We start from the raw sequence: 89,733 nt of genomic DNA on the forward strand, positions 1-89,733 counted from the left end.
GTCGCCGCCACCGTCGTGGCCGCCGCTGTCTGCGCCGCCGTCATGGCTGGCACCGTCCGCGCCTTCGTGGTCGCCGTCATGATCGTCGCCGTCATGATCGTCGCCCTGATGATCGCCGTCCTGGTCGCCTTCATGCGAGCCGGTAGCGGCGCCGTCGCCCTTGTGCCCGGCCTCATCATTGTCGGCGGCTTCATTGTCGTCGCTGACGCTGGATGTATTGACCTGATCGTCGTCAGGGTCGGCTGCGGACGCCGCCGTCAACCCGCCGCCATTGTCGGAGCCCGCATAGGACGACTGCGTGGCGAAGATGCCGAGCAGGCCGATTGCAGTTGCCGCAAACAAGGGAAGGGTTTTCATCCACGCGCTCCGGTCCATTTTGTGAGCTCGGATCATCGTCGCGCCGGATTACGGCGCCCTTAAATGAGTGATTGCAATTTTAGGAACGTCTTATTTTTGTGCCGACCTAGCATGCGGCCGCGACGGTGACGCAGTGCCGATTGCGGCTCTCGCCACGATCGCCTCCAGCGGCTCGGGCCGGTGCAGGAAATAGCCCTGGCCATAGGCAACGCCCATGTCCATGAGAATATCCAGCGCGTTCCTGTCCTCGACCTTCTCTGCCACCACGGCAGCGCCCATCGAGCGGGCGATACCGGTGATCGCCGAAACGATCTCGCGGTCGAACCGGCTTTCGGCGATGTGCTCGACGAAGGAGCCGTCGATCTTGATAGCATCGACGGGGAAGCGCCTGAGATATTCGAACGAACTCATCCCGGCGCCGAAATCGTCGAGGCTGACGCGGCAGCGGCGTTGCCTGGCCTTGCGCAGGAACTCGGCCGCGGCATCGAAATTGGTGACGGCGGCGGTTTCGGTGATCTCGAAGCCGATGGCCGGGGCCGGCGCGCCGCCGTCGGCGATGGCCTCGTCGACGAAATCCCAGAGCTGCGGATCGGAAAGCGTCTGCGCCGACAGGTTGAAGTCGAGCGAGATGGCGCCCGCGCGCATCGCCTCGCCGTGGCGCGTCAGCGCGGTGCGGATGATCCAGCGGTCGAGCCGGGCGGCAAGGCCGAAGCGTTCGGCGACCGGCATGAAATCGCCGGGCGGGATCATCTTGCCGTTGCGGGCCTCGAGCCTGGCCAGCACCTCGACGTGGCGGCTATCTTCCCATGGCTGGCCGAGCCGATGGATTTGCTGACCGAACAGCTTCAACCGGCCGTCCTCCATCGCATCGACAAGGTCCGCGCCCAACCGTGCGGCATTGAGGCCGGCGCCCGACGTCGTTTCCGGCGAGAACACCGCGAAGCGGTCCCGGCCGCCGGCCTTGGCGGCGTAGCAGGCATCGTCGGCGCAGGCGAGCGCGTCGGCCACGCTCATGTTGGGGTCGCGCACAAAGGCGATGCCGATGCTGGCGGCAAGCCTGCGCGAGGTGACGGCAGTGCCGATATCGGCGTCGCGCACCGCGGCAAGCACCGCGCGGGCAAGGTGCTCGGCACAGGCGTCATTGCAGTTCGGCACCAAAAGCGCGAATTCGTCGCCGCCGAGGCGCGCCGCCTGCGCCGACGCGGGCAGGCTGGCGAGGATGCCCGCCGCGACGCTCTTCAGCGCGAGGTCTCCGGCGGCATGGCCGGCATAGTCGTTGAGCGCCTTGAAGTAGTCGAGATCGACATAGAACACGGCAAGCGGCAGCCGCCCGGCCATGGCAATGTTCTCGGCAAGCAGCCGGTCGAAGGCCGAACGGTTGAACAACCCGGTCAGCGCGTCGTGACGCGCGGCGAAGGCAAGCTCCTCGGCGCGCGTCTTCTCCTCGGTGATGTCGCGTACCGTGCCCAAAATCTGGCCGGCCGAGCCGACGCCGGCAATGAAACGCACCAGCGACTCGAGATGGCGGACCTGGCCGTCACGCAGGATGATCCGGTATTGCGAGGCGACGACGCTGTTCGAGCCGGGGGCGATCAGATGCGCTCGCTCGGTAGCTTCCTTGTCGTCGGGATGAAGGTAGGTGTGCCAGAGGTCGGCCGTCACCTCATCGGTATCGGCAATCAGGCCGAAGATCTCGCGCGTGCGCGCGTCCCAATAGCTCTTCTTCGTACCGATATCGTGGTGCCAGATGCCCGTGCCGCTGGCGGCAATCGCGAGGCGGAAGCGGATGTTGACCTGCTCGAGCGCCGCCTCGGCCTCTTTCTGCCGGGTGATGTCGGTCTGCACGCCCATCATCCGAAGCGGCTTGCCGTCGGCGTCGCGCTCGACAATGCCGCCGCGGTCGAGCACCCAGACCCAGTGGCCGTCCTTGTGGCGCAGGCGCAGCTCCGTCTCGATGGATTCGACGAGGCCCGCAATATGCCGGTCGCCGCTTTCCTGCGCGCGCCGGCGATCGTCGGGATGGGTCAGCTTCAGCCAGAGATCGGGCGTGTTGGCGAGCTCGTTCGCCTCATAGCCCAACATCTTCGACCAGGTCGGCGAATAGTAGCAATCGCCGGTCGACAAATTCCAGTCCCATAGGCCGAGATGAGCGCGATCAAGCGCCAGCGCCCAGAACTTACCGTTGCGTTTATCGTCGTCCGCCATTCTTTGTTCTTGCCATCCCGTCCCGGCAATATTGCATGAAAGCAGAGAAAAAAGGGTTACCGGGAGTGGTTCAGTTAATCTTCCCCCAAGAGGGGGAGAAGGCCGGCAGGCCAGAGGGGGCGTGAAGGATCGCGGCGTTGATTTTGTTGGGGTGGAGCTGGTCGCTACCGGCTTGGCTGTGACTGCAAAAAACTGAAACGCCGGTGGGACAGCGCCCCCTCTGGCCTGCCGGGCATCTCCCCTCTTGGAGGGAATTTAGCGCTCGACCGCCGTCGCCGATTGCCTAGCCACTACGAACCTTCTTCGCACCACCGTCGCAACTTTTCCCGGAATTGCTCTCAGGCAGTCTGCAGGAACACCTCTGCCGGCGCCATCCCGACCAGCTCGGCAAAGCGGCCATGGTCGGTGGCGCCCTCCGAGTTGACGACGAGCACGCGGGAGCCGGCATCGAGACCTAACGCCGCGCGCATCTGCCCGTCGCCCGCAGCGCGGACCAGTCCGGCGAGCCCGACGCCGCCGCTCTCGCCGGAGACGATGGCCGGATCGTTGCCCAAGGGCTGCGCCAGCCGCTTCATCACGGCGACCGCGTCCTCTTCTTCGACCGTCATGAAGGCGTCGCCGACGCGCGCCAGCACGCGCCAGGCGACCAAGGACGGCTCGGCACATTCGAGCATCGTCATCACGGTCGGCTGCTGCTGGGCGATCGTCACCGGACGTCCGGCCTCAGCCGAGGCGTAGACGCAAGCCGAGCGCCGCGGCTCGACCACCACGGCTTTCGGCCGCCTGGAGCCAAGCATGACCGCCACATGGCCGGCGATCGCCGCCGCGAAGCCACCGACGCCGGCCTGCAGGAAGACATGCGTCGGTGGCTCGGCCAAGCGCCGCAGCGTCTCGCGCACGATCACCGTGTAGCCCTGCATGACCAGTCCGGGGACGCGCTCATAGCCGAGCCAGGACGTGTTGGAGACGATCTTCCAGCCGCGCTCGGCACCGACGCGGGCGACTTCGCGCACCGCATGGTCATAGCCGCCCTCGACCTCGACAATCTCGGCGCCGAAGCGAGCGATGGCCGCGACACGCTCGCGGCTTACGCCAGCATGGACGTAAATCACCGAACGCGCGCCGACGAGGCCGGCCCCCTGCGCCACCGAACGGCCATGGTTGCCATCCGTTGCGCAGCAGAATGTCATCTGAGCAGCGATGGCGCGCAGCTTGGGATCGTTGATCTCGCCGATATCGACATCGCGCCCGAAGCGTTTGCCCGCCTCCTCCAGCACCAGCCGCATGACGGCATAGGCGCCGCCCAGCGCCTTGAAGCTGCCAAGGCCGAGACGCTGGCCTTCGTCCTTGACATAAAGCGCCGCGACGCCGAGGTGATCGGCCAGCACCGGCAAGGCGTGCAGCGGCGTTTCGGCATGATCGTCGCGCGCCTTGAGGTAACGCTCGGCCCGCTCGCCCCCCGCGATGCCGAGCGACTCGGCATCGGCGGCAACCAACGGCTGGTTGTGTTCGGGACGTTGGTTGAGAAGCAACATGCTAGTCTTCCTGCGAGGCACTGACTCTGTCGGCGGGCGCGATTCGGGCGCGATTTTGGATGCTTTAATTGGCTAAGTGATTGAAGTTTGTTTCGATTGGATGTCGCCGGATATTCGCTTCGGGACGACCAGATACAGCCAGAATGACTATTTTTGGTGGTATTTCACCCCCAGCGGCACGCCTATCTGATTCCTCCCGCGATCAGTCGGCCGCCAGCCGGGCGGCGACGCCAAGCAGGATGTTGGCGCCGGCGACCAGCTCGTCGGGAGCGGTGAACTCGGTGGGGTTATGGCTGATGCCGCCCCGGCTCGGCACGAAGATCATCGCGGACGGCGCGATACGGGCGATCATCTGCGCGTCGTGGCCGGCGCCCGAGGTCATGCGCCGGCACGAAAGGCCGGCGGCCCTGGCGCCGTCCTCGATCAGCGAGACGATGCGGGCATCGAAGGTCACCGGCTCGAAACGCGCCAGGCTTTCGGCATGGACGGTGACGCCGGCGCTTGCGGCCAGCTTGTCGAGGAAGGCGGCAAGCGCCGCCTCCTCTTCGCGAAGATGCGTTTCGTCGGGATCGCGCAGGTCGATGGTGAAGGTCGCGCGCGACGGGATGACGTTGATGGCGTTCGGCTCGAACGCGATGGTGCCGACGGTGGCGACGGTGCGCGTCGACGAGGCGCTGGCCCGGTCCGCCAAGAAGCCGATCACGCGGGCGGCGGCGACGCCTGCGTCCTTTCGCATCGACATCGGCGTGGTGCCGGCATGGTTGGCCTCGCCGTCGATGGTAACGCGCTGCCAGGAAATGCCCTGCAGGTTTTCGACCGCGCCGATGGCGATGCCCTCGCGCTCGAGCACCGGCCCCTGCTCGACATGCAGCTCGACATAGGCATGCGGCTTGAGGAAGCCGGGCTGATGCCGACCGGCATAGCCGATGCGCTCCAGCTCCTTGCCCAGCACCGTGCCGTCGGTGCCGACCGAGGCCAGCGCTTCCTCGAGGTTCCGACCGCCGGCAAAGACCAGCGAGCCCATCATGTCGGGCGAGAAGCGCACGCCCTCCTCATTGGTGAAGGCGGCAACCACGATCGGGCGCGCCGGCGCGAAGCCGGCCTCCCTCAGGCTCTCGATCGCTTCGAGGCCGGCAAGCACGCCATAGCAGCCGTCATAGATGCCGGCGTCGATCACCGTGTCGATATGCGAGCCGAGCATGACCGGCGGCTGGCCCGCATTGGCGTCGTCCCGCCAGATGCCAAAAATGTTGCCGATGCGGTCGACGGCGACCTCGAGCCCTGCCTCTTCCAGCCAGCCGACGAAGCGGTCGCGGCCGAGCCGGTCCATCTCGGAGGCGGCGACGCGGACCAGCCGCCCCTGCGCATCGCGGCCGATACTGCCGAGTTCCTGGATACGGCCGAGAAGCCGGTCGGCGTTGATCATCAGATTGCTCATGCCGGCAGCCTCGCTTGCGCGACTTCTTCCGGCGCCATTCCGACCAGCTCGGCATAGCGGCCGGGATCGGTGGCGCCTTCGGAATTGATGATCAGCACGCGGGAATTCCCATCGAGACCAAGCGCCGCGCGCATCGTCTTGTCAGCGGCCGCGCGTATCAGACCGGCGAGCCCTGCCCCGCCGCTCTCGCCCGAGACGATCGCCGGATCGTTGCCGGCAGGTCTCGCCAGACGGTTCATCACCGCGACGGCATCTTCCTCGTCCACGGTCATGAAGGCATCGCCGATCCGCGACAGCACGCGCCAGGCGACCAGAGACGGCTCGTAGCATTCGAGCATCGCCATGACAGTGGGCTTACTGTGCGCGATCGTGACCGGGCGTCCGGCCTTGGCCGTCTCATAGACGCAGGCCGCGCGCGCCGGCTCGACCACGATTGCCTTCGGGCGATCCTCGCCAAGCATGATGGCGAGATGGCCACCTACAGCCGCGGCGAAGCCGCCGACACCGGCCTGAAGGAAGACGTGGGTGGGTGGCTCAGGCAAACGCTTCAGTGCTTCACGCACGATCACCGTGTAGCCCTGCATCACAAGCCCGGGTATGCGCTCATAGCCCGGCCAGGACGTATCGGAGACGACGGTCCAGCCGCGCTCGGCGGCGACGCGGGCGGCTTCCCTGACCGACTGGTCGTAATCGCCGGCGACGCGCACCATCTCCGCGCCGAAGCGGGCAATGGCCGCCACGCGTTCGTTGCTGACGCCGGAGTGGACGAAGATGACGGAGCGCGCGCCGACAAGGCCGGCACCCTGCGCCACCGAGCGTCCATGATTGCCGTCGGTCGCGCAGGCGAAAGTCATCTGCCCGGCGATCGCCTTCACCTCAGGCTTGTGCAGGTCCTCGACCGCGACGGCGCGGCCGAGCTGCCTGCCTGCCTGCTTCAGCACCAGATGCATGACGGCATAGGCGCCGCCCAACGCCTTGAAGCTGCCGAGGCCGAGGCGCTTGCCCTCGTCCTTGACGTGCAGCGCGCCGATGCCGAGTTCGCCCGCCAGCGCCGGCAGGGCGTGCAGCGGCGTCTCGGCATGGTTGTCGCGCGCGGCAAGGAAGCGCTCGGCCTCGTCGGACCCGGCGAGCCCAAGCGTCACGGCGTCCTCCTCGGTCAGCGGCTGGCGATGGTCCGGGTGGCGGTTGAGCAGGAACATGGTCGGCTTTCTCCATCTTGACGACTGAAATTTATTGCAGGCCAAGCGAGAAAGGCGCTCTGTTTTGGCGCTTGAATTGCAAGTTTGTTTCGTTGGGAAACGCTGCCATGTCCATTTCGCCCGAACTCGACGCCTTCGACCGCGCCATCCTCGCCATCCTGCAGAAGGACAACGCCACGCCGCAGCGCACGATCGGCGAGAGGGTCAACCTGTCGGCGCCCGCCGTTCAGCGGCGCATCAAGCGCATGGAGGAGACCGGCGTCATTCGCGCCAATGTAGCGCTGGTCGATCCGGCCAAGGTCGGCCACCCGATCACGATCTTCGTCGAGGTCGAGGTGGAGAGCGAACGCGCCGAGCTGATCGATGCCGCCAAGCGCGGCTTTGCCCAAGTGCCCGAAGTGCAGCAATGCTACTACGTCACCGGCGAGGCCGATTTCATCCTCGTCGTCACGGTGGCGACGATGGCCGATTACGAGGCGCTGACCAGGCGGCTGTTCTTTGAGAACAACAACGTCAAAAGGTTTCGCACGTTTGTCGCCATGGACCGGGTGAAGGTGGGACTGGAGGTGCCGGTGGGGTGAGGCGTCGAAGCTGCCGACCTCCCCAACAAGTGGGGAGATCGGTTGCCGTCCTGGCTTTCGCCAATCTCCAACCTCTACTGGGTCGGCGACGCCGCGTGTTCGCACGACACTTTCGGGTTCACGTCGGCGAAGGTGCAAGCGCCGTGGCTGTTTGTGCTTGATGATTCCCGGGTTCGATGCGGCGGCCGCCGATCATCCCTTCGGCAGGTATGAAATCGTTCCGGCCAGGTCGGTGTTGTCGATCAGCTGAAAGCGGCTGTCGCTGCCGCCCTGGCGGGCCGACACGAAGGGGGCGTAGGCCGGATCATTGGTGAAGGCGTTCGCCGCCGCTTCCGATGGGAAGGCCATCAGCGCGATCAGCGTCGTGTCGAGCGGCTTGCCCTCGAGCGTCTTCACATTGCCGCTGCGCGCCAGATACCTGCCGCCGTGCTTGTGAACGAGGTCGTGCACGGTAGCGGCGTAGTCCGGTATCCATTTCGGATCTTTCACCTTGATGTCCGCGATAAGGTAAGCGGTCATGGTCATTCTCCTGGTTGCTGCGCACAGGGAGATCCCGTGCGTCGGCCAAACGGCTCGCACGGCAGGGCTCGCGCCAACCAGTCCTGGATCTGTACCGGCCCGGTACAGTTTCTGTACTCGCCGCTTCATTCATGAAGGTCTAATGTCCGGCCAACTCTGGAGGAGGTGCCGATCATGACCCAGCACGGTTACAAGCAGTTCTGCCCGCTATCGATGGCCGCCGAGGTGCTGTGTACCCGCTGGACGATGGTGTTGATGCGCGAGCTGGTGGCGGGCTCGACCCGCTTCAACGACCTGCGCCGCGGTGTGCCGAAAATGTCGCCGACCCTTCTGTCGCAACGGCTGAAGGAGCTGGAGTTGGCAGGGATCGTGGAGCGCCGGGAAGTCCCCGGCGAGAAGGGTATCTTCGACTACCGGCTGACCGAGGCGGGACGCGACTTGCGCCCTGTTGTCGAGGCGATGGGTTTTTGGGGACAGAAATGGGTCGAGTCCCGGCTGTCGTTGAAGAACCTCGATCCGTCGCTGCTGATGTGGGATATGCGGCGTAATCTGAACCCCTCGCCGCTGCCTGATGGAAGAACCGTGATACAATTTCTGTATCAGGACCTCCCAGCCTCGAAACGCTCGTGGTGGCTGATCGTCGAGAAGCATGGTGAGGTCGATTTGTGCTGGTACGATCCGGGCTTCGAGGTCGACCTCTACGTCTCGACCGATCTCCACACGATGACCGCAATCTGGATGGGCGTGCTGACTGTCGAGAAGGCCGGCGTGAAGGTCGTCCTGACCGGCGACAAGGCTATTGGCAGGAAGATGCAAAGCTGGCTCGGGCTCAGCCCGTTCGCGGTCGAACCGAAGCGCGCGGCGTAGCCGGGCACCACCTTGGCTGTCGCACGTTTATGGCGATGGACCGGGTGAAGGTGGCTGGAAGTGCCGGCGGGCGCACCTTGCCTCAATATAATCCCTTCGAGGCGTTTCGTATCACGACATGATACTTTACGCTTGATCTTGGAGCCGCATCATGAGAAGATACGTCTCGGGGGAAGTGGATGATACGCTCGTTCAGAGACAGGATCACTGAGGCGGTTTCGACAGGCAAAGCTCCGAAAGGATTCCCGGCAGATCTCGTTCGTGTCGCTCAACGGAAACTGTTCATGTTGGACAACGCTCTCGAACTGGCCGACCTCAAGGTCCCACCGGGAAACCGGCTTGAAGCGCTGAAGGGCGATCGCGCCGGTCAGTACTCGATCCGTATCAACGACCAATTTCGCGTTTGCTTTCGGTGGACGGATGGCGGAGCGGACGATGTAGAGATCACCGACTATCATTAGCTGAACCAACCAGCTCTATCCCGACATGAGCGGAACCAAATGATCAACCTCGACAAGCCTATCCATCCCGGCGAGATATTGAGGGCCGAGTTCCTCGAACCACTTGGCCTGAAGCCCTACACTTTGGCGAAGAAGCTTCACGTCCCACGTACGCGTATCGAACGCCTTGCCAACGAGACCACGCCTGTTACGCCAGACACCGCTTTGCGCCTCGCAAAGTTCTTTGGAACGACTCCGCAGTTCTGGATGAACATGCAGGCCAGCTATGACCTCGCCGTCGAGGGCACCTCCATACGGGATGAACTCAAAGAGATTGAGCGGTTCGGGGCGGCCGCAGCTTAGGAGTTCTTGCCGCCCGCCCTCCGCCCCAGCCATCTTGCATAGATCTCTCCGACAATCCCACGCCGGAATACCAGCACGCAGACCATGAAAATCAGCCCCGTGGCGATGGTCACCGGAAAGCCGGATGTCGCGAGCGTATTCTCCAGTCCGACGACAAGGCCGGCGCCGACCGCCGGGCCGGCCATGGTGCCAATGCCGCCGAGCAGCGTCATCAGGATCACTTCGCCCGACATCTGCCAGGTGACGTCGGTGAGCGTGGCGAACTGGAAGACGATCGTCTTCGTCGCGCCGGCAAAGCCGGCGAGCGCCGCCGACATGACGAAGGCGGCGAGCTTGTAGCGGCCGACGGAGTAGCCGAGCGAAATGGCGCGGTTCTCGTTCTCGCGGATGGAGCGCAGGACCATGCCGAAAGGCGAGTTGACGATGCGCCAGACGGCGAAGACGCCGATCAGGAAGACGGCGAGCACGAAGAAATACATGTTCATCGTGACGTTGAGGTCTACGACGCCGAACAGGTGGCCGCGAGGCACGCCCTGGATGCCGTCCTCGCCCTCGGTGAAGGGCGCCTGGACGCAGAAGAAATAGAACATCTGCGCCAGCGCCAGTGTGATCATAGAGAAATAGATGCCCTGCCGGCGGATGGCGAGGAAGCCCATGACGAGGCCCATGCCCGCGGCACCTGCGGTGCCGAGCAGGATGCCGGCCTCTGGCGGCCAGCCCCAGGCCTTCACCGCATAGGCGCAAAAATAGGCCGCGCCGCCGAAGAAGGCGGCATGGCCGAAGGAAAGCAGGCCGGTGTAGCCCAAGAGCAGGTTGAAGGCGCAGGCGAACAGCGCGAAGCACAGCATCTTCATGACGAAGATCGGGTAGATGACGAAGGGCGCGGCGATCAGCGCCACGATGCCCAGCACCACCAGCGCCCGTTCGAGCCTCACCGAGGCGGCGGCGCGTTCTGCGTGAAGGGTCGCTTGGCTCATCTCAGGCGTCCCTTCCGAACAGGCCGGCAGGCCTGAGCAAAAGCACGATCGCCATGATGACGAAGACGACGAGGTTCGAGGCCTCGGGATAGAAGACCTTGGTCAGGCCCTCGGCGAGGCCGAGCAAGTAGCCGGTGACGATGGCGCCGAGGATCGAGCCCATGCCGCCGACCACGACGACGGCGAAGACGACGATGATGAGATCCGAGCCCATCAGCGGGCTGACCTGATAGACGGGAGCGGCAAGGATGCCGGCTAAGCCCGCAAGCGCCGCGCCCAGCCCGTAGGTGAGCGTGAGCAGAAGCGGCACGTTGACGCCGAAGGCCTGGACCAGTTCCGGGCTCTCGGTGGCGGCGCGCAGGTAGGAGCCTAGTCTGGTCTTCTCGATCAGCAGCCAGGTGCCGATGCAGACGATGAGCGAAGCCGCCACCACCCAGCCGCGATAATTGGGCAGGAACATGAAGCCGAGATTGGTGCCGCCGGCAAGCAGCGCGGGCACGGCGTATGGATTGCCGGAGACGCCGTAATAATAGCGGAACACGCCTTCGATGACCAAGGCGAGGCCAAAGGTGAAGAGCAGGCCATAGAGTGGGTCGAGGCGGTAGAGATGCGACAAAGCAAGGCGCTCGACCGCCATGCCGAACAGGCCGACGACAAGCGGCACCAGGACCAGCGCCAGCCAGTAGCCGATGCCCAAATGCACCAGCAGCAGATAGCCGATGAAGGCGCCCAGCATATAGAGCGCACCATGGGCGAAATTGATTATGCGCAGCAGGCCGAAGATGACGGCGAGCCCGAGGCTGAGCATGGCGTAGAAGGAGCCGTTGATCAGGCCAACGAGGAGTTGGCCGAGGAACGCCTGGATGGGGATGCCGAAGATCATGGTCATGGCACCATCATACCCCCAGCACCTCGTGCAGCTTGTCGGTATGCGCGGTCAGCTGGCCGACGGCAAAACCCTCCACCACCTTGCCGTGGTCCATCAGGTAGAAGCGGTCGGCGATGCGGGCGGCGAAGCGGAAGTTCTGCTCGACCAGCAGGATGGTCATGCCGCGCTTCTTCAACGTCGCCAGCAACTCGCCGATTCGCTGGACGATGACGGGCGCCAGGCCCTCCGTCGGCTCGTCGAGCAAAAGCATCTCGACGCCGGTCCGCAGGATGCGGGCGATGGCCAGCATCTGCTGCTCGCCGCCGGACAGCTTCGTGCCCTGGCTGTTGCGGCGTTCCTTGAGGTTCGGAAAAAGTTCGAATATCTCCTCAACGCTCATGCCGCCCCTGGCCACGACCGGCGGCAGGATCAGGTTCTCGTCGACGGTAAGAGTGGCGAAGATGCCGCGCTCCTCCGGCACGAAGCCGATGCCCTGATGCGCGACGCGGTGCAACGGCAGGCGGATCAGGTCCTTGCCGTTGAAGGTGACGGAGCCGGTGCGCTTGCGGATCAAGCCCATGATGGCGCGCAGCGTCGTCGTCTTGCCGACGCCGTTGCGGCCAAGCAGCGTCACGGTCTCGCCGCGCATAACGTCGAGGTTGACGCCATGCAGCGCATGGCCCTCGCCGTACCAGGCGTGGAGATCGCGCACGGCAAGCAGCGGCTCACTCATGCTCGGTTCCCATGTAGGCGACGCGCACGCGCTCATCCTGGCTGACGGCGGCGTAGTCGCCAGCCGCCAGCACCTGGCCGCGCTGCATGACGGTGATCCAGTCGCAGAGATCGGCAACGACGGTGAGATTGTGCTCGACCATCAGCACGGCGCGGTCTTTTGCCAGCGCGCGGATGATGTCGGAGATGGTGCCGACATCCTCATGCCCCATGCCGGCCATCGGCTCATCGAGCAGAAGCACCTTCGGGTCGAGCGCCAAGGTGGTCGCGATCTCCAGCACGCGCTTGCGTCCGTAAGAGAGATCGCCGGCGAGACGATGCGCGGCGTCATCGAGGCCGACGATGGCGAGCAGCTCGCGCGCCCTTGGCGTAAGCCGATCCAACGCCGAGACCGGGCGCCAGAACTGGTAGCCCAGCCCGCTTGGACGCTGCAGCGCCACGCGCACATTGTCGAGCACGGAGAGGTGCGGAAAGATCGCCGATATCTGGAAGGAGCGGACGAGCCCCATGCGCGCCACTTTCGCCGGCGGCGTGCGGGTGATGTCGGTGCCGAGCAATTCGATCCTGCCGCTGGTCGGCTGCAGGAATTTGGTCAAGAGGTTGAAGATGGTGGTCTTGCCGGCGCCGTTCGGGCCGATCAGCGCATGGATCTTGGCGTGATGGACGTCGAGGTCGACATCCTTCACCGCGACGAAGCCGGCGAAGTCGCGCCGCAGGCCGCGGGCGGAAAGCACCACCCGCGGCATCTGGTCCGTGCTGTCCGGGCGGACAGCGGTGGCGGTGTCGAGCGTCACTTGGCGACGAGCGGACAGCCGCTGTCCTCGGCCTTCATGAAGGCCTTGTCGCCCGGAATGGTCGCCAGATAGGTGTAATAGTCCCAGTCCTTCTTCGACTCTTCCGGCTTCTTGACCTGGTAGAGATACATGTCGTGCACCATCGAGCCGTCGGCCTGCACCTTGCCGTTGGCGGTGAAGACGTCGTTGACCGGCATCTCATGCAGCTCCTTGGCAACCGCCTCTGTCCCGTCGGTGCCTGCCTTGTCGATGGCCTTCAGATACTGCGTCACGGCCGAATAGGTGCCGGCCTGGATCATGTTCGGCATGCGGTTGGTGCGCTTGAAGAAGCGCTGGGCGAATTCACGGCTCTTGTCGTCGCGATCCCAGTAGAATGCTTCGGTTAGCACCACGCCCTGGGCTGCCTGCAGGCCCAGCCCATGCACTTCGGCGAGCGTGAAGAGGAGCGCGGCCAGCCGCTGGCCGCCAGCGACGATGCCGAATTCGGCTGCCTGCTTGATCGAGTTCGAGGTGTCGAGGCCGGCATTGGCGAGCCCGACGATCTTGGCGCCGGAGGACTGCGCCTGCAGCAGGAAGGAGGAATAGTCGGTGGAGCCGAGCGGATAGCGCACCTCGCCCAGCACTTTGCCGCCGCTCGCCTCGACGAGCTTGGCGGTCTGGTCCTTCAGCGAATAGCCGAAGGCATAGTCGACGGTGATGAAATACCAGCTGTCGCCGCCCTGCTTCACCAGCTGGCCGCCGGTGCCGACCGCTTGGGAGTGCGTGTCGTAGGCCCAATGGAAACCATAGGGCGAGCACTGCTTGCCGGTGAGGTCGGTGGAAGCCGCCCCGGTGACGATGTCGATCTTCTTCTTTTCCTTAGAAAGCCCCTGCACGGCCAGCGCCACGGACGAGGTGGTGAGCTCCATGATCGCGTCGACCTGCTCGGTGTCGTACCACTGGCGCGCGATGTTGGAGGCAATGTCAGGCTTGTTCTGATGGTCGGCGCTGACGATCTCGATCGGCGCGCCCTGCACCTTGCCGCCGAAATCATCGACCGCCATCTTGGCGGCCTCGACCGACCACTTGCCGCCGAAATCGGCATAGACGCCCGACTGGTCGTTGAGGATGCCGATCTTGACCTTGCCGTCGGAGATTTCGCCAGCCGCGGCCGGCATTGCGGATGCCGCAAGGAGCGCGGCCGAGACGAGATAGGATGCTTTCACTGGTGGTTCCTCCCATGTGGCAACCACGGGAAACGCGGCTGCCTCGCGATGGTTCAACAGTTCCTTCGGATTTTGGATTGGAGCCTCGATCCCGCTCTGCCGCTCCTCCTCTGGCGGGCCCTCCTGTTGCGAGCTGGGCCGCAGCGTGCCTTGGGTGCACGGGCGCGAGCCTAGCACCACATGTCGCGGGCCGAGAATGCTATTTTCGTAGCATGGCTATCGGCAGACCAGCGCGTACCAAACAGACAGGCGACATGCAGGCTAAGTGCTTGCATTGTCTGGCTTTTCCACTCTCACGCTCACTTTTCGACGCCCGAGTGGAAAATTTATACTTTTCAATGGCTTGTCTTAAGCTTCTATTTTCTGCTCACCACGCCAGCCGCTTGCCGTCGCGAAAAAAGCCGCCGGTCGGACCGTCGTCCGGCAGAGTAGCGGCCCAGACGATGCCGGCCGCCCCTTGCGCGACCGGACGGCCGCCTGGGCCGCCCATGCCGGTCGCGACCCAGCCAGGGCAGATCGCGTTGACCAGGACGCCTGCACCGCGCAGCTCAGCCGCCAGGATGCGGGTCAGCGCGTTGAGCGTCGCCTTGCTGGTCGAATAGGCCGGCGCGCCGGCGCCCATCGAAGCGAGCGAGCCGCCTTCCGACGAGACGTTGACCAAACGGCCGTGGCCGGAAGCGCCAAGCAGCGGCGCCAAGGCGGCAGCGACGCGCCAGGCGCCGAAGACATTGGTCTCGAATGCCTCGCGGATCACCGTCCAGTCGGGCCTGAGCGCCTGCGCCGAAGGGTCGTAATGGATGGCGGCGTTGTTGACCAAAACGTCCAGCCGGCCGAACCGGCTCTCGACCTCGGCCGCGGCGCGGTCTGCGGCCTCGGACGCGGCGACATCCAGCTCGATGGCTTCGACGGCGCTGCCAAGTGTCCTTGCCACCGTCTCGCCTTTGGCGAGGTCGCGCACACCGATGAGCACGGTGAAGCCGAGTTCCGCAAGCTGGCGCGCCGTCTCCAGACCGATGCCGCGATTGCCGCCGGTGACGAGCGCCACCTTCCCGGAATGATTTGCCTTACTGGTCATCGCTGCTGATCCTCGGTTATTCGTGCCGTCAGCAAGATCGCATCGATCACGGCGATTGATTAGCGGGAAGAATTTGCAATCATTATGCAATACAGCTCATGAGCCGGGACCCAACCGGATTCGCGCTCGGCAGAGATGTAACCGCGGAAGCGCCGCCCCTTGCCGTCGGCATGTGGGCACTTGCGCATTCCAAGAGCGAAGGCCTCCCCAGACACAATCTAGAAACAAGATTCAACAGTCCGGAAAAACTCGCGAAAAAAGCGGGTGTCATAAGCGGTACCGCAGCAGCCGAACTTACGGCGCGCGACAAAAGTCCAACCCAAGGAACGCCGATTATGAAAAAGACCCTTCTTTCCGCACTCGGCCTGGCCATCGCCCTCGCTTTCGCGGTGCCGGCGCTCGGCACCACCGAAGCCAACGCCGCAGCAACCGCACCCGCTGCGACCACGACGACCGCCACGACCACTGCTCCGGCCTCGGCCACCGAGACGGCGAAGCCTGCCGCCAATGGCCCGCACAAGAAGCTCAGGAAGCACCACCGTCATCATGCTCGCAAGCATCATCACGTGAAGAAGCACCACGCGCGCAAGCACCATGTGATGAAGAAGCATGTTGCGAAGAAGGCCGCATAAGGCCTGACGCGTTGCGGCCTTCATGACCGGATGATCCGAGACCGCTTGCTAAGGGTTCAGGATCATCGCTTCCCGAAAACGCCGCCCTCCCTCCCGGGCGGCGTTTTTGTTTGCGGACTTAGTGGGCAACCCTGCAACCATTTCGGGATCATGCCTTACTTCTTCTGCGGGTGGATCGTCTCGCCGCGCTTCAACATCGCCACCAGATCAGCAATCTTCTTCTTGCGGCCGGCCTCGGTCTTCATGTTGTGGACGCGGAAGGCGAGCGCGAAGCGGTTCTGTGCCGAAAGCTTCTCCAGCACCGCTTTCGCCTTCGGTTCGGCATCGATCGCGGCCTGCAGGTCGGGCGGGATGGTCATCTCCTTCGATCCGCCATAGGCGCGGTCCCAGCGACCGTCGGCCTTGGCGGCCTCGACCTGCTTGAGGCCATGCTCGGTCATGCGGCCCGCCTCGATCAGGCGCGCGACATTGTCGATGTTGATCTTGCTCCAGATGCTCTTCCTGCCGCGCGGCGTGTAGCGCTGCAGGAAACTCCTCTCGTCGAGCGACTTGCGCACCGCGTCGATCCAGCCGAAGCAAAGCACGACGTCGATCGCCTCCTTTGGCGTGATCGAGGCGAGACCAGAACCGACCTTGTGGATCTTGATCCAGACCTCGCTTTCGCTGGCGTGGTTGTCGGCAAGCCAGGCATAGAAGCTTTCGGCATCCGCGAATTCGCGCACCTTGTTCGGATCCACCTTGATGGGCGCCATCGTCACCTCGTCTTTCGTCGCAACAGTGTGGATGATTCCGATGCTTTTGTAGCGCTGCCCTGGTGCCAGTTTCTGTCAGCAGGCGGTACATGATGCCATCGGAGGCTCCGATACCACCATCGATTTCTTCCGTTTCCGCTTCGCGCCTGTGTCTGCCAAACCTTGTCCATGCAAAGGAAAGGCATGGGCATGGAGAAGCAAAAAATCCTGATCGTCGGCGGCAGCTCGGGCATGGGGCTGGCGCTCGCCAGGCGATGCCTTGAGGAAGGCGCGCACGTCATCATCGCCGGGCGCGGCGAAGCGAAGCTGGACGCTGCGCGGGAAAAACTCGGCCAGCCGGGCACGCTCAAAACAGCCGTGGTCGATATCAGCCGCGAGGATGAGGTCGCCGCACTGTTTCAGCGCATCGGCAGGCTCGACCACATCGTCAGCACGGCGGCCGACATTGAGGGCGCCTACCGGCTGTTGCCCGAAATCGAGCTTTCAGCCGCGCAAAAGGTGGTGGAAAGCAAGTTCTACGGGCCGCTTTTGCTCGCCAAGCACGGCGCGCCGAAGCTGCCGTCAGCCGGCTCGCTCACCTTCGTCTCGGGCATTGCCGCCCACCGGCCGGCGGCGCGCGGCTCGGTCGTCGCCGCCGTCAACGCCGCATTGGACGGGCTGGTGCGGGCTTTGGCCGTCGAACTGGCGCCGATCCGGGTCAACGCCGTCTCGCCCGGCTGGGTCGACACGCCGATCTGGGAGTTCGTCGTCGGCGACAAAAAGGACGACACGCTTGCGGCGATGGCGAAACGACTGCCGGTAGGTCGGGTCGGAAAGCCGGAGGACATCGCCGACGCAATCCGCTTCCTGATCGGCAATGGCTTTACGACGGGAGAGACGCTGCATGTCGAGGGCGGGCACCGCCTGGCGTGACCAAGGCGAACCCCTCCTCTAAAGCGATGAGTAGTGCCTTAAGCGCCGGCGGCTGGACGCGCCGGCGGCGCCAGGTCATCACCACGTCCGCCGAGCGGACCGGCCCAGGCCAGGCAAGCTCGGACACCTCGCCGCGATCGATCGCGGCGGCGACCGCGATCCGCGGAACGAGACCGAAGCCGGCGCCGGCCGCCACCAGCCCGGCAATGGCGTCGATGCTGCCGGCTTCGGCGGCGAGGTTGGGATTGCCGAGGTCTGCTTCGGCGAATGCCTTGTCGACCATGTCGCGGTAGACGCAGCCTGTCTCGGTGGCGACGAAATGCTTCTCGGCCAGCGTCGCCAGATCGACATCCGCCCGGTTGTCGCCGGGCGGCGCTATCAGCGCCAGCGGCTCGATCGCCATGACGCGCCTGGCAAGGCGGCGGTCCGTCTCACCAACATCGATCTCTGGGGGCCGCTCGAAGCAGAAAGCGACGTCGATCTCGCCGTCGCCCAGCCTGCGCAGCAACTCGCCGCTTCCGGCTATCTTCAGCTTGATGTCGATGTCGGGATGACCGGCGCGGAAGCCGGCAAGCCAGCCGGCAAGCCTTGCCGAGGCGATGGTCTCCAGCGCGCCGATCGACACTGTGCCGGCCGTCCCGGCCCTCGTGGCATCGATGGCGGCCCGCGCGTCGCCGGCGAGCGCCAGCAGTTCCTCGGCATAAGGTTTCAGCGCCTCGCCGGCCGGCGTCAGGGTGAGCCCCTGCCGCGAGCGGGTGAAGAGACTGGCGCCAAGCTCGGTCTCCAGCGCCTGGATCTGGTCGCTGACGCTCGACTGGGCGAGATGGATCTCCTGCGCCGCGCGTGTGACGTTGCGGGTACGCGCGACCGCGAGAAAGGTCTTCAGCAACCTGGGATGCACCGGCGCTCCGAGCCTACTGCAGCTGCGGCTTCTTCAGGAAGGAATTGCGGTCAGCGGATTTGACGCGCAGCCATGTCTCGCGGCCGTCGCGCACGACGCGTAGCGGAATTTCAGCGCCGGCCGGGTTCTGCCAGAGTTTTCTGTAGAAATCAGCCAGACCGTCGACTTCGCCGTCGCGCACATCGGAGATGATGTCGCCCTGGCGCAGGCCCGCCTGCGCGGCCGGGCCGCCTTCGGCGACGCTCATCACCACCACCATGCCATTCGACTCGGCCGAGAAGGCGCCGAGCCACGGACGCGGCGCCTTCGCCGCCTGGCCGCGCTTGATCAGATCGTCGAGGATCGGCGTCAGAAGATCGATAGGCACGACCATGTTGATGTCGGCCACCTCGCCGGCGCGGCTCATCTGCAGGCGCAGCGAGCCGACGCCGAGCAGCTTGCCGGCGCGGTCGAACAGCGCGGCGCCGCCCCAGGACGGATGCGCGGGCGCCGTGAAGATCGCCTCGTCTATCAGATACTCCCAATAGCCGGCGAATTCCTGCTTGGTCACGATATGGGCATCGACCTGCTGGCCGATGCCGTCAGCGAGCGTCACGGCATCGCCGATCTTGGCTTTCCTGGCATTGCCGAGCTGGACCGCCGGCAGCCCGAGCGGCGACAGCGCCTGCACGAGGCCGAAGCCGGTCTCCTGGTCGTAAGCCAGCGCATGCGCCGCCACCACACGGCCATCCTGGTCGGTCAGCCACACTTCCTCGGCCTCGGTAATCAAATAGCCGATGGTGAGCACCAATCCATTGTCGCGGATCACCACGCCGCTGCCCTCGCGGCGCGTGCCCAGCGCATTGGCGGTGAAGGCGTCGTCCGGAACCGTGGCGCGCACGGCAACAACGGAGCGCGAAATTTTCTCGATGGTCATCGATCCATCCTGCGTTGCGGGTCTCTGCCTATAAGTATGGCCGAAGGAGCGCGGTGCAAGGGCGGATTTCCCCTCGCCCAAGCTGGCATAAGCGCTAGTTCAATGAAGATTGAACTTTTTTCTTTGACGCGCGCGGAACCGCACCTAAGTCTATCGGCATCCGTGGCAGATGCCGCCCTTCACGAAACACAAGGCCTTCAACATGAACCAATATGTCCCGCCGAAAGTCTGGACCTGGAACAAGCCGAATGGCGGTGAGTTCGCCTCGATAAACCGGCCGATCGCAGGCCCCACGCATGACAAGAAACTGCCGGTCGGCAAGCATCCGCTGCAGCTCTACTCGCTGGCCACGCCCAATGGCCAGAAAGTGACGATCATGCTGGAGGAGCTTCTGGCGCTCGGGCACAAAGGTGCGGAATACGATGCCTGGCTGATCAAGATCGGCGACGGCGACCAGTTCGGCTCGGGCTTCGTCGAGGTCAATCCGAATTCGAAGATCCCGGCGCTGATGGACCACAGCGAGCCGAAGCCGGTGCGCGTGTTCGAATCCGGCTCGATCCTGACCTATCTCGCCGAAAAGTTCGGCGCATTCCTGCCGACCGAACGCGCGGCGCGCGCGGAAACCTTCTCATGGCTGTTCTGGCAGATGGGCTCGGCGCCTTATCTCGGCGGCGGCTTCGGCCATTTCTATGCCTATGCTCCCGAAAAGATCGAATACGCCATCGACCGCTTCGCCATGGAGACCAAGCGGCAGATGGATGTGCTCGACCGCCGGCTGGCGGAGAGCGAATATCTCGCGGGCCCCGACTACACGATCGCCGATATTGCGGTCTGGCCCTGGTATGGCGGGCTTGCCAAGGGCCGCAGCTACACCAACTCCGCCGAGTTCCTCTCGGTGCACGAATACAAGAACGTGCAGCGCTGGGCCGACGCGATCGACGCGCGGCCTGCGGTGAAGCGCGGCCGCATGGTCAACCGCATGTCCGGCGATCCGGCCTTCCAGCTGCGCGAGCGCCACGACGCCGGCGACTTCGAGACGAAGACGCAGGATAAGCTGCAAGCGGCGGAGTAATGTAATCTCGCCCTCGTGCGGGAGATTGGCCGCCCGTTACCTCCCATATGTGTATGTCACGGTCGCCTGGCCGAGCGCAGAGCTCTTGGCGGCGACCGAGATCATCTCCGGCAAGGGGTTGGCCGGTATGCGCAATGTCTTTTCACTCAGCGCATAGAGCGTGAAGACATAGTGATGGTCGCCGCTGCCGGGCGGCGGGCACGGGCCGAAATACCCGGCGCGACCGACGCCGCCTTTGCCCTGCACGGAGCCCTTGGGCATGCGCTTGCCGCCCTGCGCGCCGGCGCCTTCGCGCAGACCCTTGGCGCTCGCCGGGATGTTCCAGGCCAGCCAGTGCCAGAAGCCCTTGCCGCCATTGGCATCGGTGTCGAACATGGTCAGCGCGTAGCTTTTCGTTCCGGCCGGCGGATCCTTCCAGGCAAGCGCGATCGAGACGCTCTGCCCGCCACAGCCGGCTTTGTCGCCGAGATATTTCGCGTCCCATTTGCCGTTCGACACCGACGGGCTGGATATCTCGAAGGCCGCCGCCTGACTGGCGAAGGCGACAAGGGCAAGCAAAGTGAAGCCGAGGCGCAAGGTCATCTGATCCTCCCTGAATGACGCAGCGTAGCCGAAAAGCGGCCCGAAAAAGGGCAAGCTAGCGCGGCCGCCTGCCGGGACAATGAAAAAGCCCCGCCGGTGGAGGCCGTCGGGGCTCTTTCGTTCGGACCGTGGAGGTGGGACCCTACGGCCGGGTCGATCCAGGGGGTTGGATCGGTCGCGACACTAGCCGAGGAATCGGGCGCGCGGACAATCACGCCTGCGCACGAGCAATCACGCCTGCGCGAGTGGACGGCCGGCTGCTGATCTCTCCTTGAGGATCAGCCCCGCAGCAGCTTTGCCAGTCTCGGCACGCCTTCGTTCACCGCGCGGTCGTCGGCAAGCGTGAATGACATGCGCAGCGTGTTGCGGCCGGTGCCGTCGGCGTAGAAGGCGTTGCCCGGCACGAAGGCGACGCGCGCCTCCTTGATCGAGCGCGCCAGCAGCTCGGTGGCATCCGTGCCTTGCGGCAGCGTCAGCCAGACGAACATGCCGCCGTCCGGACGGTTCCAGGAAATGCCGGGGGGCATGTCGGCTTCCAGCGCGGAAAGCAGCGCATCGCGGCGCTTTCGGTAGGCGCCGATCAGCTTTTCCACCTGGGCGTCGAAAATGGTTTCGGCGACGCGGTACATGACCATCTGGTTGATCGAGGGGCTGTGCAGGTCGGAGGCCTGCTTCATCAGCACCAGTTTCTCCACCACATGGCGCGGCGCGCAGACCCAGCCGACGCGCATGCCGGGCGACAGTATCTTCGAGAACGACCCGCAATAGAGCGTGCGTGCACGATCGATGCCGCCGGTGCGGGCGCAGTCGAGCGCCAGGATCGGCGGCTCGCCCTCCCCGTCGTAACGCAGCGCGCGATAGGCGGCATCCTCAATGACGGCGATGTCGAGCTCGCCGGCGAGGTCGAGCACCGCCTCGCGCTGCTCGGCATCCAGCGTATTGCCGGTCGGGTTGGCGAAATCCGGCACCAGATAGGCGAACTTCACCTTGCCGCCATTTGCCCCCGCTGCCGCGCGATAAGCCTCGGGCGTCATGTTGCCGCCGGCGGGGTTCAGCCGGTCGTAGCGCGGCTCATAGGCGTTGAAGGCCTGCAGCGCGCCGAGATAGGTCGGCCATGTCACCAGCGCAGTGTCGCCGGGGGACAAAAAGAGCTTGCCGAGATAGTCGAGCGCCTGCTGCGAGCCGGAGGTGATGAAGATGTTGCCGTCGTCGCACTGAACGCCAAGCTTGCCCATATAGGCGGCCAGCCATTTGCGCAGCGGCAGGAAACCCTCGCTGACCTGGTACTGCAGCGCGGCGCCCGCCTCCTTGCCGCCCAGCACGGCCTGGTAGGCATCGCCGATGGCTTCGGCCGGAAACAGCGACGGGTCGGGAATGCCGCCGGCGAAGGAGATGATGTCGGGCTGGTCGAGCAGCTTCAACAGCTCGCGGATTTCCGAAGCCTTCATGCGCGAGGAACGCGAGGCCAGAAGGTTCAACAGGGTCAAGACGCACCTCCCACGTGCTTCTATTTAGGTCAGCTTGGTTGACCTATTATCCGGCCTGGCCTTTCGCGTGAATACACAAAACGGTCATGGCTCATCGTCCAGGCAACATTTGGCCCACAGATTTTCGCAAATGCTAATGAAAAGCCATTGCACGCTCGGCAAGGCCAGCGCACGATTATGACCAGAAACTGAAAGTTGATAGAAAATCAATCCGGAGCAAATGGGGAACGCGTATGACGCTCGAGGTCATCGGGGCCGGCTTTGGCCGCACCGGCACGTGGTCGACTTTCGCCGCGCTGAACAGGCTCGGCTTTCCGAGCTATCATATGCAGGAAGTCATCATCAACAAGGCCAACAAGGGCCATCTCGACTTCTGGCGCAAGGTGGCGAACAGCCCGCCCGGCGCGCAGCATGACTGGAACCGGGTCTTCGCCAAGTATCGGGCGACCGTCGACAATCCGGGCTGCTGCGTGTGGCGCGAGCTGATGGCCGCCTATCCGGAAGCCAAGGTGCTTCTGACGCTGCATCCCCGCGGCGCCGAAGCCTGGTACGACAGCACCATCGACACGATCTACTTCACCGAGAATGTCTGGCAGTTCAGGGTGCTGGAATGGCTGACGCCGTTCGGCCGCAAGTTCGGCGACATGTCGCGCAAGCTGGTCTGGGGCAGAACGCTGAAGGGCGTGATGAACGACCGCGACAAAGCGGTGGCGCGCTACAATTCCTATATCGACGAGGTGAAGGCGGCGGTGCCGCCTGAGAAGCTGCTCGTCTTCAAGGTCAGCGACGGCTGGGCGCCGCTCTGCAATTTCCTTGGCGTCGCGATGCCCAACGAACCCTTCCCTAATCTCAATGACCGCGCCAGCATCAAGAAGATCATCAACGAGATGATCGTGGGATCTTATCTGATGCTTGCCGGCGTGGCGGTTCTGATCGCGCTGGCCATCGGCGCCCTGTGGTGGTGGCTGGCGTAGCGGCCACTCAGATCGGGCTGCCAGGGCCGCGGCGCTCCGGCTCCGGCGGCCGCGCGATTAGAACGGCAAACGGATCTCGTCAGGCTCGGTCCTGTCAGGCCAGCCGATGTCCTTCTGAATCTCCGTCGGCAGCTCGTTAAGCTCGCGCGCCGTGCGGCGGCGCTTGCTGGCCTGCGCGAAGGCGGCGCGGATTCGGTTGAGACTTTTGAACATGAAAAACCTCCTAAATCAGCGGCGGAAAACCGGTGCCGCCTCTTCCCGGCGTCGCTTTTGCGATGCGTCTGTAACCGGTGGATTGCGCGCGAACGGTGAAATGCTTCACGAAGCCGGAACGGCTTGAAACATATGCATGCAAATTAGTTTGCAGGATCAGCCACGCGGTCTGCATGAAAACCAGGAGCTTGCATGACCTGCATGTCAGACGCTTGGGCTGGTTGCCTTGATGGGTTGATTCACGTCTCCGAGAGGGAGGCGATAGCGCGAGTTGTAGCTCGGCAACAAATTAACGGCTTCTAATTCACCTGGTTTTCGGCCCCACTTTCCCGCCTCGCGCCACTTCCCTGCCCGCGCGATAGACGGTGCGATCCTTTGGCACCGCCACCACCGCTTCCGGGACATGCTCGGCCTTCAGCGCAACGAAATCCGCCTTGGCGCCGACAGCGATGCCGTAGCCTTCGAGTCCCAGCGCCTTGGCGCCGGCGTGGCTGACCAGGTCGTAGGCGGCCTCCAGCTCGCAATCTTCGTAGAAGCCGGAGCGGTAGCCGATCATGTTGGCGCGGTTCAGCATGTCGCCATCGCCATAGGGCCACCATGAATCGCGGATGTTGTCGGAACCGGCGAAGACGGTGACGCCCGCCTTGCGCAGCGCCGCCACCGGCGGGAATGGATGATCGCCGGGCGCGTTGGTCATGATGGCGACGCCGGCGCCGGCGATCCGCTCGCCAGCCTTGGCCAATGCATCGGCGGAGATGTCGCCCAGCCCGTAAGCGTGGCTGACGACAACCTTTCCCTGCATGCCCATTGTCGCGGTCCGGGCGGCGATCTCCTCGATCTCGAACAGGCCGAGTGTGCCGCGGTCATGCAGGTGGATGTCGATACCGGCGCCGCGTTTTTCGGCAAGGCCGAACACCACATCGAGATGGCCCTTCACGTCGCGATCGAAGCTTGCCGGGTCGAGCCCGCCGATCAGGTCACAGCCGAGCTTGAGCGCCTCGTCGAGCAACTCCGCGGTGCCTGGCGAGGACAGAATGCCGCTCTGCGGGAAGGCGACGAGCTGGACGTCGATGAGGTGGCGGTATTTCTCCCGCACCGCAAGGATCGCCTCCACATGCTTCAACCCGACCGCGGCGTCGACCATGACATGGCTGCGCATGGCGAGGCTGCCATTGCCAACGCAGAGCTCGAGCTGGTTTCTCGCCCGCTCCGCCATGGGTGCTGCCTGCTCGAGGTTGCGCATCTGGAAGGCAACCCGCTCGCGCACGTCGAAGCCGTTGGTGCAGGGAATGTGCGGGCGCCAGACATCGTCGTAGAAGGAGGTGTCGAGATGGATGTGGCCCTCGACGAAAGCCGGCAGGACGAGCTGGCCGGCGAGGTCGATAGCGCCGGACGGCGGCATCGTCGCATTGGCTGCAAGCGCGATGGCGCTGAAGCGGCCACCGGCAACGGTGAGGTCACGGAGCGAGCCATCGGCAAGCCTGGCGTTGAGAAAATGAGTCTGATCCACGATGCAATCCGTTGACAAGGAAGGCGTCAGTCGTCGCCGGTCGAACGGACGAGGTCAATGCGGCAAGGGATAGAAAGTGTTTCGCCTTGCCTTCTCTCCTTATGGAAGAAGGCAAGTTCAACGGCTGCCATATACCGTTTTCGCGGAAGTTTCAGCGGGCGGCAAATGTGCCATGGTGAAGCCTGCGGTATGAGGCCGCCGTGGTCGACGCGGACGCCCAAGCACATCCCCAACAATGCGCCCCCAACGGCCGTGTCGACCATGACCGGAAACGCCAACGGCGACCGCGCCTTGGGTCGCCTTTTCGACCGGCCGCTTTTACTCAGCCTTGGGTGCCGGCGTATTCGGCGACCAGCGGCTCATATTCCTCGAAGGCAGGCAACGTCGCGTAGCTGTGCACGGCCGCCGTCGCCACCCAGGGCAATTTCTCAGACGTCCAGGTCTCGATGAAGGGCGCAAACCAAGTATGGTCGTCGAGCATGGTCGGGCGCAGATTGACGAACCAGTCGATCCCTTCCGGCCGCGTGAACATCCAGGTCATGCAGTAGCCGCAGAAATAATGTTTCGAGGCGCCATGCAGGCCGCCGACCACCGGTTCGCCCTTCGTCACCTCGAAACCTTCCGAGGGGATCGCCGCGCTCAGCGAATAGGCGCTGGACGACATCGACTGGCAACCCGTGCAATGGCAGGCCATGGTGAGCAGCGGCTTTGCCGAGATTTTCAGGCGCACGCGGCCGCAGCGGCAGCCTCCTTCGGCGGGAAGAGAAAGACTTGGCAAGATGGGCTCCTGAGGTTGGGGGTCTCCCTTATCCCCCTGTGGGAGAAGGTGGATCGGCGCGTAGCGACAAGACGGATGAGGGTGTTCCAGCGGAGTGAGACGCTGGCATTCCCTGGAACACCCCTCATCCAGCCGCTTCGCGGCCACCTTCTCCCACAAGGGGAGAAGGGGAAGGCGCGCTCAGCCTTCGATCAACTCCGCCGTCGTCGCCATCCGCACGCCCTGCCCCGCGAAAGCCTTGTTGTGGCGGGCAATGATGTCGGGCGCGTTTTCCTCCAAAGAATCCAGCGTCGAATGCGCGTCCGAAACCACGGTGACGCCAAATCCCTCGGCAAAGGCACCCTTCACGGTGGCGGCGACGCAGAAATCAGTCTGGGCGCCGAGGAGCACGACGTCCTTCGCGCCGTGTCCCGCCACCCATTCAACGAGTTCGGGATTCGAGAATGCGTTGCCGACGGTCTTGCCGAAGGTCGGTTCGTCGGCGGCCTGACCGAGCAGCGGCCATACCGGCCAACCGGAAGCGCCCGGCGCCAGCGGATCGCCTTCCGGTCCGTCATGGCGGATGAACGCTACTTTGCGGCCGGAACGCCGTGCCCAGTCGATCAGCCGACGGGCACGCTCGGCGATCGTGTCGGCGTCATGGATCGGCGGATCGAACCGACCGTCGAACATGCCGGTCTGCAGGTCGATGACGATCAGCGGCGCGGCGGCGGAGGGGGCTGTGTCTGGCATGGCGCGAAGATAGCGTGGGTGGGGGGCGGGTCAAGGACGAGGCAGGAGCCAACAAGCAGCAACTCGCTACAATTTTTAGTTGCATTCAGGATTAATCACAACTAAGATGATCGAGAGATCGGGGGATGACAATGGATGAACAATACACCGTATTCCTGATCGGAGGAGGCACGGGAGGTGACGAGCAGGCGGTGTTCACGCCGCACGATGCGGGGACCCGATGCAGGCTCACCTGCAGCTATCGCAATAAAGTCATCGCTGCTGAAGAAGACGACTATTTCGAAGCCCAATGCCAAATCCGCAATCAGCTCGAAGTGGAAGGACTAATACCCTTTTGTTATGGCGCGAGCGCCAATGTTTTCCCTGAAGGCACCGTGACAGAGATGAGTCGAGGATTGGTGGTCTGCAAAGTGAAAACGGGCGAGCGTCCCAAGAAGAGCGACTTAGTCAATATATTTGACGATGGCTATGACGTGATGCCCGTGTTCGTCTCGATGCAGCAGAAGTTTTGGGATTCGTGGCTCGCCTCTCTGCCCCGATCACAAGACCCGGAGATAGCGAACTCGACGGACGGTGCAACCCACTCCCTCTGGCAGTCTCTAACACTTCGCTTTGCCAAGATGTTGAAATCGCTTTTTCCACTGTCAGGGGGAAGATAAGGCACCTGGCTTCTACGACATCAGCGGCATCGGCCCCTTCAGCGCCTCCGCCAGCGCATCGCGGAACACCGCGATCGGACGCGCCAGCCTGCCGGCCGGCGGGCGGTGGAGCAGCCAACAGCGCACCTGCGGCTTGAAGCCTGGGCAGTCGACCACCTCGACCGCGTCGCGCCATTGGCTGCCGGACAGCGCGCCCGGCGTGACGACGCCGATGCCGTGGCCGCGCGCCACCAGCGACATTCTCAGATCCGCGCCCTGCGCCTCCACGCCGACATGGAACGGCAGCCGCGCCGCCTCGAAGCGATGGCGGATGAACGCGCGGAAACCGCAGCCGGTTTCGTTGAGCACCCAGGGATAGCGCGCGAGATCGTTGAGCTCGGCCGGCTTCGGCACGCCGAGGCCTGGCGAAGCCACCAGCAGCACCGCCTGCACGCCGAGATCGTCGCCGACGAGCTCCGGCGGCGGCGCGACGCCCTCGGCCAGACAGACGGCGACCGCGTCGATCTCGCTGTGCAGCACCTGCTCCACCAGGCGCGGCGACAGGCTGGAGGTGATATTCAGCGTCAATTGCGGGAAGGACGCGCGAAGACTGTCGAGCGGCTCGGACAGCGCGCTGGTCGACAGATAAGGCATGATGCCGAGGCGGAACTCGCCCCTCACCTCGCCGGCCGGCGAGACGCCCGCCTTCAGATCCTCCAGCGAGCGCAGCAGCCGACGGCCATGCTCATAGGCCTCGCGACCCGATGCGGTGGGTTTGAGCGGCTTCGACTGGCGGTCGAGCAAAGGCGTCGCCAGCCGCTCCTCGAGATTCTGCACCCGGCGCGTCACGCCGGGCTGGGTGAGATTGAGCCTGGCAGAGGCGCCGACGATGGAGCCGGTTTCGACGACGGCGACGAAGGCTTCAAGGTCATGGATGTTCATGCGTATCTCGCATAATCATTATCAAATAATTTCAATTGTAGCATTATGATCAGCGCGAATAAAGTCCTCGCGAGATATGCAAACAGCGAGGCTACCCATGAACGGAACAGACAACGCCCGGATCGCGACGGCCGAGTTCGCCGATCCGTCGCCGCATGCCGGCGGCGGCACGATCACGCGATCCCAGACGCTGCTGTTCGCCGCTTCGGTCGGCATCATCGTCACCAATCTGTTCGCGCCGCAGACGCTGGTCGGGCTGATCGGACCGTCGCTGGGCGCGGCGGCATCGGAAAGCGGCCTAGTGTCGATGGCCACCCTGCTCGGCTATGCGGCCGGACTGTTCTTCCTGGTGCCGCTGTCTGACCTGGTCGAGAACCGTGTGCTGGTGCTGCGCATGCTGTGCGCGGCCGCGCTGGCGGCGGCGGTCGCTTCATTCGCGCCGTCGGCCGCCTCGCTGCTTGCCGTGCTGTTCGTGCTTGGGGCGGCCTGTTCCTGCATCCAGGTGCTGGTGCCGGTCGCGGCCTCGATGGCGCCGCCGGGACAGGACGGGCGCGTTATCGGTGACGTGATGAGCGGGCTGATGATCGGCATCCTGCTCTCGCGTCCGATCGCCAGCCTCGTCGCCGACGCCTTCGGTTGGCGCGCCTTCTACGGCATCAGCGCCGCGGCACTTGGGCTGCTCGCCATCCTGCTCGGCCTCGCCTTGCCAAGGCGCAAGCCTCTGGCGCATGCGAGCTATGCGGGGCTCATCGCCTCTCTGGTCGGACTTCTGGGTCAGGAACCGGTGCTGCGGCGTCGTGCCTTCACCGCGAGCCTGGTGATGGCGGCTTTCAGCGTGTTCTGGACGGCGGTGGCGCTACGCCTGTCCGCCTCGCCTTTCGACCTTGGCCAGAAAGGCATTGCGCTGTTCGCATTTGTCGGCGCCGGCGGCGCGGCTGTGACGCCGATCTTCGGCCGCGCCGGCGACCGCGGCTTTACGCGCACCGCCACGATCCTCTGCCATCTCGTGCTGATTGCGGCGCTCGGCCTCGCCGCATGGGCCGGGGCGGCCAAAGCCGGGGCATGGCTGCCGCTCATCCTGATGGGTGTCAGCGCCGTGCTGCTCGATTTCGGCGTCACCGGCGACCAGACGCTGGGCCGCCGTGCAGTTAATCTCCTGCAGCCCAAGGCGCGGGGCCGCATCAACGGGCTGTTCGTCGGCATCTTCTTCATCGGCGGCGCGATCGGCTCGCTGCTTGCCGGCATCGCCTGGACCTGGGGCGGCTGGAACGCGGTGTGCGCGGTTGGAGCGCTGTTCGGGGTGGTGGCGCTGGTGGTGGATTGGACCGAGTAGCTCGATCTTCTCCTCTCCGCTTGTGAAGGAGGAAGCTATCCAATCCCACCCGTCACCCTATACGCCCCGCTGACGCGCCCATCCTGCGACCTCACAATGGCCGTGACGATCGAACCATAGGCGCCGCGCCAGACGCTGTGGAAGCCTTGATGGGTCGTGGCCGGCACGATCACGCGACCGGTGAATCGCTTAGCGCTGCCTTGCATGGAAACCGGCTCGCCGTTGACGTGGACTTTCACCACCGCCGCGTCGGCGGTCTCCAGCGCGATCGCGATCTCATCAGTGTCGCCGTCGCGGGTCGTCTCAGCCGTGAGCGCCAGCGTGAGCGGGGGATCGCCAACACGACTCGCCGCGCCCCTGCCCTCGAACACATCATCGGCCAGCGCCGGCGTGCGCGGCGGAACGGTGCGGCGCCTTGTGGAGCGCTCGTAATCGCCGGCGATCGTCAGCAATGCCACGTCGTCATAAGCCTTGCCGGCGAAGGTGAGGCCGACGGGCATGCCGATATCGGCCATGGTGCCCATCGGCACCGTCACCGTCGGGATGCCGAGATGCCGCCAGACCAGATTGCCGTTGGCGACCCAGGTGCCGTTTCGCCAGGCAAGCCGGGCGGAAGCCTCGTTGATGTCGGCATCGGCCGGACCGACATCGGCGACCGCCGGCAGCACCACGGCGTCGAGCCGGTTGGCATCGAGCCAGTCTTCGAAGTCGGCGCGGCGCGTTGCTTCCAGGCCTTTCAGGCCCGCCTCGATGGTGGGGATGTCCGCAAGCGACGCCACCCCGCGCTTCGCTCGCTCGACATACTGCGCCAGATCGAAATCGGCCTCGCCGTAACGGTCGCGCAACGTGCCCGGTGGCTGCGGGAAGATCTTTGCGCCGTCGACCGAAGCGAGATCGGGGATCGCCGGATCGGCATTGGCGCGCAGGAAATCGTCCCAGGACCAGATGGACAGGTCCCAGATCTCGCGTTCGGCGAATTCCGGCGGCACAAGGCCGCGGTCGACCATCGACAGCGCGCCCGGACGGTCGCGTTCGTAGTTGGAGACGACAGGGAAATCGACCTCGACCACCTCGGCGCCGAGTGATTCAAGGTCGCGCGCCGCCTGCCGCCAGAGCTCAAGCACCGAGGCGCGCGTCTCGATCGGGCGGTCGGCGCCTTCGTCCTTGCCGATATACATTCTGGGCACACCGAGCCGCTTGCCCTTGAGTGCGCCTTGCAGAGGAAGCGCAGCATAGCTCGCCGGCCTGAGCTCGGATGCCTTCGGGATATTCACCCAAGGCTGCACGCGCCAGAAATCGCCGCGCGTCTCGTTGTCGTCGGCGACGATCACATCGAGCAGCTCCAGCATGTCGGGGATGCTGCGCGTATGCGGCACGACTACATCCATGGTCGGCACCAAAGGCCAATTGCCGCGCACCGAGATCACGCCGCGCGAGGGCGTGTAGGCGACCAGCGCGTTGTTGGAGGCGGGCGCGCGCCCGGACGACCACGTTTCTTCGCCGAGCCCGAAGGCGGCGAAACTGGCTGCGGTCGCGGTGCCCGAGCCGTTAGAGGAGCCGGAGGCGAAGGCGGCGGTGAGGAAATGCTTGTTGTACGGACTTTCGGCGCGACCATAGACGCCGCGCTGCATGCCGCCATTGGCCATCGGCGGCATGTTGGTGAGGCCGATCAGCACCGCGCCCGCGGCGCGCAGCCTGGCGATGGTGAAGGCGTCCTCGTTCGCCGTGAGATGCTCGAAGGCCGGCGAGCCGGCTGCAACTGTCAGGCCCTTCGCCTTGTAGCTGTCCTTGGCGGTGTAGGGGATGCCGTCGAGCGATCCGAGCGTCTTGCCCTCGCGCCGGCGCCGGTCGGATGCTTCCGCCTCTTCGAACATCTTCGGGTTGAGGATGGGCACGGCGTTGAGCGCGATGCCGTGGCGGTCGTAATGGGCGATGCGCCGCAGATACGCAGCGACAAGTTCGACGCTGGTGACGGTGCCGTCTTCCAGCGCGCGGCGCAGATCGGCGATCGAGGCTTCGACGAGGTGGAGCATGATGGCGAGCGAATTCCCTTACAGAAGCTGCGTTCCGTCACACCCCCTCTGCCCTGCCGGGCATCTCCCCCGCAAGGGGGGAGATTGGATATCGCGACGGCTTTCGCCAATCAGCGACGCTGCAGAGAGGGTGCCGTCGCAGGAACTGCCAATCTTTCTCCTTGCGGGGGAGATGCCCGGCAGGCCAGGGGGGCTGTCCAGCCGGCCTGTCAGGTAATCCAAGGGCGCTATTCATTTTTCCGGACGAATGCCCCCCTCTCGCCCTCGTGCTCTACGCCCAACCCACCAATCATTCTGCCAATCCTCATAGCCGAGAAGCGAGCCCTCCATCCGTTCGAGGGCTTCGTTCCAGCCGGTCTTGGCGGAGACTTTCGATGCCAGCAGATATGCGTCTATTCGCCATTCCTCGCCGGGGAGTGCGAAGAAGGCGCGCCGCCATCTTTCGAACTTTGAGAAGCGAGCGCGCTCGGCCTCGGTGAAGGGCGTGTCGATTATGCGGCGCACCAACCGACCCGAACGGACGAACGGGTCGAAGCGGGTCAGCATTTCCGTCAACCACTCCACCGGATAGGCGTCTTGGAACACCGCCAGAGGCTTGCGACCTTCAAGCATCAGCGGCAGCTCGAAATTCGTGTGAACGAGATACGGTGTCTCGCGGATTGGATGCCAGGGCTCGATGCGACTGAGCCTCGGATCAAGCTCGCGAGGTGGGATGCATATCGCGCCCAGCCTTTGAATATCTCCCGGGTCCAATTCCCATGAGCCTGATAGTTGTGTGTTGCCGCAACCCAGAACCGCGCCAAGCTTTTTCAGGTCCAAGACGCGGATTCGAGCCTCAGCGATAGCCGAACCGGTCGCAGGATCGATCTGCTGCAGGACAAAATAAGTGGATTCGGCAGTGTTGCTCATGCGGCGACGATGGCTGCTCGGAGAGTCCTTGTACAGGTCTCCTTCTGACAGGCGCCGTTCGTGGCGCCCCATCTGCTCTGCCGGGCATTTTTCCCCACTTGGGCGAGATCGGCTGTCGAGGCCGCTTTTCGCCCACCTCCAACGTCACACTCACTCCGGCGCCCCGGCAAACAGCACCGTGCCATCCCCGCCCGCCGCCGGCCAGTCGCGGATGGCGCGGTCGATGCCGCCGGTCAATAGCGTGCCGTCGGCGGCGAAGGCGACCGCGTACATGGGACCAGTGCCGGGGTCGAATTCGGCGATTTCGGCACCGGTATCCATGTTCCATATCCTGGCGGTGCCATCCAGCGAGACGGAGCCGAGGCGCTTGCCGTCGGCCGACAAGGCCAGCGCATAGACTGTGCCGGAATGCCCCTCGAAGCGGCGGACCTCCTTGAAGGTGTCGAGGTCCCAAAGCTTTATCGTGTAATCGCCGCTGCCGGTCACCGCGTGGTTGCCATCGGCCAGGAAGACCGCGCCATAGGCGCCTCGCTCGTGGCCGAGCCAGCTGCGCAGTTGCTTGCCCGCAACGATGTCCCAGAGTTTCAGCTCACCGTCGATGCTGCCGGTGAGCGCCCTGGTGCCGTCGGGCGAGATGGCGACGGAACTCACCGACCAGTCGCGGCCCGGCAGCACATGCAAGACCGCTCCCTTCCCCAGGTCCCAAACGACGACGGAACCGGTGTCGTGACCGCTAACGGCGAGCTTGCCGTCCAGGCTTATCTTCAGTTGCCTGACGCCGCCGTTCGCCCCTAGGAGAAGACGTGCAGCACCGTGCCGTCGGATAGCTGGCGCAGCACGATTTCGCCGTCGTCGCCGGCGGTGAGCACGGTCTTGCCATCGGGCATGAAAAGCGCGCTGCGCGCCATGTCCTTGTGCTCACCAAGGTCGCGGATCAGCCGCTTGCCCTCGATATCCCAGAGCTTGATCATGCGGTCGGTGCTGGCGCTCATGATCTGGTGGCCGTCGGCCGACACCGCCAGCCAGACGACGGCGTCGCGGTGGCCTTCCAGCGCGGTCGGCTGGGCCGGAGGCGCCGGTGGAGGCGGCGCCACCGTCTGCGGCGGCGTTGCGGGAGCGAGCGCCGTCTGCTGGGTTGGCTGGACCGGCTCTGCCGGCTGGGCAGGCCGCGGCGGCGCGGACTCGGCCGGTGGAACGGCTGTCGGCGCCGGCTGAACGGGAGCCGCAACCGGCTCGGGCAACGGGGGCTTTGCAGCCTCTTGCTGTGCGGGTGCGGGCAAGGCTGGCTCGATGCTCGACTCGGGCGTGGTAGGTTTTGCGCTCGCCTCCGGCTCGGGCCTCGGTTTGGGCGATCGAGGCGCCGGATCTGCCGGCGCGGTGGCGACTTCCTTCGCCGGTTCGGCGCCCGGCGCCCGCCAACCGAACTGGTCGGCGACGATGACGATCAGGGCCAACAGCGGCAAAGCGAGCGCTGCGCGGCGCAGCCGCGAATGGCCGGCCGGCGCGATCTCGGCGTCGCGGCCGAACAAAGGGGCGGCCGGATCGTGCCTGACGGCGCCCGGCAGCAGACCGGCGAGGAAAAGCAGCCCGGCAAGGACCGACAGCACGCCGGCCGCGCCGAAGACTTCCAGGCGCGCCGTCGCCGTCGGCCTGCCGCCCAGCGCCGCATAGAGCTTGGCGAAACAGGCAATGCCGACGATCAACATCGCCAGCGCCAGCAGCCTTTCGGTCGATCTTTTCATCGGTCTCCTCCCATCGCCCCGCAGCGTTGCAACCGGCGGCAGCGAGCCGGCCCCGGGATCCTAGCCGAGCTTGCTGCCAAGGCTAAGTGCAAGACGTCACACAGCTTCGCCGGACGATATCCTTCGCATCCGGTTCCGGCCGGCGCGGTCGCCCACTATTGGGCGGCGGCTCTATCAGTAGAACGCTATCCCCAGGAGCAGAACAGCCCGCTGGAGCCGGTGATTGACAGAAATTGCCTATGTGAGATTATCCGCCGGGGATTTCTAGGAGAGCAATCTTATGAAGAAGACTTACGAGAAGCCGGTTTTGATCCGCAAGGGCAAGCTTTCAGCGGTTGTGGCGGGTTCGCTGCCTTCGCCGGTTTGATGAAATCATCGGTGCTTTTGCCGGCACTGACTAACGGGGGGAATTTGGGATGAAGAAGATTTACGAGAAGCCGATTCTTGTCCGCAAGGGCAAGCTTTCGGCGGTGGTGGCGGGTTCGCCGGTGGTCAACGGCGGCAGCGCTGGTGTTTGAACCTGACGATTTAATTTCCGCACAGTAGCAGGAATGCGCAACGGGGAAGGACTTGCCCGGGAGTTTACTTGACGGCGAACGTGTGTTTGAGATCGAGCGGCGCAATCTTTGGGAGAGCGTAGATGAAGAAGACCTATGTGAGGCCGACATTGGTCAAGAAGGACAGGCTTTCGGCAATCACCGCTAACGGCGCAGCTTCCGTCGTATTCTGAGCCAAAGACGCGTTGCAGACCTTGGGGCGGCGCGCGTTAGCCTTGCTTGAGATATCGCAAGAATTTCGGCACTTTTGGTCAGCATAAGTCAAAGCGCCAGAACCAGATCGTCCAGTACCATCTGCCAGTAATGCTTTGTCGACAGGCGCACACGCGTCACCGCCTGCAACATGGGCGCGTATTGAACCGGTGCCAGCGCCGACAGCGCGATCTCATCGCTGGCGATCAGCTCCTCCCCTAACCAGCTTTCGACAAGCGCGGTCTCGCCTTCCGAGGCCAGCCAGGCCGCGGTCAGCATCACCGAGTGGAAGCCGAAGGGTGTGGCGCGACCGAACTCGGCCGGATGGCCGCTGCTGGTATAGGCGATGTAGGCGCCCGAGACATTGCCGTTGACATAGCCCTCGCTGTTGGCGGTGTGGTCGCGCGCCATGGCGTTGAGATTGCGCCAGTCGAGCCCGGCATGGCCGGACGGCACCTTGCACAGGCCGCGCGGGGTTATGTCGTCGAAGCCGATGGCGTTGAGTGCAGCGTCGGGCGCGAGCGCGCCGCGCGCCAACAGGCCGAGATCGACCGGGTAAGCCGACAGCTTGAGCCTTCGGTCGAGCCCCGAACCGGCAATGACGATTTCATCGGCCTCGACGCCGAGCGGGAAGCGGAAGGCCGCGTCGGCGGGCAGCGCCCGGCTCTCAAGCAACTGACCCTTGGCCATGACCGACAGCGTGACGCCCGTCGCGGCCGGCGTCCTGCCGTTCAACGTCCGCCCCGGCGCGAGCCCGACCGGCTTCGGCAAGGCCTCGCCGGCGAGGCCGACCATGGATCCGGGCGCATCCGCGATACGCACCGCCTGGTCCTGATTGGCGCTGCTGGCGCGCCAGCCGGACGGCACCGAGACGGAAAAGCGGTAGCTGCCGGGCCGTTGGATCGCCGCGCTGCGGCGCTTCGACGACATCGGGAAATTGGCGAAACCGGCGGCGTTGCTGCGCGCCGAAGCCAGGAAAATGCCGCGCTCGTCATAGAGCCGCACCACGATGCCCGCCATCGGCCGGTCGGCTTGACCATAGGCGCCGTCACCGTGGACATCCATGTAGACGAAGGACGAGAAGTTGAGCTTGCCGGATGTCGGCGCCCAGTGGGCACGCGGCGCGTAGTCGCCCGCCGGATCGGGATTGCCGCGCGCCCTGCGGCGCTTGCGGCGCCGGCGCAGCGCGATCGCAATGAGAGCGATGGCGCCGGCAAGGACAAGGGCTGAGATAAGCGCGACGAGGGCGGTGTCAGCCATGGCGGAGAGGCGATGGTTGGAGATCGCCGTTCAAGACCGCGTGCATGAAATTGTCCCCCCATCCAAGTTTGCAGCAGATTAGCGTTGGGCATCGATGCCGCAAGTCATTGCGATGGACGAGTCAGGATTGAGATGCTGGCGGGACAGCGCCAGCTTTCCCTTCTCACCTTGCGGGTGAAGGTCAGGTTGCCAACTCCACCCAGACCGGCGCGTGGTCGCTTGGATTGTCCCCTCCCCGCACTTCGCGGTCGATGCCCGCCCCTTTCAATTTTCGAGCGAGCTTCTTCGATAACAAGATGTGGTCGAGCCTCAGGCCGGCGTCGCGCGGCCAGCGGTTCCGGCGATAGTCCCAGAAAGTATAGAGCCTCTCCTCCTTGGGAAAAACCTTTCGCAACGCGTCTGTCCAGCCCTGCGCGATCAGCGCGGCGAAGGCGGCGCGGCTTTCGGGTTGCACCAGCGCGTTGTCGTCATAGGAGCGGGTCTCATAGATGTCGCGCGGCTCGGGCACGATGTTGAAGTCGCCGGCGAGCGCCACCGGCAGGCCGGTGTCGAGGAGCTCACCCACATGCGCGGCAAAGCGGTCGTGCCAGGCGAGCTTGTAGTCGAATTTCGGCCCCGGTCGAGGATTGCCGTTCGGCGCGTAGAGGCAGGCGATGACAACGCCGTCGACCGCCGCCTCGATGTAGCGCGCCTGGCGGTCGGCATCGTCGCCGGGCAGCGCATCGCGTGTCAGCACCGGCTCGGCGCCGCGCGCGAGGATCGCGACGCCATTCCAGGTCGGCTCGCCCTTCCACACAGCGCCATAGCCGGCATTGGCGAGCCGGGTCAGCGGAAACTGCGTGTCGCGCGCCTTCAACTCCTGCAGGCAGACGACGTCGGGCTTTGCCTTGGCGAGCCAAGCCAGCAGGTTGTCCAGCCGGGTGTTGACGTTGTTGATGTTGAAGGTGGCGAGTTTCATCAAGTCCGTCGATATTCAGGTGATGCCGGCCTGCAAATGGCGGCTTCCTGCGCTTCCGGTGCTCACGTACTTTACGTACGCTCCGCTCCGGTTCTCGGAAACCACCATTTTCGACTCGGCCTGACCTGAATCTCGGCAGACTTGGCGGCGTAGTCAGTCCGTCATCCGGATTTTGATCGTCTCCGCCACCGTCTTCAGATGATCGCCCGCCGTAAAACCCGAGATCGCCTTGCGTGGTTTCAAATCATGGTCGCCGTCCTCCACCCAGATCACCTCGACGGCAGGAGAAAGGCCGTAGGTCGCGACTTCCTCCTTGGTGCCAAACTCGTCGCGCGTGCCCTGGAAGATCAGCGTCGGCGTCTTCAAGTTGATCAGATGCTTTGTCCGCAACTGCTCCGGCTTGCCCGGTGGATGGAACGGATAGCCGAGACAGACCAGACCGGCGATCTCGCCCTTGGCGAACATCTCGTCGGCGACCATCGAGGCGACGCGGCCGCCCATCGACTTGCCACCTATGATCAGCTTTCCGGTCATGCCCTTGGCGCGCAGATCGGCGATCGCCTTCACATATTCCGGGTTCACCGTCTCGGCGCGCGGCGGCGGCTTGCGATGGCCGTAGCGGCGCGCGGCCATATAGTGGAACTCGAAGCGTGCGACCTGAAAGCCGGCGGCCGCGAGCGCCTTGGCGGTGGCGGCCATCGAGGCGGAATCCATAGGTGCGCCAGCGCCGTGCGCGAGCAGGATGGTGACAGGGGCGGTGTCGAAGCCGTCGAAGAGGAAGTGGGTCATGGGAGCGCCAATCTCTCCTTCTCCCCTTGTGGGAGAAGGTGGCCGAGCGAAGCTCGGACGGATGAGGGGTGCTCCAGCTTGGCGGATACGCCCTTCAATACTCCTACTTGCGACAAGGTCACCAACGTCTCATTCCTTCCAGCACCCCTCATCCGTCTCGGCGCTGGCGCGCCGATCCACCTTCTCCCACAATGGGAGAAGGAAAAGGCGCTCACCCCGCCGTGCGCGCCATGTGCAGGTCCACGAACTGGATTCCCTTTTGCGCAGTCCGCGCCCATTCGGACTCGGCATCCAATTCCAGATAGCGGACCCACAACCGGCGGGCCTCCATCAGATTACCCGCATCGAATTCCAGCCGAGCCAGGTTGAACACCGGGTCGGCATAGGCCCTGTCGAGCGCGATCGCCTTTTGCAGATGGCGCCTTGCCGATGCCACCTTGCCCTCGTCGCTCATCAGGCCGGCGAGGTTGAACCAGGCCTCGACGAAACCGGGGTCGAGCTTTATCGCGCGGGCATAATCATGCGCGGCTTCGGTAACCCGGCCGGCGCCGCGCAGGCAATTGGCGCGGTTGAAGGCGGCAATCGCATCCTTGGGACCGATCGCCAGGCAACGCTGGTAGAGCGCGGCCGCATCGTCGTGGCGCCCCTCCTCTTCTGCCATCTCGGCCTCGGCGAACAATTCCTCCAGCTTGTCATCCTCGGGTGAACCGAGGTCGAACAAAAGCTGGCCGTCGAGCTCGCTCCTGCCTTCGTCGAGATAGATCGCATCCGGGCGGCCATGCTGCGAGCCTAGATTGAGCGACTTGGCGGTAAGCGAGGCGACCGGGCCCGAGCGATGCACCGAGCGCGCGATCGCGCCCCAAGTGGCGCCGCTGGCGATCAGCCCGGCATATTTGCGCGCGAGGATCAGGTCTCGGAAGGAATAGGGTTCGCCGTCATGCTCGAAGGCATCGAACAGCGACAGAAGGTCGAGTTCGTCGCCGGCGAGTCGCGACTGGTCGATCAGCGACTGCCTGGAGAGCGACGAGGCGTCGGGCGCCTTCATCAGCCCAAGCAGGCGCAGGAAACCGCTCTCGCTGATCAGCGCGCGGCCTGCTTCGCGCTCGATCTTCACACGGCGCTCTATCTCGGCATCGCCGGATTTCGCCGCCTTGGCGAGAAGCGTGCGGCCGAACAGGACATGCGTAGTCCGGCGCGTGACGCCACGCCTCAGCTCCGCATGGCGGCGCTCGACCTCGCGCGCGGCGAGACGCAACGGAAAGGCGGCCAGCGCGCCGATGACGCCGAAGACGGCGCCTGGAACGATCACTGGCCCGGCATTTCCCGTCACTTCTTGCTCTTGCCGACAGCCTTCAACAGGTTCGCCTTCAGCGGGTTCTCAGGCGCACCGCCCGCGGCCGCCTTCTTGGACGGCTTCGCCGGCGCTTCCTCGGCCTTGCTCTTCGACTTGGCCGGGGGTTTCGCCTGCTGCGACAGGCTCGCCTTCAGCGCATCCATCAGGTTGATGACATTGCCGCGCTCGGGCGCAGCCGCGATGATCGGCTTGTGGCCCTTCAGCTTCTCGCGGATCATCGCCATCAGCGCCGCCTCGTAGCGATCCTCGTAGTTCTTCGGATCGAAGTGGGTTTCCTTCTGCTTTATCAACGCCTGGGCCAGCTCGAGCATTTCCGGATCCGGCTTGCCGGCCGGAATGTTGCCGAAATATTCAGCCGTGCCGCGCACTTCGTTGGGGTTTCTCAAGGTGCAGACGAACATGCCGTTCTCGCGCGGTCCGATCGTCACCACGCGCTCGCGGCTGGAGAGCACCAGGCGGGCAATCGCGAGCTTGCCGGACTTGCGCATCGCCTCGCGCAGCACCGCGAAGGTTTCCTCCGCCATGGCGCCGTCGGGCGCGAGATAATAGGGCGCGTCCTGGTAGATGACGTCGACCTCGTCCTCGTCGACGAAGGCCTCGATGTTCATCGTGTGGTTGGATTCGATCCGGACCGCATCGAGGTCGGCATCATCGATGATGATGTACTGCTTGTCCTCATATTCGTAGCCGCGCACCAGGTCCGAGCGCTCGACAAGGCCAAGCTCGGGATCGACCGGTTTCATGTTGATGCGGTTGTGCGTCTTCTTGTGCAGCTGATTGAACGAAATGCGCTCGCTCGCGCTGGTGGCCGGGTAAAGCCGGACCGGACAGCTGACGAGGCTGAGCTTGAGGTAACCTTTCCAACTTGCCCTGGGCGCCATGATGAACTCCTACGCGGCCATGCACTGACACTATGTTGGAGCATGGTCTTGTCCAAAACCGGTTCCGGCCTTTTTAGGACCATGCTCTTTGCAGCGCTTCGTCCGTAGGACGATCAGCGCCGTGGAAATCCTACACCGACCCCTGATTGTACTGCCGAATTCCTGACGAAGTGTTTTCTGGGGCGGTTGGCGCGGAGAATAGTTCAAATTGTAGCAAGCGTCGATGGACACGGCGTCGCCCTTTTCCTCTCCCCCGCGATGTTGGGGCGAGGAACTAGCGCTCAAACACAGGCAAATCCCGCGCCGCCTCGTCGATCTCCGCCCAGGGATCGCCGGATGTCTCCAACAGCCCCGGCAGCGAGGCGTAATTCAGGTCCTCCGGCGCGTCGATCGTCTCCAGGTCGGTCCAACTCACCGGCGTCGAGGCCGGCAGATTGGTGCGGGCGCGCAGCGAATAGGGGGCGGCTGAAGTGTGGCCGCGCGCGTTGCGGTGGAAGTCGATGAAGATGCGCTTCTTGCGGTTTTCCTTGCCCATCGTGGTGGTGAAGGTGTCGGGCGCGCTTGCCGCCAGCAAAGTCGAAATCGCGCTCGAAGCCTGGTGCAGCTTCTTCCAGTTCTGCTTTCGGGTCACCGGCACGGTGATGTGGATGCCCTTGCCGCCCGAGGTTTTGGCGAATGGGACCAGTCCCAGGCTCTCCAGCCCGGCCTTGATGTGGACCGCGGCTTCAACCACCTCGCGCCAGGAAATCCCCTCGCCCGGGTCGAGGTCGAAGACGATCTGGTCGGGCTTGTCGAGTTTTGACCGGTGCGTGCCCCAGGTGTGGAATTCCACCACGCCGAATTGCGCCAGCGCCAGATAGCCCTTGGCGTCCTCGACCGAGAGATAGGTTTTTGTCTCGCCTTCCGAATTGATCGACTCGAACACGGCAACCGAAGGCGGCATGCCGGTGAAGGCGTGGCGCTGGAAGAAGCAGTCCTGCGGCTTGCCGGTCGGGCAGCGCACCAGCGACACCGGTCGGCCGATGATATGCGGCAGCATGAAGTCGCCGACCAGCGCGTAATACACCGCGATGTCGAGTTTTGTAGGCCCGGTCCTACCGAATAGCCGCCGCTCCGGATTGGTGACCCAGATGGTGGCGAGGTCGGATTCGGCGATCAGCCGTTTGCGCTTGACCGGCACCGGCGTGGTCAGCCCACCGATATCGCGCAACCCGCGGAAGACGCCGTGCCGGATCGCATTATCGGCGGTGCGGTTCGAATAGCGGACGCGTGCCGACAGCAGCGGCTTCACCCAATGCATCTCGCGCATGATCTCACGCGGCACGCCTTCGGGCGGGGTCGCGCCGGCGGTCAGCCGCTCCAGACGGGCGAGCAGGTCCGTCGCCATGTCTGCGTCGAAACCGGTGCCGACCTTGCCGCGATAGTGCAGTTCACCATTTTCGAACTCAGCCATGCCGAGCGCCGCCAGCCCTTCCGCTTGGTCGGAGACGGTATAACCGGCGATGACGAAATCATCCGTCTTCTGCGCCTTGGCCTTGGTCCAGTTCTTGGTGCGGCCGCTCTGGTAGATGGCGTCGGCGCGCTTGGAGACGACACCTTCCAGCCCAAGGTCCGAAGCCTGATCGTACAGGCCCTGGCCGTCGCCCTCGACATGATCGCTGTACTGGATGGCGGAATTGGCGGGCTGACCGGCGAGCAGCTCGGCGAGCAGGGCTTTGCGCTTCTGCAGCGGCACCTTGCGCAGATCCCAGCCGTCGAGATGGAGCAGGTCGAAGGCGTAGAAATGCAACTTGGAGCCGGCGCCCTCGGCCAGCGCGTCCTGCAGCAGCGCAAAGCGCGAGATGCCCTTGTCGTCGAGCACCATGATCTCGCCGTCGATGATTGCTTGGCCGATCGGCAGCCGCGAAAAGGCCTGCGGCAGATCGCCATAGCGTTTCGTCCAGTCGATGCCGCCGCGGGTGATCAACCGCACCTCGCCGCCTACGACATGTGCCATGGTACGGTAGCCGTCGAACTTTATCTCATGCAACCAGAGCTCGCCCGTGTCCTCGGCAACGCTCGTGCCGCCCGGCGGCTTAGGCACCTGGCTGGCGAGTTGCGGCTCGATGCGGGCGGGTGGCTCAGCCCTAATTGCGCCGGGCAGCACGCCCGGTTTGAGCGAGCCGGCTTTCGGCGGCAGGCGCTCGCGCTTCCTCGGGGGCGCCGCCAGTTCCTCGATGCGGCGGCCGGTCTTCACGCTTTCTGGGCGCGCCTCGAGAATGTCGAGCTTTGTATCGGAGGCGAGGTCGCGCTCTTTGAAGAGCAGCCAGTTCTTCTTGTTCTCATCCTCGCCCGGCCTCGGCTTCAGCCGGGTCAGCATCCAGCCGCCATTGAGTTTTTGCCCGGCCAGCCGGAACTTGAACGCGCCGGTCCTGAGGCTTTTCTCGACATCCTCCATCGGCGCCCAGGTACCGGTGTCCCAAACGATCATCGGCCCGCCGCCATATTCGCCCTCGGGGATGACGCCCTCGAAATCGATATATTCGATCGGGTGGTCCTCGGTCTCGACGGCGAGGCGCTTGTCGGCCGGATTGAGCGAGGGCCCGCGCGGCACCGCCCAGCTTTTGAGCACGCCGCCGACTTCCAGGCGCAGATCGTAATGGTCGGCGGTGGCGTGGTGCTTGTGAACGACAAAGCGGTTGCCGGCACCGGCGGACAGGGTGCCTGCCGGTTCGGGGGTGCGGGAGAATTCGCGCTTGGCGCGGTAGGGTTTGAGATTGGCCGGCATGAGTCAGACGCCGAGGCGCAGAGCGGACAGTGGCAACCGCCTCGTTCCTTCGCGCCCCCCTCTGTCCTGCCGGACATCTCCCCCTCTAGGGGGGAGATTAGCAGACTGCGCGTTCGCGCTCCCCTTACACCGTCGGCGATTGGCGAAAGCCGGCGTGACAGCCAATCTCCCCCCTTGAGGGGGAGATGTCCGGCAGGACAGAGGGGGGTGCTGTCCCGCCAGCATCTCGGATTTTTCTACATCGATGCGAAGCAAGGGATTTGGATCAATCGTCAACAGCCGGCGTCAGTTCCAGCTCGGCGGGCGAAAGCCCTTGCCTCAGTTGCGAAAGCCGGAACTCGTCGACCCAGTAGGCCTCGCCGTCGACCAGCACGCGGGCGCTGTAGGAGCCGCCGGAAAAGCGCTGCGCGGTGACATAGACCTTATGGCGCTCAAGCGCGGTCTTCACCGCGGCGCGGCGGGACTTTTCTCTGGCGACGGGACTGGCCATGGCCTCACTCGAGCACGCTGCCGCTCCGATAGCGGCTGCCCATAAGGATGGCGGAGAGCGGGATGTGAGTCAATTTGCCGGGTGAAGGCGGCCCATTCACCGCCCCGCACGCAGCCGCCGCCAGCGCTGCATCGCCTCCTGCGCGACCTTGAACAGGCGCGGGTTGGCGCGCACGAAAGCCACGCCCCAGCCACGGTATTTGATGGCCTCGCTCGCCGCCATGCCCTTCGGCGTGATGCCGTAGCAAAGTTCGGCCAGAACCGACTTCACCGCGCCCATATGTTCCTTGTAGCTCTGGTTGCCGACCGACAGGTCGAAATAGTCGAACCCCTGCCCGCGCCCCCATCTGATCAGCTCGCCCATGATGCAAAGTCCCGGCGAGACATTGGGAACTGCACCCTGGTCGATCGCGACCAGCAGCGCGTGCAGGGTGCCCAGATGGACCGCCAGATATTGGACCGCGACCATCACGTCGCCAGCGCGCAGGCCAAAGATCCGCACCGACCCGTCGGTCAGGCCGCGATGCGCGGCCTTGCGGTAGAAATCGACGACCGGCGGCTGCGCCAGCAGATCGAAGCGGCCGAGCTCGCGAAAACGGCTAAGCCGCATCTCGACCAGCTTGTCGAAGGTGGAATCCACCAGGGTTGGCGTGTCGGCCTCGACCAGGGCCAGGCCGCCATTGCGATCGAGCCGGCGCAGGTCCTTGTTGAGCGCCTTGACGAAGGACGGGCGACAGATGCGCTTGACGACGGTTTCGGCATCGCCATCCATGGCGATGCCGTAGTGGGAATGTATGGAATCGCGCGCCGGAGAAAGCAGCGCCAGGGGATTGGCGATGCCGCCGATCTGTTTCGGGATACCGACGATGTGGATGCGGTCGGCCGGCGGCAGCACGGAAAGCACCGCCGCCCATGCGGCCTCGGCTGATTGCCTGGTCCAGGGCGTCGCGTCGGCGAGCAATGGCGCGGAATAATCGCACACCCCGCAGCTCAGCCACTCGATCACCCAATGCTGGAATGCGCGGCGCCGCATCAACGGCACCAGCATCCTCGGCTCGCCCGTGGCGGCGTCCCTCACCTCGACGATGGCGAGATCGGCTTTTGGCGGCACAAGCCCTTCGACGATCCCTTCGGCCCAGGCGAAATGCTGGTGGCCGGTGCACACGCCCTCTGTCTCGAGACGCCGCCAGAGCGGCTTGACCGCTTGGAGGCTGGTGTGCAGCTGCGCCACATATGCGCCGCCGGCGGCGTGCACCGCGGCCTCATCGCCGGCCAAGCCGGTCGTCATCGTGGCCATCGGCATTGCCTGGCTTGCCACATCATTCTCCTATCGTCTCTGGACTGCCAGCGTGGCCGCATGGCGCCAGGCGCCGAACACGCTGGGGCGCTGCTCGTTCGGGTGCTTGGAGTTCCACATACGGTGAGCAGCGAAATACCATGAGGCCACAAGCACGAAGATCTCGGAGACCGCGGCGCCGGCCAGCGACCATGTCGACGGGGCGACGGCCAACAGAATCCCGATCGTCGCCAGCCCGATAATCGCGCCGGCCATGGTGATGAAGGCGACGATGCGGAAATCGCCAAGGATCTCGAGGACCACGCGCGGCATGATATAGGCCATGATCGGCACGAAGTTGGCGATGGCGAAAAGCCCGATCAACCCGACCGAGGCATGCTGCAGCGCCTGGGATTTGATCATCGGCAAGATGAACAGGATGCCGCAACCATAGGCCAGGCTGCCGAGCCCCATGACGAGCGCCCAGATCTTGGCCTGCGTCCACACGCGGTCGAACTCCTTGTTGCGCACCAGCTTTGCGAGTTCCGGCTGGGTCATGTTGGAGAAGGCAAGGCTGGAGATGCGCAGCGGCGCAAACAGCACCAGCACCGCCGCCAGCGGCGCATAGGCCGCGGGTCCGGCGATGCCCGCGACCAGCAGGGCCAGGCATTGCCCCTGGATGTTGGTGGTTGTGGCGCTGAACCCCGACCAGCGAAGCTGCGGCCAGAGCTTTGCATAGCGCCGCAGGGTCGGCGCACGAAAGGAGATGCGCAGCCTGCGGCGCGCCAGTCTCACCAGCACGGCGATGCCGACCACATTGGCCACGGCAAGCGCGTAGAACGTGACCTGAAGCGCGTCCGCGAAGAACCAGATCGCCGCTCCTGCTAGTACTATGCCCGCGATCGTGAACGCGGCGTCGCTGATGGAGACGACGAGCTGCATGCGGCGCGCGAAGAAGGCGGTGCGCATATGGCTGCGCAGCGACCAGGCCCCGACGAAGCAGGCGGCGCCGATGCCGCTCGGGTCGCCCAGGAGGCGCATCAGCAGCCCGGTGCCCAATCCCATCAGCAGCGCCACCACAAGCGCCGCCGATCCGAAGGTCACGTCGTAGGCGTCGACGCCGGCGCTGTTGGCGCTTTTGCTCATCCATATGGTGGCGGGAACGGCGGTGAGCGAGCGGATATAGGACAAGCCGACGCCGCCCATCACCATGGCCAGCGCGAAGAGCCCATAACCTTCGGCCGACAAAAGATGCAGCAGCGCGATGTTCAGGGCGAAATGGAAACCGCTCTGCATCGCCTCGCCGCCGATCATCAACATGAGGCGCCGCACCAGATGGGCCGGGAAGGTGAACTTCACGGGCTCGTCTCCGCCTCGCGGGCGACACGCGCCCGCCCCTGCCGCGGCGGCGTCGCCTTCAGCTTGTCGGCCACGATCGCCATGATCGCGGCGGCGGCGATCGGCTCGCTGAAGAGCGCCTCGTAGCGCGCGCGACCGGCAGCGGCGAAGCCGCGCCACAGATCCGGCCGCAGGATGATCTCGCCGAGCTTGCCGGCGAGGGCGGCCGCGTCGCCCGGCGGCACATGCCAGCCGGTCTCGCCGTCGGCCACCACTTCCACCAGTCCGCCGATCGCCGAGACCAGCGGCGGCCGTCCCCAGCCCATCGCCTCGATGGCCACGCGGCCGAGCGATTCCGGGCGGCGCGATGGCACCGCGACGATGTCGGCCCAGCGATAATGGTTAGTTGGGTCGGAGACGAAAGGCAGCACCTCGACATGCCCTGTCAGGCCCATGCGCCCAACCAACTCGGCCAACGCCTGCTCGCGCTCGACGCTTTCGAAGGCGCCACCGACGAGGCGGACCTCGACACGGTCGCGCAACTCGGCGGGGAGCGAGGCGACGGCTTCGAGCAGCACCTCCTGCCCCTTTATGCGGTTGACGCGGCCAAGCAGCAGGACCTTGAGCGGCCGGTTGCCGTCATAAGTCATCGGCAGTGCCGCGACGGGACCGGCAACGCCGTTATAGACGACATGCGTGCGCCGCCCCTTGGCATCGAGGGCCGGCGGATCGCCGAAGGTGGCGCGCGTTGCGCGCGAGTTGAAGATGAGATCCGCCTTGCTCCAGCGCATCAGCGCGACAAGCACCTTGCGCAGGATGCCCTCGGGAATCTCATGGATGTGCAGCAGCGCCTTGCGCGGCAGGAGACGCGCGGCCAGCGCATAGTCGGCGATGATCGAGGTGTTGATGTAGGTCAGGTCGCTGCCCCGCATGCGCCGCCAGGCGCGCCAGAGCGCCGTCGGCAACCGCGCCATCTCGACGGTGGCGAGCTTGAGCATCGCCTGGCGCCTGAGCACCCAGAGCGGCTCGAACACGATGCGGCTGGCATGCGGCTTGAGGATATCGACAATCGGTCCCTCGCGCGGCAGCACGACCTCGATCTCGGCGGCCGGAAACGCGGCGCGCAGCGCAGCCACGCTCTCCGCGAAGCTGCGGTCCGAACCATAGAGCTCGTAGCCCTGATGAACGCAGGCTATGCGCATTGCTATCTTTCCACCTTGCACCCCGAGTCCGCTCAGCACCGGACCTTTCAAAGCGCGGAAGGAACTTCATGCCAAATCCGCACGCCGCTCTACCCGGCGATGGCCACTGCAGGCCGGGAGCAAGGATCATGCCGGGTCTCGAATGTCCGGCCGCGACCCAGGAACCCCCAGCCGTGCCCCATATCGATACAGATACGTCGCGAAAGTTGACCGATGATGAAGCAAGCCATGTAGCTTGAAGAGAAATTTTACACCTTCATGTGAATATTCGCCCTGGGGTACCCTGGCACGGAAGTTGCTGGGCGTGTCATTGCCGTAACAACAACTATGACCGGACCCTGGGGATTCCTTTATTTTGAAACCGGAACGACCTTCCACCCTGATCGAAAAGCCTTCGATCCTGATCCTGGGGACGCGCGGCATTCCGGCTTCTCACGGCGGCTTCGAGACTTTCGCTGAGCGCCTGGCGCTTTTCCTGGCCGGACGCGGCTGGAAGGTCGGCGTCTACTGCCAGAAGGAGGTCGAGCGCGTAGGGCAAAGGGTGACGAGCGAGACCTGGCGCGGCATCGAGCTCATCACCATCGAGGTCGCCTCCAAGGGTCCCCGCGCGACACTGGAATTCGATTGGCAATGCGTGCTCGACGCCGCCAGGCGGCCGGGCGTGTGCCTGGTGCTCGGCTACAATGGCGCGGTGTTCCTGACCTGGCTCAGGCTCATGCGGCGCAAGATCTTCACCAATATGGACGGCATCGAGTGGCGGCGGCCGAAATGGGGCCCGGCGGCGCGCAGTTGGTTCTGGCTCAACGAATGGATCGGCGCCTGGGTCTCGCATCGGCTCATCGCCGACCACCCGGCAATTGCCGACCATCTCGCAACAAGGCGGCCGCGTGGCGCCATCGCCACGATCGCCTATGGCGCGGACCCGGTGACCTCAGCGCCGGAAGAACCCGTTCGCGCGCTCGGGCTCGAACCCGGTAAATACCTGATCTCGATCGCGCGGGTCGAACCCGACAACAACATCCTGCCGATCATCGAAGCCTTCCGCAGCCGCGATCGCGGCGACATGAAGCTGGTGGTGCTCGGCACGCTCAACGACGACATTCCCTACCACCGCGCCGTGCGCGCGGCGGCAGGCAGCACGGTGATCATGCCCGGCGCGATCTACGATCAGGCGACAGTGAAGGCGCTGCGCTACCACGCGCGCTCCTATATGCACGGCCACACCGTGGGCGGCACCAACCCCTCGCTGGTCGAGGCGCTTGCCGCCGGCAACATGGTGATCGCGCATGATAACCGCTACAATCGCTGGGTCGCCGGCGAGGCGGCGATTTACTTCAGTGATACCGACAGCCTGAGCCAGCGGATCGACGAGGCGATGGCCGACGACGCGCTGGTGGCGCGCTGCAGCAAGGCGGCGCGAACGCGGGCCCGCGAGGCTTTCCGCTGGGAAGACGTGCTCATTGCCTACGAGAAGGAAGCGCTGCGGCAACTCGGCGTCACCACCGCCGCGCCGGCGAAAGCCGACCGCGCCAAGCACGCATGACCGGCTGGTCGCGCCGCCGGCTCCTCGGCGCGGCGCTGGTCGCGGCAATAGCGCCGCTGGCGAGCGCGCTTCCGCCACTGTCATCTCCAGCGCGTGCCGCCGGGGCATGGCCTTTCAGGCGCGGCGTCAATACCTGGCCCTGGTTTGCGCTGACGCGCGAATTTCCTGCACCCCGCACCGACTATGACTGGCCGCCTTTCCAGTCGCAGCGGCCGGTGCCGACGCCGGCCGACCTTGCCCGCCTGCGCGCCAGCGGGCTCGACTTCATCCGCCTGCCTGTCGATCCGGGGCCGTTCCTGGCCGCCGACGCGGGCCAGCGCGCCGACCTCATGGCAATGCTGAGCGCGGCGGTCGAGGCAGCGCTCAGCGCCGATCTCGGCGTCATCGTCAATATACAAGCCAACGGCGCCACGCATTACTGGAATCCCGACCGCATGTATTCGAGCACCGCGGCGCCGGAATTCGCGCGCTACCAGGTCTTTGTCGGCGAAGTGGCCGGCATGCTGGACGATATGGCGCCCGGCAGGATAGCGCTGGAGCCGGTCAACGAGCCGCCGCAGGACTGCTCCTCCGGGCTGTGGCCCAAGGTGCAGGCGGCTCTGCTGAGCGCGGCTCGGGTCTCGGCGCGCAACCTGCCGCTGCTCGCCACCGGCGGCTGCGGCTCGATGGTGCGGGGCCTCGCCGCGCTCGATCCGGCGCCGCTGGCGGCCTTCGAGCCGATCCTGTTCACCTTCCACTTCTACGAGCCCTACCTGTTCAGCCATCAAGGCGCGCCGTGGATGCGCGAGCCGGTCTACCGGGCGCTGAACAATGTGCCGTGGCCAGCCTCCGCCGGGACGCTGGAAAGAACGCTGGCCTCTGTTAGGACAAGGATGGCGCAGGATTCCGAGAGGTCCGACGAAGCCAAGAAGGCCGCCTATGCCGAGACAGAGAAGGTGCTAAAGGTCTATTTCGATGCGCAGCCCGACCGCCGCTTCATCGACCGCTACCTCAAGCAGGTGAGTGACTGGGCGCAGACCCATGGCATCGCGCGCGAGCGCATCATCATGGGCGAGTTCGGCGCGTTGCGAACCGATGCACGATACACAGCCGCGCCCAACCCGGACCGCGCCCGCTACATCGGCGATGTCCGGCAGAGCGCCGAGGCATTCGGCTTTCCCTGGGCATTCTGGGACCTGTTCGACGGCATGGGCATGATGGACGACACCACGCGCGCGCTCGATCCCGCGATGGTCGAGGCGCTCGGGCTGAGGATGCCGCGCGCTTGACTTGCTGAATCACCAAACCGCGCTAAGGGTTTGGTTTCCATCTGGCGGCGAATGCGTAGCGAGACTCGCCGCGTTCCTACGCCTGCGTCCTTTGACGCGCAACAGGCCTCGCCGGTCGATAAAGCGCCAGCGCGATGACCACGAATTTGGTCATCAGCGTCGTCTTGGAGGCGATGCTTTCGGAGGTGTTGAGCAGGATGAGCCAACCCAGCATCGGCAGCCGGATGCCCGAATGGCAGCGGCGCGCGACCTCGTGCATGAACAGCGCGAAGCCGAAGAAGATCAGAAGCGTGAAGAACGCCCCCTGGTAGAGCGTCAGGCGCAGGATCGGGTTCTCGATGCCTTGCTCAAGGCCGGTGATGCGGCGCATGCTGTCGAGCAGGTCGACATCGGGCCCGACGATCAGGTCGCGCAATTCCAGATGCCTGAAGAGATCGAACATCTCGACGCGGGCGTTGGCGCTGCCGCTGTCGGAAACGAAACGTTCGAGCAGCGCGTCGAAGAAGCCATAATAGCCGGCAAGCGCGATGGCCAGCGGCAACAGCGCGGCGAGCATGATCACCAGCGCGGCGCCCAAGAGATTGACACGTCCGGTGCTGAGCTGCGCCAGGCCCTGGATCAGCAAATAAACGCCGCCGAGCAGGATCGTCAGCACCATGCCCGAGCGGCCGCCGAAGGCGACCAGTGCGCAGAACTGCAGGCCGACAAGCGCCAGCCTGAGCGGCGTCGACAGGGAACGCGAGCCGGATAGCAGCGACAGCACATAGATCGAGGTGACCGTGGCATTGGAGAGCGGGTGCCCCTGCAGCGCGGTGGAGCGCAGATCGTTGACGAACACCGCGCCGTCGAACCTGTAGGGGAACACCAGATGTTTGGTGCCGAACTCGAACAGCGCCAGCAGCGCGTTCGCCGTCATGACGACATGGATGACCGCCTGCAGCCAGGCAAAGGTTTTCTCGTCATCCTCGCTCAGCAGCAGCACGATCAGCGCCGGGGCGACGAAAGTGTCGATCATGCCGGCCATGCCGGGGCGCTGCCTGAGGATGACGACGAAGAGAAGCACGGTCGAGATCACCGCCATCAGCATCGTGGCCGGCCGCCTGTTCGTGACATGGATCACATAGCCGACCGGATTGCCGAAGATGCAGGAGCGCCAGACGAAGACGAGCACGAAGAGATAGGTGGAAGGGTGGATCTTGCTCAGCGGACTGCCTTGCAAGCCGTCGTAATTATAGCCGGCGAGCCACAGCATGCCGCCGGAGACGGAAAACAGAAGCAGCACCGCGATAGTCAGGCCAAGACGGGTCAGCGTGTCGACTGGGACAGTGCGCGGGCCCGCCATGCCATAGCCCGAAGCCGAAACAGGCCGGGCGGTACCAGCCAGGATCGAGGCCATGTCAGGCCGCCTCGTCGACCAGCATGGCGCCGGTCGGCAGCCGCCCCATGACGGATACCGCTTCCGAGGTCGCGGCGACGTCGCGCATCGGCGTCGCATTCAGCCGGGCGACGAGTACGATCTCGTCGGCCATGGCGACCAGCGGCAGGACGTTGAGGTCGTCGGCAAGCGCGCCGCCGTCGATGACGACGAGCTCGAAGCTGTGATTGGCCTCGGCCAACATCCGATGGGCGAAATAGAGCGCCTGCGCTTCCTGGAACACCGCGGTCGGCCGCCCCCGGCTGACCAGCGCCACGGAACTGCCGGGCGCATAACGGCTGACCGCGTCGAGTGGGTATTCGCCGCGCAGCACGTCGAGCACGCCGGGCTGCGGGTCCTTCTGGCCCTTGCCGGCATTCATGTCGATGAACAGCACGCGGCGCCCCCTGGCCGCCGCCGCGTTGGCGAGCTGCCATGCCACCCTCGACCGCTCAGCCTTATCCTCGGGCGGCGATGCCACCAGGATGGATGGTACCAGCGGCCAGTCCGGCGGGCGCCTGGTGGCGGCGGCGATGCGCTGCAGCGCGAGCCCGGCCACGGCGTCGGTCTTCTGGGCAGCAGCGCCGGAGCGGCGGCGCCCCCTGCCCGGCAGAACGCCCAGCACCGGCGCCTCGATAGCCGACTGCATCTGATTGGCGGACAGCACGGTCGGCGACAGATATTCGGCGATCAGCGCCATGCCGATGCCCAGCGCCAGCCCGCCGAAGATGGCGCCGAAGATAAGCAGCCCCTTCGGCGGCCAGCTCTTCTTCAGCGCCGGCATCGCCTCAGAGATGATGCGGGCATTGGTGCTGTTGACGTTGGTCTGCTCGCGCGTTTCCTGGGCGCGTTGCAGGTAATTGGCGTAGACGGTGCGCACGGCATCGAGATCGCGTTGCAGCTCGCGCAGCCTGACCGATGCCTGGTCGGTGTCGAGCGACTTGCCCTTCAGCGACGCCACCTTGGCCTCCAGTTCCTTCTGGTTGGCCAGGGCGCGCTGATAATCCGTCTCAGCGGCGGCGACGAGGCGGCCAAGCTCGCGCGAAATCAGCTTGCGCAAGTCGCTCAATTGCTGCTGCGCCGAGATCATCGAAGGGTGGCGCGGCCCGAGCGCGGTGCCGAACTGCGAGATCTGATCGACGAGCGTCGCCTCTTGCGCCCTGAGACTGGCGATGACCGGCGAGCGCATCGCCTCCGACGTTGCATCCGGCGCGCTGCCCTGGCGGCGCAGCTGGTCGACCTGCGCCTTGAGCTGCGCCGTGCGGGTCTGGGCGGCGGTCAGTTGCGTGTTGAGATCGGTCAGTTCCTGGTCGCTCACCAGATTGCCGCCCGCCATTACCATATTGTGCTCGGCCTTGTAGGTCTCGACGGCGTTGGCAGCCTGCTCGACGCGCTTGCGCTGGTCTTCCAGCCGGGCGCTGATCGCGTCGGAGGCGTCGGCCGCGGCCTTCGAGCGCGCTTCGGCCTGGTCGTCGAGATAGGCCTGCGCGATGGCGTTGGCGAGTTCGGCCGCCAGGTCGGCGCTCTTGGCCGTGATGATGATGTTGAGCACCAGCACCTTGTCGTCGCGCTTCACCGCCAGGCGGCGGCGCAGCGCGTCGAGCGTTTCAGCTGTCCTGTCGCCGTCGCCCGAGCCGAAGAACATGCCCAGCCAGCCGCCGAGCCCGCCCTGCCCGTTGAAGTCCGGGTTCTCGGTCAGGTTGGTCGCCTTGATGGCGCGCAGCAGGACGCCGTTCGATTGCGCCACACTCACTTGGCTTTCGACCTGAGTGATGCCGCCATCGGGCGAGATGCGGCTGGGATTGACATCGTTGGTGACGACCTGGAGGTCTTGCGGATCGATGATGATCTGCGCCGTCGAGGAATAGAGCGCCGGTGTCAGGAAGGCGTAGATCAGCGTCGCGATAGTGAGCAACGCGACGGTGGCGAAGATCAGCTTGCGGCGGCGCAGCAGGATGCGGCCGAGATCGCCAAGCTCGACCGTGGCGGGCGCGGGCGCAGGCGCGTGATAGACCGGCGCCGGCGCGATCGCCTCCGGAGCGTTCTGCTGAGGCACCATGAGCAGGGGTGATTGCAAAGGTCGCTCCGAGAACGCTCCATCGGCCGGCAAACGAGAAATGCGGCATTGGTCTAGCTATTCCCGGCAACGATTAAAACACTGTTAATTATGTTCATAAATTGAGGCCGCTCTGGCACGAAGTTTGCACCAACGCAGTAGAATCTAAGTGCAGCCTTAATTGGAGACATCGTGCGCATGCGGCGGGAATTTGATCTGGCCAGCCGGGTCGGCGGCACCGGATGTGCCCGGGGCTGGCGATGCGCCTGACCCTGCGCCTCGACGGCGATTGCGTGCGCGCTTTTCATGTGGCGCTGGCCGAGCGGTTGTCGCTGCTGCCCGGCGTGGAGCTTGCGGTCGACGGCCGTCCAGCGGCGGGCGGCGTGCCGCGCGAAGCCGAAGCGCTGTTCCAGCTTGAGACGCTGATCCATCGCCTGCCCGCCAATGGGACGGCCAGGCGTGTGCCGCTTTCGGCACTGGCCGGCCATGCGAGAGCGTCCGCGCCGGCCGACCTCACTATCGATCTCATCGGCGATGTCGAGCCGCAGGGCAGACGGGTCTGGCGGCTCGCCTATGACGGCGTCTGCGGCGAGCAGACCCTCCTGGCGCTGATCCTTGCCGGCCGCACGCCGCTGGCCCGCCTGGAACAGAACGGCGCGACAGTCGCCGAGGGACGGCTCGGCACCGAATATCACGGCATCGCGCTGGCTTCCTTCCAGGACATGCTGGCGCGCAGCGCCAGCCTGATCGTCGCGGCGGTCAACGGCGCCGCCCGCTCATCGCTTCCGGTGTTGCCCGAACCGCCATCCGAGACGGCGCCGCCAGCCATGCCGTCGGCCACGAAGCTCGGTGTGCGTGCGGCCAAGGCGACGGCACGCCGCATCGTCCAGCAGATCTATCATCTGTGCTACAACGCCCCACATTGGCGGGTCGGCTGGCGCGAGACCGGCGGCAAGGATCTCTACGAACTGCGCGCCCATCCGCAATCCGGCTGGCGCGATTTGCCGGACGACGGCAGCCGCTTCTACGCCGACCCGTTCCCGGTGCTTTACCGCGGCCAGGTGACGCTGTTCGTCGAGGACTACATCCACCGCACCGGCAAGGCGATCCTGTCGGCAGTGGCGTTTGGCCCGTCCGGTCCAGTCGGCACTCCGAAGCCGGTTCTGGAGCTGCCCTACCATCTCTCCTACCCCTTCGTGTTCGAGCGCGAGGGCGAGATGTGGATGGTGCCGGAAAGCTCCGCCAACCGGACCGTCGACCTCTACCGCGCCACCGCCTTCCCGGGCGGCTGGGTCAAGGAAGCGACGCTTCTGTCGGACATCATCGCCAGCGACGCCACGCTCACCGAGCATGACGGGCGCTGGTGGATGTTCGCCACGGTGCGCGACGGCGGCGGCGCCTTCTCGGACCAGCTGCATCTGTGGTCGGCGCCGGATTTCCGCGGGCCGTGGACGCCGCACCCGAAGAACCCCGTTATGATCGACATCGCCTCGGCGCGGCCGGCGGGCCGCATGGTCAGCCGCGGCGGCCAACTCCTTCGCCCGGTGCAGGACTGCCGCAGGAGCTATGGCGCCGCGCTCGGCATAGCGCGCGTCACTCAGCTTGACGAGAGCGGCTTTGGTCAGGTCGTCGAAACGATCCTCAACCCCGGTGCCGGCTGGGCCGGCCGCAAGCTGCACACGCTCAATGAGGCGGGCGGGCTCGAATTCATAGATGGTTCGGCAATGGCGCCCCGCTGGAAGCAGATCCAACGGCGCGACGTCATGCCTGCGGGCCGTGGAGACCACAAATGAGCATCATAGAGGACCGCGAAGCACCCGCCGTGCCGGCCGGCCAGGCCGAGGTCGAAGTGGCGATCGTCGGCGCGGGGCTCGCCGGAACCGTGCTGGCGCTGTCGCTCGCCAAGGCGGGCCGCAAGATCGCGCTGATCGATCCGCATCGTATCCACCATGACGAATTCCGGGCCGAGAAAACCCGGGCGGAGCAGATGGGACTATTCGAGAAACTCGGCCTGGGCCCGGTTTTCAGGTCTCTCGTCACCCCGATGACAGACGTCCATGTCTTCCGCTTCGGTCAGCTGTTCGAGCGCAAGCAAAGCTGGGAGTACGCCTTTTCCTACACGCCGCTGGTCAACGGCCTGCGCGCGGCGCTGCCTCCGCAAGTGCCGCTGACGATCGGCAAGGTCGCGGACGTCTCGACGGGACCGGACCGGCAGCGGCTGGTGCTCACCGACGGCTCCGTGATCGATGCCCGGCTGCTGGTCGTGGCCACCGGCTATAGCGAGGCGGTGCGGCGCGCGATCGGCGTCGAGCGCGTCGAGGAATCGAAGGCGCATTCGCTGACGTTGGGGTTCGATCTCGCGGTCACGCCGCAGGAATTCGGATTGCCGTCCCTCACCTTCTACGGAAGGCGGATCGCCGATCGCATTGCCTTTCTTACCATCTTCCGGATCGGCGAGCGGGTGCGCGCGAACATGTTCGTCTACCGGACCGTCGCCGATCCGTGGGTGCGGTCGTTCCGCGAGGACCCCCAAAAAATGCTCCTGGAGTTGATGCCGGAGATCGCGGCTCGATGCGGCAACTTCGCCGTCGCCAGCGAGGTCGAGGTGAGGCAGGTCGGCCTGACAACGACGCAGGGCCATCGGCGCGACGGTGTCGTCTTCATCGGCGATGCGTTCGCCACGACCTGCCCGGCGCAAGGCGACGGCATCCACCGGGTACTGACCGATGTCTATTGCCTCAGCTCGACGCATATCCCCGCCTGGCTCGAGACGCCCGGCATGGCGGCCGACAAGATCTGCGCCTTCTACGACGATCCTGCCAAGATCGCCGCCGACGCCAGGGCCATGCGCGCCAGCATCTATGCAAAGCGGATAACCACCGAGACGGGGCTTGAATGGCGGCTGCGCCGCCTGCGCAACAACACCGCGCGGCGCTTGATGATCTTTGCCCGTCGATTCCGCGAGGCGGGAAAATCGGGTGACGCCGGACCTGGCCCAGAGGGAACTGCTTTCGAGCAAACCGGCAAGGCACCGGCCGGCCTGGGAACATGATCGTGAGCGATCTTACCAATCCGTAAGTCGCGGTCCCTGGCAAAGCCGGTTTAGATCGTGGCGAGCAGTGTCTCCTGCTCGGCGGGACAGCACGCCCGTCGCTCCAATGGCCCGCTGCCACCTTTACCGGTTCGGCGGCGGGCTATCGAATGGCGCCTCTCACAAAGCGGATTATCCTACGAGGACCCGGTGAAGGTCGCGACCGGCAAAGCCAGCATGCGCTCCAGCATCTACGCCAAGCGCATCACCATCGAGACGGGGCTCGAATGGCGGCTGCGCCGCCTGCGCAACAACACCGCGCGCCAGCTTGTGATTCTGGGCCGCAAGATAAGCCGCCGCGAAGAATTGCCGGCGCCGAGCGCGGCGTAAAGCGGAGATCCCAAGCGCGGATAGGCTGGCGGGACAGCCCCCTCTGCCCTGCCGGGCACCTCCCCCGCAAGGGGGAGATTGGCTGTACCCATCGCTTCGCCCTATCTTCAGACTCCAACAAGGATGACGACCATGACCCGCATCCGGGCGATGACGAGAAACGACCTGGCCGATGTGTCGCGGCTGCTCGGCCAATCGTGGCGGCGGACCTATGCGCCGATCATGGGCGACGAGACCGTGGCCAGGCTCTCCGACGAAAGGCACGCGCCGGAAAGGCTCGCGGCCGAGCTCGACGACGAGGACAAGATGTCCTTCGTCGCCGAGCGCGCCGATGGCTCGATTGCCGGTTATGCGATGGCGGCAATGGACGGAAAAGGCGATGTGATGCTGCAGCGGCTCCACATCGAGCCGCAGGCCTTCGGCAGCGGTCTTGCGGTCGACCTTCTGCATGCGGTGCTTGCCGCGCATGCCGGCATCCCCAGCATCGCGCTGGAGGTGATAGAAGGCAACGACCGCGCGATCGCCTTCTACCGCAAGCACGGCTTCGAAGTGGTCGAACGCCGGGAAGCGGCCCACGGCGTCGGCGGTCACGCCTCGCTGATCATGCGCCGGATGCTGCCGATGGCGTAGAGCTTATAAAGTTGATGAAAGCACCCCTTGCTGAGCTGCCGGGCATTGCCTGCCTATGCGGTGGTGCTTGCGACGCAGCTGCCACGCTTGGGACAACAACTATCGGCTTTTTTTGGCGGCCGTCGGCGGCAATGCCGATCGCGTCACAGCCAGGCGGCGCTCCGCCAGATTCGAGACGGTCCAGGTGGTTTCGTCAGAGCTCCGAGGGAGTGCAACCAGCCGGAACCACCCGCCCGCCTTGTGTCCTTTCCAAGACGCATGGACGATACGAGTCTGTGCCCCGCCCAGCTTTGATCCGGATCAAGCGAATGTGCCGGCTGGACGTCCCGCCTTAGGCCCCTATATTCGCGAGCGCTGATTTTCCTTCGGAGCAAGACGCATGAGCCTCGGCAAACAGAAACTCGGCAGCCAGGGACTCGAAGTCTCTGCCATCGGCCTCGGCTGCATGGGGATGAGCCAGGCCTATGGCCCGGCCGACGAGGCGGAGTCGATCGCGACGATCCACCGGGCGATCGAGCTCGGCTGCACCTTTCTCGACACGGCCGAGGTCTACGGCCCCTTCGCCAATGAGGAGCTGCTTGGACGCGCGCTGCAAGGCCGGCGCGATCAGGTGACGATCGCGACGAAGTTCGGCTTCCGCATCGCCGACGGCAAGCAGGCCGGGCTCGACAGCCGGCCCGAGCATATACGCGAGGTGGTCGACGCTTCGCTCTCGCGACTTGCCACCGACCGCATCGACCTCCTCTACCAGCACCGCGTCGACCCCGCTGTGCCGATGGAGGATGTCGCGGGCGCGGTCGGCGAACTGGTGGCGCAGGGCAAGGTGCGCTTCTTCGGCCTGTCGGAGGCGGGCATTGCCAACATCCGCCGCGCGCATGCCGCGCATCCGGTCTCGGCGCTGCAGAGCGAGTATTCGCTGTGGGAGCGCAACCTCGAGCCCGAGATCATCCCGGCGCTGAAGGAGCTCGGCATCGGCCTGGTGCCGTTCGCTCCGCTCGGCCGCGGCTTCCTCGCCGGCGACGTCAGGCGCGCGGAGGAGTATCCCGAAGGCGATTTCCGCCGCGGCGATCCGCGCTACCAGGGCGAGAATTTCGACCTGAATGTCGCGGCGGCCGCCACGGTGCGCGACATCGCCGCGGCGAAGGGCGTCAAGCCCGGCCAGATCGCGATCGCTTGGCTGCTCGCCAAGGGCCCGGATTTCGGCATCGACATCGTGCCAATCCCCGGCACCAAGCGCCGGATCTATCTGGAGGAGAACGTCGCGGCGGCCGATATCGCGCTCGACGCCACCGAGATGCTGGGGCTCGACATGGCACTGACGCCCGACAAGGTGTCAGGGCCGCGCTACAACGAGCGGACGATGTCTCTGGTGGACCGGTAGAAGCTGGCTAATCTCCCTCGGGAGGATTGGGCAACGGCCCTATTTTTTCTTGCAGTCCGACATCGCCTCCATCGCCTTCCTCGCCTCACCCTCGCTGGCGTATTTCTTCTTGCCGAGATCGACGACAAGCGTGCCGTCGGGCTTCTTCGGCACGATCTCGCACTGCTTCGACACGGCGTCTCTGGCGACCCAGTATTGCTCGGCTGCCATGACCGGTAGGCTCATGATGCCGGTGGCGAGGATTGCGGCGAGGATGGTGCGAACCATTGCGGACCTCCATGGCTCTGGTTGGAACGCAACGCGAAACAGGCGGGCGCCGATTGGGCGACGCACGACACGCTGCCTTTGGAAAACGCCCTGTCCGCCGCTGTGTTCCGGCGGCTCAGGCGTGCGAATGCGGATCGATGCTGTAAGGATGCACAGGATAATCCGGGCCGATCGTCTCGCTGACGCGTCCCATCCAAGCATCGACAGCGGGATAGTCGGCGAGCGAGAAACCGCAGTCCTCGGCTCGGTGGCTGTAGGCGTAGACGGCGATGTCGGCGATGGTGAGCGCGTTGCCGACCAGGAATTGCGTGTCGGCCAGGCTGCGCTCCAGCGCGCCAAGCGCGCGCACGCCCGCCTCGCGCTTGCCGGCAACCATCGCCTGGTTACGCTCCAGCCGACCGGTCAGCGTCCAGTAGCGCAACGAGCCGATGACCGGCTCGATATGGTACTGCTCGAAGAACAGCCATTGCATCACCTTGGCGCGGGCAAAGCGGTCCGACGGAAGGTAGGGTGTGCCCTCGGCGAGATAGGCGAGGATCGCGTTCGACTCGGCGATCGCCTCGCCATTGTCCAGCCCGAGCACCGGAACTGCGCCTGCCGGGTTGAGCTTCAGGAACGTCTCGGTGCGGCACTCGCCCTCGAAGATCGAGATGATGCGGGTGTCGTAGGCGATGCTGAGCAGCCCGAGCAGGACGCGAACCTTCCAGGCATTTTGCGACGGGAGATAATCGTAGAGCGTGAGCATGGAGTGCATTCCTCGCTGGTGGATTGGCTTGCCATGCGGCGAATGACGGCGCCACCCGATTCAGGCGGGGCGCAGATCAACGCAGAAAGGTCTGCGCCGTGACGGAACTCGGCCTATCATGGTGGCCGCGTGAACCCTCACCGTCTCGCAATATCCTTCGCCACCGCCTGCGCCTCGATGCCGATTTCGCGCAACAGGCCGGTGACCGGATTGTAGAAGCCGATGAGATAAACGCCGAGTTCCGTCGCGCGGGCGTTCACGCCGCTCTTGTCCGGCCTGAGCTGCGCCGGCAGGAAGCCGTCATAGGCCGGGCGGTAGCCGGTGGCGAAAATAGCCGCGTCGAATTTCTTCTCCACCCCGTCGGCGAATTTCACACCGTCCCGGGTGAAGCCTGCGATATCCGGTGCGATGCCGATCCGGCCGGCCTTGATCGCCGCCACCGTGCCGACGTCGATCACCGGAATGCGGCCGGCTTCGATCCCCTGCATGATGCCCTGCCGCGGCCGCACGATGCCGTATCTCTCCAGCCTGCCCAGCGCCAGATCGAGGATCTTTGGGAACACCCAGTCGTTCAGCGCCTGCGGCATCGGCCGACTGGCGATCCCCACCATCTGGATCGGCACGCCGAACAGCTGGCGTGGCACGATGTGGACGCCCTTCCGCACCGAGATTGTGGGCCTGGCACCGCTTTCAGCCAGGTCGAGCGCGATCTCCGCGCCCGTATTGCCCATGCCGACGACCAGCACGTCCTTGCCGACATAAGGCGCGGCCTCGGTATAGGCGGCGCTGTGCAGCACCTTGCCCTTGAAGGCTTCGATGCCCGGGAAGTTTGGTGTGATCGGCTCGGCATTGTTGCCGGTGGCCACCACCACTTTGCGGGCATTGAACAGCCCGGCATCGGTCTGGACCAGCAGACGCTCGCCTTCACGGCTGACCGATTTGACGGTGACGCCGAAGCGCGGCCTGAGCCCGAAACGCCCTGCATAGGCATCGAGATAAGCGACCACCTTCTCGCGCGGCACGTAGCGCGGGTGGCTTTTCGGGAACGGCACGAAGGGCAGCGACGAGAAGGATTTCACCGTGTGCAGGTGCAGCCGCCGGTAATGCCGCCGCCAGGCGGGCGCCACCTCATTGGCCCTTTCAAGGATGATGAAGTCCTGCCCCGCCTGTTTGAGGCAGGCAGCAACGGCGAGCCCGGCAGGACCGGCGCCGACGATGACGACATTGGTATCCAAATGGCTTTCCTCCCGCCAAAGCGGCAAAAACTATGACAGGAGGAGTTCGAGGGGCAAGTAGGGAGAAGCACCTACAGGCAGCCGCCCTACTCCATCGCGCCCGGCGCCTCGGGCTCATCCTCGGGCGGTTCGAGGATCTCGATCAGTTTCGCCACACGGGCGCCGGGCATGGCGCGGCCTTCATTGACCAGCGCCTCGTCGGCGCCGATCCAGGCGAAGGCCTCGCGCAATTCCTCGAGGCTGGCGCCGGTGAGCGCGATATCGGCGATGACGGCCTCGTCGACCGGTCCAAGCACGGAAATGATCTCGTTGCGGGTCATCTGGTCCTTCCCCATGGGGCGGTTGCCCAGGAAAACGATCGACCGGTGAAGCCGGTTCCGAAAATCCGCGGGCCGGCTTCTACCAAACGAGGCCCAATGCTATGGCTCGCCCATGAAGCCCGCCCTCCTCCTCGCCGCCCTGCTTTCGTCCACGCCGGCGCTCGCCGATTGGAAACCTATCGAGAAAATCGAGACTTATGCCGTCTCGGGCGAAAGCGCGGAGCAGCTCTATCTCTCGATCGGCAAGAAAGGCCCGGTGATCGGCAAGGATTCGGCCGGCAACGAACGGCGTGTCATCGCGCACACTTTCTTCAAGCTGACCTGGCAGCGCGACTACCAGCCGCAAGGTGGCGCCTGCGTGCTGAGGACAGCGCGGCCGAAGCTGATCATCACCTATACGCTGCCCAAGCCGGCGCGGAAACTTGGCTCAGCCTTGCAAACGCGCTGGGACGCCTTCGCCGCCGGGCTGATCGCGCATGAGAAGGTGCATGGCGCCGGCATCATCGACATGGTGGACAAGATCGTCGCCTTCAGCACCGGCCTCACAGCCCAGAACGATCCCGGCTGCAAGAAGGTCCGGGCGGAGCTGACAGCCTATCTCGACCAACTCTCGAAGGCGCAGCGCCAGGGCAGCCGCGATTTCGACAGGATCGAGTTCGGGCAGGACGGCAACATGCTGAAGCTGATCGCGGCGTTTCTGGGCGGAGGCTGAGAACGAAGGCAAGAGCGGCAGCGACAGCCCCACTCCCTGCGCCATGGCGGAAGTAATGCGCGCGTCCTGGATGGATAACGACCAATCCCGTTGGCGATGTAAATCAGCAGGATTCGGCTTTTCTCGGACACGCTGAAATCTATTACATTAACGATGCCTAATATCCATCGGTGGCGTTTGAAGATCAATCGGCCGCCCTCCGGCGACTGGCTGGATCCACTTCGCTTCAGCGCAGCCTTCGCTCAAACTGTCTTCAACGATGGTAGTAAGCAAGGCGCGCCGCCGCTTTACAGGTGGATGTGGTAGCGCTACCGTTTCACAGTCGCGTGACCGGGGGAGTAGGGCAAACGTCGCCGACGCCAGTGGTGGGTGCTTGCCGGCACCCGTTTCAGCCACACCTTGATTGGAACGGCTCCCCGCGAGATTCGCAGGGACCATCGGGAGGAGTTCGATGGCGTCTGTCGCGATTGGCGATGTCTACAAATCGTTCGGGGCCACCCAGATCCTGCATGGCGTCAGCGTCGACATAGACGACGGCGAGTTCGTCACGCTGGTGGGGCCCTCAGGCTGCGGAAAATCGACCCTTCTCAGGATGGTTGCAGGCCTGGAAAAAATCTCGCGCGGCCATATCTCGATCGGCAGCCGTATCGTCAACGACGTTGCGCCGAAGGAGCGCGACGTCGCCATGGTCTTCCAGAACTACGCGCTCTATCCGCATATGACGGTTGCCGAGAACATGGCGTTCTCGCTCATGCTCAAGGGTGTCCCGAAGGCTGAAAGCGATGCCGGGGTGAAACGGGCGGCCGAAATCCTCGGGCTGGTGCCGCTTCTGTCGCGCTATCCCCGCCAGCTTTCGGGCGGCCAGCGCCAGCGCGTCGCCATGGGCCGGGCAATCGTGCGCAATCCGCAGGTGTTCCTGTTCGACGAGCCGCTCAGCAATCTCGACGCCAAGCTGAGGGTGCAGATGCGGGCCGAAATCAAGGAACTGCACCAGCGGCTGAAGACCACGACGGTCTATGTCACCCACGACCAGATCGAGGCCATGACCATGGCGGACAAGATCGTGGTCATGCATGACGGCCTCGTCGAGCAGATCGGACCGCCGCTCGAGCTCTACGACCGGCCAAACAACCTGTTCGTGGCAAGCTTTATCGGCTCGCCCGCCATGAACCTGCTCAAGGGCGCATTCGCCAATGATGGCCCACCGTCGTTCAGGGGTGCAGGAGGCATTTCCGTGCCTTTGCGGAAGCCTCCCTCCATCGGCAACGGCGAAGCCATGGTGCTCGGAGTACGACCCGAGCATCTGCGGCTGGCCGACGACGGCATTCCAGTCAAGGTGGCGGTGATCGAGCCGACCGGGTCGGAAGTGCAGATCATCAGCCGCACGGTCGGCGGGGAGGACATCGTCGCCAATTTCCGCGAGCGCCATTCCTTCGCGCCGGGAGAAACCATTCGGCTGTCGGTCGACCCCGGTCCGATCCACCTGTTCCATGGCGAGACCGGCAAGCGAATCGAGACGGCGCGATAAAACCAGGCAACGGCAGAGCAACAGGAGGAAACGAGTATGAAGTTCACCAGACGCGATGTAATCCGCACGACCGCAGCCGCGGCGGCCGGAGCCCTGGGCAGCCGCTTCGTCGGCTCGAGCGCATTCGCCCAGGAAGGCGTGACCTACAAGCCCGAGGAAGGCGCCAAGCTCAGGCTGCTGCGCTGGTCGCCCTTCGTGCAGGGCGACGAGGACCAGTGGCTGAAGAATACCAAGCGGTTCACCGAGGCGACGGGCGTGGAGGTGCGCGTCGACAAGGAAAGCTGGGAAGACATCCGTCCCAAGGCGGCGGTCGCCGCCAATGTCGGCTCCGGCCCCGACCTGATGTTCGTCTGGTTCGACGACCCGCACCAGTATCCCGACAAGCTGCTCGATGTGACGGAACTCGGTGATCATCTCGGCAAGAAGTATGGCGGCTGGTACGACGGCCCGAAACAATATGCGACGCGCGAGGGCAAGTTCATCGGCTTGCCGCTGGCCACCATCGGCAACGCCATCGTCTACCGCGAAAGCTGGGTCAAGGAGGCAGGCTTCTCCGAATTCCCAAAGGACACGGCCAGTTTCCTGGAACTTTGCAAGGCGTTGAAGGCGAAAGGCCATCCCGCCGGCTTCACCCATGGCCACGGCGTCGGCGACGGCAACAATTACGCGCATTGGCTGCTGTGGAGCCACGGCGGCCAGATGGTCGACGAAGCCGGCAAGGTAACGATCAACAGTCCGGAGACGCTGAAGGCGATCCAGTATGCGCAGGAGCTCTACAAGACCTTCATCCCCGGCACCGAAAGCTGGCTCGACGTCAACAACAACCGCGCATTCCTGGCCGGGGAAGTGAGCGTGATCGCCAACGGCATCTCGGCCTACAACACAGCAAAGATCAACAAGGACAAGGACCCGAAGCTGGCCGAGATCGCCAAGGACATCCGCACGACCAACATGCCGATCGGGCCGGTCGGCAAATCGGTCGAGCTTTTCCAGGTGACCACGGCCGTCATCTTCAACTACACGCCCTACCCCAATGCCGCCAAAGCCTATCTGCAGTTCATGTTTGAGGACCCGCAAATGTCCGACTGGATCACCTCGTCGGCAGGCTATTGCTGCCAAACGCTGAAAGCCTTCGACAACAACCCGGTTTGGAAGGCCGATCCTAACAATGCAGCCTACGCGAAAGCCTCGGCGACGCTGCGCCCCAACGGCTATGCCGGGCCGCTCGGCTATGCATCCGCTGCGACAATGGCTGACTACGTGCTGGTGGACATGTTCGCCAAGGCGGTGACGGGCCAGGCGACGCCGCAGGAAGCGATGGAGGAGGCCGAAAAACGCGCCAATCGCTACTACCGCGTCTGATCCTGGCGCAGTTTGAAGCAGGATGACCGCGCTTTGCGGCTTACTCGAGCCAAGCGCGGTCAGCCACAGTTCCACCCGCATAAGAAGGAGCCCGCGCCATGGCCGTGCCGTCCGTTGCCGTTCAGACGCGCCCGTCGATCCGTTCGAGGCTCGCCGAGAGCAGGAACGTTCTCGGCTTCGGCTTCATGCTGCCGGCGGCGGCGCTGCTCCTGGTCTTTCTCACCTATCCGCTCGGGCTCGGTGTCTGGCTCGGCTTCACCGACACGCGCATCGGCCGGCCGGGCATCTTCATCGGCGTCGAGAACTACGAATATCTGTGGAGCGACAGCGTCTTCTGGCTCTCGGTGTTCAACACGCTGCTCTACACGGTCAGCGCTTCGATCCTAAAATTCGTGCTCGGCCTCTGGCTGGCTCTCATCCTCAACGAGAAGCTGCCCTTTAAGTCATTCTTCCGCGCCGTCGTGCTGCTGCCTTGGGTGGTGCCGACGGTGCTCTCGGCCATTGCCTTCTGGTGGATCTATGACTCGCAGTTTTCGATCCTGTCCTGGGCGTTGCAGCAGATGGGCCTGATCGACCACCGCATCAATTTTCTCGGTGACCCGACCAATGCGCGCGCCTCGGTCATCGCGGCCAATGTGTGGCGCGGCATTCCCTTTGTCGCCATCACGCTGCTTGCCGGTCTGCAGACCATTCCGCAATCGCTCTACGAGGCCGCTACGCTCGACGGCGCCAGCCGCTGGCAGCTGTTCCGCTACGTGACCCTGCCGTTGCTGACGCCGATCATAGCCATCACCATGACATTTTCGGTCCTGTTCACCTTCACCGATTTCCAGCTGATCTATGTCCTGACCCGTGGCGGGCCGGTGAACGCCACGCATCTGATGGCGACATTGTCCTTCCAGCGCGGTATTGCGGGCGGCCAACTGGGCGAAGGCGCGGCAATCGCGGTTGCCATGATTCCCTTCCTGCTGGCCGCGATCCTGTTCAGCTATTTCGGACTGCAACGGCGCAGATGGCAGCAAGGCGGCGGAGACTGACATGGCCGCGACCAAGGAAGTCGAGCGCCTGGACACCGACGAAGGCGGCATGGGCTACCTGCAAAGCCTGCCGCGGCGGGTGGTGACGGTCTATCTGCCGCTGCTGGTGTTTCTGATCGTCCTCCTGTTTCCGTTCTACTGGATGACGATCACGGCGGTTAAGCCCAATATCGAGATGACCGACTATGTGAACTACAATCCGTTCTGGGTCGTGCATCCCACGCTGGAGCACATCCGCTACCTGCTCTTCGAGACCTCCTATCCAGGTTGGTTGCTCAACACGATCATCATTTCGACCGCCGCGACTTTCCTGTCGCTGGCGGCTGCCGTGCTTGCCGCCTATGCGATCGAGCGGCTGAGGTTTTCGGGGGCACGGCAGGTTGGCCTCGCCGTCTTCCTCGCCTATCTCGTGCCGCCCTCTATCCTGTTCATTCCGCTGTCGGTGATGGTGTTCAATCTCGGTCTTTACGACACGCCGTTCGCGCTGATCCTCACCTATCCGACCTTCCTCATCCCGTTCTGCACCTGGCTTCTGATGGGCTACTTCCGCTCGATCCCCTTCGAGTTGGAGGAATGCGCGCTCATCGACGGCGCAAGCCGCTGGCAGATCCTCACCAAGATCGTGCTGCCGCTGTCGGTGCCCGGCCTGATCTCGGCCGGCATCTTCGCTTTCACCTTGTCTTGGAATGAGTTCATCTATGCGCTGACCTTCATCCAGTCTTCGGAGAAGAAGACGGTGCCGGTCGGCGTGCTCACCGAACTCGTTCGCTCCGACGTCTATGAATGGGGCGCGCTCATGGCCGGCGCGCTGATCGGGTCGCTGCCGGTGGTGGTGCTCTATTCCTTCTTCGTCGAGCACTATGTTTCATCGATGACGGGCGCGGTGAAGGAATAGAAGCGCACCAACGCCAGGCACCTGGCGTCGGGCTAGTGACCGGGCTAGCAGAGCGGCACCAACTTCGCCGCCTCGCGGATGGCTCGCGCGGCGCCCGGACTGCTCACCGGATAGCCAGAGATGAAGCCCTCGACCGAGAAGCCGGGGAACTCGGTGCGCAGACGGTCCGCGATGGCTGCGGCCTCGCGACCTTCGCCTAGTGTTGCGTGGGCAAGCATCAGGAAGATCAGCACGTGCGGCGAATCCGGCGTGCTCCGTCGCAGCGCGGCTATGGCTTCCCGGTGCCTGCCGGCCGTGAACAGGACGCGCCCCTGCATGCCGAAATACCAGGGCGGGGCAAGCGGGTTGAGTCGCATGGCGCGCTCGATGAGCGGGATGGCTTCCGCCGGATCGCCGGCGACCAGCGCCTTGCTGCCGGCAAGCAGCGCCAGCGTGTCGGCATGATTGGAACCGCATTCGAAGGCGCGCCGGTGCGCCCTTTCAGCTGCCTCCAAATCGCCCAGGCAACCCATGAGGTCGCCGAAGCAGTTGTGCGCAGTGCTATCGCTCGGATCGAGCCGCAGCGCATTCTCGGCCGCCCAGCGCCATTTGGCGATCGAGGCGCTCAGATTGTCTCCGAAGCCGTTGCATGCCTCGATCGAATAGGCGTAGGCAAGTTCGGTCCAAGCCTTGACCAGGGTCGGGTCAAGTTCGAGCGCGCGTGAAAACAGCCTGATGGCTTCCCTGTTGCCGCTGCGGCTGAAGGTGTTGTGCTGCTCGACGCCCAGCAGATAGCAGTCATAGGCGCGCAGGCTGGCCGGCGGCTTGCGAAGGATTGCATTGCGGCCGACCGTGGCGATCGCTCCGAAACAGCCGGCAAGCACGTTGATCACGCTTTCGGTCAAGCTGTCCTGCAGCGCGAAGATGTCCTCGACGGGCCGGTCGAAGCTTTCGCTCCACAGGCTGACGCCGGTTCGCGCATCGGCCAGCTCCATCGTAAGCCGCACTCGCTGGGTGTCGGCGCGCAACTGACCGGACAGAAGATAGGCCGCGCCCAGGGCCTTGCCGTCGGCAGTGAAATCGGCCGGCTTGCTGCCCAGCGCCTTCATGGTGTGGAAGGCAATGACCGGCAGATCCGCGTAGCGCGCAAGGTCGATGGTGATGTCGGATGACAGCCCGCGAGCAAAGCGGCGCCATTGCTCGTCGGCGCTCAGGCATTCGATGGGAAATATCGCAAGGACCGGCGAAGTGTCGGGCACGGTCGGCATGGCTGTGACGGCGTTGATATGCATGGCGAGCGCGACCTTGCTGCGGACGCCGAGCTTTTCGTAGATCGCGGCGAGGTGGGTGCGCACGGTGGATGGCGCGATGAACAGCGCCTCGCCGATCTCGCGATAGGTCAGGCCAGCCGCGAACCTTTCCGCCACCGCACGCTCGCGCTCGGACAAGGCCGGCACAGGCTGGCGCGCTGAAAGCGCGGCCGGTATGGACGCAGCGTCGTGATTCATCTCGATTCTCTGCCCACGGACGGCGACATTATCAACGCCCCGCCCCCCGCAAAATACTACAAATGCAGGACCCAAAACACTGCATGCAGCCGATGGATCGACTGAGCGTGGCGGTTCAGGCTCCCGGCGTGCCCTCGATGAGGGCCGTTCTTCCGAGGAGCCGACGATGAAACCCATATTGAACACGATTTCCGATTTTTATGGCGCCGTGCAGCTCGACCTCCGCGACCCGCCGGCCGGAGAAAGCTTGACGCGTCATCCCGGGGTGTTGGGCCTTTTAGCCGTGTGGCACGAACGAGCCTGCTTCCGCGAGGAGCTGGCGCTCAAGGCGCGCTATACGCCATATCTGATCGGCGATATCGGTCTGACCATGGACGAGGTGCGGGAGGAGCTCGCTAAACCGTTCTGGCGCCGATAGGCCTCAGAAACTCACCACCACCGCATCCGCGTTCCGCTTCGCCGGCCCATGAAACACCGCCTCGATGTTGTTGCCGTCCGGATCGAGCAGGAAGCAGGCATAGTATCCGGGATGGTAGCGCCGTTCGCCCGGCGCGCCATTGTCCTTGCCGCCGGCGGCGAGCCCGGCCTGGTAGAAGGCATCGACCTTGGCGCGGTCCTTCGCCTGGAAGGCGAGATGGTGACGGCCGGTGAGCACGCCTTGGGCGGAACGGCTGTCGGGGGTCGAGACGAACAGCTCGTCGGCCCAGAAATGGTCCTCAGCGCCACCGCCGATCGGGATGCCCAGCACTTCGAATAGGCTGCTGTAGAAACGCCGGCTGGCCTCGATGTCGCGCACCACCAGGTGAAGGTGATCGATGAGCCGGCCGCGATAGAGTTCCATGGAATGCTCCTGGTTGAGAGGGTAAATCTAGATGGGACGGGTGTGCGGTCAATGACGGGTACTGCCGGCTGCTGACACTTCAGCCACTCGCGGGACAGCGCCTGGGACAACGAAATCGGCCCTCAAAAAATCCGGATAAAAAATGCAACCAGATTGTAGGATCGGCTCCCGCTCCGGCGTCCTTCGGACGCACGCGGCCCGGTGGACTGGAAAAACCGTGCCGCATCAAACAGGATGCCTTACGGCATGGAGAAAACCATGAACCATTCCTATCGTTGGGTCATCGTCGCGGCCGGCGCGCTGATGACCTGCGTGGCGCTCGGCGCCATGTTTTCGCTGGCGATCTTTCTGGAGCCGATGTCGCTCGACACGAACTGGTCGCGCACCGGCATTTCCAGCGCCATGACCTTGAATTTCCTGGTGATGGGCCTCGGCGGCTTCGCCTGGGGCGCGATCTATGACCGGGTCGGCGCCAGGCCCGTGGTGCTTGCGGGCGCGGTGCTGCTTGGACTGTCGCTGGTGGTGGCGAGCCGGGCGACCTCGCTGCTGGTCTTCCAGCTCAGCTACGGCGTCATCGTCGGGCTGGCGGCCAGCGCCTTCTTCGCGCCGATGATCGCGCTCACCACCGCCTGGTTCGACACCAACCGAAGCCTTGCCGTCTCACTGGTCTCGGCCGGCATGGGCGTGGCGCCGATGACGATCTCGCCCTTCGCCCGCTGGCTGATCACGGCCTATGACTGGCGCACCGCCATGTTCGACATCGGCGTCATGGCCTGGGTGCTCTTGTTGCCCGCCGTCTTGCTGGTGCGCCAGCCACCGGCGGCGGTCGCAGCCAGCGACGGCACGCCGGCGCCCGTCACCGACGATCCCGGCATGAGCGTCGGCCAGGCGCTGCGCTCGCCGCAATTCATCGTGCTGGGCCTCACCTTCTTCGCCTGCTGCGCGGCGCATTCGGGCCCGATCTTCCACATGGTGAGCTATGCCATGTCCTGCGGTGTGGCGCCGATGGCGGCCGTGACGATCTATAGCGTCGAGGGGCTGGCCGGCCTTGGCGGGCGCGTGCTCTACGGCGTGCTCGGCGACCGGCTGGGCGTCAAGCCTGTGCTGGTCGCCGGGCTTGCTATCCAAGGCCTGGTGATCGCAGCTTATCTCACCGTCGGCCAGCTCGAGCAGTTTTACCTTCTGGCCGTCATCTTCGGCGCCACCTATGGCGGCGTGATGCCGCTTTACGCGGTGCTGGCGCGCGAATATTTCGGCCTGCGCATCATCGGCACCGTCCTCGGCGCGGCCACGATGCTCTCCAGCCTCGGCATGTCGCTCGGGCCGCTCGCCGGCGGCATGATCTACGACGCCACTGCCAGCTATCGCTGGCTGTTCATCGGCTCGGCGCTGATCGGGCTGGGCGCCGCCGGCATCGCGATTGCCTTCCCGCCGCAGCCGAGCCGGCAGAAACTGCAGATGGCTTGAAGGTGATCGGAAGCGGCCGCCCGACGAAGGCGGCCGCAGTCCCTAGTTCAACGACTGGCGGGCGGCGCGGGATGGCGCTTTTCGAGTTCTGCCGCTGTGGTCTGCCGACCTGTGTTGCGCAGGCGCTCCAGATAGACCGGCGAACCCTTGTAGCCGTCGTGATAGCAATTTATTCTTCGAGCCCGGCCTCGAGCGGGTGACTGCGGTGGCAATGACGGAAATGGACCCGGCGCAGACAGCTGCAAAAGCTCTCAATGACGAAGTTGCGGCCGACGCAAAAGCCTATCTTGACTCCGCCGTATCAACACTCACCGTGCCGGTGCCGCTCTTGATGGGCATCGGCTTTGCCGCCTATTCGCTGGCAACAAAACCGACCCCGTCGGAGGACGCAAAAGTATCCGTCGCCGGGGTCGACGTGCCGCTGGCGATCGCCGTGGTGCTTGTCATGTCGCTGAACGGCCTGTCACTGCTCCACATTGCAAGGATGGTGTCGCTGCTTCATGCCGCATGGCGGCAAAAATCGACCAGGGAGGTCGTTGCCAATGTGCTGCTGCATCACCCGAACATGCTGAACCCGTTCGCCGACGCGGCGTCTTTTCGCAACGGCGTGCCAGGCCCACTGTCCTGGTTGCTCAGTCTTGTGCCGAGATTGGCGGCAGGCGCCCTCATAGGGCTTTGTGCCATATTCCTTGTCTCGCTTGGCAACCACTGGCCCGCCGCGGCTGGTATGTGGTTCACGATCGCGGTCTTGTTCGCCATCACCATGCACGCCGCGGGCATGGCCGGTATGATCTTGATACTGCCACCACTGATCATTGACCTTAGCGGTCGGAAATCGCTGGTGCCGTTTATACTCGGGCTGGCCGTCGGCACCGCGGCGGCATGGCGGTTCGATATCGCCATCGGCACGCCGATCTAGACTTGCTTCACCGAGACGAAGCATTTCGCCCGGTCCAAGCGATATCAGCACATATCGTCGATCATCAAGGCAGTCGACATCGGACGGGTCACGGCAACTTCGCCGGTAGGATACCCACGGCGCCGCTTCCAGGCCGTCAGGGCGATCACCAGCGCGCAGCAGACAGCGTTCAGCCAGTTGATAGCCGCCAGAATCAGATCGCCGAGAATGATGCCGGCATGGAGCCCTGTCGTGGCGTTGGCGCCGGTCCACAGCAGCCAGGTCGTGTAGGAGATTGCCGAAGCGCCGTTCTCGTCGCGCGCCACGCGCAGGATCTGCGGCAGGTAGGAGACGACGCGCAGGCCGTTGAAGAAGGTGAACAGATAGAAGGACAGATCGCCAAGCGTCATTCTCGCATCTTCCGAGCCAGCCTTGACGCGTGGGATATACGGCGATCGGGCATCAGCCTGTGAGGGGCTTCACATGATCTACCGATTTCTGCGCCTGAGCCGTCCTGCTCAGCCCGTGCCCGTGCGTACCGCCTCGCGGTCGCTCTCGTCGCGCTTCACCCGCTCGTCGGAGATCAGCACCACTGGGCATGGGCTGCGCCGCAGGACGGCCGTCGTCGTCTCGCCGAAGATCAGTTCCTCGTCCTGGCGCCGTGCCACGCCCATGACGATCAACGCCACGTTGCGGCCGGCCTGGCGGGCGATGGCGTCAGCGGCGGCGGCTCTGCTGCGGATCGCCGTCTCGATCTCGACGCCGTAGCGGTCGGCAAGCGCGACGATGTCCTTCAGCACGGCTTCCCTGCGGCGGTGCGAGACGGTGTCGCGCAGCTCGTCGCGGCCGGCCCGTGCGACATAGAGCGTCTTGACGGGCGCGCCGGTGACGGCGGCGACGGCCAAAGCCAGTTCGGCGCCGCGGCGGGCAACGGCCGTGCCGTTGACCGGCACCAGTATCTTGCCCGATCGCGGGCCGAGCCGAGGCATCTGGCGGCCGGCGGTGGCCGGCTTCAACACCAGGCAGAGCGGCCCGTCGAAGGCGCCGGCGACCTCGTTCAGCCGATGCGAGAAGGCCCCCTTGGAAGTGACGGCGCGGCCGAGCCCGACGAGCAGCATGCCGTAGCCCTTGCGCGCCTCCTTGATGACAGCTTCGGCCGAGAGCTCCTCATGCTGGCGGCGGGTGACCGGGGCCTCGCGCACCGGCGTCTCGTCGCCTTGCTTCGCCGCCTCACGGCTGTCTTCGGCGCCTTTCTCGATTTCCTCCAGATGCAACCCTTCGGTCGGTTCGGCATCGGTCTCGCCGCTCGAATGCAGCACCGTCGTCGGCTTGCCGGCGCCGATGACGCCGGCGAGATAGGCGGCGAAGCGTCCGACGATACCCTCGTCGACCACAACCAGCAGCCGCTCCAGATTGGCGACGAATCCGCGCTGGTCGATCTCCTCGCGCTCCAGTCTTTTCTGCTCGCCCTCGCCCATCGGCAGGCGGCGCAGCGCCCAGCGCAATGTCGGCGGCATGGCCAAGGTGGTGATGACCGCCATGGTGACGATCATGGTGAAGAGGTTGTGCGACAGCACGCCCATCGACAGGCCGATCGAGGCGACAATGACCTCCGTGGAACCGCGCGCGTTCATGCCGCAGCCCACCGCGACGCCCTCGGCGCGGCTCATGCCGGCGACCTCGGCGCCGATAAAGGCGCCGAGAAACTTGCCGATGCTGGCGATGATGACCAGCGCCACCGTCAGCAGCGCAAGCTGAGGATCGAGAAGCACAGTGAGGTCTGCGGATAGTCCGGCGACGCCGAAAAACACCGGCATAAAAAGGGCGGTGATGATGCCACGCAGCTGCCCTTCGATGTGGCGCGACAGGATTGGCGACTCGCCGACCAAGATGCCTGCGACGAAGGCGCCGAGCACGGTGTGCACGCCGATCAGATCGGTGATTAAGGCCATGGCGCCCATGATGGCGAGGATGACGGTGACGACCGCATATTCGGAGCGGAAAGTGTCGTTGGTCCAGCGGATGGCGTCGAAGACGATGCGGCGCCCGAGCGTGAAGGAAAACGCCATGAAGAGGGCGACGCCGGCAACCGTGAAGGCCAGGTTGCCGATCTGGATCCGCCCCTGGGTGGCGATGCCGATGGTGATGGCGATGATCACCCAGCCGATCGTGTCCTCGATGATGGCCGACGAGACGATGATCTGGCCGAGGTCGCGGCGCATGAAGTTCATATCGCGCACCACCATGGCGACGATCTTGACCGAGGAGATGGAGAGCGCGGTGCCGAGGAACAGCCCGGCGACGATGCGTTCGCTGCCTGCGGCAAGCAGCGTGGCCGGCATGAACTGGGCGGCGACGAAGCCGAGCGCGAAAGGCACCGCCACGCCGGCGGCCGAAATGGAAAAACAGGCGCGGCCGACGCGGCGCACGAGCCGCAGATCCGTTTCCATGCCGGTGAGCAGGAGCAGCATCAACACGCCCAGCTGGGCGATGGCGTTGATCATCGACTTTTGCGAGGCGTCACCGGCAAAGACCAGCCGCTCGGCCGCCGGCCAGACCCAGCCAAGCAGCGAAGGCCCAAGCAGGATGCCGCCGATCAGCTGTCCCATCACCGCCGGCTGGCCCAGTATTTCCAGAACCTCGCCGATGCCGCGACCGACGACAAGGAGCAGGATGAGTTCGGCGACGAAAATGCCTTCCGAGGACATGCCGGTCTTCTCGGCGGCGAAGGCGACGACGGGCATCAGCAGAAGTGCAGCGGCGGCTAACACGACCGACCGGCGCCGATTGAGTATTTTGGACAAGCTGTCTCCCCTCGATTTCGCGTCATAACGGTTTGGCCGGTGGTTCGGTTGCACGGCGTCGGAGCTGCCAATCTTCCCGTCGTGGGAAAGATGTCCGGCGGGACAGAGGGAGGCGCGAAGGAACGCGGCTTCACAGCCAGAAGCGTTAACATCTGCAGGTCCGACATCGGACATGCAGCAAGAGAGACGGGCAGAAGTTGGTGCTTTACGGCGCCCCCTCTGCCCTGCCGGGCATCTCCCCCACAGGGACCCATGGGGGGAAGATCCGCAGTTCCGGCGCCGTTTCCTACAATTCTAATCAAATGCCACCGCGGATTTTTGCTTCCCGGTAAAGCGACTCGGCGATGTTCGCGCCGTGGCGGGCAATAAGGAGAAGCTAATGAAAAGCGACTTTGCCGCCGCCCACCTGCACCTCGACCGGGCTTGCCATTACCTGCGCGGCGACGATGAAACGAGCCGCGCGGCGCTTGCGGCGCTCGACCTTGTGATCGAGGCAGTGGCGGCAGCCCAGCATGCCAGGCCGATGGCCGATGTGCTGCTCTTTCCACGGCGCGCGAACGGTGGTGTCCCCCGCTTGCAACCTGACTTATCCGCCTGAAAAGGCGGGAACATTCCGGCCGGCCGCACGTTGAAGCGACAGGGGTGTGGCCGGTCGATGTCAAGGCGAGGACCGGCCATGGCGGCGGGAGGCGCCCGGCAGAATGGCCCAGACGAATGCCGCAAAATCCACAGATGCAGCTGTGGCAAGGCCGACAGAGACGGCTGCGCCGGCAAGATCCACCGAGAAGGCCGCGCCGCCGCGCGCTTCCGACACGCTGGCGCTGAAGCTCAGCTCTCCTGAATTCACCACGACGCTGTCGCATTTCCATCGCGCCGAGATCGCGCGCATGGCCGGCTGGCGCGACCGACTCGACCGCACCAGCAACTGGGCGATCACGGTGGTGGCGGCGATGCTGTCGGTATCGCTGTCGACGCCCAGCGCGCATCATGGCGTCCTTTTGTTCGCCATGCTCCTGATCACGCTGCTGTTGTGGATCGAGGCGAGGCGCTACCGCTTCTTCGACGTCTACCGCGCCCGTGTGCGGCAATTCGAGCGCTACTACTTCGCGCAGATCTTTTCGCCGCAGCCGGACTATGCTTCCAACTGGCTCGCGATCCTCGGCGAAGGCCTGCGCTCGCCGCGTTTCCTGATCACGCAGCGCGCGGCGCTGATCCGCCGGCTGCGCCGCAACTACATCTTCATGTACACGATCCTGCTGCTTGCCTGGATCCTGAAGATCACCACGCCGAGCCTGTCGCGCGAAGGCTCTCCCATCGGCTTCGGCGCCTCGCTCGTCGACACGTTCCGGGTGGCGACGCTCGGCCCAATCCCCGGCGTCGTCGTCGTGTGCGGCGTGGCCGGCTGCTACCTCGCGCTGCTCGCCGCGGCGTTCCTGGTCCGCGCCGATGACGGCGAGCTGTCCTTCGGCGACGTGCATGTGTGAGGGAGGGGAGTAGTGAGTAGTGAGTAGTGAGTAATGAGAAAGTTAGCGATGGGAGTTCGCGGAGTCTACGCGGCCTGATATTCTTGACGTACTCCCTACTCCCCTATTCCCTTCACTGCAGCGACAGCGCCGTCCGAAACTCCCGGGTCGAGTTGCGGCTGGGATAAGGCTCTTCCGGCACGGGAACGCCTAGATGGGCGCAAAGCGGGGCCCAGCCGTCGCCGAGCTTGTGGACCAGCAGACGTTCGGCCGGCACGGTATTCAGCACCGCCTCGACATTGTCCCGATAGATCGCGATCGCGTGGGCGCGATCCTGCGGGCGGCCGTCAAAAGCCTGTTTCGAAATGAGCGAGATGCCGAGCGACTCCTGGTCCGTGCTGCCGACGATCGCCGGCAGGATGGTTTTTTCGAAACTCTCCCACCAGCTTTCAGGCGAGCGCCAGGTCAGGATGACGCGCGCCTGCGGATAGATTTCGATCAGCTCGCGCCAGTAATGCGCCGAGGGCCAGTCGACGCAGGATTTATAACCAGCAAAGAGCTTGTCCCAGTCGGGCGCGGCGCCCTTGGCCAGCGCCCGCCAGAGCAGCTTCTGCTCCTCATGCGCCATCACCTCCGACATATGATGGCAAGGGCCGAAACCCAGCATGGTCAGCGCCTCGCGCATCGAATCCGTCCCGGTCCGGCCGAAGCCGGTTCCAATCACCTTGAGCGACATTTCCCCTCCTCCTTCGTTGCGATCAATCTCCCTGGACCACGAGCCGCAGGCGGTTGCCTTCCGGATCGGCGGTCGAGATCACGCGACCGTCCCTTTTCACCGGTATGTCGGCCGCTTCGAGCCTGCGCTCCACGGCGGCGAGCTCCTGCGCCGAGCCAAGCTCGATGGTGAAATGGTCGAGGCCGGCCGCACCCGGCGGCGGCTCGCGCAGCTCGTCGCGCGCCCAGATGTTGAAGGCCACCATATGGGCGCGGCGCGCCGTGCCGCAGTCGAACATGCCGAAAGTCCGGGACTGGATATGCGGCCGGAAGCCGAGCACCCCGAGATAGAATTTCATCAGCATCTCGGGCGCGCGGGCGCGCAAATGGATGTGGCCGATAAAGGCTTCCTGCGCCATCTTCGGCTCGATATGGCCGGAATTGCCGAGGTCGCGCAGCAGGCCCGACAGGTCCAGCGGCTCGAGCCCCGAATGCGCGCTGCCGTCGGTGGCAATCAGCGTCACGCGGCCATTGGGCGACACTTCACGGCGCAGCAAGCGCTGCGGCGTGTCGAAGCAGATCTCGATGCCGTTACCGGAGGGGTCGGAGACATAGAGCGATTCCGAAACCAGGTGATCCTGGGCGCTGAACCGTAGGCCAGATGCCTTGAGGCGGGCGGCCATATGCGCGAGATCGCGGCGGCTGGTAATATGGATGGCGACGTGGAAGAGATCGCGCGCCTTCTGCGGCAGCGGTGCCTCCGCGCCGGCATGGAGCACGATCAGCGTCCGGCCGCCGGCGCCAAGCTCCGCCATGGTGGTGTCCTCGCCAAGCAGCGCCAACCCAAGCGCGTCGCGCCAGACATTCAAGGCCGCCGGCACGTCGGTCACCTTGAGATGGACCGGCCCGAGACGGGTCACCGGAGACAGCAATCCATCATCCATCGTCGTCTGTCCGATTGCGGCCAATGACATATTAGCTATGAATGAATTGCCTGTCGCGCTCCAAGTTCGGGTTGACCCCTTCCCGGCGGGCGGCGACTATTGCGACGGTCGGTTTTCTGGAATTGGTTCAGCAGGAGGAGATCGCATGGACGAGACCGAACAGTGGCGCAATATGGCGAGCGCGCCGCGGGACGGCAGCCGCATCCTGGTGACGGTGCGTTCCTCCGAGCAGGGACCGGCCGAGGTCGACATGGCCTACTGGTCGCGCGCCGACCAGTTCGGCGAGGAAGGCTGGCGCGCGTCGGACTCCTCGCCCGGCCGCATCGTCGAATATGCAGAACCGGAACTCAGATGCTGGATGCCGCTGCCGACCGCAGGACGCGGGACGATGCCCAGCCCGTGGGAGGGAGATGACGTGCCGCTGGTGGACGGAGAGGGAATTTAAGCGCCTCCTCCACAAGGGAAGGAACGGGAGCCTAATCCTCAGAACAAGAACGCCGCCGTGGCCGGATCGGGTCCCGTCCGGCCGTCGACCGAATCCAGACCGTGAACGGTCTGCATGTCGTCCTCGTCCAGCTCGAAGCCGAAGATGTCGAAATTGCCGGCGATGCGCTCCCGGTGGATCGACTTCGGAATGACGACCAGCCCCTCCTGCAGGTGCCAGCGGATGATGACCTGCGCCACCGACTTGCCGTGCTTCTTCGCGATCTTCTCCAGCGTCGGATCGGCCAGCAGCCGGCCGCTGCCCAGCGGGCTCCAGCTCTCGATACGGATGTTGTGCCTGGCGTGAAAATCGCGCTTGTCACGCTGCTGGAAGCGCGGATGCAATTCGATCTGGTTGACGACCGGCGTCACGCCGGTCTCGCCGATGATGCGCTCCAGATGGTCCTGGTTGAAGTTCGAGACGCCGACAGACTTGATACGGCCGGCCTTCCGCAGTTCGACCAGCGTCTTCCAGGCCTCGACATATTTGTTCTGGGGGCACCGGCCAGTGGATGAGGAACAGGTCGATCTGGTCAATGCCCAGCTTCTGCATCGTATCGTCGAAGGCGCGCAGCGCCGCGTCACGCTGATGCGCGCCGTTGCGCAGCTTGGAGGTAATGAACAGCTCGGCGCGCGGGACGCCGGCAGCACGGATCGCCTCGCCGACGCCTTCCTCGTTGCGATAACCCTCGGCGGTGTCGATCAGCCGGTAGCCGGCCTCGATGCCCCAGCGCACAACCTTGGCCGTGATCTCCGGATCGACCTGCCAGACGCCCAGCCCGATCTGCGGGATGGTGGCGCCGTCGTTCAATTTGAGCTGTTCGGGCATGGGAGGTTCCTTTTGGAAAGGAGGGTGGTGCCGACTATGTAGGCCACGGGTCGGGGAATGCCAGTCAGGGAAAGGTTGGCGAGACAGCAATCCCTCTGTCCTGCCGGACATCTCCCCACGAGGGGAGATTAGCAGCTGCGGAGGCTCAGCCCCTCGCCCCGAACCGCAGCCCATCCATCAAGAGCTTCACCAGCCGCCCCGACCGCTCGCGCCAGTCTGGCGTGTTCGGTGCCGAGTAGATGCCGCCCAGTGCATGCATCACATCGGAGGCGTCGACGTCGGCGCGGATTTTTCCCGCGGCGGCGGCGGCCTCGATCAGGCTTCGCATGGCGCCCGAGACCCGGCCGGAAGTGTCGGAGAACAGCGTCGAGTTAGTGGTGAGCAACAGGCGCAGGCTGGTGGCGAGGCCGCGCTTGGTGGCGATGTAGTCGACGAAGCGCTGCATCCAGAGCTCCAGCGCGACATCGGCAGGATGCTCACGAGCAAGCCCCTCGGCCGCGTGGCAAAGTCCTTCCACCTCCCGGCGATAGACGACCTCGACCAGATGCTCGCGGGTTGGGAAATGGCGGTAGAGCGTGCCGATGCCGACCCCTGCCCGCCTGGCGATCTCCTCCAGCGAGGCGTCGACGCCATCGGTGGCGAAAGCCTGCGCCGCCACCTCGACCAGCCTGTCGCGGTTGCGTTGCGCATCGGCGCGCAGCGGCCTTGGCGCCTGCGCGTCGCGCTTCGCTTCAGCGGTCATTTCCTGGTCAGGCACTTTTTTCTCCACCGAACGCAATATGGGGGTTGAACCATGACCGGCCAGCCCCCACGTAAATAAACGGAGGCACCTCCGTTTTAGTGGAGTGCTTTTATCATATAACCAGGGGAAGCGGTATGTCACGTAGAGAAGGACGGGAAACGCACCCTGGAGCGCGGCGATGAGGCTGCTGATCTCCTCCTTGCGGGGGAGATTAGTCTCCCCGCCGACGGCGCCTTCCTCAAACGTTGCCCTTGCCCCTCCCCTGCCAAGTCCCATTTCCATCCCTAGCGTCCAGCAATCGGAGCCCGACGCCCCATGACCAGCCAGACCATCATCGATCCTCCCGAAGACGGCCATTTCAGGAACGGTCTTGCCGCCAACGGTTCAACCCTTAGTCCCACCACGCTTTCACTCCACCTCACCATCAATGGCCAGACCCACGCGCTGGAAATCGAACCGCGCGTGACGCTGCTCGATGCGCTGCGCGAACGGCTCCACCTCACCGGCACCAAGAAAGGCTGCGACCAGGGCCAGTGCGGCGCCTGCACCGTACACGTCGACGGCGAGCGCGTGCTGGCCTGCCTGACGCTCGCGGCCCAAGTCGAAGGGCGCTCGATCACCACCATCGAGGGCCTTGCCGGCGAGGACGGCACGCTGCATGCCGTGCAGGCCGCGTTCCTCGAGCAGGACGCCTTCCAGTGCGGCTATTGCACGCCGGGACAGATCATGTCGGCGGTGGCCTGCATCCGCGAGGGCCATGCCGGCTCCGACGAGGAGATCCGCGAATACATGGCCGGCAACCTGTGTCGCTGCGGCGCCTATCCGCACATCGTCGCCGCCATTCGCCAAGCCGAACAGGAGCTGCGCTCGTGAGAGATTTTTCCTATCTACGCGCCGACAGCGTCGAGGCCGCGCGCAATGCCGCCGCTCTTCCCGGCGCCATGCTGCTTGCAGGCGGCACCACGCTCATCGACCTCGCCAAATGCGGCGTCGCCGAACCCTCGACCGTCATCGACATCAGCCACATCGAAGGGCTCAACGCCATCGATGTCACCGCCGACCGCGCCGTGATCGGCGCGCTGGCCAGGATGAGCCATGTCGCCGACCATACTTCCGTGAAGAGCTGCTTCCCGGCCGTATCGGAAGCCCTGTGGCAGGCGGCCTCGGCGCAGTTGCGCAATATGGCGACCATCGGCGGCAACCTGATGCAGCGCACGCGCTGCCCCTATTTCCGCGATCCGCAAAACTTCCCGGCCTGCAACAAGCGCGCGCCCGGCAGCGGCTGCTCGGCGATCGGCGGCGTGACGCGCGGCCATGCGGTGCTCGGCGTGAGCGAGGCCTGCATCGCCACGTATCCGGGCGATCTCGCCGTGGCACTCGTTGCCTTCGACGCCGAGGTCGATCTCGGCGGGCGCAAGCTCAAGGTCGAGGATTTCTTCCTTGCGCCAGGCGCCACCGCCGAGCAGGAGCACGACATCCGCCCCGGCGAAGTGATCACCGCAGTAGAGATCCCAGGCTCGGCCGCGGCCAGACGCTCGACCTACATCAAGGTGCGCGACCGCCAGTCCTATGAGTTCGCGGCGGCAAGCGCCGCGGTCGGACTGGAACTTGAAGGCGACGGCCGCACCATCCGCGACATCCGCGTCGCGCTTGGCGGCGTCGCGACGAAACCGTGGCGGGCGCGCGCCGTCGAAGAGGCGCTGAAAGGCAAGCCGCTCGACGAAGCCACGATCCGCAAGGCGAGCGAGCTCGCCATGGACGGCGCCGTCGACCATGGCGCCAACCACTACAAGATTGCGCTGGCGCCGCGCGTGATCGCGCGCGCCATTCTCAAATTGGGAGAGACGGCATGACCGTTCATGACATGAAACACGCCGCGTCCGACAGCGCGCGTCTCGAAGCGGTCGGCGGGCGGCTGTCGCGCGTCGACGGCCCGGCCAAGATCACGGGCGCAGCGAAATATGCCTTCGAGCAGCAGCTCGAGGGGCTGACGCATGCGGTGCTGGTCGGCGCAACGATTGCCGCCGGCAAGGTGACGGCGATCGACGCCCGCGCAGCCGAGACCGCGCCCGGCGTGCTCGCCGTGCTGACGCCCGACACCATCATGGAATTGAGGGGCGCATCGGACTGGCTCGGCAACCCGCCGTCGCAGCCGACCTACGCGCCGCTCGTGCGCGAGGTCACCTTTTCCGGCCAGCATGTCGCGGCGGTGGTGGCCGAGACATTCGAGCAGGCGGTCGCCGCCGCGGCGCTGGTCAAGGTGTGGTATGACGAGACGCCGGCCATCGTCGACCTGAGCGACGGCAAGGCGGGCGACGGCATCCCGATCGACGCCATGACCAAGGAATGGGGCGACGCTGAAGCCGCCTTCGCCGAAGCGCCTGTGCGCATCTGCGCGGCCTACAACACGCCGCGCGAATTCCAAGCCGCGATGGAGCCGCATGGGCTGATCGCGCGCTGGGAGGGCGACGAGCTGACCATCTGGGAGCCCAGCCAATGGCTCGACGGCATGGCGCGCACCTATGCCGAGTGGTTCGGCCTGCCGTTCGAGAATGTGCGGCTGGTCTCGCCCTATATCGGCGGCGGCTTCGGCTCCAAAGCGCTGGCGCTGGCGCATAGCGCGGTGGCGGCGGCTGCCGCCAGGATGCTCGACCGGCCGGTGAAGCTGGTGCTCACCCGCCCGCAGAATTTTACGTCCTATGGCGGTCGCGCGGCGACGCGTCAGACCATTGCGATCGGCGCCGACAGGGATGGCAAAATCCAGTCGATCGTGCATCGCGGCGTCAACGAGACAGCGGTCGACGGCATGTGGGTTGAGCCGCTCGGGTCGGTCACCTCGATCATGTATGCCACGCCCAACTTCTCCTCGAAGCAGAATGTCGTGCGGGTCAATACGGTGGTGCCGGGAGCAAAACGCGCGCCGGGCGAGAACCCGAGCGCCTTCGGCATCGAAAGCGCCATCGACGAGCTTGCCTATGAGCTCGGTATCGATCCGCTGGAGATGCGGCTGATCAATTATGCCGAGCAGGACCCGCATGCGAAGAAGGCGTGGTCGACACGCCAGTTGCGCGAGGCCTTTGCCGCCGGCGCGGAAGCGTTCGGCTGGGCGAAGCGCAGCAACGCGCCGCGCTCGATGCGCGACGGCCGCCAGCTCATCGGCTGGGGTGTCGCGGCCGGCACCTATCCGGTGCGGCGCGCGCATGGCGAGGCGGTGGTGAAGCTGCTTTCCGACGGTTCGGTCGAAGTCGAAAGCTCGTCCATCGACATGGGCCAAGGCACTTACACGATCCTGGCGCAGACCGCGGCCGAGACGCTTGGCGTGCCGGTGGAGCGGGTGTCGGTGAAGCTCGGCGACTCGCATTTCGCCCGCGCCGGCGTCACCGGCGGCTCGCGACTTGCCGGCGTCATGACCGGCGCCGTCCACAAGGCGGCAGGCCAGGCGCTGGACGAGCTGATCGGGCTCGCGCTTTCCGACCCGCGCTCGCCGTTCCAGAAGCTGCAGGCGAACACGCTGCAAGTGAGGGATGGCCGCATCGCCTCGCCGCGCGGCGAAGGGCCGGACCTGTCGATCGCCGACTTCATGACGGCGATCGGCCGCGACCAAATCGAAGCCAAGGGCGACACGCTGCCGGCCAGCACGACGCCGGAAGAGCGCTACAAGAACTACACCACTATAGCCATGTCGATCCCGCACACCGAGGGCGACTATTCGCGCCATTCCTGGTGCGCGCATTTCGTCGAGGTGCGCGTCGACGAGGATTTCGGCACGGTGCGCGTGTCGCGCGTGGTGTCGGCGCTGGATTCGGGCCGGCTCTACAACCCGAAGCTGGCGGAAAGCCAGTGGAAGGGGGGCATCATCATGGGCATCGGCCAGGCGCTGCTCGAGGAAGGCATCGTCGATCGTCGCCACGGCCGCATCGTCAACGGCAATTTCGCCGACTACATGCTGCCGACCAATGCCGATATCCCAGACATCCAGACCATCTCGGTCGGCATCCCCGACCCGCACTCCTCCGCCCTTGGGGGCAAGGGCGTGGGCGAACTGGCAATCGTCGGCATCGCGCCGGCGATTGCCAACGCAGTGTTCCACGCGACGGGGAAAAGGGTGCGGGATCTGCCGATCACGCTGGAGAAGCTGATCTGAGCTCGACGCCAGGGACGGCCCCCCGCCCTGGCCGGCGGCACGTGTCGCGCCGACGGGCCGAGCGCGCGTCGTCATCGTCTCGGCCCGCGCCGGCGGACGTGAATGCCTTTACGGCACGAACAAAACCTCGGCGCGAGGCCAGGGTTTTGCTCGGCCTGCCAGATCAGAACTTGTAGCTGAGGCCGACCCGCAGATCGTGCGTCTTGAGATCGATGTTCGCAACCGTGCCAGGACCGAACAGCGGCACCGAAACATCCTTTTTACCGAAGTCGGAGTAGCGATATTCGACGCGCGCGATCCACCTGTCGGTGAAAGCGTGCTCGACGCCGGCTCCAACCGTCCAGCCAAGATGGGTTTCGTCGTGGATCGGTATTGAACCGCTGGTGGCGATCACAGTCATTTCATACTTGGCCGCGGCCACGCCCGCGGTGATGTAAGGCAAGGTCCGATCGAAAGCGTAACCGGCCCGCAGCCGCGCCGAACCCGACCACTTGAGTTCGGTCTTGAGCAACGCACCGGCACCGGTGAAGGTCCCCACCCCATCCACATTGCTGTAAGCAATGTCCGCCTCGGCGCCGAGCACGAAGCGGTTCGCCATTTCCTGATCGAAGCCGATATGGATGCCGCCAATGAACCCATCCGGGTCGAGGGGCGCGTTAACGTCGGCACCCCCAGGGCCAGCGTCGGCGATGAAGAGATTGGACTTTCCGGCGACGTAGCCGAAGTGAGCGCCAGCATAGAGGCCGGACCAGTCGTAGTCGGCGGCAACGGGCAAGGTTTCATTGATGTCCGCCGCCGACGCGATGCCGACAGGCGCCAGAATGAAGGCTGTGGCGAGAAGAACCGTTTTCACTGTTTGCTACCCCAATGTTGCTTCCCCAGCCGCGAAATGCTCGGCGGCGATCCAGGTGTCGTCGAGGTTTTGCATTGTTCGCCAGCGGCGTCTTGGGCTGAGCCGCACCTGAATTGTCCTGGAGAGCGCCGCAACGCTTTCCCGGTCGGTGTGGCCATACAGCCTCAGTCGATTGCCGGTCTGGACGCAGCGATTGGGTGTGAGTCTACCTGGCGCCGCCCGGCGCCGACGAGAAATTCGGCGCGGCCAGCTCAGCGGCGGGCGCCAGCCGGATCAGTTACGAAAGGCATGCCTATGTCCGAAATCAGTTTGACGAGATCGGCTTGGCGCCTCGTGCCGGTCTTGGCGAATATCCGGTTGAGATGGGTCTTCAACGTGTTTTCACTGATGCCGAGCGACGAGGCGCTCCTGGACGCGGGCAATCCGCTGCCGATCCGCAGGAGGACCCGTGCCTCCGCGGGAGTAAGGTCGAACAGCGTCGTGAGAACGGCCTCCGGCAGCGGAGAAGAGGACGTCGTGGTCGATACGAAGACGGCAGCGCAGGCGGGCCGGAAAGCCGCTCGCGCAGTTCCTTCGGTCAGCGGCAACACATAGGCTACGGCGGGCGGTTGACCCGGCCCTGAAACGGGCAGCCCTATGCCGCGAGAGCCAAGCGAAGCATCTGCGCCGGCAGCGCTGGCTAATGCTTCCGCCAAAGCGCGGGCGACCACCGGATTCTGCGGTTGGAGCAGGCCCTTCCTGGAAAGAATGGGACCCTGCCCGGAAAACATCCGGTCGGCAGCCCCATTCGCATGGAGGATTGCTCCGTCGGCGCCGGCAAAAACGATAGGCACGGCGAGATGGTCGAGCGCTTCGCGATAGAAATTGGCGGTAATGCGGGTCTGATCGAGCAGATCTCCAATCAGGGAAGCGCGACGCAGATGCGGCGAGAGCAATGCCAGGAACCGCTGCTCTTCAACGGTTATGATACCCCTGCTGGCACGCGTGGTGCAGCCCATGAGACCAATCCGGTCCGGCGTGTGAACGAATTTGGTGATGCAAGCCTCGCGCAATCCCTGCGGTCCGGCCCAATTCTGGAAGAACGGCGTTTGCTGGAGCTCGGCCTCGCTCATATGCGACAGCGTCGCAACAGGCGTGTCGATGTCGCCAACGACCGCGGCCTTCAATCCGGGAATTTCGTCAAAGTCATAATCCTCCTGGAGCGCGCGCATTTGCACCGGATCCCAAGCTGATTGAGCCGCGAAACGGCCCTGATTGTCAGCAGTGCTGGCCAGCGCGACAGTGGTATAGGCGGCGTCAACTGCTTCGGTGACACGGGTCATCACTCCGGTCCAGCCTTCCGGATTCAAAACGCAATCATAAATTTCACCGATAATCGAATAAAGGACTTCGCTGCCCAGCCTCTCCACCACGCCCCCTGACATGCCCTGCCCCGCATGAGGGATGAGCGAAAAAAGATGAATACAGCAACAAATTGACAGCCGCCCGGCGCAAAAACGCCGATCCGTCTGGAAGGATTTCGCGACGTCATACTTTGGGGTGACGCCACGCCTGGTTGAACTCGATTAAGGGTCTAATGCGATCGGTCGAACGCCGAGCGATCAATGTCGCTTGTTATTCCCGGATTGGAAAGCATCGCGTTCGACAATTTTTGAAGCTGTAGCTTTTCGAGGTGTTCGATTGTCGCGAAAGACGGTGTTTTCATCGGCTCAGTTGCCCTCGCATCTCAATGAACGCGATCGGTTTTCCCTCTGGCAGGATATCCATGTCGCGGAGATATGGTCGGTTGAATACGGCATATCCGCAGACCTGCCTTTCGAGGCGGCGATAGAAGCCACGGCTGTCGGATCACTGGTTCTCGGCCAGATGTCCGGAACGATCAGGCATGCAACGAGGAAAGCAAGCAACATTGGCGACGACGGCAATGACGGATATCTCCTGCTGATCAATAAGGCCGACACCGTTTTGACCGGGGCGCAGGTCGGCCGCGAGTACGGCGTCGGCAAGGGAGAAGCGGTCCTGGTCACGGCATCGGAAGCACTGAAAATGGTCGGTGCCGACCGGAATGTGTGGTCGAACGTGGTGGTCCCACGCGCCGTCCTCGTACAGGCCTTCCCACAGATCGATGACAGGCTGGCGTTGAAGATCGGCGCCGAAAACGAGGCTCTCGATCTTCTCAAGCGTTATTGCCAACTTCTCGAGACCGGCCCGCCCCTCGTCTCGGCCGATCTCAGCATGCACGCAACGGACGTGATCGTCGATCTGATCGGTCTGGTGACGGGCGCGAAAGGTGAGGCTGCCGAATTGGCGGGCCTGCGCGGCCTGAGAGCGGCCAGGCTGCGGGCGGTCCTGGCCAACATCGCAGACAATTTCGCCCATCCTGGCATCTCTGCGCAGGGCGTCGCAAAGGAACTCCGTCTGTCGACGCGCTATATTCACGACATCCTCCAGGAGACGGGTATCAGCTTCTCCGAGCGTGTGCTCGAGCTGCGCTTGCAAAGCGCACATAAGATGCTCGCCCAAAGACACAATGACGGTATGCGGGTCAGCGAAATTGCGATGATGAGCGGTTTCAGCGACGTGTCCTACTTCAATCGCTGCTTCCGCCGTCGTTTCGGCTACACGCCAACAAGCGCCAGATAGAACCGGGCGTCTCCCGAATCGGTCAGGCGACGCGATTTCCGATTTACCCATTCGCTCTATCTGCTTGTATTAGCAGCATTTCTGCGACGCCAAGCGACGCCGCTTGGCTGCAAAATGCTCGGTGGTGCCAAACCATCACAGCGCGCAGAAAAGAACCGGCATCTCTTTCCAGTCCAATTCCAGTGCGGCACTGCCCAAGACAACGCCCGGGCTCCAATGACATGTCCACCTTCAGGGTGAAATGACTTGTCTGTCAGGGGATTAAATGCCGAAGAATACATTTGGAGGCCGCAAGGCGACGCCAACTTCGACCGCGCTGACGAGTTACCTCAATCCCTTACGCAATCCTCGGCACATGGCCAGTGTCAGTTCGCTCGCGCTGATGATCGCCATTGCGGGAGCGATGCAGCCGGCAGCGGCGGCGGACGCGGTCTGGAGCGGCGCAACGTCGAGCGATTGGTCCGATCCCGGCAACTGGACTCCGAATGGGGTGCCCGACGCAGCTACTTGGGTTACGCTCGGCACGCTCACGCCGAACCCCACCGTGATAAGCGGGCTTAGCGCCAACGGGCTCGGGGTTTTCGTGGGGAGGAATGCCGGTGACGTCGGTTTGCTGACAATCACCAACGGCGGAACTCTTAGTGATTCACAAGGCTCCGTTGCCAGATTCACAGGCTCTACCGGTACGGTTGTGGTGGATGGCGCGGGATCGGCCTGGCTGCATGCCGACGATTTCTATGTCGGGGCCGAAGGCACCGGGACGGTCTCCATTCTCAATGGTGGCTTGATCAGCAATGTAGGAGGCATCCTGGGCGACAGCGACGACGCCGTTGCGGTCCTGTCCGTCGACGGCGCGGGTTCGACCTGGACCAACAGCTCAACCTTGGCGGTTGCGCGTTTCGGCACCGGCACGCTCAACATTTCCAATGGCGGAACGGTCAGCGACACCGATGGGTCCATCGGCAAGGGCATTGCTTCGAACGGCACGGTCTCGATCGACGGCGCCGGCTCCACCTGGACCAACAGCGGCTCGCTGACCGTGGGCGACAACGGCATTGGCCATCTGACAATCACCAACGCCGGTTCAGCCACCACCGCGATCGGTACGATTGGTTGGCATGAAGGCTCCACCGGCACGGCGACGGTCGATGGCGCCGGTTCGACCTGGACAAACAGCTCCAAGCTGATTGTGGGCGATTTCGGTAAAGGCGCCCTGGCAATCAGCCAAGGCGGCGCCGTCAGCAACGACACGGCCTACGTCGGCAACTCGGCGGGCTCGACCGGCACGGTGTTCGTCGATGGCTCAGGCTCGAGCTGGACAAACAATTTCGACCTGTTCGTCGGCAACCAAGGCACAGGCACCTTGGCGATCTCGCATGGCGGCACGGTCAACAATGTCTCTGGGACTATTGGCGCGGAGGCAGGCTCGACCGGTATGGTGTTTGTCGACAACGCGGGCTCTACTTGGACAAACAGCGGATCGCTGACCGTCGGCGATTTGGGCACGGGCACGCTGGGGATCTCGCACGGCGCCGTCAGCAACGGCTCTGGGGTTATTGGCGCGAATGCCGGCTCGACCGGCATGGTGTTCGTCGACGGTGCCGGCTCGACCTGGACCAACAACTTGAGCCTCACTGTCGGCTATGCCGGCGCTGGCACGCTGAATGTCTCGAACGGCGCTGGGGTGACTAGCGACTCGGGCTATGTTGGCTTTTCCTTAGGTTCTGCTGGCGCTGTGACGGTAAGCGGCCTGGGCTCGACCTGGACCGCCGGCTTGGAGCTTCTGGTCGGCGGCTCCGGCACCGGTGCGCTAACGATTTCGAACGGCGGGGCGGTAAGCAGTGGCGGTGGCTTTGTGGCGTTCGGCAACGGCGTTGGCACGGCGACGGTCGACGGCGCTGGCTCGACCTGGACCACCACCGGCGACCTTGATGTCGGCGAATTCGGCACGGGCACGCTGACGATTTCGAACGGTGGCACAGTCAGTAATGACTCTGGAACTATTGGCGCGCAAGCGGGCTCGATCGGTGCGGTGACCGTGGATGGCACGGGCTCGACCTGGACAAACAGCTTGAGTCTCGCTGTCGGGTCTACTGGCGCTGGCACGCTGAACGTCTTGAACGGCGGTGGGGTGAGTGGCGACTCAGGCTATATTGGCTTTTCCTTAGGTTCTGCTGGCGCGGTAACGGTAAGCGGCGCCGGCTCGACCTGGACCGCCGGCTTGGAGCTTTTAATCGGCGGCTCCGGCACCGGAGCGCTAACGATTTCGAACGGCGGGGCGGTAAGCAGTGGCGGTGGCTTTGTGGCGTTCGGCAACGGCGTTGGCACGGC

At 64.7% G+C, this 89,733-nt stretch carries 85 protein-coding genes and 3 pseudogenes; 35 read left to right on the forward strand and 53 right to left on the reverse strand.

Annotation, left to right across the window (positions count from 1 at the left end):
• From LB526_RS25060 to LB526_RS25080, 5 genes are all read right to left on the reverse strand, one after another.
• Positions 1-357 (reverse strand): hypothetical protein (locus LB526_RS25060; RefSeq protein ID WP_224630157.1); only part of this gene is annotated, 357 nt, incomplete at its 3' end.
• Between the two features lie 90 nt (positions 358-447).
• Positions 448-2,562, reverse strand: a complete 2,115-nt coding sequence (locus tag LB526_RS25065) for an EAL domain-containing protein (protein ID WP_224630158.1) — start codon at positions 2,560-2,562, stop codon at positions 448-450.
• Between the two features lie 338 nt (positions 2,563-2,900).
• Complete coding sequence (locus LB526_RS25070; protein ID WP_224630159.1) at positions 2,901-4,097, reverse strand: diaminopropionate ammonia-lyase; 1,197 nt, start codon at positions 4,095-4,097, stop codon at positions 2,901-2,903.
• Positions 4,098-4,299: 202 nt separating this feature from the next.
• Positions 4,300-5,535: a Zn-dependent hydrolase gene (locus LB526_RS25075; RefSeq protein ID WP_224630160.1), complete on the reverse strand. Its 1,236-nt coding sequence runs from the start codon at positions 5,533-5,535 to the stop codon at positions 4,300-4,302.
• Complete coding sequence (locus LB526_RS25080) at positions 5,532-6,734, reverse strand: diaminopropionate ammonia-lyase (RefSeq protein WP_224630161.1); 1,203 nt, start codon at positions 6,732-6,734, stop codon at positions 5,532-5,534. Before LB526_RS25080 ends, LB526_RS25075 begins: the two co-directional genes overlap by 4 nt.
• Before the next feature lie 107 nt (positions 6,735-6,841).
• Here LB526_RS25080 and LB526_RS25085 point away from each other — a divergent pair, with 107 nt between their 5' ends.
• Positions 6,842-7,315: an Lrp/AsnC family transcriptional regulator gene (locus LB526_RS25085; RefSeq protein WP_181174745.1), complete on the forward strand. Its 474-nt coding sequence runs from the start codon at positions 6,842-6,844 to the stop codon at positions 7,313-7,315.
• 192 nt (positions 7,316-7,507) lie between these two features.
• Here the strand turns inward: LB526_RS25085 and LB526_RS25090 are convergent, their stop codons facing one another.
• Positions 7,508-7,834, reverse strand: a complete 327-nt coding sequence (locus LB526_RS25090; RefSeq protein WP_224630162.1) for a DUF1330 domain-containing protein — start codon at positions 7,832-7,834, stop codon at positions 7,508-7,510.
• 174 nt (positions 7,835-8,008) lie between these two features.
• On the opposite strand from LB526_RS25090, the gene LB526_RS25095 reads away from it, so the two are divergent.
• The 3 genes from LB526_RS25095 to LB526_RS25105 all read left to right on the forward strand — a co-directional run bounded on the left by LB526_RS25095 (position 8,009) and on the right by LB526_RS25105 (position 9,504).
• Positions 8,009-8,701, forward strand: coding sequence for a winged helix-turn-helix transcriptional regulator (locus LB526_RS25095; RefSeq protein WP_140840661.1), 693 nt, complete (start codon positions 8,009-8,011; stop codon positions 8,699-8,701).
• A gap of 179 nt (positions 8,702-8,880) precedes the next feature.
• Positions 8,881-9,162, forward strand: coding sequence for a type II toxin-antitoxin system RelE/ParE family toxin (locus LB526_RS25100; protein ID WP_140840659.1), 282 nt, complete (start codon positions 8,881-8,883; stop codon positions 9,160-9,162).
• Positions 9,163-9,201: 39 nt separating this feature from the next.
• Positions 9,202-9,504 (forward strand): HigA family addiction module antitoxin, encoded by a 303-nt coding sequence (locus tag LB526_RS25105; RefSeq protein WP_140840657.1) that lies wholly within the window; start codon positions 9,202-9,204, stop codon positions 9,502-9,504.
• Here LB526_RS25105 and LB526_RS25110 read toward each other — a convergent pair.
• The 6 genes from LB526_RS25110 to LB526_RS25135 form a co-directional block, all read right to left on the reverse strand.
• A complete protein-coding gene (locus tag LB526_RS25110; protein WP_224630163.1) occupies positions 9,501-10,481 on the reverse strand; it encodes a branched-chain amino acid ABC transporter permease in 981 nt (326 codons plus the stop codon). The two genes, LB526_RS25105 and LB526_RS25110, sit on opposite strands and share 4 nt — an antisense overlap.
• A gap of 1 nt (position 10,482) precedes the next feature.
• The gene (locus tag LB526_RS25115) at positions 10,483-11,370 is read right to left on the reverse strand and encodes a branched-chain amino acid ABC transporter permease (protein WP_224630164.1); all 888 of its coding nucleotides are present in this window, start codon (positions 11,368-11,370) and stop codon (positions 10,483-10,485) included.
• A 7-nt stretch (positions 11,371-11,377) separates the two neighbouring features.
• On the reverse strand, positions 11,378-12,082 hold the full coding sequence (locus tag LB526_RS25120; protein ID WP_224630165.1) for an ABC transporter ATP-binding protein: 705 nt from the start codon (positions 12,080-12,082) through the stop codon (positions 11,378-11,380).
• A complete protein-coding gene (locus tag LB526_RS25125; protein ID WP_224630212.1) occupies positions 12,075-12,827 on the reverse strand; it encodes an ABC transporter ATP-binding protein in 753 nt (250 codons plus the stop codon). The genes LB526_RS25120 and LB526_RS25125 overlap by 8 nt, the downstream gene beginning before the upstream one ends.
• A 44-nt stretch (positions 12,828-12,871) precedes the next feature.
• Positions 12,872-14,080, reverse strand: coding sequence for an ABC transporter substrate-binding protein (locus LB526_RS25130; RefSeq protein ID WP_224630166.1), 1,209 nt, complete (start codon positions 14,078-14,080; stop codon positions 12,872-12,874).
• Between the two features lie 367 nt (positions 14,081-14,447).
• Complete coding sequence (locus LB526_RS25135; RefSeq protein ID WP_224630167.1) at positions 14,448-15,155, reverse strand: SDR family NAD(P)-dependent oxidoreductase; 708 nt, start codon at positions 15,153-15,155, stop codon at positions 14,448-14,450.
• Positions 15,156-15,490: 335 nt separating this feature from the next.
• Between LB526_RS25135 and LB526_RS25140 the strand changes: the two genes are divergently transcribed.
• Positions 15,491-15,787 (forward strand): hypothetical protein, encoded by a 297-nt coding sequence (locus LB526_RS25140; protein WP_224630168.1) that lies wholly within the window; start codon positions 15,491-15,493, stop codon positions 15,785-15,787.
• A 155-nt stretch (positions 15,788-15,942) separates the two neighbouring features.
• On the opposite strand, the gene LB526_RS25145 is transcribed toward LB526_RS25140, so the two are convergent.
• Entirely contained in the window at positions 15,943-16,539 is a 597-nt protein-coding gene (locus tag LB526_RS25145; RefSeq protein ID WP_224544614.1) for a YdeI/OmpD-associated family protein, read from the reverse strand.
• Positions 16,540-16,722: 183 nt separating this feature from the next.
• Between LB526_RS25145 and LB526_RS25150 the strand changes: the two genes are divergently transcribed.
• Entirely contained in the window at positions 16,723-17,451 is a 729-nt protein-coding gene (locus tag LB526_RS25150; RefSeq protein ID WP_224630169.1) for an SDR family oxidoreductase, read from the forward strand.
• Here LB526_RS25150 and LB526_RS25155 read toward each other — a convergent pair.
• A complete protein-coding gene (locus LB526_RS25155; RefSeq protein ID WP_224630170.1) occupies positions 17,402-18,352 on the reverse strand; it encodes a LysR family transcriptional regulator in 951 nt (316 codons plus the stop codon). The two genes, LB526_RS25150 and LB526_RS25155, sit on opposite strands and share 50 nt — an antisense overlap.
• Positions 18,353-18,365: 13 nt before the next feature.
• Positions 18,366-19,268: a S1C family serine protease gene (locus LB526_RS25160; RefSeq protein WP_095768364.1), complete on the reverse strand. Its 903-nt coding sequence runs from the start codon at positions 19,266-19,268 to the stop codon at positions 18,366-18,368.
• 202 nt (positions 19,269-19,470) lie between these two features.
• Here LB526_RS25160 and yghU point away from each other — a divergent pair, with 202 nt between their 5' ends.
• Entirely contained in the window at positions 19,471-20,340 is an 870-nt protein-coding gene (gene yghU / locus LB526_RS25165; RefSeq protein WP_224601395.1) for a glutathione-dependent disulfide-bond oxidoreductase, read from the forward strand.
• Positions 20,341-20,376: 36 nt separating this feature from the next.
• On the opposite strand, the gene LB526_RS25170 is transcribed toward yghU, so the two are convergent.
• Positions 20,377-20,922 carry a YbhB/YbcL family Raf kinase inhibitor-like protein gene (locus LB526_RS25170; RefSeq protein ID WP_224630171.1) on the reverse strand — a complete coding sequence of 182 codons (546 nt, stop codon included), beginning with the start codon at positions 20,920-20,922 and terminating at the stop codon, positions 20,377-20,379.
• A 278-nt stretch (positions 20,923-21,200) separates the two neighbouring features.
• Positions 21,201-22,370, reverse strand: coding sequence for a PLP-dependent aminotransferase family protein (locus tag LB526_RS25175; protein WP_224630213.1), 1,170 nt, complete (start codon positions 22,368-22,370; stop codon positions 21,201-21,203).
• A gap of 272 nt (positions 22,371-22,642) precedes the next feature.
• Between LB526_RS25175 and LB526_RS25180 the strand changes: the two genes are divergently transcribed.
• Positions 22,643-23,383: a sulfotransferase family protein gene (locus tag LB526_RS25180; RefSeq protein WP_224630172.1), complete on the forward strand. Its 741-nt coding sequence runs from the start codon at positions 22,643-22,645 to the stop codon at positions 23,381-23,383.
• Between the two features lie 57 nt (positions 23,384-23,440).
• Here LB526_RS25180 and LB526_RS25185 read toward each other — a convergent pair whose 3' ends face one another.
• The 4 genes from LB526_RS25185 to LB526_RS25200 form a co-directional block, all read right to left on the reverse strand.
• Complete coding sequence (locus LB526_RS25185; RefSeq protein ID WP_095768360.1) at positions 23,441-23,596, reverse strand: DUF1127 domain-containing protein; 156 nt, start codon at positions 23,594-23,596, stop codon at positions 23,441-23,443.
• Between the two features lie 304 nt (positions 23,597-23,900).
• Entirely contained in the window at positions 23,901-25,106 is a 1,206-nt protein-coding gene (locus LB526_RS25190; protein ID WP_224630173.1) for an amidohydrolase family protein, read from the reverse strand.
• Between the two features lie 322 nt (positions 25,107-25,428).
• A complete protein-coding gene (locus LB526_RS25195) occupies positions 25,429-25,884 on the reverse strand; it encodes a GFA family protein (RefSeq protein WP_140840625.1) in 456 nt (151 codons plus the stop codon).
• 180 nt (positions 25,885-26,064) lie between these two features.
• Entirely contained in the window at positions 26,065-26,616 is a 552-nt protein-coding gene (locus tag LB526_RS25200) for a cysteine hydrolase family protein (protein ID WP_095768357.1), read from the reverse strand.
• Between the two features lie 131 nt (positions 26,617-26,747).
• On the opposite strand from LB526_RS25200, the gene LB526_RS25205 reads away from it, so the two are divergent.
• Positions 26,748-27,275 carry a hypothetical protein gene (locus LB526_RS25205; protein WP_224630174.1) on the forward strand — a complete coding sequence of 176 codons (528 nt, stop codon included), beginning with the start codon at positions 26,748-26,750 and terminating at the stop codon, positions 27,273-27,275.
• A gap of 12 nt (positions 27,276-27,287) precedes the next feature.
• Here the strand turns inward: LB526_RS25205 and LB526_RS25210 are convergent, their stop codons facing one another.
• Positions 27,288-28,196 carry a LysR family transcriptional regulator gene (locus LB526_RS25210; RefSeq protein WP_224630175.1) on the reverse strand — a complete coding sequence of 303 codons (909 nt, stop codon included), beginning with the start codon at positions 28,194-28,196 and terminating at the stop codon, positions 27,288-27,290.
• Between the two features lie 97 nt (positions 28,197-28,293).
• Here LB526_RS25210 and LB526_RS25215 point away from each other — a divergent pair, with 97 nt between their 5' ends.
• A complete protein-coding gene (locus LB526_RS25215) occupies positions 28,294-29,529 on the forward strand; it encodes an MFS transporter (protein WP_224630176.1) in 1,236 nt (411 codons plus the stop codon).
• A 35-nt stretch (positions 29,530-29,564) separates the two neighbouring features.
• On the opposite strand, the gene LB526_RS25220 is transcribed toward LB526_RS25215, so the two are convergent.
• The 5 genes and pseudogenes from LB526_RS25220 to LB526_RS25235 all read right to left on the reverse strand — a co-directional run bounded on the left by LB526_RS25220 (position 29,565) and on the right by LB526_RS25235 (position 34,213).
• Positions 29,565-31,562: an amidase gene (locus LB526_RS25220; RefSeq protein ID WP_224630177.1), complete on the reverse strand. Its 1,998-nt coding sequence runs from the start codon at positions 31,560-31,562 to the stop codon at positions 29,565-29,567.
• 231 nt (positions 31,563-31,793) lie between these two features.
• Positions 31,794-32,471: a hypothetical protein gene (locus LB526_RS25225; protein WP_224630178.1), complete on the reverse strand. Its 678-nt coding sequence runs from the start codon at positions 32,469-32,471 to the stop codon at positions 31,794-31,796.
• Between the two features lie 150 nt (positions 32,472-32,621).
• Positions 32,622-33,146 (reverse strand): WD40 repeat domain-containing protein, encoded by a 525-nt coding sequence (locus LB526_RS25230; protein ID WP_224630214.1) that lies wholly within the window; start codon positions 33,144-33,146, stop codon positions 32,622-32,624.
• A gap of 66 nt (positions 33,147-33,212) precedes the next feature.
• Positions 33,213-33,296: pseudogene (locus tag LB526_RS29860) on the reverse strand (hypothetical protein); the annotation flags it as partial.
• Positions 33,263-34,213, reverse strand: coding sequence for a WD40 repeat domain-containing protein (locus tag LB526_RS25235; RefSeq protein WP_224630179.1), 951 nt, complete (start codon positions 34,211-34,213; stop codon positions 33,263-33,265). The pseudogene LB526_RS29860 and the gene LB526_RS25235, both read right to left, overlap by 34 nt.
• Positions 34,214-34,629: 416 nt before the next feature.
• Between LB526_RS25235 and LB526_RS25240 the strand changes: the two genes are divergently transcribed.
• Positions 34,630-34,731 carry a putative RiPP precursor gene (locus LB526_RS25240; RefSeq protein WP_224544599.1) on the forward strand — a complete coding sequence of 34 codons (102 nt, stop codon included), beginning with the start codon at positions 34,630-34,632 and terminating at the stop codon, positions 34,729-34,731.
• A 122-nt stretch (positions 34,732-34,853) separates the two neighbouring features.
• Entirely contained in the window at positions 34,854-34,943 is a 90-nt protein-coding gene (locus LB526_RS25245) for a putative RiPP precursor (RefSeq protein ID WP_140840613.1), read from the forward strand.
• A gap of 88 nt (positions 34,944-35,031) precedes the next feature.
• On the opposite strand, the gene LB526_RS25250 is transcribed toward LB526_RS25245, so the two are convergent.
• From LB526_RS25250 to LB526_RS25295, 10 genes are all read right to left on the reverse strand, one after another.
• Positions 35,032-36,222 (reverse strand): hypothetical protein, encoded by a 1,191-nt coding sequence (locus tag LB526_RS25250; RefSeq protein ID WP_224630180.1) that lies wholly within the window; start codon positions 36,220-36,222, stop codon positions 35,032-35,034.
• A gap of 181 nt (positions 36,223-36,403) precedes the next feature.
• Positions 36,404-37,180, reverse strand: coding sequence for an exodeoxyribonuclease III (locus LB526_RS25255; protein WP_224601374.1), 777 nt, complete (start codon positions 37,178-37,180; stop codon positions 36,404-36,406).
• A 153-nt stretch (positions 37,181-37,333) separates the two neighbouring features.
• On the reverse strand, positions 37,334-37,969 hold the full coding sequence (locus LB526_RS25260; RefSeq protein ID WP_224630181.1) for an alpha/beta family hydrolase: 636 nt from the start codon (positions 37,967-37,969) through the stop codon (positions 37,334-37,336).
• Between the two features lie 211 nt (positions 37,970-38,180).
• Positions 38,181-39,278, reverse strand: coding sequence for a tetratricopeptide repeat protein (locus tag LB526_RS25265; protein WP_411968137.1), 1,098 nt, complete (start codon positions 39,276-39,278; stop codon positions 38,181-38,183).
• Between the two features lie 17 nt (positions 39,279-39,295).
• Positions 39,296-40,204, reverse strand: a complete 909-nt coding sequence (locus LB526_RS25270; protein WP_224630183.1) for a Ku protein — start codon at positions 40,202-40,204, stop codon at positions 39,296-39,298.
• 274 nt (positions 40,205-40,478) lie between these two features.
• Positions 40,479-42,971 carry a DNA ligase D gene (gene ligD, locus LB526_RS25275; protein ID WP_224630184.1) on the reverse strand — a complete coding sequence of 831 codons (2,493 nt, stop codon included), beginning with the start codon at positions 42,969-42,971 and terminating at the stop codon, positions 40,479-40,481.
• Positions 42,972-43,236: 265 nt separating this feature from the next.
• Positions 43,237-43,461, reverse strand: coding sequence for a hypothetical protein (locus LB526_RS25280; protein ID WP_140544568.1), 225 nt, complete (start codon positions 43,459-43,461; stop codon positions 43,237-43,239).
• Between the two features lie 96 nt (positions 43,462-43,557).
• Entirely contained in the window at positions 43,558-44,778 is a 1,221-nt protein-coding gene (locus tag LB526_RS25285) for a GNAT family N-acetyltransferase (RefSeq protein ID WP_411968125.1), read from the reverse strand.
• A 9-nt stretch (positions 44,779-44,787) separates the two neighbouring features.
• A complete protein-coding gene (locus LB526_RS25290; RefSeq protein WP_224630185.1) occupies positions 44,788-46,095 on the reverse strand; it encodes a hypothetical protein in 1,308 nt (435 codons plus the stop codon).
• Positions 46,092-47,276 carry a glycosyltransferase family 4 protein gene (locus LB526_RS25295; RefSeq protein WP_224630186.1) on the reverse strand — a complete coding sequence of 395 codons (1,185 nt, stop codon included), beginning with the start codon at positions 47,274-47,276 and terminating at the stop codon, positions 46,092-46,094. Before LB526_RS25295 ends, LB526_RS25290 begins: the two co-directional genes overlap by 4 nt.
• A 355-nt stretch (positions 47,277-47,631) precedes the next feature.
• Between LB526_RS25295 and LB526_RS25300 the strand changes: the two genes are divergently transcribed.
• Both LB526_RS25300 and LB526_RS25305 read left to right on the forward strand, forming a co-directional pair.
• On the forward strand, positions 47,632-48,819 hold the full coding sequence (locus LB526_RS25300; RefSeq protein ID WP_224630187.1) for a DUF1972 domain-containing protein: 1,188 nt from the start codon (positions 47,632-47,634) through the stop codon (positions 48,817-48,819).
• On the forward strand, positions 48,816-50,087 hold the full coding sequence (locus LB526_RS25305) for a glycoside hydrolase family 5 protein (RefSeq protein WP_224630188.1): 1,272 nt from the start codon (positions 48,816-48,818) through the stop codon (positions 50,085-50,087). Before LB526_RS25300 ends, LB526_RS25305 begins: the two co-directional genes overlap by 4 nt.
• A 76-nt stretch (positions 50,088-50,163) precedes the next feature.
• On the opposite strand, the gene LB526_RS25310 is transcribed toward LB526_RS25305, so the two are convergent.
• Together LB526_RS25310 and LB526_RS25315 are read right to left on the reverse strand one after the other, a co-directional pair.
• A complete protein-coding gene (locus LB526_RS25310) occupies positions 50,164-51,483 on the reverse strand; it encodes a VpsF family polysaccharide biosynthesis protein (protein WP_224630189.1) in 1,320 nt (439 codons plus the stop codon).
• A gap of 1 nt (position 51,484) precedes the next feature.
• Positions 51,485-53,578 (reverse strand): GumC family protein, encoded by a 2,094-nt coding sequence (locus LB526_RS25315; RefSeq protein ID WP_224630190.1) that lies wholly within the window; start codon positions 53,576-53,578, stop codon positions 51,485-51,487.
• Between the two features lie 239 nt (positions 53,579-53,817).
• On the opposite strand from LB526_RS25315, the gene LB526_RS25320 reads away from it, so the two are divergent.
• The 5 genes from LB526_RS25320 to LB526_RS25340 all read left to right on the forward strand — a co-directional run bounded on the left by LB526_RS25320 (position 53,818) and on the right by LB526_RS25340 (position 58,989).
• Positions 53,818-55,350: a formyl transferase gene (locus LB526_RS25320; protein WP_224630191.1), complete on the forward strand. Its 1,533-nt coding sequence runs from the start codon at positions 53,818-53,820 to the stop codon at positions 55,348-55,350.
• A complete protein-coding gene (locus LB526_RS25325; protein WP_224630192.1) occupies positions 55,347-56,609 on the forward strand; it encodes an FAD-dependent oxidoreductase in 1,263 nt (420 codons plus the stop codon). The genes LB526_RS25320 and LB526_RS25325 overlap by 4 nt, the downstream gene beginning before the upstream one ends.
• Before the next feature lie 189 nt (positions 56,610-56,798).
• On the forward strand, positions 56,799-56,978 hold the full coding sequence (locus tag LB526_RS25330; protein ID WP_224630193.1) for a hypothetical protein: 180 nt from the start codon (positions 56,799-56,801) through the stop codon (positions 56,976-56,978).
• 132 nt (positions 56,979-57,110) lie between these two features.
• Complete coding sequence (locus tag LB526_RS25335) at positions 57,111-57,608, forward strand: GNAT family N-acetyltransferase (protein WP_095768490.1); 498 nt, start codon at positions 57,111-57,113, stop codon at positions 57,606-57,608.
• Positions 57,609-57,987: 379 nt separating this feature from the next.
• Positions 57,988-58,989 (forward strand): aldo/keto reductase, encoded by a 1,002-nt coding sequence (locus LB526_RS25340; protein ID WP_224630194.1) that lies wholly within the window; start codon positions 57,988-57,990, stop codon positions 58,987-58,989.
• A 39-nt stretch (positions 58,990-59,028) separates the two neighbouring features.
• On the opposite strand, the gene LB526_RS25345 is transcribed toward LB526_RS25340, so the two are convergent.
• The 4 genes from LB526_RS25345 to LB526_RS25360 all read right to left on the reverse strand — a co-directional run bounded on the left by LB526_RS25345 (position 59,029) and on the right by LB526_RS25360 (position 61,556).
• Positions 59,029-59,256, reverse strand: a complete 228-nt coding sequence (locus LB526_RS25345) for a hypothetical protein (protein WP_140631530.1) — start codon at positions 59,254-59,256, stop codon at positions 59,029-59,031.
• Between the two features lie 115 nt (positions 59,257-59,371).
• Positions 59,372-60,001 carry a glutathione S-transferase family protein gene (locus tag LB526_RS25350; protein WP_224630195.1) on the reverse strand — a complete coding sequence of 210 codons (630 nt, stop codon included), beginning with the start codon at positions 59,999-60,001 and terminating at the stop codon, positions 59,372-59,374.
• A gap of 137 nt (positions 60,002-60,138) precedes the next feature.
• Positions 60,139-61,236 carry a flavin-containing monooxygenase gene (locus tag LB526_RS25355; RefSeq protein ID WP_224630196.1) on the reverse strand — a complete coding sequence of 366 codons (1,098 nt, stop codon included), beginning with the start codon at positions 61,234-61,236 and terminating at the stop codon, positions 60,139-60,141.
• An 86-nt stretch (positions 61,237-61,322) separates the two neighbouring features.
• On the reverse strand, positions 61,323-61,556 hold the full coding sequence (locus LB526_RS25360; protein ID WP_224610248.1) for a hypothetical protein: 234 nt from the start codon (positions 61,554-61,556) through the stop codon (positions 61,323-61,325).
• Between the two features lie 112 nt (positions 61,557-61,668).
• On the opposite strand from LB526_RS25360, the gene LB526_RS25365 reads away from it, so the two are divergent.
• The 5 genes from LB526_RS25365 to LB526_RS25385 all read left to right on the forward strand — a co-directional run bounded on the left by LB526_RS25365 (position 61,669) and on the right by LB526_RS25385 (position 67,090).
• Positions 61,669-62,268 (forward strand): DUF922 domain-containing Zn-dependent protease, encoded by a 600-nt coding sequence (locus LB526_RS25365; protein WP_224630197.1) that lies wholly within the window; start codon positions 61,669-61,671, stop codon positions 62,266-62,268.
• Between the two features lie 451 nt (positions 62,269-62,719).
• Positions 62,720-63,796, forward strand: a complete 1,077-nt coding sequence (locus LB526_RS25370) for an ABC transporter ATP-binding protein (RefSeq protein ID WP_224630198.1) — start codon at positions 62,720-62,722, stop codon at positions 63,794-63,796.
• A gap of 36 nt (positions 63,797-63,832) precedes the next feature.
• Positions 63,833-65,158, forward strand: coding sequence for an ABC transporter substrate-binding protein (locus LB526_RS25375; protein WP_095768332.1), 1,326 nt, complete (start codon positions 63,833-63,835; stop codon positions 65,156-65,158).
• Positions 65,159-65,256: 98 nt separating this feature from the next.
• On the forward strand, positions 65,257-66,195 hold the full coding sequence (locus LB526_RS25380; RefSeq protein ID WP_224610256.1) for a carbohydrate ABC transporter permease: 939 nt from the start codon (positions 65,257-65,259) through the stop codon (positions 66,193-66,195).
• Between the two features lies 1 nt (position 66,196).
• A complete protein-coding gene (locus tag LB526_RS25385; RefSeq protein WP_224630199.1) occupies positions 66,197-67,090 on the forward strand; it encodes a carbohydrate ABC transporter permease in 894 nt (297 codons plus the stop codon).
• Positions 67,091-67,134: 44 nt separating this feature from the next.
• On the opposite strand, the gene LB526_RS25390 is transcribed toward LB526_RS25385, so the two are convergent.
• A complete protein-coding gene (locus LB526_RS25390) occupies positions 67,135-68,577 on the reverse strand; it encodes a LuxR C-terminal-related transcriptional regulator (RefSeq protein WP_224630200.1) in 1,443 nt (480 codons plus the stop codon).
• A gap of 166 nt (positions 68,578-68,743) precedes the next feature.
• Here LB526_RS25390 and LB526_RS25395 point away from each other — a divergent pair, with 166 nt between their 5' ends.
• Entirely contained in the window at positions 68,744-68,995 is a 252-nt protein-coding gene (locus LB526_RS25395; protein ID WP_224610260.1) for a DUF1127 domain-containing protein, read from the forward strand.
• 3 nt (positions 68,996-68,998) lie between these two features.
• Here LB526_RS25395 and LB526_RS25400 read toward each other — a convergent pair whose 3' ends face one another.
• Positions 68,999-69,418, reverse strand: coding sequence for a VOC family protein (locus tag LB526_RS25400; protein WP_224630201.1), 420 nt, complete (start codon positions 69,416-69,418; stop codon positions 68,999-69,001).
• A gap of 258 nt (positions 69,419-69,676) precedes the next feature.
• Between LB526_RS25400 and LB526_RS25405 the strand changes: the two genes are divergently transcribed.
• Both LB526_RS25405 and LB526_RS25410 read left to right on the forward strand, forming a co-directional pair.
• On the forward strand, positions 69,677-70,885 hold the full coding sequence (locus tag LB526_RS25405; protein ID WP_224630202.1) for an MFS transporter: 1,209 nt from the start codon (positions 69,677-69,679) through the stop codon (positions 70,883-70,885).
• Between the two features lie 205 nt (positions 70,886-71,090).
• Positions 71,091-71,804: a hypothetical protein gene (locus tag LB526_RS25410; protein ID WP_224630203.1), complete on the forward strand. Its 714-nt coding sequence runs from the start codon at positions 71,091-71,093 to the stop codon at positions 71,802-71,804.
• Positions 71,805-71,848: 44 nt separating this feature from the next.
• On the opposite strand, the gene LB526_RS25415 is transcribed toward LB526_RS25410, so the two are convergent.
• Together LB526_RS25415 and LB526_RS25420 are read right to left on the reverse strand one after the other, a co-directional pair.
• Positions 71,849-72,193: a hypothetical protein gene (locus LB526_RS25415; RefSeq protein ID WP_224630204.1), complete on the reverse strand. Its 345-nt coding sequence runs from the start codon at positions 72,191-72,193 to the stop codon at positions 71,849-71,851.
• A 108-nt stretch (positions 72,194-72,301) separates the two neighbouring features.
• The gene (locus tag LB526_RS25420) at positions 72,302-74,527 is read right to left on the reverse strand and encodes a cation:proton antiporter (protein ID WP_224630216.1); all 2,226 of its coding nucleotides are present in this window, start codon (positions 74,525-74,527) and stop codon (positions 72,302-72,304) included.
• Between the two features lie 439 nt (positions 74,528-74,966).
• Here LB526_RS25420 and LB526_RS25425 point away from each other — a divergent pair, with 439 nt between their 5' ends.
• Both LB526_RS25425 and LB526_RS25430 read left to right on the forward strand, forming a co-directional pair.
• Complete coding sequence (locus LB526_RS25425; RefSeq protein WP_224610266.1) at positions 74,967-75,185, forward strand: hypothetical protein; 219 nt, start codon at positions 74,967-74,969, stop codon at positions 75,183-75,185.
• Between the two features lie 103 nt (positions 75,186-75,288).
• Positions 75,289-76,071 (forward strand): DUF2270 domain-containing protein, encoded by a 783-nt coding sequence (locus tag LB526_RS25430; RefSeq protein WP_224610268.1) that lies wholly within the window; start codon positions 75,289-75,291, stop codon positions 76,069-76,071.
• Between the two features lie 112 nt (positions 76,072-76,183).
• Here LB526_RS25430 and LB526_RS25435 read toward each other — a convergent pair whose 3' ends face one another.
• Both LB526_RS25435 and LB526_RS25440 read right to left on the reverse strand, forming a co-directional pair.
• Entirely contained in the window at positions 76,184-76,786 is a 603-nt protein-coding gene (locus tag LB526_RS25435) for a sulfotransferase family protein (RefSeq protein WP_224630205.1), read from the reverse strand.
• 22 nt (positions 76,787-76,808) lie between these two features.
• Positions 76,809-77,708: a VOC family protein gene (locus tag LB526_RS25440; RefSeq protein ID WP_224630206.1), complete on the reverse strand. Its 900-nt coding sequence runs from the start codon at positions 77,706-77,708 to the stop codon at positions 76,809-76,811.
• A 145-nt stretch (positions 77,709-77,853) separates the two neighbouring features.
• Here LB526_RS25440 and LB526_RS25445 point away from each other — a divergent pair, with 145 nt between their 5' ends.
• Positions 77,854-78,153 carry a hypothetical protein gene (locus tag LB526_RS25445; RefSeq protein WP_095768322.1) on the forward strand — a complete coding sequence of 100 codons (300 nt, stop codon included), beginning with the start codon at positions 77,854-77,856 and terminating at the stop codon, positions 78,151-78,153.
• Between the two features lie 38 nt (positions 78,154-78,191).
• Here the strand turns inward: LB526_RS25445 and LB526_RS25450 are convergent.
• Together LB526_RS25450 and LB526_RS25455 are read right to left on the reverse strand one after the other, a co-directional pair.
• Positions 78,192-79,020 (reverse strand): annotated as a pseudogene (locus LB526_RS25450) (aldo/keto reductase).
• A 145-nt stretch (positions 79,021-79,165) separates the two neighbouring features.
• Entirely contained in the window at positions 79,166-79,762 is a 597-nt protein-coding gene (locus LB526_RS25455; RefSeq protein ID WP_224630217.1) for a TetR/AcrR family transcriptional regulator, read from the reverse strand.
• A 423-nt stretch (positions 79,763-80,185) separates the two neighbouring features.
• Here LB526_RS25455 and LB526_RS25460 point away from each other — a divergent pair, with 423 nt between their 5' ends.
• From LB526_RS25460 to LB526_RS25470, 3 genes are read left to right on the forward strand one after another with little or no spacing between them, the layout of a single operon-like run.
• The gene (locus LB526_RS25460; protein WP_318012086.1) at positions 80,186-80,635 is read left to right on the forward strand and encodes a (2Fe-2S)-binding protein; all 450 of its coding nucleotides are present in this window, start codon (positions 80,186-80,188) and stop codon (positions 80,633-80,635) included.
• Positions 80,632-81,615: an FAD binding domain-containing protein gene (locus LB526_RS25465; protein ID WP_224630208.1), complete on the forward strand. Its 984-nt coding sequence runs from the start codon at positions 80,632-80,634 to the stop codon at positions 81,613-81,615. Before LB526_RS25460 ends, LB526_RS25465 begins: the two co-directional genes overlap by 4 nt.
• Complete coding sequence (locus tag LB526_RS25470; protein WP_224630209.1) at positions 81,612-83,906, forward strand: xanthine dehydrogenase family protein molybdopterin-binding subunit; 2,295 nt, start codon at positions 81,612-81,614, stop codon at positions 83,904-83,906. The genes LB526_RS25465 and LB526_RS25470 overlap by 4 nt, the downstream gene beginning before the upstream one ends.
• A 163-nt stretch (positions 83,907-84,069) precedes the next feature.
• Here the strand turns inward: LB526_RS25470 and LB526_RS25475 are convergent, their stop codons facing one another.
• Together LB526_RS25475 and LB526_RS25480 are read right to left on the reverse strand one after the other, a co-directional pair.
• Positions 84,070-84,759, reverse strand: coding sequence for an outer membrane protein (locus LB526_RS25475; RefSeq protein WP_095768316.1), 690 nt, complete (start codon positions 84,757-84,759; stop codon positions 84,070-84,072).
• Positions 84,760-85,010: 251 nt separating this feature from the next.
• On the reverse strand, positions 85,011-86,183 hold the full coding sequence (locus LB526_RS25480) for a helix-turn-helix transcriptional regulator (RefSeq protein ID WP_224630210.1): 1,173 nt from the start codon (positions 86,181-86,183) through the stop codon (positions 85,011-85,013).
• Positions 86,184-86,439: 256 nt separating this feature from the next.
• Between LB526_RS25480 and LB526_RS25485 the strand changes: the two genes are divergently transcribed.
• Both LB526_RS25485 and LB526_RS25490 read left to right on the forward strand, forming a co-directional pair.
• A complete protein-coding gene (locus tag LB526_RS25485; protein WP_224630211.1) occupies positions 86,440-87,402 on the forward strand; it encodes an AraC family transcriptional regulator in 963 nt (320 codons plus the stop codon).
• A gap of 265 nt (positions 87,403-87,667) precedes the next feature.
• Positions 87,668-89,733 (forward strand): annotated as a pseudogene (locus LB526_RS25490) (autotransporter outer membrane beta-barrel domain-containing protein); the annotation flags it as partial.

The organism is Mesorhizobium sp. CA6, from assembly GCF_020165035.1.
In the GTDB taxonomy this organism is placed as follows: domain Bacteria; phylum Pseudomonadota; class Alphaproteobacteria; order Rhizobiales; family Rhizobiaceae; genus Mesorhizobium.

What these genes read in the sequence shown, in the direction of transcription:
- LB526_RS25065 (WP_224630158.1), bottom strand. Translation starts at nt 2,562, where the DNA reads ATGGCGGACGACGATAAACGCAACGGTAAGTTCTGGGCGCTGGCGCTT.
- LB526_RS25070 (WP_224630159.1), bottom strand. Translation starts at nt 4,097, where the DNA reads ATGTTGCTTCTCAACCAACGTCCCGAACACAACCAGCCGTTGGTTGCC.
- LB526_RS25075 (WP_224630160.1), bottom strand. Translation starts at nt 5,535, where the DNA reads ATGAGCAATCTGATGATCAACGCCGACCGGCTTCTCGGCCGTATCCAG.
- LB526_RS25080 (WP_224630161.1), bottom strand. Translation starts at nt 6,734, where the DNA reads ATGTTCCTGCTCAACCGCCACCCGGACCATCGCCAGCCGCTGACCGAG.
- LB526_RS25085 (WP_181174745.1), top strand. Translation starts at nt 6,842, where the DNA reads ATGTCCATTTCGCCCGAACTCGACGCCTTCGACCGCGCCATCCTCGCC.
- LB526_RS25090 (WP_224630162.1), bottom strand. Translation starts at nt 7,834, where the DNA reads ATGACCGCTTACCTTATCGCGGACATCAAGGTGAAAGATCCGAAATGG.
- LB526_RS25095 (WP_140840661.1), top strand. Translation starts at nt 8,009, where the DNA reads ATGACCCAGCACGGTTACAAGCAGTTCTGCCCGCTATCGATGGCCGCC.
- LB526_RS25100 (WP_140840659.1), top strand. Translation starts at nt 8,881, where the DNA reads ATGATACGCTCGTTCAGAGACAGGATCACTGAGGCGGTTTCGACAGGC.
- LB526_RS25105 (WP_140840657.1), top strand. Translation starts at nt 9,202, where the DNA reads ATGATCAACCTCGACAAGCCTATCCATCCCGGCGAGATATTGAGGGCC.
- LB526_RS25110 (WP_224630163.1), bottom strand. Translation starts at nt 10,481, where the DNA reads ATGAGCCAAGCGACCCTTCACGCAGAACGCGCCGCCGCCTCGGTGAGG.
- LB526_RS25115 (WP_224630164.1), bottom strand. Translation starts at nt 11,370, where the DNA reads ATGACCATGATCTTCGGCATCCCCATCCAGGCGTTCCTCGGCCAACTC.
- LB526_RS25120 (WP_224630165.1), bottom strand. Translation starts at nt 12,082, where the DNA reads ATGAGTGAGCCGCTGCTTGCCGTGCGCGATCTCCACGCCTGGTACGGC.
- LB526_RS25125 (WP_224630212.1), bottom strand. Translation starts at nt 12,827, where the DNA reads ATGCCGCGGGTGGTGCTTTCCGCCCGCGGCCTGCGGCGCGACTTCGCC.
- LB526_RS25135 (WP_224630167.1), bottom strand. Translation starts at nt 15,155, where the DNA reads ATGACCAGTAAGGCAAATCATTCCGGGAAGGTGGCGCTCGTCACCGGC.
- LB526_RS25140 (WP_224630168.1), top strand. Translation starts at nt 15,491, where the DNA reads ATGAAAAAGACCCTTCTTTCCGCACTCGGCCTGGCCATCGCCCTCGCT.
- LB526_RS25145 (WP_224544614.1), bottom strand. Translation starts at nt 16,539, where the DNA reads ATGGCGCCCATCAAGGTGGATCCGAACAAGGTGCGCGAATTCGCGGAT.
- LB526_RS25150 (WP_224630169.1), top strand. Translation starts at nt 16,723, where the DNA reads ATGGGCATGGAGAAGCAAAAAATCCTGATCGTCGGCGGCAGCTCGGGC.
- LB526_RS25160 (WP_095768364.1), bottom strand. Translation starts at nt 19,268, where the DNA reads ATGACCATCGAGAAAATTTCGCGCTCCGTTGTTGCCGTGCGCGCCACG.
- yghU (WP_224601395.1), top strand. Translation starts at nt 19,471, where the DNA reads ATGAACCAATATGTCCCGCCGAAAGTCTGGACCTGGAACAAGCCGAAT.
- LB526_RS25170 (WP_224630171.1), bottom strand. Translation starts at nt 20,922, where the DNA reads ATGACCTTGCGCCTCGGCTTCACTTTGCTTGCCCTTGTCGCCTTCGCC.
- LB526_RS25175 (WP_224630213.1), bottom strand. Translation starts at nt 22,370, where the DNA reads ATGAAGGCTTCGGAAATCCGCGAGCTGTTGAAGCTGCTCGACCAGCCC.
- LB526_RS25180 (WP_224630172.1), top strand. Translation starts at nt 22,643, where the DNA reads ATGACGCTCGAGGTCATCGGGGCCGGCTTTGGCCGCACCGGCACGTGG.
- LB526_RS25185 (WP_095768360.1), bottom strand. Translation starts at nt 23,596, where the DNA reads ATGTTCAAAAGTCTCAACCGAATCCGCGCCGCCTTCGCGCAGGCCAGC.
- LB526_RS25200 (WP_095768357.1), bottom strand. Translation starts at nt 26,616, where the DNA reads ATGCCAGACACAGCCCCCTCCGCCGCCGCGCCGCTGATCGTCATCGAC.
- LB526_RS25205 (WP_224630174.1), top strand. Translation starts at nt 26,748, where the DNA reads ATGGATGAACAATACACCGTATTCCTGATCGGAGGAGGCACGGGAGGT.
- LB526_RS25210 (WP_224630175.1), bottom strand. Translation starts at nt 28,196, where the DNA reads ATGAACATCCATGACCTTGAAGCCTTCGTCGCCGTCGTCGAAACCGGC.
- LB526_RS25215 (WP_224630176.1), top strand. Translation starts at nt 28,294, where the DNA reads ATGAACGGAACAGACAACGCCCGGATCGCGACGGCCGAGTTCGCCGAT.
- LB526_RS25220 (WP_224630177.1), bottom strand. Translation starts at nt 31,562, where the DNA reads ATGCTCCACCTCGTCGAAGCCTCGATCGCCGATCTGCGCCGCGCGCTG.
- LB526_RS25225 (WP_224630178.1), bottom strand. Translation starts at nt 32,471, where the DNA reads ATGAGCAACACTGCCGAATCCACTTATTTTGTCCTGCAGCAGATCGAT.
- LB526_RS25235 (WP_224630179.1), bottom strand. Translation starts at nt 34,213, where the DNA reads ATGAAAAGATCGACCGAAAGGCTGCTGGCGCTGGCGATGTTGATCGTC.
- LB526_RS25240 (WP_224544599.1), top strand. Translation starts at nt 34,630, where the DNA reads ATGAAGAAGATTTACGAGAAGCCGATTCTTGTCCGCAAGGGCAAGCTT.
- LB526_RS25245 (WP_140840613.1), top strand. Translation starts at nt 34,854, where the DNA reads ATGAAGAAGACCTATGTGAGGCCGACATTGGTCAAGAAGGACAGGCTT.
- LB526_RS25250 (WP_224630180.1), bottom strand. Translation starts at nt 36,222, where the DNA reads ATGGCTGACACCGCCCTCGTCGCGCTTATCTCAGCCCTTGTCCTTGCC.
- LB526_RS25255 (WP_224601374.1), bottom strand. Translation starts at nt 37,180, where the DNA reads ATGAAACTCGCCACCTTCAACATCAACAACGTCAACACCCGGCTGGAC.
- LB526_RS25260 (WP_224630181.1), bottom strand. Translation starts at nt 37,969, where the DNA reads ATGACCCACTTCCTCTTCGACGGCTTCGACACCGCCCCTGTCACCATC.
- LB526_RS25270 (WP_224630183.1), bottom strand. Translation starts at nt 40,204, where the DNA reads ATGGCGCCCAGGGCAAGTTGGAAAGGTTACCTCAAGCTCAGCCTCGTC.
- ligD (WP_224630184.1), bottom strand. Translation starts at nt 42,971, where the DNA reads ATGCCGGCCAATCTCAAACCCTACCGCGCCAAGCGCGAATTCTCCCGC.
- LB526_RS25280 (WP_140544568.1), bottom strand. Translation starts at nt 43,461, where the DNA reads ATGGCCAGTCCCGTCGCCAGAGAAAAGTCCCGCCGCGCCGCGGTGAAG.
- LB526_RS25295 (WP_224630186.1), bottom strand. Translation starts at nt 47,276, where the DNA reads ATGCGCATAGCCTGCGTTCATCAGGGCTACGAGCTCTATGGTTCGGAC.
- LB526_RS25305 (WP_224630188.1), top strand. Translation starts at nt 48,816, where the DNA reads ATGACCGGCTGGTCGCGCCGCCGGCTCCTCGGCGCGGCGCTGGTCGCG.
- LB526_RS25310 (WP_224630189.1), bottom strand. Translation starts at nt 51,483, where the DNA reads ATGGCCTCGATCCTGGCTGGTACCGCCCGGCCTGTTTCGGCTTCGGGC.
- LB526_RS25320 (WP_224630191.1), top strand. Translation starts at nt 53,818, where the DNA reads ATGCGCCTGACCCTGCGCCTCGACGGCGATTGCGTGCGCGCTTTTCAT.
- LB526_RS25325 (WP_224630192.1), top strand. Translation starts at nt 55,347, where the DNA reads ATGAGCATCATAGAGGACCGCGAAGCACCCGCCGTGCCGGCCGGCCAG.
- LB526_RS25335 (WP_095768490.1), top strand. Translation starts at nt 57,111, where the DNA reads ATGACCCGCATCCGGGCGATGACGAGAAACGACCTGGCCGATGTGTCG.
- LB526_RS25340 (WP_224630194.1), top strand. Translation starts at nt 57,988, where the DNA reads ATGAGCCTCGGCAAACAGAAACTCGGCAGCCAGGGACTCGAAGTCTCT.
- LB526_RS25345 (WP_140631530.1), bottom strand. Translation starts at nt 59,256, where the DNA reads ATGGTTCGCACCATCCTCGCCGCAATCCTCGCCACCGGCATCATGAGC.
- LB526_RS25350 (WP_224630195.1), bottom strand. Translation starts at nt 60,001, where the DNA reads ATGCTCACGCTCTACGATTATCTCCCGTCGCAAAATGCCTGGAAGGTT.
- LB526_RS25360 (WP_224610248.1), bottom strand. Translation starts at nt 61,556, where the DNA reads ATGACCCGCAACGAGATCATTTCCGTGCTTGGACCGGTCGACGAGGCC.
- LB526_RS25365 (WP_224630197.1), top strand. Translation starts at nt 61,669, where the DNA reads ATGAAGCCCGCCCTCCTCCTCGCCGCCCTGCTTTCGTCCACGCCGGCG.
- LB526_RS25370 (WP_224630198.1), top strand. Translation starts at nt 62,720, where the DNA reads ATGGCGTCTGTCGCGATTGGCGATGTCTACAAATCGTTCGGGGCCACC.
- LB526_RS25375 (WP_095768332.1), top strand. Translation starts at nt 63,833, where the DNA reads ATGAAGTTCACCAGACGCGATGTAATCCGCACGACCGCAGCCGCGGCG.
- LB526_RS25380 (WP_224610256.1), top strand. Translation starts at nt 65,257, where the DNA reads ATGGCCGTGCCGTCCGTTGCCGTTCAGACGCGCCCGTCGATCCGTTCG.
- LB526_RS25385 (WP_224630199.1), top strand. Translation starts at nt 66,197, where the DNA reads ATGGCCGCGACCAAGGAAGTCGAGCGCCTGGACACCGACGAAGGCGGC.
- LB526_RS25390 (WP_224630200.1), bottom strand. Translation starts at nt 68,577, where the DNA reads ATGAATCACGACGCTGCGTCCATACCGGCCGCGCTTTCAGCGCGCCAG.
- LB526_RS25395 (WP_224610260.1), top strand. Translation starts at nt 68,744, where the DNA reads ATGAAACCCATATTGAACACGATTTCCGATTTTTATGGCGCCGTGCAG.
- LB526_RS25400 (WP_224630201.1), bottom strand. Translation starts at nt 69,418, where the DNA reads ATGGAACTCTATCGCGGCCGGCTCATCGATCACCTTCACCTGGTGGTG.
- LB526_RS25405 (WP_224630202.1), top strand. Translation starts at nt 69,677, where the DNA reads ATGAACCATTCCTATCGTTGGGTCATCGTCGCGGCCGGCGCGCTGATG.
- LB526_RS25415 (WP_224630204.1), bottom strand. Translation starts at nt 72,193, where the DNA reads ATGACGCTTGGCGATCTGTCCTTCTATCTGTTCACCTTCTTCAACGGC.
- LB526_RS25420 (WP_224630216.1), bottom strand. Translation starts at nt 74,527, where the DNA reads ATGCCCGTCGTCGCCTTCGCCGCCGAGAAGACCGGCATGTCCTCGGAA.
- LB526_RS25425 (WP_224610266.1), top strand. Translation starts at nt 74,967, where the DNA reads ATGAAAAGCGACTTTGCCGCCGCCCACCTGCACCTCGACCGGGCTTGC.
- LB526_RS25430 (WP_224610268.1), top strand. Translation starts at nt 75,289, where the DNA reads ATGGCCCAGACGAATGCCGCAAAATCCACAGATGCAGCTGTGGCAAGG.
- LB526_RS25435 (WP_224630205.1), bottom strand. Translation starts at nt 76,786, where the DNA reads ATGTCGCTCAAGGTGATTGGAACCGGCTTCGGCCGGACCGGGACGGAT.
- LB526_RS25440 (WP_224630206.1), bottom strand. Translation starts at nt 77,708, where the DNA reads ATGGATGATGGATTGCTGTCTCCGGTGACCCGTCTCGGGCCGGTCCAT.
- LB526_RS25445 (WP_095768322.1), top strand. Translation starts at nt 77,854, where the DNA reads ATGGACGAGACCGAACAGTGGCGCAATATGGCGAGCGCGCCGCGGGAC.
- LB526_RS25455 (WP_224630217.1), bottom strand. Translation starts at nt 79,762, where the DNA reads ATGACCGCTGAAGCGAAGCGCGACGCGCAGGCGCCAAGGCCGCTGCGC.
- LB526_RS25470 (WP_224630209.1), top strand. Translation starts at nt 81,612, where the DNA reads ATGACCGTTCATGACATGAAACACGCCGCGTCCGACAGCGCGCGTCTC.
- LB526_RS25480 (WP_224630210.1), bottom strand. Translation starts at nt 86,183, where the DNA reads ATGTCAGGGGGCGTGGTGGAGAGGCTGGGCAGCGAAGTCCTTTATTCG.